Raw genomic sequence first — 115,343 nt, forward strand, 5'->3', positions numbered from 1 at the left:
CAGGCACCACGCCTTCTTCGACGGCTGCACGGGTAGCGTGCAGGGCGTCTTCGACGCGGGCTTTCTTCTCTTTCATCTCGACTTCGGTGCCGGCACCGACCTTGATCACGGCAACACCGCCAGCCAGCTTGGCCAGACGCTCTTGCAGCTTCTCACGGTCGTAGTCCGAAGTGGTGTCGGCAACCTGGGCGCGGATCTGGGTGACGCGAGCCTGGATGTCGGACTCTTGGCCAGCACCGTCGATGATGGTGGTGTTTTCCTTGGACAGGATCACGCGCTTGGCGTTACCCAGGTGCTCCAGGGTGGCGGTTTCCAGGGACAGGCCGATCTCTTCAGAGATCACGGTACCGCCGGTCAGGACGGCGATGTCCTGCAGCATGGCCTTGCGGCGATCGCCGAAGCCCGGGGCCTTGACCGCGGCAACCTTGACGATGCCGCGCATGTTGTTGACCACCAGGGTGGCCAGGGCCTCGCCTTCGACGTCCTCGGCAACGATCAGCAGCGGACGGCCGGCCTTGGCAACGGCTTCCAGTACTGGCAGCAGCTCACGGATGTTGGAGATCTTCTTGTCGACCAGCAGCAGCAGCGCGCCTTCAAGCTCCGCAACCATGGTGTCCGGCTTGTTGACGAAGTACGGCGACAGGTAGCCACGGTCGAACTGCATGCCTTCTACGACGGACAGTTCGTTTTCCAGGCCCGAGCCTTCTTCAACGGTGATCACACCTTCTTTACCGACTTTTTCCATGGCTTCGGCGATGATTTCACCGATGGAGTTGTCGGAGTTGGCGGAGATGGTGCCGACCTGGGCGATGGCCTTGGAGTCGGCGCATGGCTTGGACAGGTTTTTCAGTTCGGCAACAACGGCAGCAGTGGCCTTGTCGATACCGCGCTTGAGGTCCATCGGGTTCATGCCGGCAGCGACGGCTTTCAGGCCTTCGTTGACGATGGCCTGGGCCAGGACGGTAGCGGTGGTGGTGCCGTCACCGGCAGCGTCGTTGGCCTTGGAAGCGACTTCCTTGACCAGCTGGGCGCCCATGTTCTCGAAAGCGTCCTTGAGCTCGATCTCTTTGGCGACGGAAACGCCGTCCTTGGTGATGGTCGGCGCGCCGAAGCTCTTGGCCAGGACCACGTTACGGCCTTTCGGGCCCAGGGTCGCTTTTACCGCGTCAGCCAGAACGTTGACACCAACCAGCATTTTCTTACGGGCGGAATCGCCGAATTTTACGTCTTTAGCAGCCATGATCGTTTAATCCTTGGAATTCTTTGGAGTAACGGGAAGTCGGGGGAAATCAGGCTTCGATAACGGCCAGGATTTCGTTCTCGGCCATGACCAGCAGGTCTTCGCCATCGACTTTCACGGTGTTGCTGCCCGAGTAAGGGCCGAAAACCACTTTGTCACCCACTTTCACGGCCAGCGCGCGTACTTCGCCGTTGTCCAGGATACGACCGGTGCCGACGGCAACGACTTCGCCGCGGTTTGGTTTTTCAGCGGCCGAACCCGGCAGGACGATACCGCCAGCGGTTTTCGATTCTTCTTCGCTGCGACGGATGACGACGCGGTCATGCAGAGGACGAAGCTTCATTGTCGATCTCTCCCAAATTGTGGTTTTCATCGGCCGGTGTCGACACCGGCGGGTTGATTCGATCCGGCGTTGCCGGGCGTGGCCCGCACCGGGCGAACCACCTATGTCATGTCTGGTGTCGCCACCAGAAACCTTGCGGTGACACATACATGAGGCCGGGATATTCGATTACAAGGCTTGCTACAGAAAAATTTTCATAAGGTGTGAGAATCATCGTGGGAGCGGGCTTGCCCCGCGATCAGGGCGACCGGCCCCATCGCGGGGCAAGCCCGCTCCCACGCCTTGCGAGACCTTTTCGCGGGTTACTTGTCGCGGCGTTCGTACTCGCCCTCGATCACGTTCGGACGATGGCCACCATCGCGGGGCTGGGCCTGGAATGGGTCATCCTGGAACGCACGCTGGCGCAGGGCCTGTTCCTCGGCGCGGCGACGCAGCTTGCCGGCAACCAGGCGGCGGGTGAACGGCAGCAGGCAGAGCAGGCCCAGCACATCGCTGATGAAGCCTGGCAACAGCAGCAGGCCACCACCGACGGCGAGCATCAAGCCCTGGAACATGTCCTCAGCTGGCAGCTCGCCGCGCTGCAGGCTCGCCCGGGCACGCAGGGCGGTGGCCAGGCCGGCCACACGCATCACCAGCACACCCAGGGCGGAACCGGCGATGATCAACAGCAGCGCCGGAAAGAAACCGATGGCCGCGCTGACCTTGACGAAGACGAACAGCTCCAGCACGGGGAAAAGCAACAACAGCAGTAGAAAAGCACGCATCAAGGGTTCCTCGACGGAAGAGAGTCTTCCTGTAAGACCGTCAGATGGATGCCTCGACGCCTGTTTTCAACCCTCGACCTGCGTCGAATCCGGCCATTTGTCAGCGCGCGCCAGCAAAACCAAGGCCTCACGGACTTGTGTCGGCGTATTGCAACTAGACGGGAAAGGCAGCCAGTAAATGCCCTGGCCAATACGCAGGTGCATGCCCTCGCTGTCGATGCCGACCATGTGCGCCGAGCGCGGCAACCCCGCCAGTTTTACGTAGTGATCAATGGCATTGGCATGGTCATCGTTCATGTGCTCGATCATGCTTTTTTCGGCCTCGCCCGCAAACGGGTTGGCCAGGGTCACCTGGTCGAGCCAGTGGATCGCACCGAAACCGCCGATGTAGCGGTGGCGTACCGGCTCGAGCACCCAGAAATCGAAGTCGTGGGCCTTGTGGTAATTGGCCGATTCAGGGAAGTACCGGTAGTAGCGGGCCGCGGCAGCCTCGATGGCCGCGTCGTCGCTCAGCTTGCGCGCCTCGGCCATCACCGTCAGGCGCCCGACTGCCTGGACGTCCTCGGCATCGCGCTCGCCCACCAGCAGCGAACATTTGGGGTCTTTCTGCAGGTTGTGGGTGTGCTGGGCGATACGGCTGATGAGGATCAGCGGATGGCCCTCGGCGTCCAGGCAATAAGGCACCACCGAGCCGAAGGGATAGCCGGGCATGGACTTGGAGTGGGTCGAGAGAACGCCACGATATTCCTTGAGCAGCAGTTCCCGGGCGGGGCGGAGGACGTTGGTACTCACTGGAGAGTCTCCTGGCGACAGACTGGATGGGTGACAAGATAAGCATTATCACCCGCCGCTGCCACTCGGTCTGCTGCGCAGGCCGGCTCACGTATAGGCTTGCTTGGCTACACATACCCCTGTAGGAGCGGCCTTGTGTCGCGATAGGGCCGCAACGCGGCCCCGGAATGTCTGCCTTGTCGCTGAGATCCTGGGGCCGCTTTGCGGCCCTATCGCGACACAAGGCCGCTCCTACAAAGAGCACGCGCAGCGCGTTACCGGATCGACTTACCAGGTAACACCAAACCCGGCGGTATAGCGAGTCTTGTCCAGATCGCTGTCGCGGGTGCCCTTGATCAGGTCCTTCTCCGCCTTCAGGTTGAGCGAAGCCCACTCGGTCACCTTGTAACGCAGCCCCATCTCGGCATCCAGCGCGTACTCGGCCACACCGCCCAGCGGCTTGCCGACCTCGCCATTGGTGAAGAACTCCACCTTCTTGCCGATCAGGTAGCGGTTGTAGTCCCACTTCACCGCGGCGGAATAGAAGTTGTCCTTGCCGCCATCGCGGTATTCGAAATCGGTTCGGTTGATCAGCGAACCGAGCGAGAACGCGCCCAGCTCGTCATCCCAGAACTGGTAGCCTGGGCCGGTACCAACGGTACGCTGGCGCGCCAGGTCCTCGATATGGTCGCGCTTGTACTCCAGGCGCCCCTGCCAGAACCACTTCTCGGTGATGAAACGGTCAAGAGCGTACTCGGCGCTCCAGTTGTTGGTGGTGGTGACGTCGTCCTTGGTCTCGCGGTTGTACTCGCCCTCGGCGTTGTGCCGCCAACGACCGTGGCGGGCGGTGGTCTTGAAGCTGACGTCGTAGTCGTCGGTATTGTTCTCGGCGCGCTTGTAGTCCATGGCCACATCGACATTGCCCTTCCACAGGAAGTCCTCGACCACCGGCCGTGGCTTCATGATCTGCTCGATGCTGGCCAACTCGACGGTCTTCGGCGCATCGCCGTTGGCCAGGGTCACCTTGCCCGGTTCGGCGGCCTTGAGCGACTTGGCCTTCTCGCCGGAGTAGGCGTCCTGCTTGACCAGCAGTTCCTGGTCGCTCTCCAGCGTCTTCACCTGTTTCCAGTCCAGGGCGATCGAACCGCCGTAGGGCGTCTCCAGCAGCAGCTTGCCGCCGTCGAAGACCTTGATCTTGCCGCTCAGGCGGTCACCGTTCTTCATCCACACGGTGTCGGCGAGCACGGGAGTACAGAGGGACGCGGCGATGAGGCAAAGCAGGGTTCTAGAAGACATAAGCGCAATATGGGTTCGATTCGACGAAAAAGCCGGGCATTATCCAGATACCGACAACCTGAGCAAGGACAGACCCAGACCATGCCGATGAGTTCCACTCGCATTTGCCCGGACCGCCTGTCCGGTTTCATCCGCAGGCCAGGTACCCCGTGATGTCCATGCCGCCACCCTCCCCGCCGGAAGACGCAGAGGCCCGACGAATGGCACTGTACTCGGTGCTGGGCCAGGTGCCCGCCGGCAAGGTGGTCAGCTACGGGCAGCTGGCCGAACTGGCCGGCCTCGGCCGTGCCGCACGCTGGGTCGGGCGTACCCTCGGGCAGTTGCCGGCGGACACCCGCCTGCCCTGGCACCGGGTGCTGGGTGCCGGCGGTCGGCTGAGCCTGGCCCTGGGCACGCCGTCGGGCGACGAACAACGCGCCCGTCTACGCGCAGAAGGGGTGAATGTGGCCAATAATCGTGTGGATATGGCGCGCCATGGCTGGCGTCCAATGGAGCACAGCGGTTAGAGTGCGCGCTTTGTTTTCGCAAACCTTGAGGCAGATGTTGGCCCATGCCCCGTAAAACCTGGCGCGCTGCGCTCGCTGCCTATGCCAGCCCGTCAACTTTGGTGCTTTTGCTGCTCGGATTCGCCGCCGGCCTGCCGTACATGCTGGTGTTCTCGACGCTTTCAGTCTGGCTGCGCGAGGCGGGTGTGGCGCGCGAGACCATCGGCTATGCCAGCCTGATCGGCCTGGCGTACGCCTTCAAGTGGGTCTGGTCGCCGCTGCTCGACCAATGGCGCCTGCCGCTGCTCGGCGGCATGGGCCGTCGTCGTTCGTGGCTGCTGTTGTCCCAGGTGCTGGTGGTGCTCGGGCTGATCGGCATGGGCTTCTGCGACCCGCAGAAGCACCTGTCGTGGCTGATTGCCCTGGCGGTGCTGGTGGCCTTCGCCTCCGCCACCCAGGACATTGCCGTCGACGCCTACCGCCTGGAGATCGCCGACGATCAGCGCCAGGCCGCCCTGGCCGCCAGCTACATGGCCGGATACCGGGTTGCCGCCCTGCTCGCCACCGCCGGTGCGCTGTTCTTCGCCGAGTGGTTCGGCTCCACCGGATTCAGCTACCTGCACCAGGCCTGGACCGGCACCTACGTGCTGTTCGGCGTGCTGATGCTGCCCGCGCTGTTCACCACCCTGGTGATGCGCGAACCGCCGGTGCCCCTGCGCACCCAGCTGTCGGCGGCCCGCTACGGGCTTATGCACCAGCTGGCCTCGGTGTTCGTGCTGATCATCCTGCTGGTCTCGGTGCCCGCCAGCTTCACCCAGCTGTTCAACACCGACTGGGCCAGCGTGGTGTTCGGCGACTCGACCATGCTCGACCTGCTGCTCGAGGACCGCGCCTTCCTGCGCCTGATCCTCTACGTGCTGCTGACCTGGGCGTGCCTGTCGTCCCTGGGCCGACGCGGCCTGGCGCCGGTGCTCACACCGGTCAACGACTTCATCGCGCGCTACCGCTGGCAGGCCCTGCTGCTGCTCGGGCTGATCGCCACCTACCGCATGTCCGACACGGTGATGGGCGTGATGGCCAACGTGTTCTATATCGACATGGGCTTCACCAAGGACCAGATCGCCAGCGTCAGCAAGATCTTCGGCCTGATCATGACCCTGGTCGGCGCCGGTGCCGGTGGCCTGCTGATCGTGCGTTTCGGCATCCTGCCGATCCTGTTCATCGGCGGCGCGGCCTCGGCGGCGACCAACATCCTGTTCCTGATGCTGGCCGACATGGGCCCGAACCTGGAAATGCTGGTGGTGACCATTTCGCTGGACAACTTCAGCTCGGGGCTGGCCACGTCGGCCTTCGTCGCCTATCTGTCGAGCCTGACCAACCTGAAGTTCTCGGCCACCCAGTACGCCCTGCTGAGCTCGATCATGCTGTTGCTGCCGCGCCTGATCGGTGGCTATTCCGGGGTGATGGTGGAGAAGTTCGGCTACCACGACTTCTTCCTGATCACCGCGCTGCTCGGCGTGCCGACGCTGGTGCTGATCGCCCTGCACTGGCGGCAGGAGGTTGGTCGGGGAAAGCCGGTGCCGGTGGAGAGTCCGGCGGCTGAACAAAACTAGGCCTTCACCGGCCTTATCGCGGGGCAAGCCCGCTCCCACGCTGACAAGTTGACCAGCTGCGTGGGAGCGGGCTTGCCCCGCGATGTTTCTACTGCACCACGGCCCCTTCCCCACGCCGACCGCCAACGACAAACCACAACGGCCAAAGCGCCAGCGCCCCTGCAATGCCTGCCGCCACGGCAAAGTGCATCAGGCTCGCGCCCGCGCCGAGCATCGCCAACACCGCGCCGCCCAGCCCCAGCAAGGCGATGGTGATCATTCCCAGCATCGCCGAGACCAGGCCCTTACTCTGCTCGCTGGAGAACAGCGTCATGCGATACAACACCGCGTTGGCCACTCCAAGCCCCAGCGCGTACAGCGACATGCCGGCCACCACGCTGGTCACCGTCGGCCAGCACCAGGTCGCCGCGACCATCAGCGACAGCCCCGCCAGATAAGGCCACAGGGCCCCGCGCACCAATGCCGGCAGCGGATAGCGATCGGCAATGCGGTTGATGATCAGATTGCCCATGATCAGCCCACCGAATACCGGCAGCTGCCACAGCGCGTATTCCAGGGTACTCAGGCCTTCGTCATGGATCAGCAGCACCGGCGACAGGCCGATCCAGCCGATCAGCGGCAGCCCCACCAACCCCAGCGCTGCACTGCCGGCCACGAAGCGCCGATTGCCCAGCAACTGGCCGTAGCCTGCCAGCAACGGCAGCAAGTGGATGGGCGTAAACGGCAGGCGCGAACCGTCGCGCCGCTCCACGCCCAGGGTTTCCGGCATCAGCCGGTAGAGCAGCAGCCAACACAGCACCGCGCCCGCGGCAAACGCCACGAACAGCCAGCGCCAGTCCAGCCATTGCAGCATCAGGGTGCCCACCAGCGGGCCGAGCAGCGGCGACAGCAGGGCAATATTGGCCAGCAGCGCCATCATGCGCACCGCGTCTGCTTCGCTGAACGCCTCGTTGAGCGCCGGGTAGCTGACCGTGACCACGAAGCCCAGGCCAATGCCCTGCAACAGGCGCAACAGGTTGAACAGGCCGATGTCCTGCACCCAGAAGGTCGCCAGGCAAGCCAGGCCGAAGAAGATGCAGCCGCCCAGCAGCAACGGGCGTCGGCCGTAGCGATCCGCCAGCGGGCCGATCAGCCACTGCAGCAGTACCCCGCCCAGCAGGTACAAGTTCAGGGCGTGGGGAATGTATTCGGGACTGGCCTGAAGATCGCCGACGACTACCGGCATGGCGGGCATGACCGCGTCGCTGGCGAGATAGGTCAGCAATTCGAACAGCGCCAGGGTCAGGCCGAACAGCAAGGCGCGCAAGGGAGTGATATACAGCAAAGGTTTCATGGCAGACATCGGGTTTGTAGGCAGGATCAAGGTATATGCCAGAAATGACAGTACCCGGCTGTGAACATGTGTAAGGGTCTTGAAAAGCATCGCGGGGCAAGCCCGCTCCCACAAGACCGTTACTGGCGATGTGGGAGCGGGCTTGCCCCGCGATAGGAAGCGACGCGGCGTTACTGGACCGCCGCCTCCTGCACCACGCGGATCACCCGCTGCGGAAACGGAATGTCGATGCCTTCGGCCTTGAGACGGTCGCGGGCATGCTCGTTGAGCATGAACAGCACGTCCCAGTAGTCGGCAGTCTTGACCCAGATACGCAGCGACACGGTGATCGAGCTGTCACCCAGGGTCGAGATCACCGCCTGTGGCGCCGGATCCTGCAGCACGCGCGGGTCCTGGGCCAGCTCCAGCAGCACGTTGCGCGCCTTCTGCAGGTCGGCGTCGTAGTCCACGCCCACGTCGAACACCACCTTGCGGGTCGGCTGGCGGTTGGTGTTGGTGATGATGCCGTTGGACAGGCTGCCGTTGGGCATGATCACGGTCTTGTTGTCACCGGTGCGCAGCACGGTGTGGAAGATCTGGATGCTGTCCACGGTGCCACTGACACCTTGCGCCTCGATCCAGTCACCGATGCGGAACGGACGGAACATCAGGATCAGCACGCCGCCGGCGAAGTTCGCAAGGCTCCCCTGCAGGGCCAGGCCGATGGCCAGGCCCGCGGCACCGATGGCGGCGACGAACGAAGTGGTCTCGATGCCGATCATCGAGGCCACGCTGACCATCAGCAGCACCTTCAGCACGATGTTGGCCAGGGTGCTGATGAAGCCCTGCAGCGCCGCATCGGCACGCAGGCCGACCAGCTTGCCCAGGCGGGCGCTGAGCTTGTTGATGATCCACCAGCCGATGGCCAGAGTCAGCAGCGCCAGCAACAGGCGGCTGCCGTACTCCATGATCAAGGGGAGCCAGGTTTGCGATTGGCGGACCAGCTGATCGACTTCAGCGTTCAAATCCATGTTTATCTCCTGATACCGAACGGCAAGTACACAATAAGGCGGGCAACGCAAAGCAAGCGGCCCGGACCCCGATGGACATCACTGCGCCATCAAGGTTCCGGGCCGCCGCGGATCAGTCGCGGAAGTTGTTGAACTGCAGCGGCATGTCGAATTCCTTGGCGCGCAAGGCAGCAATGGCCTCTTGCAGATCATCACGCTTCTTGCCGGTAACACGTACCTGCTCGCCCTGAATGGCGGCCTGGACCTTGAGCTTGGCGTCCTTGATGTGAGCGACGATCTTCTTCGCCAGCTCCTTGTCGATGCCTTCGCGGAACTTGGCTTCCTGCTTCATTTCCTTACCGGAGGCATAGGCGTCCTTGGCTTCCAGGCATTTGACGTCGATCTTGCGCTTGACCAGCGCCAAGCGCAGGATCTCGATCATCGCCTCGAGCTGGAACTCGGCCTCGGCAGTCAGCAGTACGGTCTGCTCCTTCTCCTTGAACTCGAAGCTGCCCTTGCCTTTGAGGTCGTAACGGCGGTCGAGCTCCTTGATGGCGTTTTCGACGGCGTTCTGCACTTCGTGCTTGTCCAGTTCCGATACCACGTCGAACGAAGGCATGGTTGTTCTCCATAAAAAAAAGCGCGCTCGGCCTGAAGATGGAGCGCGTCGGGTTTGATGGTTAAAATGCGGACTCATTATAACGGGTTGCGAAACGCAGATGAGCAGCACCTGGCATATTCTCGGCGCCGGCAGCCTCGGCAGCCTCTGGGCCTGTCGCCTGGCCCGCGCCGGCAAGGCGGTCCGCCTGATCCTGCGCGACCAACAGCGTCTGGCCGCCTATGAGCACGGCGGTGGGCTGACCCTGGTCGAACAGAACGGCGCCCACCACTACGCGATCCCCGCGGAGACTGCCGACGCCCGCGGCCCGATCCATCGCCTGCTGGTCGCCTGCAAGGCCTACGACGCCGCGCCCGCCGTGGCCCGTCTGGCCCCGCGGCTGGCCAACGGCGCCGAGCTGGTGCTGTTGCAGAACGGCCTGGGCAGCCAGGACGAAGTCGCCGACCAGGTGCCCCACGCCCGCTGCATCTTCGCCTCCAGCACCGAGGGCGCGTTCCGCGAGGCCGACTGGCAGGTGCGCTTCGCCGGCCACGGCTTCAACTGGCTGGGCGACCCGGCCAATCCCAATCTCCCGTCCTGGTTCACAGACCTGCACGACGCCGGCATCCCGGCCCAATGGGCGCTCGACATCCCTACCCGCCTGTGGCGCAAGCTAGCGCTCAACTGCGCGATCAATCCGCTCACCGTACTGCACGACTGCCAGAACGGCGGCCTGCTTGGCCACCTGGCCGAAGTCGGCCAACTGTGCGACGAACTGGCCGATCTGCTGCGCCGCTGCGGCCAGCCCGAGGCCGCCAACGACCTGCATGAGGAAGTGCAGCGGGTGATCATCGCCACTGCGGCCAACTACTCTTCCATGTACCAGGACGTTCGCCATGGCCGACGCACCGAGGTCCACTACCTGCTCGGCCACGCCTGCCGCGCCGCCGCACGGCATGGCGCCAGCGTGCCGCATCTGGAAAAGTTGCGCCGGCGCCTGGCGGTAAACCTCGAGGCGCGCGGTTTGCGCAGCGACTGACGCCCTTTATCCACAGGACAGGACACCTCTTCACCCATGACCTTGCGTCAACGCCTGGAAAACCTCCCGGTCGGGCAGAAACTGCTGGCGGCCCTGCTGGTGCTGCTGGTGACCATCCTGCTGGTGGCCAACCTTGCCTTCATCAGCGCCGCCTACTGGATCACCCAGGAGAGCATGGCGCCCCAGGCCCTGCAGACCATCGGCCGGCTGGTCTCCAACCCGCAGCTGTCCGCGCGCGCCGGCGACTCGACACAGAACGCCACGGCGCTGCTCAAGGAGCTCGACAGCTACTCGCCGTTGCGCGCCGCCGCAATCTATGGCGGCGACGGGCAGATGCTGGCCCAGCTGCAGCACGGCGACCCGCTGACCCTGCCCAAGCGCTACCGCAACATCGATGGCTGGCGCCTGATGGAGTTTCGCAGCACCCAGCTGATCCGCCTGCCGCGCAGCGCCGCCCCGCCCGCGCACCTGCTGCTGGTGGCCAGCAGCGAGCTGCCCACCGCGTTCTACACCGGCACGCTCTCCGCCAGCCTGGCCATCCTGGTGTTCAGCATACTGCTGTGGCTGGTCATCGCCCGGCAGATCAAGCGCCTGATCACCGTGCCGATCAATCGCCTCGAAGAGCTGACCCGCCAGGTTACTCGCGAGGAGAGCTATGCCCTGCGCGCCAAACGCGGCAACGATGACGAGATCGGCAGTCTGGCCGAGGCGTTCAACACCATGCTGTCGCGCATCGAGGCCCGCGAGCAGCAGCTCAAGCGCACCCGCGACGAGTTCCAGGACGCCTACGACCAGGCCCAGGGCCTGGCCGAGGAAACCCGTCACACCAACCGCAAGCTGGAACTTGAAGTCCAGGTGCGCAGCAAGATCGAGAAAAAACTCACGGGCTTTCAGAACTACCTGAACAGCATCATCGACTCCATGCCCTCGGCACTGATTGCCCTCGACGAGCAGCTCTACGTCACCCAGTGGAACCACGAGGCCACGGTGCTCTCCGGCACACCGCTGGACGAAGCGCTGAACCAGCCGGTGTTCCTCGCCTTCGAGCCGCTCAAGCCCTTCCTGCCGCAGCTCAAGGAGAGCGTGGAGAAACACCGGGTGGCCAAGATCGAGCGGGTCACCTGGCCCAAGGGCGAGGACCTGCGCCACTATGCCCTGACCTTCTACCCGCTGATGGGTGGCGCTGGACGTGGCGTGGTGATCCGCATCGACGACATCACCCAGCGCCTGTCCCTGGAAGAAATGATGGTGCAGTCGGAAAAGATGCTCTCGGTCGGCGGCCTGGCCGCGGGCATGGCCCACGAGATCAACAACCCGCTGGGCGCCATCCTGCACAATGTGCAGAACATTCGCCGGCGCCTGTCGCCAGACCTGCCGCGCAACCAGGAACAGGCCGACGAGCTGGGCATCGACCTGCCGGCCGTCAACCGCTATCTGGAGAGCCGCGAAGTGCCGCAATTGCTCGACGGCATCCAGCAGGCCGGCGCCCGGGCGGCCAAGATCGTCACCCACATGCTCAGCTTCAGCCGCCGCAGCAATCGCCAACTGGCCCCTTGCGAGCTGCCGGCGCTGATCGACCAGGCCGTGGAGATCGCCGGCAACGACTTCGACCTGGCCATCGGCTTCGATTTCAAGGGCCAGGCCATCGTCCGCCAGTTCGACCCGCAACTGGGCCCGGTGCCCTGCACCGCCAACGAGCTGGAGCAAGTGCTGCTCAACCTGCTGAAGAACGCCGCCCAGGCCATTCACCAACGCCCGCAGCCCAGCGAACCGGGGCGCATCATCCTGCGCACGCGGCTCAACCCACCGTGGGCGGAGATTCAGGTCGAGGACAATGGCGTCGGCATGCCCGAGACGGTGCGCAAGCGCACCTTCGAGCCGTTCTTCACCACCAAGGAGATTGGCCAGGGCACCGGCCTGGGCCTGTCGGTGTCGTACTTCATCATCACCAACAACCACAAGGGGCAGATGGAGGTGCAGTCCACCCCCGGCCAGGGCACCTGCTTCACCCTGCGCCTGCCCCTGAGCCCGGCCCAGCCGAGCACTACCCAGACGGAGACATGACATGGGCTATCGCCTGTCGAAGATCTACACCCGCACCGGCGACAAAGGCGAAACCGGCCTGGGCGACGGGCGCCGAGTGCCCAAGGACCATCCGCGGATCGAGGCGATCGGTGAGGTGGACAGCCTCAACAGCCAGTTGAGCGTGCTGCTGGCCGGGCTGGCCGAGGCCGGGCTTGGCGAGTTGATCGAGGTACTGGCGCCTTGTCAGCACCGTTTGTTCGACCTTGGCGGGGAGCTGGCGATGCCCAGCTACCAGGCGTTGAACTCTGCCGAGGTGGAGCGCCTGGAGGCGGCCATCGACCGCTGGAACGAAGAGTTGGGGCCGCTGAAGAACTTCATCCTGCCCGGGGGCTCGATGCTGGTGGCCCAGGCCCATGTCTGCCGCAGCGCGGCGCGGGCGGCGGAACGGCGTTGCCAGCAGCTGAATGCGCTGGAACCGCTGGAGGGGGTGGGGCTGGCCTATATCAACCGGGTGTCGGATCTGCTGTTCGTCGCGGCCCGGATCATTGGGCGGCGCCAGGGAGTGAATGAAGTGCTGTGGCAAGCGGCCGAGAAGCCCGCCTGAACGCATCGCGGGGCAAGCCCGCTCCCACGCCAGATTGTGGACTGGCGTGGGAGCGGGCTTGCCCCGCGATGGCCTGATGTATCAGATCTCAGGCCAGAACGCCCGAATCCCCGCAACACCCTGCGCCCCAACCTCCCAGGCCCGCTCACGCTCGCTCGGCCCGACCCCGCCCAGCAGAAACACCGGATGGCTGATCCCGCCGATCATCCGCTGCGCCTCGTCCCACCCCAGCGGCACCGCCTCCGGATGAGTCTGGGTCGCCTGCACCGGCGACAGGGTGACAAAGTCCACCCCCATCTGCTCGGCCAGCGCCAACTCCTCAGCGCTGTGACAGGACGCCGCCAGCCAACGCTCCTTCGGGAATGGCCGCCCCTTGGCGGCATACTTGCGCAACTGCGCGGCGGTCAGGTGCCAGCCCGCTGACGGGAAGTCGCCCAGCCATTCCAGCGGCCCCTTGAGCATCAACTGGGCTTTGCCAGCACACAGGCCGACCGCATCCACCGCGACGTCGCGGTACTTGGGGTCGTACATGTCCGGCGCACGCAGCTGGATCAGCTTGATGCCGCTGGCCACGGCCTTCTGGACACCCTTGAGCAGCTCAGGCACCTCCAAACCGTCCGGGGTGATCAGGTACTGGTCGGGCAAGCGCGCCGCAGCGACGATCGGCTTGTTGGCCTCGGGGAACTCATACTGACCAAGATCACGCGGCGCCACCCAGGCCAGGGGCTGCCCCTCGGCGCCATGGGGCTCGCCGGTAAAGGCGTGCACTTCACGCACATCCAGCAGCACTTGCTTGTCCGGATAGTCGTGGCTGACCTTGATCAACGGCCGCGAAGTCGCGACCTCGATACCCAGTTCCTCACGCAACTCACGGGCCAGCGCCGCCTCGACGCCCTCACCCTCCTCCACCTTGCCGCCGGGGAACTCCCACAGGCCGCCCTGGTGCTGGGTATCGGCGCGGCGGGCAATCAGGATCCGCCCGTCGGCGCCACGAATGACCGCTGCGACTACATGAATCCGTTTCACCCTTCACGCTCCGCCAGGCCAGCTTGTTGCCAGGCCTGGAAGGCCGGCCATTGGTAGATGGTCTCGATGTAGGCAGCCGCTTCGGCCGGCACCGCAACACGGTAGGTACGCAGGCGTACGGCCACCGGCGCGAAGAAGGCGTCGGCCAGGGTCGGCCGGCCGAACAGGAACGGGCCGTTGTCCTTGGCGACCACGCGGCATTCGTTCCACAGGGTAACGATGCGGTCGATATCGACCTGCACGTCCAGCGGCACCTCATCCAGCGCCTGGTCACGAGACAGGTCGAATGGCATGGCGCCACGCAGGGCGAAGAAGCCGCTGTGCATCTGCGCGCAGGCCGAACGGGCCTGGGCACGGGCGGCGATGTCCTCGGGCCACAGGCGGGCCTCGGGGTGGCGTTCGTTGAGGTATTCGGCGATGGCCAGGGAGTCGGCGATCACACCGTGCTCGCTCTTGAGCAGCGGTACCTTGGCGGTGGCCGAGAAGGCCAGCAGGCGCTGGCGGGTGTCAGGCTGGTTGAGCTTGACCAGGGTTTCTTCGTAGGGGACGCCAGCCAGCTCGAGGGCCAGGGCGCCGCGTAGCGACCAGGAGGAATACAGCTTGTCGCCGATGATCAGGTGATAGCTCATGATTGGGCTCCAGCGGAATCGGGATATTGGGGCTGCCTTGCAGCCCTTTCGCGGCACAAGGCCGCTCCTACAGGAGATCGCGTTCCCTTGTAGGAGCGGCCTTGTGCCGCGAAAGGGCCGCAAAGCGGCCCCTATGCATCAGGTCCGGTATTCGGCGTTGATCTTCACGTACTCGTGGGACAGGTCGGTGGTCCAGATGGTTTCGCTGCACTGGCCACGACCCAGCTCAATGCGGATGGTGATCTCCTCCTGGGCCATTACCTTGGAGCCCTGCTCCTCGGTGTAGCTCGGGCTGCGCCCACCCTGGCTGGCGATGCACACGCTGTCCAGGTACACATCGATCAGGCTCACGTCCAACGCCGGCACGCCGGCACGACCGACAGCGGCAAGGATACGGCCCCAGTTGGGGTCGGAGGCGAACAGCGCGGTCTTGATCAGCGGCGAGTGGGCCACGGCGTAGCCGACGTCCAGGCACTCCTGGTGGTTGCCACCGCCGTTGACCTGCACGGTGACGAACTTGGTGGCGCCTTCGCCGTCACGGACGATGGCCTGGGCCACCTCCATGCACACCTCGAACACCGCTTTCTTCAGCGCGTCGAACAGTGCGCCGCTGGCCTCGGTCACCTCCGGCACATCGGCCTTGCCGGTGGCAATCAGCATGCAGCAGTCGTTGGTCGAGGTGTCGCCGTCGATGGTGATGCGGTTGAACGACTTGTTGGCGCCGTCGAGCATCAGGTCCTTGAGCACCGCGGGGGCGACCTTGGCGTCGGTGGCGATGTAGCCGAGCATGGTGGCCATGTTCGGGCGGATCATGCCCGCGCCCTTGCTGATGCCGGTGACGGTGATGGTCTTGCCGTCGTACTGGAACTGGCGGCTGGCGCCCTTGGGCAGGGTGTCGGTGGTCATGATGCCGGTGGCGGCTTCGGCCCAGTGGTTTTCCGACAGGTTGTCCAGGGCGGCCTGCAGCGCGCCTTCGATCTTCTCGACCGGCAGCGGCTCGCCGATCACGCCGGTGGAGAACGGCAGCACGGACTCCGCCGGCACGCCGGCAAGCTCCGCCAGCTTGGCGCAGGTGCGCTCGGCGGCGGCCAGACCCGGCGCGCCGGTCCCGGCGTTGGCGTTGCCGGTGTTGGTCAGCAGATAACGCACGGTGCCCTGCACACGCTGCTTGGAGAGGATCACCGGGGCCGCGCAAAAGGCGTTCAGGGTGAACACGCCGGCGACGCTGGAGCCTTCGGCGCAGCGCATCACCACCACATCCTTGCGCCCTGGGCGCTTGATGCCCGCCGAGGCGATACCGAGTTCGAAACCGGGAACCGGGTGCAGGGTGGGCAGGGGACCAAGACCAACAGCCATTAGAGCGCTCCTAGAAAATTGTGGGGAATTAGGGGGCGCTTTGCGCCCCTTTCGCGGCACAAGGCCGCTCCTACAGGGGTGTTGCGATTCCTGTAGGAGCGGCCTTGTGCCGCGAAGGGCTGCAAGGCAGCCCCGGGATCTCAAGCCAGTGGCGAATTCAGATCATTCAATCTGACCATGGCAATGCTTGAATTTCTTGCCCGAACCACACCAGCACGGCTCGTTGCGGCCCAGCTTCATGTCGTTGCGAACCGGTGCAGAGGCCACCGCGACTTCAGCGCCCTCCTCAGCCAGCTGCTCACCTTCCAGGCCCGGCGCGGCGGCATGCTGGAACTGCATGCGGCTGGCCAGTTCCTCGGCCTCGCGGCGCAGGCGCGCCTCTTCCTCGGCCGGGTCTTCGCGGCGTACCTGGACGTGCGACAGCACGCGGATGGTGTCGCGCTTGATCGACTCCAGCAGTTCCTGGAACAGGGTGAACGACTCGCGCTTGTACTCCTGCTTCGGGTTCTTCTGCGCATAGCCACGCAGGTGGATACCGTGGCGCAGGTGGTCCATGGTCGACAGATGGTCTTTCCACAGGTCGTCCAGCACGCGCAGCAGGATCTGCTTCTCGAAGGTGCGCAGGGCGTCGATGCCGGCCTGATCTTCCTTCTCGTTGTAGGCGTCGGTGATTTCCTTGATCAGCCGCTCGCGCAGGGTCTCCTCGTAGAGGTGATCGTCCTCGTCGAGCCACAGCTGGATCGGCAGCTTGATGGCGAAGTCGCTGGCCAGCGAAGCTTCCAGGCCGGCCACGTCCCACTGCTCGGGCAGCGATTGCGGCGGGATGTGCTGGCTGATGGTGGCATCGAGCACTTCCTGGCGGAACTCGGCGATGGTGTCGCCGATGTTCTCGGCGGCCAGCAGGCTGTTGCGCATGTGGTAGATCACCTTGCGCTGCTCGTTGGCCACGTCATCGTATTCGAGCAGTTGCTTGCGGATGTCGAAGTTGCGGCCTTCGACCTTGCGCTGCGCCTTCTCGATGGCGTTGGTCACCATGCGGTGCTCGATGGCCTCGCCGGACTGCATCCCCAGGGCCTTCATGAAGTTCTTCACCCGGTCGGAGGCGAAGATGCGCATCAGGCTGTCTTCCAGCGACAGGTAGAAGCGGCTGGAACCGGCATCGCCCTGACGGCCGGCACGGCCACGCAGCTGGTTGTCGATGCGGCGCGACTCGTGGCGCTCGGAGGCGATCACGTGCAGGCCACCGGCTTCCAGCACCTGCTGGTGACGCTTCTGCCAGTCGGCCTTGATCTGGGCGATCTGCTCGGTGGTCGGGTTGTCCAGGGCGGCCACTTCGGCCTCCCAGTTGCCGCCCAGCAGGATGTCGGTACCACGACCGGCCATGTTGGTGGCGATGGTCAGCGCGCCCGGAGCACCGGCTTGCGCGATGATCTCGGCTTCTTTCTCGTGGTACTTGGCGTTCAGGACCTTGTGGTCGATACCTTCCTTCTTGAGCAGGTTGGACATGTGCTCGGAGGTTTCGATGGTCGCGGTACCGACCAGGACCGGACGGCCATGAGCCATGCTTTCCTTGATGTCGGCGATGATCGCGGCGTACTTCTCGTCGGCGGTCAGGTACACCAGGTCGTTGAAGTCCTTGCGGGCCAACGGCTTGTTCGGTGGGATGACCATCACGTTGAGGTTGTAGATCTGGGCGAACTCGAACGCCTCGGTGTCGGCGGTACCGGTCATGCCGGACAGCTTGCTGTAGAGACGGAAGTAGTTCTGGAAGGTGGTCGAGGCCAGGGTCTGGCTCTCGGCCTGGATGTTCAGGTTTTCCTTGGCCTCGATGGCCTGGTGCAGGCCTTCGGACAGGCGGCGGCCCGGCATGGTGCGGCCGGTGTGTTCGTCGATCAGGAGGATCTGGCCTTCCTGGACGATGTACTCGACGTTGCGGTGGAACAGCTTGTGCGCGCGCAGGCCGGCGTAGACGTGGGTCAGCAGGCTCAGGTTGTGCGCCGAATACAGGCTCTCGCCCTCGGCCAGCAGGCCGGACTGGGTCAGCATGTCCTCGATGAACTGGTGGCCGGCCTCGTTCAGTTCGACCTGGCGGCTCTTCTCGTCGATGCTGTAGTGGCCCTCTTGGGTCACCTGGCCTTCGACTTCCTCGATGTGCTGGGTCAGACGCGGGATCAGGCGGTTGATCTCGATGTACAGCTTGGAGCTGTCCTCGGCCTGGCCGGAGATGATCAGCGGGGTGCGCGCCTCGTCGATGAGGATCGAGTCGACTTCGTCGATCACGGCGAAGTTCAGCTCACGCTGGAACTTCTCGTCCTGGCTGAACGCCATGTTGTCGCGCAGGTAGTCGAAACCGAATTCGTTGTTGGTGCCGTAGGTGATGTCGGCGGCATAGGCGGCACGCTTTTCTTCCGGCGGCTGGAAGGCCGAGACGATGCCGACGTTGAGGCCGAGGAACTCGTACAGCGGACGCATCCAGTTGGCGTCGCGGCGGGCCAGGTAGTCGTTGACGGTGACCACGTGCACGCCCTTGCCGGACAATGCGTTGAGGTACACGGCCAGGGTACCGACCAAGGTCTTGCCTTCACCGGTACGCATTTCTGCGATCATGCCTTCGTGCAAGGTCATGCCGCCGATCAGCTGGACATCGAAGTGACGCATGCCCATCACGCGCTTGCCGGCCTCGCGGGCCACGGCGAAGGCTTCGGGCAGCAGCTGGTCGAGAGTCTCGCCTTTGGCCAGACGCTCCTTGAACTCTGCGGTCTTGCCCCGCAGCTGCTCGTCGGAGAGGGCCACCATCTTCTCTTCGAAGGCATTGACGGTGCTCACCGTCTTGAGCATGCGTTTGATTTCACGCTCGTTCTTGCTTCCAAAAAGTTTTTTTAACAAAGGCGCAAACATATCGGCAGGATCTTCCACACGTAGGGATGGAGGGCGGCCCCGTGAGTCGCCCGTGCAGCCCTGAGGCCGCATGCGAACGAGCATTCTACCCGGAAACGATGGTGAGGAAAGTGGTGGATTTCCACGATGCTGGCACAGCGCTTTTAGGGGGCCTGACTAACATAGGGGCTTTTTGCGCAAGTTCAAGGTGCGCGAAGATGAAACGTATCGCGAATGACTTGCATCAAGATCCGGCGACCGCTCGCGGGGCAAGCCCGCTCCCACGCCCCGCCACACGCTGGCGTGGGAGCGGGCTTGCCCCGCGATGAATGCCCAACTGGTAGACTGTCGATCCTGTAACCCTCTGCAGACCTCCATGGCCTACAAACCCACCCCTGCCCGCCCCCCCGCCGACCTGTTGCGCAAGGCACGGCCACTGCGCCTGCTGCTCAACCAGGCCGAACGCCTCGAGCACCTGCAGCGCCTGCTGGAGAGCCAGCTGCAACCGGCCGCCCGCGAGCACTGCCACGTGGCCTCCTGGAAGGAAGGGACATTATTGCTGGTGGTAACCGACGGCCATTGGGCCACCCGTCTGCGCTACCAGCAGAAGCGCCTGCAACGCCAGCTGCAAGCCATGGAGGCGTTCGCCAACCTGAGCCGTATCCAGTTCAAGGTGCAACCACCGCTGGTAGCAGCAAAACACGAAGGTCACGGGCCTGAACTGTCGGAATCTGCCGCAGACAGCATCCTAGGTTCGGCCGAGGGCATCAGCGACCCGAAGCTGCGCGCAGCGCTGGAGCGCCTGGCGGCGCATGCGCAGAGCAAGAACTGAAGGCCCAGAACATCATCCTGTAGGAGCGGCCTTGCCGAGGCGTCGGACCGGCCGGAAAGGGCCGCCAGGCGGCCCCGACGATTCTGAAAAAACACTGAAATCCTGGGGCCGCTTTGCGGCCCTTTCCGGCCGGTCCGACGCCTCGGCAAGGCCGCTCTCATGGAACAAAACATAATTCTTTGATTTGACTGGGTAGCGTGGGAGCGGGCTTGCCCCGCGATGCGGTGTATGGCACCGGCTTCGCCGGTGTTCCGGGCGGTGCGGCGTTCCGACAAGCCCGCTCCCACGCTGGAACTCTGTTTCCTGCGCGACAGCGCAGCCCGTAAGGGCTGTGTAATCTCCTACAGGGATCGTGCAGTACTAACGAGTGACGGGCAATCAGCGGCCATAAAAAAGGCCACCCGAAGGTGGCCTTAATCACACTAGAGAGAGTGTTCGAACTTACACGGCCGCAACAGGGCGCATGTACGAGATCGGTGCCGTGCTGGCATCTTCGAAGGTGACCACTTCCCAAGCGTCGGTTTCGGCGATCAGCTTGCGCAGCAGCTGGTTGTTCAGCGCGTGCCCGGACTTGTAGCCCTTGAACTCGCCGATCAGGCTGTTGCCCAGCAGATAAAGGTCGCCGATGGCGTCGAGGATCTTGTGCTTGACGAATTCGTCATCGGAACGAAGGCCGTCTTCGTTAAGCACGCCGGTCTCGTCGACCACGATGGCGTTCTCCACGCTGCCGCCCAACGCAAGGTTGTGCTTGCGCAGGTACTCGATGTCACGCATGAAGCCGAACGTGCGGGCACGGCTGACTTCCTTGACGAACGAGGTGCTGGAGAAATCGACGACCGCGCTCTGGGTCTGGCCCTTGAGGACCGGGTGATCGAAGTCGATCTCGAAGCTCACCTTGAACCCGTCGAAAGGCAGGAAAGTGGCGCGCTTGTCGCCCTCTTCCACTGTCACTTCGCGCAGGATGCGGATGAACTTCTTGGCTGCGTCCTGTTCTTCCAGGCCGGCCGATTGGATCAGGAATACGAAGGGTCCGGCGCTGCCATCCATGATCGGCACTTCCGAGGCGGAGAGCTCGACGTAGGCGTTATCGATGCCCAGGCCCGCCATGGCGGAGAGCAGGTGCTCGACCGTATCGACTTTGACGTCACCGTTGACCAATGTCGTGGACATGGTGGTCTCACCGACGTTGGCCGCGCGCGCCGGGATTTCGACCACAGGGTCGAGGTCGGCGCGACGGAAGACGATGCCGGTGTCGACAGGCGCAGGCTTGAGGGTCAGGTAGACCTTCTCCCCGGAGTGCAGGCCGACACCTGTGGCACGGATGGTATTCTTCAGGGTGCGTTGTCTAATCATGGCATTGGCCGCTTCAGCGCAAATTGCGAACAGGTATCAACAAAGGCTGGGGATGATAACAGACCCGGCCTTTGCTGAACACCAATCACCCTAATACCCCTGATAAATTCCATTAATCGGCCTGACGACGCAGGAACGCCGGGATATCCAGGTAGTCCAGATCATCCTGAGGGTTGAGTTTAGCTGCCGCCGCGGCACCCGCGTGGGCCTGGTTGCGCATCACGGTCGGACGCTCCAGGTCACGGTAGTTGACCGCCGACTGCTCCTGGCGAACCGGGGCCGGGTTGGAGGACTCATACACCTGCTGGGCAGTCTGCAGGGTGTTGTCGACCACCTTGACCGGTTTCTCGATACGCGCGCCCAGGCCAGTGGCCACCACGGTCACGTGCAGCTCGTCGCGCATGTCCGGATCGATCACGGTGCCGACCTTGACCATCGCGTGGTCGGAGGCGAAGGCCTCGATGATGCTACCCACGTCGGAGTACTCGCCCAGCGACAGGTCGGGACCGGCGGTGATGTTCACCAGGATGCCGCGGGCGCCCTGCAGGTTGACGTCCTCGAGCAGCGGGTTGCGGATCGCCGCTTCGGTGGCTTCGCGAGCACGGTTCGGGCCGCTGGCGCAACCGGTACCCATCATCGCCATGCCCATCTCGCCCATCACGGTGCGCACGTCGGCAAAGTCGACGTTGATCATGCCCGGACGCTTGATGATGTCGGAGATACCGCGAACGGCACCGGCCAGCACGTCGTCGGCCTTGGCGAAGGCGGACAGCAGGCTTGCATCCTTGCCAAGGATGGTCAGCAGCTTCTCGTTGGGGATGGTGATCAGCGAGTCGACGCTCTCAGCCAGCATACGGATGCCTTCGTCGGCGATCTGCATGCGCTTGCGACCCTCGAACGGGAACGGACGGGTCACCACCGCAACGGTGAGGATGCCCATTTCCTTGGCCACTTCGGCGATGATCGGCGCCGCGCCGGTACCGGTACCGCCGCCCATGCCGGTGGTGATGAACACCATGTTGGTGCCCTGCAGCACCTCGGCGATGCGCTCACGGTCTTCCAGCGCGGCCTGACGACCGACTTCCGGATTGGCACCGGCACCCAGGCCCTTGGTCACACCCGTGCCCAGTTGCAGGATGGTGCGTGCGCCGATGTTTTTCAGCGCCTGAGCATCGGTGTTGGCGCAGATGAATTCCACGCCTTCGATGCTGCTCTTGACCATGTGGTTGACGGCGTTGCCGCCGCCACCGCCAACGCCGATCACCTTGATGACCGGACTTTGCGGGACGTTGTCTACGAGCTCGAACATTTTCCCTCTCCTTACAGTTCTCTAGTTGTCGCGCCTACCACTACTGCTTTGAAACTTAGAAGTTGCTCTGGACCCAACGCTTGAGTCGTTCAAGCACAGGGCCCTTCGGTTCATCGCCATAGCTGTTGTTGCTGCTGTTGCTGTTGCTGATACCGGTCAGGGACGGGTCCTCGGACTGCTTCTGCAGGCCGTAGGTGAGCAGGCCCACGCCGGTGGAATAGATCGGGTTGCGCACCACGTCGCTCAGGCCCCGAACGCTGTGCGGCACGCCCAGGCGTACTGGCATGTGGAAGATCTCCTCGGCCAGTTCCACGGCGCCTTCCATCTTCGCGGTGCCGCCGGTGAGGACGATGCCGGCCGGCACCAGGTCCTCGAAACCGCTGCGACGCAGTTCGGCCTGGATCAGGGTGAACAGCTCGTCGTAACGCGGCTCCACCACTTCGGCCAGGGCCTGGCGCGACAGCTCGCGCGGCGGGCGGTCGCCGACGCTCGGCACCTTGATGGTCTCGCCGGCACCGGCCAGCTTGGCCAGGGCGCAGGCGTAGCGGATCTTGATTTCCTCGGCGTACTGCGTGGGGGTGCGCAGGGCCATGGCGATATCGTTGGTGACCTGATCGCCGGCGATCGGGATCACCGCGGTGTGACGGATCGCGCCTTCGGTGAAGATGGCGATGTCGGTGGTGCCGCCGCCGATGTCCACCAGGCACACGCCCAGCTCTTTCTCGTCGTCGGTCAGCACCGAGTAGGCCGAGGCCAGCTGCTCGAGGATGATGTCGTCGATTTCCAGGCCGCAGCGGCGCACGCACTTCTCGATGTTCTGCGCCGCGTTGACCGCGCAGGTGACCACATGGACCTTGGCTTCCAGGCGCACGCCCGACATGCCCAGGGGCTCGCGCACGCCTTCCTGGTTGTCGATCACGTAGTCCTGCGGCAGGGTGTGCAGCACCCGCTGGTCGGCCGGAATGGCCACGGCCTGGGCGGCATCGAGCACGCGCTCGAGGTCGGCGGTGCTGACTTCGCGGTCGCGGATGGCGACGATGCCGTGGGAGTTCAGGCTGCGGATGTGGTTGCCGGCCACGCCGACGAACGCCGAGTGGATGCGGCAGCCGGCCATCAGCTGGGCCTCTTCGACGGCGCGCTGGATCGACTGCACGGTCGATTCGATGTTCACCACCACGCCCTTCTTCAGGCCGCGGGACGGATGGGTGCCGATCCCGACGATTTCCAGGGTGCCGTCCTCGCCGACCTCACCCACCAGCGCCACCACCTTGGAGGTGCCGATGTCCAGCCCGACGATCATTTTGCCGCTATGCGCGTTTGCCATGGTCCTGCCTCTCTCTAATTCTTCGCAACGGCGGGTTGGGCCGTCGTCGGTGCATTCGGTTCCCGCCAACCAACGGCAAGTCCGTTGGAATAACGCAGATCGATGCGGGCGATATTGGTGATCTGGTCTTTAAGCGATTTGTCGTAAATGGCAATGAAACGGCGCATCTTCTCCACCAGATGGTCGCGCCCCAGCAGCAGCTCGACGCCCTGCCCGGCGCTGCCCGCACCAGTGGTCAGGAACCAGCTGCCTCGCTCGCGCAGCTCCAGGCGAGCGATGGAAAAGCCCATGGGGCGCAGCATCTGGCTCAATACCTGATACTGCTGCATGACTTGTTGCTGAGCGCGCTGCGGCCCGAACAGCTGCGGCAGGTGCTCGTAGTTGGCCAGCTCGCGCGGGGTGAAGGCCTGGCCCTGGTTGTTGAGCAAGGCCTCGTCGCCCCAGCGCGCCACCGGCAACTGTTCTTCCAGGCGGATCACCACCTCGTCCGGCCACACCCGGCGCACTTCGGCATGGGCGATCCAGGGCATCTGCTCCAGTTCCACGCGCATCGCCGCCAGGTCGACGGTGAAGAAGCTCGCCGCCACATAGGGGGCGATGCGCTGCTGCACCGACTGCTGGCTGATGTAGCTGAGGTCGCCCTGCACGTCGATCTTGGTGATCGGCCGGTCGGCGTAGGGCATCAGGCGGATGGCGCCCTCGTAGGCGCCAAAGCCCGCGGCCACCAGCAGCACCGGCCACAACAGGCGCTTGAGACCGCCGAAGCTTGGCCGAGGCAGGCGCGCCGATACGGGCTCGTCGGCCACCAGTCGGCTGGCACCACGTGGCACCGGCTTGCTGCGGCCGGTAACGGGTGGTTGCTGACGTATCATCGCGCCTTGCATGGCTGGTTAACCTCGCTTCGCTACGCTGTCGGCCAGGATCGCCAGCACCAGTTGCTGGAAGTCCAGGCCGGCGGCGCGGGCCGCCATGGGCACCAGGCTATGGTCGGTCATGCCCGGTGCGGTGTTGACCTCGAGCAGCCAGAACCGGCCCTGCTCGTCCTGCATCACGTCCAGCCGGCCCCAACCCTCGATGCCAACGGCATCGCAGGCGCGCGCGGTCAGGTCGATCAGTTCCTGTTCCTTGACGCTGTCCAGGCCGCACGGGATGCGGTACTGGGTGTCATTGGCGATGTATTTGGCGTCGTAGTCGTAGAACACGTGCGGGGTGCCCAGCGCGATCGGCGGCAGCACCTGGCCACGCAATACGGCGACGGTGAACTCCGGGCCGTGGATCCATTGCTCGACCAGTACCTGCGAATCGTATTTGGCGGCGTCTTTCCAGGCGGCGACCAGTTCCTGCTCGCTGTTCACCTTGGCCATGCCGATGCTCGAACCTTCATGGGCAGGTTTGACGATCAACGGGAAGCCCAGTTCCGCACTGGCGGCAACACAATCCTGCTCGCTGCCCAGCACCGCGTGACGCGGGGTCGGGATGCCCAGGCTCTGCCACACCTGCTTGGTGCGCAGCTTGTCCATGGCCAGCGCCGAGGCGAGGATGCCGCTGCCGGTGTAAGGGATGCCCAGGCATTCGAGCAGGCCCTGCATGCTGCCGTCCTCACCGCCACGGCCGTGGAGGATGATGAAGGCGCGGTCGATCTTCTCGTTCTGCAAGCGATCCAGCAGGTCGTCACCGACGTCGATGGCGACCACGTCGACTCCGGCGCTGCTCAGCGCCTCGATCACGGCCCTGCCCGACTTGAGCGAGACCTCGCGCTCGGCGCTCTTGCCACCGTACAACACGGCGACGCGGCCGAAGGCCTTGACGTCGAGGGTGGAATGCAGCGTGTCGTAGGCGCTGGTCATTTCGACTTCTCCTGCTTGGCGCCGGCGAACAGCGGGCTTTTCATCAGTTGCGGGGCCAGGCCGCCGACATCACCGGCACCCTGGCAGATCAGGATGTCGCCGGCGCGCAGCAGCGGCTTGACCAGCGGCGCGAGCTCGGCGCCGCGCTCGATGTAGATCGGGTCGAGCTTGCCGCGCTGGCGGATGCTGTGGCACAGCTGGCGGCTGTCGGCACCGGGGATCGGCTCTTCGCCGGCCGGGTAGACCTCCATCAGCAGCAGCACGTTGGCATCGCCCAGCACCTGCACGAAATCGTCGTACAGGTCGCGGGTGCGGCTGTAGCGGTGCGGCTGGTAGACGATCACCAGGCGACGGCTCGGCCAGCCGCCACGCACGGCCTTGATCACCGCGGCGACTTCGGTCGGGTGGTGGCCGTAGTCGTCGACCAGCATCACGCTGCCGCCGTCGACCGGCAACTCGCCGTACACCTGGAAGCGTCGACCGACGCCCTGGAAGCCCGACAGGCCCTGGACGATGGCTTGGTCGCTGATGCCTTCGTCGGTGGCGATGGCGATGGTGGCCAGTGCATTGAGCACGTTGTGGTTGCCCGGCATGTTCACCGACACTTCCAGCGGCTCGCAGTCGCGGCGCAGCACGGTGAAGTGGGTCTGCATGCCTTGCTGGCGCACGTTGATGGCGCGGATATCGGCCTCTTCGCTGAAGCCGTAGGTGACGGTCGGACGCTTGACCTGCGGCAGGATCTCACGCACCACCGGGTCGTCCAGGCACATCACCGCCAGCCCGTAGAACGGTAGGTTGTGCAGGAACTCGACGAAGGTCTTCTTCAGCTTGTTGAAGTCACCTTCGTAGGTGGCCATGTGATCGGCGTCGATGTTGGTGACCACGGCGACCATCGGCTGCAGGTGCAGGAAACTGGCGTCGCTCTCGTCGGCCTCGGCGATCAGGTAGCGGCTGGTGCCCAGCTGCGCGTTGGTGCCGGCCGCGGTCAGGCGGCCACCGATGACGAAAGTCGGGTCCAGGCCACCGGCGGCGAACACCGAGGCCAGCAGGCTGGTGGTGGTGGTCTTGCCGTGGGTGCCGGCAACGGCCACGCCGTGGCGGTAGCGCATCAGCTCGGCGAGCATCTCGGCGCGCGGCACCACGGGAATGCGGCGCTCCAGGGCGGTGGCGACTTCCGGGTTGGCCGGGTTGATCGCGCTCGACACCACCAGCACGTCAGCGTTGGCGGCGTTCTCGGCGCGGTGGCCGACGAAGATCTGCGCGCCGAACGACTGCAGGCGCTCGGTCACCGGCGACTCCTTCAGGTCGGAACCGGACACTTCATAGCCCAGGTTCAGCAGCACTTCGGCAATGCCGCACATGCCCACGCCGCCGATACCGACGAAGTGGATGCGACGGATACGGCCCATTTTCGGGTGGGGCATGGCTTTCTGGCTCTCAACCATGGGCCACCTCCAGGCAGATATCGACCACGGTGCTGGTTGCGCCAGGTTTGGCCAGGCGGCGGGCGGTGCCGGCCATGGCGTTGAGTTTCTCGGGTTGCATCAGCACCTCGTTCAGGCGTTCAGCGAGCTGCGCTGCGCCAGTAGTCGCTTGTGGCATCAGGAAGGCGGCGCCTTCGCGAGCCAGGTATTGGGCGTTGTGGGTCTGGTGGTCGTCGATGGCATGGGGCAAGGGCACCAGCATCGAGGGCAGGCCCGCCGCCGCGAGTTCGCTGACGGTCAGGGCGCCGGCCCGGCACACCACCATATCGGCCCAGCCATAGGCATGGGCCATGTCCTTGATGAACGGTTCGACCTGGGCCTCGACACCCGCCTCGTGATAACGCTCGGCGGTGACAGGGGCGTGGTTTTTCCCGGCCTGGTGGAACACCTCGGGGCGCAGGTTCGCCGGCACTTCGGACAGGGCCTTAGGCAACAATTTGTTCAATGGTTCCGCACCCAGGCTGCCGCCCATGACCAGCAGGCGCGCACGGCGCTCGGCCAGGGGCGCGCGTGCCGCCTCCATGAACAGCTCAGCACGCACCGGATTGCCGGTGGTGCGCAGCTTGTCGCTGGCGGCGAAGGTGTCCGGGAAGGCTTCGCAGACACGTGCGGCCAACGGCAGCAGCAGGCGATTGGTGGTGCCGGCGCGGGCATTCTGCTCGTGGATCACCAGCGGCACCCCGCACAAGCGGGCGGCAACACCGCCGGGGCCGGTCACATAGCCACCGAAGCCGACCACGCAGACCGGCTTGAGCTCACGCACGATGCGCCGCGCCTGCAGCACGGCCTTGATCAAAGTGAACGGTGCCTTGAGCAGCGACAGCTTGCCCTTGCCACGCAGGCCGGTGACCTGGATCAGGTGCAGCGGCAGGCCGGCCTGGGGTACCAGTTCGTTCTCGATGCCACGCGGGGTGCCCAGCCAGTGCACGCTGTAGCCACGGGCCTGGAACTCGCGGGCGCAGGCCAGGGCCGGGAACACGTGGCCCCCGGTACCGCCGGCCATGATCAGGATGTTCTTGCCGTCAGCGGCCATGACTGGTCTCCTCGGCAAAATCGCTCTCCTTGAATTCGTGTTCCTCGCTGCCCAGATGCGTGCGACTCTCCCACTCGATGCGCAGCAACAGCCCGACGCAGGCGCAGCAGATCACCAGCGAGCTGCCGCCGTAGCTGAGGAACGGCAGGGTCAGGCCCTTGGTCGGCAGCAGGCCGACGTTCACGCCGATGTTGATCAGGAACTGGCCGATCCACAGGAACGACAGGCCAAAGGCCATGTAGGCGGCGAAGAACTGCTTGGCCTTCTCGGCCCACAGGCCGATGTACAGCGCACGCACGGTAATGAAGACGAACAGCGCGATGGTCAGCAGCGAGCCGATCACGCCCAGCTCTTCGGCCAGCACCGAGAACACGAAGTCGGTGTGCGCCTCGGGCAGGTAGAACTGCTTCTGCACACTGTTGCCCAGGCCCACACCCAGCCACTCGCCGCGGCCGAAGGCGATCAGCGCCTGGGTCAGCTGGTAGCCGGAGCCGAACTGGTCGGACCAGGGGTCGGTGAAGGTGATCAGGCGCGCCATGCGGTACGGCTGGGCCTGGACCAGCACCACCACCGAAATGACCGCCAGCACCACCATCAGCGAGAAGCGGAACAACCCTACCCCGCCAAGGAACAGCATGGCCGCCGCGGCGCCCATCATCACCACCGTGGCGCCGAAGTCCGGCTCCATCAGCAGCAGGCCGGCCATCGGCAGTAGCACGATGAACGGCTTGAAGAAGCCCATCCAGCTCTCGCGCACCTCGGTCTGCCGGCGCACCAGGTAGCCAGCGAGGTAGATGACCACGAAGACCTTGGCGATCTCCGACGGCTGCACGTTGAAGAAGCTGAAGCCGATCCAGCGCATCGAACCATTCACTTCACGGCCAATACCCGGTACCAGTACCAGCACCAGCAGGCCGAAGGCACCGATCAGCATGAGGAAGCCCATGCGCTGCCAGGTGGCGATCGGCACCAGCATGGTCATCAACCCGGCGCCCAGGCCGAGGGTGACGTACACCAGGTGGCGGAACATGTGGTACAGCGGGTTGCCCGACTGCACCGCGGCCACTTCCGAGGAGGCCGAAGTAATCATCACCAGGCCCAGGCCCAGCAGCGCCAGGCAACCGGCCAGCAGCGGGAAGTCGAGGTCGATGCCACGGCCGCTGATCAGCGGCGACGGGTACGGTTTGAGGATGCCGAAGATCATGCCAGCCCCTCCGCCGCCTGGGCGAACAGGCGCCCGCGTTCTTCGAAATTCTTGAACATGTCGAGGCTGGCGCAGGCAGGCGACAGCAGTACCGCGTCACCCGGCTGGGCCAGCTCGGCGCAACGCTGCACGGCTTCGTCGAGGCTCTTGACCCGGACTTGCGCCACGGCATCGCCCAAGGTTTCGGCCAGACGCTCGGCGTCACGGCCGAGCAGCACCACGGCACGGCAGTGTTGAGCCACCGGCTCGCGCAGGGCGGCGAAGTCGGCGCCCTTGCCGTCGCCACCGGCGATCAGTACCAGCTTGCCTTCGATATCGGCGCCCAGGCCTTCGATGGCGGCCAGGGCCGCACCGACGTTGGTGGCCTTGGAATCGTCGTACCAGTTCACTCCGTTGCGCTCACGTACCCACTGGCAGCGATGGGCCAGGCCCTTGAATTCACGCAGCGCCTCGAGCATCGGCTCGAATGGCAGGCCGGCGGCATGGCCGAGAGCCAGCGCGGCCAGGGCATTGCTCTGGTTGTGGGCGCCACGGATCTTCAGCTCACGCACCGGCATGAGGGCCTGGAATTCGAAGGCCAGGTACTTCTCGCCCTCGACCTCGCGCAGGCCAAAGGCCTTGAAGTCCGGCGCGTTGAGACCGAAGCTCCAGCTCGGCCGGCCTTCGACCGGCAATGGACGGCTCAGGGCATCCTGGCGGTTCACCACCACCTGGCGGGCGCCGCGGAAGATCCGGTGCTTGGCCAGGTGATAGGCCGGCAGGCCGCTGTAGCGGTCCATGTGGTCTTCGCTGATGTTCAGCACGGTGGCCACTTCGGCGTTGAGCTGGTCGGTGGTCTCCAGCTGGAAGCTCGACAGCTCCAGCACGTACAGCTCGACATCGTCGGCCAGCAGGTCGAGGGCCGGGGTGCCAAGGTTGCCGCCGACTGCCACACGTTTGCCTGCCTTGGCGGCCATCTCGCCGACCAGGGTGGTCACGGTGCTCTTGGCGTTGGAGCCGCTGATGGCGACGATCGGTGCCTTGGCGTGGCGGGCGAACAGCTCGATGTCGCCGGACAGCTTCACGCCGCGCGCGGCGGCCTGCTGCAGGGCAGGCGTGGCCAGGGCCAGGCCGGGGCTCACATACAGCTCGTTGGCCCGGCACAGGAAGTCCACGTCCAGCTCGCCACAGCGCACTTCCACCTGCGGGTATTCACGGCGCAGGGTGTCCAGTTCCGGCGGTTGCTCGCGGGTGTCGGCGACCGCAAAGGCAATGCCCCGGTTCGCCAGGAAGCGAACCAGGGACATGCCGCTCTTGCCGAGGCCGACAACGATGCGGAATTGGTCGGAAGCGATCAGTGACACGCTCGGTTACCTCAGTTTCAGGGTGGCAAGGCCAATCAGCACCAGAATCACGGTGATGATCCAGAAGCGGACGATCACCCGTGGCTCGGGCCAACCCTTGAGTTCAAAGTGGTGATGGATCGGCGCCATGCGGAACACGCGCTTGCCGGTGAGCTTGAACGAAGCCACCTGGATGACCACCGACAGGGTTTCCATCACGAACACGCCGCCCATGATGAACAGGACGATCTCCTGGCGGACGATCACCGCGATGGTCCCCAGGGCCGCGCCCAGCGCCAGTGCGCCGACGTCGCCCATGAACACCTGGGCCGGGTAGGTGTTGAACCACAGGAAGCCCAGGCCGGCGCCGATCAGCGCGCCGCAGAACACGATCAGTTCGCCCGCGCCAGGCACGTACGGGATCAGCAGGTATTCGGCGAACTTCACGTTGCCCGACAGGTAGCAGAAGATGCCCAGGGCACCGCCAACCATCACCGTCGGCATGATCGCCAGGCCATCGAGGCCGTCGGTCAGGTTGACCGCGTTGCTCGAGCCGACGATGACGAAATACGTCAGCACGATGAACCCGGCGCCCAGCGGAATCGCCAGGTCCTTGAGCATCGGAATGATCAGCGTGGTCTCGACGCTGGTCGGCGCGGTCTTGTACAGGAAGATCGCCGCGGCCAGGCCGAACACCGACTGCCAGAAATATTTCCAGCGGCTCGGCAGGCCGCGGGAGTTCTTCTCGATCACCTTGCGGTAGTCATCGACCCAGCCGATGGCGCCGAACGCCAGGGTGACAATCAAGACCACCCATACGTAGCGATTGGTCAGGTCGGCCCACAGCAGGGTGCTGATGGCAATGGCCGACAGGATCAGCGCGCCACCCATGGTCGGGGTGCCGGATTTGGACAGGTGCGATTGCGGGCCGTCGTTGCGCACGGCCTGACCGATCTGGCGGATCTGCAGGGTACGGATCATCCACGGGCCCAAGCACAGGGCCAGGGACAACGCGGTCAGCACACCCAGGATCCCGCGCAGGGTCAGGTACTGGAAGACCGCGAAGCCCTTGTGGAACTGTTGCAGATACTCAGCCAACAGCAGCAGCATTAATGTTTCTCCCCGCTGGCACCACACAGTGCGGCCACGACGTTTTCCATCGCAGCGCTGCGCGAGCCCTTGATCAAGATAGTGGTGTCGCTGGCATTCTCGGTGCCAACGGCAGCGATAAGCTCAGCTTGAGTAGCGAAATGGCGGGCATTGGCGCCGAACGCCTTGACCGCATGAGCCATGTTGGCACCCACCGCGTACAGCGCGTCGACCTTGCCGCGTGCGTAGTCACCCACCTGGCGGTGACCTTCCTCGGCCCATTGTCCCAGTTCGCCGATATCCCCGAGCACCAGGACGGTGCGTCCGGAAAAGCCGGCGAGTATATCAATGGCGGCGCACATCGAGGTGGGATTTGCGTTGTAGCTGTCGTCGATGACCCGCACGCCGTTCGGCGCGATCTGCGCCACGGTGCGGCCCTTGACCGGTTGCACGGCGTTCAGACCGGCGGCGATGCCGCTCAGGCTCAGACCGACGGCATGGGCGGCGGCGGCAGCGGCCAGGGCGTTGCTGACGTTGTGGGTGCCGAGCAGGTTCAACTGCACCGGGACGCTGCCAGTCGGGCCGTGCAGGGTGAACGACGGGCAGCCACGAGCGTCGCGCCCGATATCACTGGCGTGGAAGTCCGCCTGCGGATTGTCCAGGGCGAAACTGAAGATGCGGTGAGCGCCTGCCCGCTTGCGCCAGATCTCGAACGCCTTGTCGGCCAGGTTGAGGATGGCCGTGCCGCCCTCGCCCAGGCCTTCGAGGATTTCGCCCTTGGCCTCGACGATCTTCTCCGGGCCACCGAACTCACCGACATGGGCGGTACCGGCGTTATTGATGATGACCACTTGCGGCTGGGTCAGGCCAACGGTGTAGCGAATCTCGCCAATGCGCGAGGCGCCCAGCTCGATCACCGCGGCGCTGTGCTCCGGAGCGATCTCCAGCAGGGTCAAAGGTGCGCCGAGGTCGTTGTTCAGGTTGCCACGGGTGGCATGCACCGGCCCGCGGGTGCGCAGGATCGCGGCGAGCATTTCCTTGACCGTGGTCTTGCCGCTGGAGCCGGTGATGGCCACCACCGGCTTGTCGAAGGCGGCACGGTTCAGGGCGCCGAGCTGGCCAAGGGCGATACGGCAATCGGCGACCAGCAGCTGTGGCAGGTCGACATCGCTGACTTCACGCTCGACCAGCGCGGCGACGGCGCCTTTGGCTTTCACGTCGGCCAGATAGTCGTGGCCATCGAAGCGCGGCCCGGTCAGGGCGACGAACAGCTGGCCGGCACCGACGGTGCGGCTGTCGATGCTCACTCCGCTGAAGCTGGCGTCGGCCCCTGCCAGGCGCGCACCCAGGGCACCGGTCAGCTGGCTGAGAATCATCGGCTTAAGCATGTGGCGCCTCCCAGGCTGCAAGTGCCTTGTCGGCTTCGACCAGGTCGGAGAAGTCATGGCGTTCGCCGTTGATCTCCTGGTAATCCTCGTGTCCCTTGCCTGCCAAGACGATCACGTCGTCGGCACTGGCACTGGCGATCAGTTGGGCAATGGCCGCGCCACGGCCAGCGACGAACGCGACGACCGCGGGCTTGGCGAAACCAGGGCGAATATCGTCGAAGATCCGCAGGGGGTCTTCGCTACGCGGATTGTCGTCGGTGACCAGCACACGGTCGGCCAGGCGCTCGGCCACTTCAGCCATCAGCGGACGCTTGCCGGCGTCACGATCGCCACCACAGCCGAACAGGCACAGCAGCTTGCCGTGAGCGTGCGGACGCAAGGCTTCGAGTACTTTCTCCAGAGCATCCGGGGTGTGGGCGTAATCGACCACCACCAACGGCTTGTCACCGCCACCCAGGCGCTGCATGCGGCCGACCGGCCCGTGCAGTTGCGGGGTGACCTTGAGAATTTCATCCAGCGGGTAATCCAGCGCCATCAGCGTGGCTACCGCCGCCAGCATATTGCTCAGATTGAAACGCCCCAGCAGGCGGCTGCGCAGGACATGCTCGCCCTGTGGGGTGACGATCACGGCACGCACGCCATCATCGTTGAAGGCAGACTCTTTGCAGAACAGCGTCGCCGCCGAATCCTGCAGGCTGTAGCTGATCAGGCGCGATGTGGCTGGAGCATCTGCCAGGCGACGCCCAAAGTCATCATCCAGGTTGACCACCCGGGCGCGCAGGCTTGGCCAGGCGAACAGCTTGGCCTTGGCGGCCTCGTAGGCCTCCATGCTGCCGTGGTAGTCCAGGTGGTCGCGGGACAGGTTGGTCATCACCGCGATATCGAAGTCCAGCGCGGCCACCCGACCCTGTTCGAGGGCATGGGAGGAAACCTCCATGGCCACGGCCTTGGCGCCGCCCTTTTTCAGGTCGTTCAAGGTCGATTGCACGGCAATCGGGTCCGGCGTGGTCAGGCGGCCACTCTGCAGCTCGCCATAGAAGCCAGTGCCAAGCGTGCCGATCAGGCCACAACGCCGGCCAAGGGCATCAAGCGCCTGGCCCAGCAGCTGGGTCACGCTGGTCTTGCCGTTGGTGCCGGTTACGCCGACCAGGTCAAGCTGACGACTCGGCTCGCCATAGAAGCGCCCGGCAATCTGCGACAACTGGCCGATCAGGCCCTTGACCGGAATCAGCGGCACATCGGTGAGCGGCAACACGCTGGCGCCCTGCTCTTCATAGGCCACAGCGGCAGCGCCACGGGCCAGGGCATCGGCGATGTGCGCGCGACCATCGACCTTGGCCCCCGGCACGGCCAGGAACAGGTCGCCCGGACGCACGGCGCGGCTGTCCAAGGTCAGCTCGCGGATCAACGGATCGCGGCTGGCATGGGCAAACAGTTTGCTCAATGGCATCGTCATCAACCTCGCCCTCCCTTGGCGGGTACTGCGCTGGCTTGCTGCGTCGAGGGCGGCAGGTTGTCCGGCGGTACATTCATCAGGCGCAGGGTGCCCGACATTACTTTGCTGAATACGGGGGCCGAGACCAGGCCGCCGAAGTAGCCGCCCTTGCTCGGCTCGTCGATGACCACGACGATGGCGTAGCGCGGGTCGCTCATCGGGCCGAAGCCAGCGAACAGCGAGCGATAGGCGTTCTCGGTGTAGCCCTTGGAGCCGACGGTGGCCTTGCGCGCGGTACCCGACTTGCCCCCCACGTGGTAGAACGGCACCTGGGCGCGGAATACCCCGCGCGGCGCCTCGATCACCTGCTGCAGCATGGCCTGCACGGTTTCGGCGGTTTCCTTGGGGATCGCCTGCACGGCTTCCGGCGCCTTGTCGACCTTGAGGATCGACAGCGGCACCATCTTGCCGTCGTTGGCCAGCGCGGCGTAGGCATGCACCAGTTGCAGGGCGGTCACCGACACGCCGTAGCCGTACGACAGGGTGGCGGTCTCGGCCTTGCGCCACTCGCGGTGGTTGGGCAGGTTGCCGACGCGCTCGCCAGGGAAGCCCAGGCCGGTGTACTGGCCCAGGCCGACCTGGGACATCACCCGGTAGATGGCCTCGCCGCCGATATCGAAGGCGATCTTGCTCATGCCGACGTTGGAGGAGTTGATCAGGATGCCGGTCAGGTCGAGGATCGGCCCCTCGCTCCTGGACACGTCCTTGATGGTATAGCGGCCGATCTGCAGGCTGCCCGGATACACCTCGACCTTGTCGGTGGGCTTCCAGCGGCCACTTTGCAGCGCGGCGCTCATGGTGATCGGCTTGACCGTCGAGCCCGGCTCGAAGACGTCGATGATCGCCCGGTTGCGCATGGCCGCCGGGAACATGCTGCGGCGGTTGTTCGGGTTGTAGGTCGGCTGGTTGACCATGGCCAGGACCTCGCCGGTCTTGACGTCCATGATCACCAGGCTGCCGGCCTTGGCTTCCTGCTCGGCGATGGCGTTGCGCAGCTCGCGGGTGGCCAGGTATTGCAGGCGCAGGTCTATCGACAACGCCAAGGTCTTGCCGGCCTTGGCGTTCTTGGTTACCTGGATGTCCTTGATCAGCCGGCCGCGCCGGTCCTTGATCACCTGCCGCTTGCCGGGCACTCCGGCGAGCCATTCGTCATAGGCCAGCTCGACGCCTTCACGACCATGGTCGTCCAGGTCGGTGAAGCCGACCATGTGCGCGGTGACATCGCCGGCCGGATAGAAGCGGCGGAACTCTTCCAGGCCGTAGACACCCGGCACCTTCAGGTCGAGCACGTGCTGGCCCTGCTCCGGGGTCAGGCCGCGGACCAGGTAGATGAATTCCTTGCTGGCCTGCTGGGTGAGGCGCTCGGTCAGCTGCTGTGGGTTCTGCCCCAACGCGGCGGCCAGCTGCGGCCAGCGCTCCTTGGCCGCCTGCATTTCCTTGGGGTTGGCCCACAGGGTGGTGACCGGGGTACTGACGGCCAGCGGCTCGCCATTGCGGTCGGTGATCAGGCCACGGTGCGCGGGAATGGGGATATGGCGCAGGCTGCGGGCGTCGCCCTGGCCCTTGAGGAAGTCACGGTCGACCACCTGCAGGTCGATGATGCGCCAGCAGATGGCACCGACCATCAGCGCCAGCAAGCCGATCACCACCCTGAACCGCCAGGGGTAGAGTGCGCCCTCGAGCTTCATCATGGCGCCACCATCCGCACTTCGTCAGCGGCGGGCACGCGCATCTTGAGCTGCTCGGAGGCCAGGCTCTCGATACGGCTGGACGCGGTCCAGGTGCTTTGCTCGAGGATCAGCCGACCCCACTCGGCCTGGGCCTTGTCGCGCTCGCTCAACTCGCCATACAGGGTGTTGAGCAACTGGCGGTTCCAGTGGGCGCTGTAGGAGACGGCAATGGCCGAAATCAGGACGGCGACGAACAGCAGAAGCATCAGGAAGCTTCCGCCTGGCAAAGGTTTGGCAAACAGCCGGCTCACCGCAACTTCTCCGCCACCCGCATCACGGCGCTGCGCGATCGCGGGTTGGCCTTGAGCTCGGCTTCGGAGGCGAACTGCGCCTTGCCGATGAGCTTGATCTTCGGCTCGAAGGTCTTGTGCTGCACCGGCAGGTTGCGCGGCAGGTTGTCCGCCTCGCCCTTGACCAGCTTACGCATGAACAGTTTGACGATACGGTCTTCCAGCGAGTGGAAGCTGATCACCGCCAGGCGGCCGCCCACTTCAAGGGCATCGAGCGCGGCTTCAAGGCCCGCCTCGAGGTCACCCAGTTCGTTGTTGACGTGAATGCGCAGGCCCTGGAAGGCGCGGGTCGCCGGATTCTTGCCCTTTTCCCAGGCCGGGTTGGCGACCTTGAGCACTTCGGCCAGGTCGGCGGTACGGGTGAACGGCTGCTTCTCGCGACGCTCGACCACGGCACGCGCCATGCGCCCGGCGAAACGCTCCTCGCCATACTCCTTGAACACGCGGGCGATTTCCTCGACCGGCGCGGTGGCGATGAACTCGGCGGCGCTGATGCCCTGGTTCGGGTTCATGCGCATGTCCAACGGGCCGTCGTTGAGGAAACTGAAGCCACGCTCGGGGTCATCGAGCTGCGGCGATGACACGCCCAGGTCAAGCAGGATGCCGCTGACCTTGCCTGCCAGGCCGCGCTCGGCCACCTCGGCGCCCAGCTCGGCAAAGCTGCGCTGCACAATGACAAAGCGGCCGTCTTCGGCCGCCAGCGCTTGCCCGGTGGCAATCGCCTGTGGATCCTTGTCGAACCCCAGCAGCCGCCCTTGCGGCCCAATCTTGCTGAGGATCAGCCGACTGTGGCCGCCGCGCCCGAAGGTACCATCCAGATAGCAACCGTCGGCGCGCAGGGCCAAGGCCTCGACGGCTTCGTCGAGGAGGACGGTGATGTGGTTGAAGCCGCTATCTATGGTCACAGGATCAGGTCACGCAAATCATCGGGCATGGCGCCCGGTTGTTGAATAGCTGCAAGGTCGGCTGCCGAAACCGCGTTCCAGGCATCCTCATCCCACAGCTGGAATTTGTTCAGCTGCCCCACCAGCATCGCCTTCTTGTCCAGCTTGGCGTACTCACGCAGGCGCGGCGGCACCAGGAAACGCCCGCTGCCATCGAGCTCCAGGTCAACCGCGTTACCGATCAGCAAACGCTGCAGGCGACGGTTTTCCTCGCGCAACGACGGCAAGGCGCGCAACTTGGCTTCTATCTGTTCCCACTCATCGAGGGGATAAACACACAAGCAGGGGTCAACGGCGTCGATGGTCACGATCAGTTGACCATTGCAACGCGAATCGAGCTCGTCACGGTACCGGCTCGGCATGGCGAGACGGCCCTTGGCATCGAGGCTGACGGCGTTGGCTCCGCGGAACACGGCTGCGATTCCCCACAATGTTAGCTTTTTTGTGTCAGAAAACCCACTTCATCCCACTTTCTGCCACTTGCGCACACTATAGGAATCCGCCCGCCACACCGTCAAGGCACGTTCATAAGGAAATCCCTTACAGGACGGCGATTTAGCTCAACAAAGGAAGGTGGAAGGATTGCCGGAGAAGAAAACTGACGGGAAAAATCAAACACACTCAAGCGGATAGAGTGCGAAGTTAAAGTGATTTATTAAGAGTAAGAATTTTTCGGTATTACCAGGACGCTTCTGCTATCGATTCAAGCAGGGAGGGAAGAGGTGGAGAGTCGATCTGTAAGCCGGGTTTTGTCGAGGACAGTCATTCCTCTACGACGGCCATCACTGGACGCCTCTAGCAACCTACCCGGTTCCGACGCGGGCCACGCCGTATGGAACCCTATTTGGTCTTGCTCCGAGTGGGGTTTACCTAGCCACGAACTGTTGCCAGTCGCGCGGTGCGCTCTTACCGCACCTTTTCACCCTTACCGGCGCCGAAGCGCTTAGGCGGTTGTTTTCTGTGGCACTTTCCGTAGGCTCGCGCCTCCCAGGCGTTACCTGGCACTCTGCCCTATGGAGCCCGGACTTTCCTCCCCCGCCTCTTGCGGAACAAAAGACGGCAGCGACTGTCCGATCGACTCTCCGCCGACAAGGTTACCGGGAGGCGCGCTCAAGAACAAGCGATGTGACAAATAATGCCATTACGCCATTAGTGGGATTTCTGTTTCTCCAGCGCCAGCTGATAGAGCAGGTTCTTGCGCACCCCCGTGATCTCGGCCGCCAGCGCAGCAGCCTTTTTCAACGGCAGCTCGGCCAGCAGCAAGTCCAGAACGCGCTGCGTTTCACTGCTGATCGCCTGCTCGCCCTCCGGCGCACTCCAGCCGGCCACCAGCACCACGCACTCACCACGTTGCTGGTTGCTGTCGTCCTGCACGAACGCGCGCAGCTCGGCCAGGGGCAGCCCCTTCAGGGTCTCGAAGGTCTTGGTGATCTCGCGGGCCAATAGCGCCGGACGCTCGCCGCCGAACACCGCCTCCATGTCTTGCAGGCATTCGAGGATGCGATGCGGCGCCTCATAGAAGATCAGCGTGCGCGGCTCTTCCCTGACCTGCTCCAGGCGCGCCTTGCGCCCGGCGGCCTTGGCCGGCAGGAACCCCTCGAAGATGAAGCGGTCCGACGGCAGCCCCGCCGCCGACAGCGCGGCGATCAGCGCGCAGGCGCCGGGCACCGGCACCACCTGCACCCCGGCGGCACGCGCCTGGCGCACCAGGTGATAACCCGGGTCGGAAATCAGCGGGGTGCCGGCATCGGACACCAGCGCCACATCGTCGCCGGCCAGCAGGCGTGTGATGAAACGCCCGCCTTCGTCGCGCTCGTTGTGCTCATGGCAGGCCGCCAGCGGCGTGTCGATGCCGAAATGCTGCAGCAGGCGCACCGAGTGACGGGTGTCCTCGGCGGCGATCAGGCCCACGTCGGCCAGCACCTTCAGCGCCCGGGCGCTCATGTCGTCGAGGTTGCCGATGGGCGTGGCGACGACGTAAAGCTTGCCCAACGTGGATTTCGAAACCCCTGCAACATCAGTCACTGCGCACACCTGCTTTCCGGATCAAAGGTCGTCATTGTAGCCCGAGCGCCGGTAACAGGGCGCAAAGAACTTCACCCCCGGTACACCCGGCGGCCACCTATAGTGAAGGATCAGTGTCGACGAGATCGCGCCCCGCCCCCCGCTTGGGTACAATTGCCGGCCAACTTGATCGAGTAACAGGACCTTTACATGATCGCTTGTCTGCGGCTGCTCACAGCCCTCTGCCTCGCTGCCCTGCTGGCAGCCTGCGCCAGCTCGCCCTCATCCAGCCTGGGCGAACTGCCGCGCACCCCGGACGCCAGCATCGAGCAACTGCTCGAGAAGGCGGCCTCCAGCAAGTCCGCCGAGGACGCGGCCCTGCTGCGCCTGAGCGCCGCGGACCTGGCATACAAGCAGAAGGACTTCCCGCGCGCGGCCCGGATCCTCGAGCAGGTCCCGCTGGAACCGCTCAAGCCCGCCCAGCAGGTGTTCGCCTCGACCCTGGCTGCGGAACTGGCCATGAGCCGCAACCAGCCCAAGGCCGCCCTGACCGCCCTCGGCCACCCGAGCCTGCAGCGCGTCGGCGAACTGCCGGCCGAGCAGCAGGCTCGCACCTACAGCGTCCACGCCGCCGCCCTCGAAGCCGACGGCCAGGCCCTGGCCGCGGCCCAGCAGCGCGTACTGCTGGCGCCGCTGCTCAGCGAGCAGGCCGCCGCCGCCAACAACGACGCGACCTGGGCCCTGGTCGCCTCGCTGCCCGCAGAGCAACTGCAGCAGCCCGCCGCCAACGAGACCCTGGCCGGCTGGACCAGCCTGGCCCTCGCCGTGAAGCGCGCCGGCACCCTGGAACAGCAACAGGCCGCCATCGACAGCTGGCGCCAGCAGCACCCCGAGCACCCGGCGGCCAGGCAACTGCCGACCGCCTTGGTCAAGCTCAAGGAGCTGGCGAGCCAGCCACTGACCAAGATCGCCCTGCTGCTGCCCCAGGAAGGCCCGCTGGCCGGTGTCGCCCGCGCCCTGCGCGACGGCTTCATGGCCGCCCACTTCCAGGCCCAGCAAGGTGGCCAGCCGGCCCCGGCGGTGCAGGTGTTCGACAGCTCGCGCATCACCTCGCTCGATGACTTCTACCGCCAGGCCCAGGCCGCCGGCGTGCAACTGGTGGTCGGCCCGCTGGAAAAACCGCTGGTCAAGAAACTCGCCGCCTACCCGCAACTGCCCATCACCACCCTGGCCCTGAACTACGCCGACGCCGGCCAGAAAGCCCCGCCGCAACTGTTCCAGTTCGGCCTGGCCGCCGAGGACGAAGCCCGCGAAGTCGCCCGCCGCGCCCGCGCCGACGGCATGGTCCGCGCCGTGGCCCTGGTGCCGAGCGGTGAATGGGGCGACCGCGTGCTCGCCGCCTTCCGCCAGGACTGGGAAGGCAATGGCGGCACCCTGATCAGCGCCCAGCGCATCGCCCAGCCGGTCGCCCTCGCCCAGCAGATCGCCGACCTGTTCCAGCTGCGCCAGAGCGAAGGCCGCGCCAAGAGCCTGCAGAGCACCGTCGGCGGCAACATCGCCGCCCAGCCTTCGCGTCGCCAGGACATCGATTTCATCTTCCTCGCCTCGACGCCGCAGCAGGCCCAGCAGATCAAGCCGACGCTGAACTTCCAGTACGCCGGCGACGTGCCGGTCTACGCCACCTCCAACCTGTACAGCGCCAGCGGCGACGTCAACCAGTACAACGACATGAACGGCATCCGCTTCTGCGAAACGCCGTGGCTGCTGGACAGCAGCAACAGCCTGCGCCAGCAGGTCGTGCAGCAGTGGCCGCAGGCCGCCGGCAGCCTCGGCCGCCTGTACGCCATGGGCGTCGACGCCTACAGCCTGGCACCGCGCCTGGGCCAGCTCAAGGCACTGCCGGACAACCGCGTCGAAGGCCTGTCGGGCAGCCTGAGCATGAATGCCAACCAGCGCGTCGAACGCCAGCTGCCGTGGGCCGAGTTCGCCGGCGGCCAGGTCAAGCGCCTGCCGGACACGCCGCGCTGATGCCTGGCGCATCGCCCAGCCATGCCGGCCAGGCCGCCGAGGACCATGCCCTTGAGTACCTTCAAGGGCAAGGCCTGCGGCTGCTGGCGCGCAACTGGCGATGCAAGCGGGGCGAGCTCGATCTGGTCATGCTCGATGCCGATACAGTAGTATTCGTCGAAGTCCGCTACCGGTTGCATGCGGAGTTCGGCGGAGCGCTCGCCAGTATCGATGGGCGCAAGCAGCAGCGACTGGCGCTGGCCGCCAACCTCTTCCTGCAGCAAACGCCCCACTGGGCCACCCACCCCTGCCGTTTCGACGTAGTCGCCCTGCAGGGCCAGGGGCATGCGGGGCAACCGCTTCATTGGCTGAAAAACGCCTTCGAATGCTGAACCCAATTCGATTTTCTAGCTCTATGTTTCGCGGGCTGGTCACTGTTGCGCGTAGCAAAGGCCACCGCCCCTCTTAAGGTCACCCAGATGGACATGCAATCCCGAATCCGCCGACTGTTCCAGAACAGCATCGACACCAAGCAACAGGCAATGGACATCCTGGCACCCTACATCGAGCAGGCCAGCCTGGTCATGGTCAACACCCTGCTCAACGACGGCAAGATGCTCGCCTGCGGCAACGGCGGCTCGGCCGGTGATGCCCAGCATTTCTCTTCGGAGCTGCTCAACCGCTTCGAGCGCGAGCGCCCGAGCCTGCCGGCCATCGCCCTGACCACCGACAGCTCCACGCTCACCTCGATCGCCAACGACTACAGCTACAACGAAATCTTCTCCAAGCAGATCCGCGCCCTGGGCCAGCCCGGCGACGTTCTGCTGGCGATCTCCACCAGCGGCAACTCGGCCAACGTGATCCAGGCGATCCAGGCCGCCCATGACCGCGAAATGATCGTCGTTGCCCTGACCGGGCGCGACGGCGGCGGCATGGCCTCGCTGCTGCTGCCCGAGGACGTGGAAATCCGCGTACCCTCGACCGTGACCGCACGCATCCAGGAAGTCCACCTGCTGGCGATCCACTGTCTGTGCGACCTGATCGACAGCCAACTGTTCGGGAGTGAAGAATGATCTCCAAGCGTCTCGGCCTGATGGCCCTAACCCTGTGCCTGGGTGTCTCCGGCTGCAGTTCCGTGCTGACCTCGACCCGCAACTCGCCGATCGAGGACGACCGCGGCACCCGCACCATCGGCAGCAAGATCGACGATTCGCTGATCGAGACCAAGGTCTCGGTCAACATCGCCAAGGCCAACCCTGAGCTGGACAAGGGCTCGCACATCGTCGTCAGCAGCTACAACGGCGTGGTGCTGCTCGCCGGCCAGACCCCGCGCGCCGACCTCAAGTCCCTTGCCGAGCAGACCGCCGGCCAGGTGCAGCGGGTCAAGAAGGTGCATAACGAGCTGCAAGTGATTCAGCCCTCTTCGATCCTGGCGCGCAACAACGACGCCTGGCTGACCACCAAGATCAAGACCCAGATGCTGACCGACGAAAGCGTTCCCAGCTCGCGCATCAAGGTGATCACCGAGAACGGTATTGTCTACCTGCTCGGCCTGGTCCGGCAGCAGGAGGCCAACGCCGCCACCAACGTGGTGCAGGGCGTGTCGGGCGTGCAGAAGATCGTCAAGTTGTTCGAATACATCGACTGACAACCCTTCGGCGAGCGTCATGACGCTCGCCTTTTCCCTCTGATCCAGGAAGTACCCCATGAAAAAGCTGCTGCTGCCCGCCCTGCTGATCGGCGCCTTCGCCACCCTGGCCGGCTGCTCCACCCCTAGCGTGATCACCCTCAACGATGGTCGCGAACTGCAGACTACCGACACTCCGCACTTCGACCGCAACTCCGGCTTCTACGAGTTCAAGCAACTGGACGGCAAGCCGACCCGCATCAACAAGGACCAGGTGCAGAGCATCAAGGACCTGTAATTGCGAAATGGCGGTTCAGCCAGGCCAAGCAAAACGCCCGATGCACAGCATCGGGCGTTTTGTTTTTCAGGGCCTCAGAACGCCCAGTCCAGGGTCAGGCCGACCCCGTGGCTCTTGTCGCGGCTACCCAGCAGTCCGTTGTAATCGAGGTTGACCCGGGCCTGACGCCCCAGGCTGATCCCCGCCCGTGCGCCGACCACCGCCGCATCACGGTCCAGAGACAGCGCCTGGACCTTGTAGGTATCGCCCTGACCGGCAAAGGCCAGGTGCTGGTCGGCCCCGGTGGAGCTCAGGTTGTGCTGCCAGCCCAGGGTCGCGGAAAGTTCCACCGCCTGGCCGCTGGACAACTGCAGCTGCTTGCCGGCGCGCATGCCCAGGGTCGAGAGCCAGGCATCGCGGTTATCCCGCCCGCCCTTGAGTGCTGCGGCGCCACCATGCTCCTTGAAGCTGTCGCTGGCGATATGCACATAGGCCAGGTTGGCGAACGGTTCCAGCGCCATGCCCGGCACCGCGACCTTCCAGGCGGCCTCGCCGAACACCTGGGTGCTCTGCGCATCGCGCTTGCTCTTCTGGCGATCACTGACCTCGTTGTATTGCAGCTCGCGCTTGGTCTCGATGCGGTGCCAGCTGTGGCTGCCGCCCAGGCTCAGGCGCACCTGCTCCAGTTCCTTGCCGGCATAGGCACCCAGGTGGTAGCTGTCGACGCTGGCCGAGGAATGACGACCATCGCCCATGCTCAGCGAGCTGTCGCTGTAGCCGGTGAAGACGCCGACGCGGGTGTCCTCGCTCATCTGTCCGTCAACCCCCAGCAGCATGCCGCCAATCGAACTGCTGTAGCGCGCATGTCCGGAATCACCGTCGGCCTTGCCCCAGGCTCCCAGGGCTTTGACCCACAGGCCGTTGCCCTGGCCGTCCGTGGCCGGAGCGGCAGCGACACCCTGCTGGCGAGTACGCTCGCCCACGGCGTCGCGCAATTGGCGACTGTCGTTGAGCAGCAGGTTGCCCACCGCCGGGTGGATTTCACCGGACAGCTGATCGAACGCCTGCCGGGCGCTGCCGGCATCGGCCGACAACAGCAGGCTCTCGTAGACCGGGTTGCCCGCACCGAGCCGATCGGCAGCCGCGGCCACCGAACGCTGGTTGGCGGTCAAGCCGACACTGGCGAAGCTGGCGCTACGTTGCACCGCCAGCTGCACCCCGGTGCCGGTATAGGCCAGGCCACCACCGAGGAACAGCAGGTTGGACTGCACAGCGGCAAAACCGCCCTGCACGCCGCCTGCGGCCTGCAGGATGTCGAACTGACGCCCCACCAGGCTGGTTGCCTGCTGGGACTGCAGCGAAACCCCGGGGTTCTGCAGATCCAGGGCCAGGTTCGCACCGTTTACCGAAACCGTGCCATCGCTGACCAGGCGGTCGCTGCCAGTAGCATCAACCTCCACGGCATAGGTCGAGCCCGGCTGGAAGGTCACGTCGGAGGCCACGCGCAAGGTGCCGATGGAGTTGCCCGGCGCCACCACGCCACCACGGTTGACCACCAGCGCACCGATCCGGCCATTGCCACCCAGCACGCCGCCGTCATTGACGGTCACCGTCGATTGCAGCGAGCCATTGACCGCCAGCCGCCCCTGGTTGACCAGGGTCGGCCCGGCATAGGAGTTGTTGCCGCTGAGCACCAGGGTACCGATACCCTGCTTGGTCAGGCCGCCATGGCCGGAGATATCGTTGCTCCACAGGTCCAGCACGCAGCTAAGGTCGTTGCAGCGTCGCTGGGTCGGCCTGCCGGCATCCACCACGGCGCCGACACCCGGCAGATCGACCACGAACTGGCTCGGGCCGTAGCCACCGGCGATGCGGAACTCCTCGGGGATGTCCTGCTCGGTGACCAACATGCCCGGACCGCGGATACCCTTGTCCAGGTTGATCATGCCCCAACCGTACAAGGCATCGATGCCGGGCGCGCCCATGTCGGTGGCGGTGGTGCGCAGCACGCTGGCGATCTGAGCGCCGCTCATGTAGGGGAAGCGCTCCATCAGCACCGCCGCCGCGCCAGCGGCATGGGGCGCGGCCATGGACGTGCCGTTCTTGTTGGCGTAGCCCTGGGTCAGGTCTTCCAGGCTGGTGCCACCGATCACCGCGCTGTAGATCCGGGTACCGGGAGCCGAGACGCAGAAGCTTGCGGTATAGCCGCAGCGAGAAGAGAACGTACTGACCAGATAGGGGTTTGCGCTGCTGGTGTCGGGGTTCTGCTGCAGCGCCGCGACGGTCAGCCAGTTGGGCGCGATCTCCGGGACAAAATAGCCCAGCCCGGCAATTGCATCGGGGTTGTTCAGGTTGTAGTCGTTGCCGGCGGCGAAGATAGTCAGGACTCCGCTGCGGGCTGCAGCGATGGCCCCGTCGTAGGCGCCGCCGGGCAAGGTGCCCAGCAGCGGCTGGATCTGCGCGAACTGTGCCCGGGCATCGTCCACGGTGAAATGCGGGAAGTCCGGATTGCGCCCGCCCTTGGCGAAGCGGTCGGTGATGCCGATGCCCCAGCTGTTGTTGATGATCCGCGCGCCGCTGGCCACCAGGCTGTCCCAGCCGGCCTTGTACACCGCGCCATCGTTGCCCAGGACGATGCCGTCCTCGGGACCGGGGTCGCCGTTGTCGGCACTGATGATCTGCGCATCATAGGCCACGCCGTGCATCGACTCGCCGTCACGGTTGCCGGCGGCGATCCCGCCGACATGGGTGCCGTGGGAGCCGAGCTTGCCGTCCGAGCCCACCGACGGGCTGCCGTCATAGCGGAACGCATCGCCGGCCTTCACCGGAATGTAGGGGTCGGTGTACTGGCGGATGCCGCTGGTGACCAGGGTCACGATCTTGTCCTTGCCGGCGAACTCGGGGTGCGGGGCGTATACCGGCTGGTCGAAGATCCCCAGCTTCACCCCCTTGCCGCTGTAGCCGGCGGCATAGGCGCTGTCGGCGTGGATTGCCCCCAGCCCCCAATCGGCCTTGAACTCGCTGCTGCGCCAGCTGCTGGCGTCACCCAGCCGGCCACTCTCCACATAGGGCGCGGCCTGGGCCGTACCCATCAGCGCCACCCAACCCACCAATGCCCGCCCCAGTGGGGCCAGGGCCCAGCCCTGCGCGAGTGCGCTGTCATCCTTTCTGACTTGCTTCACTACAACCTTCCTTAGTTTTGTTTTGGTTTAGTACCGCGTTGGTCACACTCCGTGTTGCAACGCCTGGCGCAACCCGCGCCAGGGCGTTTCAGAACCGCCATTGCAGGTTGAGTCCCGCGCCATGCTGTTGTTCGCGACTGGCCAGGCGCCCCTGGTAGTCCAGGCTCAGGTCCAGGTCGCGGGTCAACCCCACCCGCGCCTGCAGCCCCACCAGCGCGGCATCGCGCAAGGCCGGCGCAGTCTCCACCCGGAACGGCAGATCGCTGCTGGCGAAAGCCAGGTGTTCGCGATCCTGGGTGCCGCTCAGGCGATGCTGCCAGCCCAGGCTTGCCGCCAACTGCAGGTCTTGTTGCGGGCCCAGTTGCCATTGCTGGCGCCCACGCAGGCCCAAGGTGCTGAGCCAGGCATCGCGCTGCTCGTCACCGGCATGCAGCGCCGCGGCATCGCCTTTCTCGTGGAAGCCGTCGCGATCCAGATGCTGGTAGGTCAGGTTGGCGAAAGGCTCCAGCTGCACCGCTGGCAACGCCAGGCGATAGGCCGCCTCGGCGAACACCTGCTGGCTGCGGGCATCGACCCGTGCACGCTGACGACCGGACACCTCGCCATAGGCCAGGTCGCGCCGGACCTCGGCACGGTGCCAGCTGTGGCTGGCGCCCAGGCTCAGGCGCAGCTGGTCCAGGTCGTGGCGGACATAGGCGCCCAGGTGATAGCTGTCGACCGTGGCCCGGGAATGGCTGCCGCCCATGCCCAGGGAGCTGTCGCTATAACCTGCGGCCAGGCCGGCCCGGGTCTGCTCGTCAAGGTCATGGTCCACGCCCAGCAGCACGCCGCCCAGGGAACTGGTATAGGACTCGCTGCCCTGCACGCCCTCGATGCGCCCCCAACTGCCCAGGCCCTTGAGCCAGAGCTGGGTCGAGCCCGACTCGCTGGCACTCGCTCCAGACGCGCCAGCGCTCAAGGCTCGGTCTTGCACGCGCTCACCCAGGGCATCGCGCAAGACCGAGCCCTGGCTGAGCAGCATCGAGTCCAGCGCCGGGTAGATCTCCCCGGCCAGCTGGCGCAGGCCGTCCCGGGCCTGGTCCGCCGAGGTCGAAAGCAGCAGGCTTTCATACACGGGATTGCCTGGACCCAACCGTTCCACGGCGCCGCCGCTGGCGCGCTGGTTGGGCGTGGCGCCGACGCTGGCGAACGTCGTGGCGCTGCGCGTCACATCCAGTTGCACGCCGTTGGCAGAATAATCGAGGAAGGTCCCCAGGAACAGGTAGTCGGGCTCGACCTGGGCAAAGCGCCCGTTGACGCCACCCGCCGCCTGCAGGATATCGAACTGGCGCCCCACCAGGCTGGATACCGGGCCGCCGGCCAACAGGTTCGCCCGCGCCTGGGGCTCCAGGCTGAGATTGGCGCCGCCGACACTGGCCTGGCCAGCAACGACGAGCCGGTCGCTGGCCGTGGGCGACAGTTCCACCCGGTAGGTCGAGCCCGGCTGCAAGTCCAGGTTGCCAGCGACATTCAAGGTGCCGATGGAGTTACCCGGGGCCACCACGCCCCCGGCGCTGGCGGTCAGGGCGCCGACCCGCCCATTGCCGCCCAGGGTACCGCCTGCGTTGACCGTCACCGCCGATTGCAGACTGCCGTTGACCGCCAGCAAGCCGCCATCGACGCGGGTCGGGCCGCGGTAGCTGCTGTCCCCCGTGAGTTCGAGCCAGCCAGCCCCGGACTTGACCAGGCTACCTTGGTAAACCCGCTGCGCGGCAGCCGCGTCGCGGGCCATGCCCAGGGCATAGTCGCTGCGATCCTGCTGGCTGGCGCCCGCTGCCAGGCCGTGCTCCCAGCCGCGATCCTTGAGGGTCTGCTGCCAGGCCTGGCGCTCTGCGGCATCCTCGGTTTGACGCTGTATCAAGGCCTGGTCGGAGATGCCGTTGCTCCAGGTATCGCCCTGCCCGCGCCCCAGGTTGACGTCGAATTCACCCAGCAACTGCCCGGGCCCGTGCAACGCCCGGCCCAGGTCCGGGACGCCCCAGCCGACCCGGTCGCTGGGCCCCTGGGTCGGCGAACCATCGAGCTGGCGCGAGGTGGTCAGCAGCACTTGCAGGGCCTGCTGGTTGTTCAGGTAGGGATAGCGCTCCATGACCAGGGCCAAGGCTCCAGTGGCATGGGGCGCGGCCATCGAGGTGCCGTTGTAGGTGGCGTAGCCGCCACCGGGCACGGTGCTGCTGATCGCCGCGCCCGGGGTCGCCAGACACCAGTACTTGGCAATGCCGCACTGGTTGTATTTCTGCTGGTTGTTCTTGTCCAGACCCGACACCGCCAGCCAGTGACCTTCCAGCTCCGGCTGGAAGTACGGCAGCGCCGAGCGCACGCTGGCGTTGGCATAGCCGCTGTTGCCGGCGCTGAATACGTTGATCACGCCGCGGCGCGCCACGTCGCCGGCGGCGTCGAGCCAGGTGTCCTGCTGGAAATGCTGGGCGTAGGCCGCGCGCAAGCCGTCCAGGGTCTGGTAGCTGACATCCTTGGGCTGGCTGCCCCAGCTGTTGTTGATGGCCCGCACACCGGCGTCCACCAGGGCATCGTAGACCGCCTTGAAATACTTGGGGTCAGGGCCGGGACCGAACAAAAACTTGTCGTCGTGGTTGGTGTTGCCCACGTAGACCTGGGCATTGAAGGCCACGCCATGCATGCCAGCGCCATCACGGGCCGCGCCCATGGTGCCGGTGACATGGGTGCCATGGCTGTCGTTGGCGCCATTGAGCACCCCGGACACGCTGAACGGAGTGCCGTCCAGGTACTGGCCGGTGGCGGTAACCGAGTGAAAACGTCCGGGGCTGGCTTCGGGATGGGCGGCATCGAACCCCGAGTCCAGGGCGCCGATGCTGACCCCGGCGCCGGTGATGCCGGCGGCATAGGCCTGGCTCGCCTGCATGCGCTCCAGGCCCCAGTCCTGCTGGTACTCGGCCGACCGCCAGCTGGCGGGGTCGCCCGGGCGACCGGTTTCCTGGTAGGCCGCCGCAGCAGACAGCGGCAGTCCGGTGGCGAACGCCAGGCACAGGGTGCCCGTCAGCGCCTTGAGCTGATCACATCTCACATCCATGTCGATGACTTCTCTTGTTTTTGTTGTTGGGTCGCCCGTCCTGGGTCGACCGGTGTGTCGCTGCATTGCCTGGCCGCAAGGCCCCATCGAGCCAGAGGCGGTTTCCCGCCCCTGGCCAGGTTACTTCGGCCTCAGGCCTGGAGGCAGCCTTCGGCTGCAAGTCGTGAGCTTCTGAAATTGATTACGATATGTCAATCGGCGTTAATAAATAGCCAACAGCTGTCACAAAACACAGGCATGCGCTCCATGAGGCTCGCGCAGCGGCCGGGATCTTCTTGCTGCGTAGTTACTTGACCACCTTCAGGCTTGGACGGCCACTCGGGCGCGGCGGCTCGGGCGGACCTTGGTCATCCGGCTCCACGGCGTCGTCTTCAAGGTCATCCTCATCCTCGAGCGGTGGCTCCAGCTCGAAGACCATACCCTGACCGTTCTCCCGGGCGTAGATCCCGAGGATGGCGCCGACCGGCACAAAGAGCGAGTGCGCCACGCCGCCGAAGCGGCCTTCGAAGCTCACCGCCTCGTTGTCCATGTGCAGGCTGCGCACGGCACTGGGAGAAATGTTCAGGACGATCTGGCCATCGCTGGCAAAACCCTGGGGCACCTGGACCGCCGGATACTCGGCATTGACCAGCATATGCGGCGTGCAATCGTTGTCGACGATCCACTCGTACAGCGCACGAACCAGATAGGGGCGACTGGAGTTCATCAACGGTTCCTCTTAAACCTTGCGCATTTCACGTTCGGCAGCGGACAGGCTCGCCTGGAAAGGCTCGCGGGCGAACTGTCGCTCCATGTAATCCAGCAGCGGCTTGGCCTGCCGCGGCAATTCGATACCCATCACCGGCAAGCGCCAGAGTATGGGCAGTAGACAGCAATCGACCAGGCTTTGCTCCTCGCTCATGAAGCAGGCCATCTCGCCGAACAACGGGGCCACGCCGGTCAGGCTCTCGCGCAGCTCCTTGCGCGCCTGGGTGCGTGCCGCCTCGCTGCTGCGCGTATCGAGCACGGTGTCGGCCAGGGCGCACCAGTCACGCTGGATGCGGTGCATCAGCAGGCGGCTGTTGCCCCGGGCCACCGGGTAGACCGGCATCAGCGGCGGGTGCGGGTAACGCTCCTCGAGGTACTCCATCACCACGGTCGACTCGTACAGCGCCAGGTCGCGATCGACCAGGGTCGGCAAGCTGCCGTAAGGGTTCACTTCAATCAGCTTGGGCGGCAGGCGATTGGCGTCGACATCGATGATCTGCACCGTGACGCCTTTCTCCGCGAGCACCAGGCGGACCCGATGAGAGTAATGATCAGCGGGGTCGGAATAGCAGGCTAACCTGTTGGTTGCGCCCATGTAGCGCCTCCTCGCACGGGATGCTTGTAAAACTTCAAATGAAAACGCGCCCGGGGCGCCCCAGCAATATCGCTGGAGCCCCCCGGGCGCGTTCAACTACCAGAAACTACTGCGTGATCAGTGCACGTCCTTCCAGTATTCGCGCTTGAGCAAGTAGGCGAACACGAAGAAGAAAGCCAGGTACAGCAACACGTAGGTACCGATGCGCTGGCTTTCCAGTTTGACCGGGTTGGCCGAATAGGCCAGGAAGGTCACCAGGTTCTTGACCTTCTCGTCGAACTGCTCGGCCGTCAGGGTACCGGATTTCTCCTCCACGGTCAGCTGGTCGCATGCTTCATGGGTCAGCGGACTGCCAGTCAGCGGGTCGAACTGCTTCTTGCCATCGACTTCGGTCTGCACCTGCTTGCAACCGATCACCTGGTTGCCCTGCAGGCCCACCAGCACGTTGGGCATGCCGACGTTGGGGAAGACCTTGTTGTTCACCCCGTATGGTCGCGACTTGTCCTCGTAGAAGCTGCGCAGGTAGGTGTACAGCCAGTCGTTGCCACGCACCCGGGCGACCAGGGTCAGGTCGGGCGGCGCGGCGCCGAACCAGGTCTTGGCATCGTTAGGCTGCATGCCGATCTTCATGTGGTCGCCGATCTTGGCGCCGGTGAACACCAGGTTCTCGAGCATCAGCTCATGGGGAATCCCCAGGTCGTCGGCCACGCGCTCATAGCGTTGGAACTTGGCGCTGTGGCAGCCCATGCAATAGTTGGCGAAGGTGCGCGCGCCATCCTGCATCGCGGCCTTGTCGGTCAGGTCGATATCGACCTTGTCCAGCTCCAGGCCATGTTCGGCGGCGAACGACAGGCTAGGCATCAGTGCCAGCAAGCATACTGCAATCAACTTTTTCATCAGCCAGTCACCCTTTCCGGAACCGGTTTGGTCTTCTCGAGCCTTGTGTAGAACGGCATCAGCAGGAAGTAGGCGAAGTACAGCACCGTGCACACCTGCGACAGCAAGGTACGTCCCGGGGTTGGCGCCAGTACGCCCAGCACGCCAAGGATGACGAAGGACACGCAGAACACCAGCAACCAGATCTTGCTCAGCCAGCCCTTGTAGCGCATGGAGCGCACGGGGCTGCGGTCCAGCCAGGGCAACACGAACAGCACGGCGATCGCCGCACCCATGGCGATGACCCCGAACAACTTGTCGGGCACCGCACGGAGGATCGCGTAGAACGGCGTGAAGTACCACACAGGCGCGATGTGCTCAGGGGTCTTGAAGGCGTTGGCCTGTTCGAAGTTCGGTTTTTCCAGGAAGTAGCCACCCATTTCCGGGAAGAAGAACACCACCGCGCAGAACACGAAGAGGAACACCACCACACCGGCGATATCCTTGACGGTGTAGTACGGGTGGAACGGGATGCCATCCAGCGGAATGCCGTTCTCGTCCTTGTTCTTCTTGATATCCACACCATCGGGGTTGTTCGAACCCACTTCGTGCAGTGCCAGGATGTGCAGCACCACCAGGCCGAGGATCACGATCGGCAGGGCCACCACATGCAGGGCGAAGAAGCGGTTCAAGGTGATGCCGGAGATCAGGTAGTCACCACGGATCCACTGGGTCAGGTCGTCACCGATGACCGGGATCGCGCCGAACAGCGAGATGATCACCTGGGCACCCCAGTAGGACATCTGGCCCCACGGCAGCAGGTAGCCCATGAAGGCCTCGGCCATCAGCGCCAGGTAGATCAGCATGCCGAACAGCCAGACCAGCTCGCGCGGCTTCTGGTAGGAGCCGTAGAGCAGCCCGCGGAACATGTGCAGGTAGACCACGATGAAGAACGCCGAGGCACCGGTGGAGTGCAGGTAGCGCAGGATCCAGCCGTACTCGACGTCGCGCATGATGTACTCGACCGAGGCGAAGGCCTCTTCCGCCGAGGGGGTGAAACTCATGGTCAGCCACACGCCGGTGACGATCTGGTTGACCAGCACCAGCAGTGCCAGGGAGCCGAAGAAGTACAGGAAGTTGAAGTTCTTGGGCGCGTAATACTTGCTCAGGTGGTCTTCCCACATCTTCGTCGCGGGGAAGCGCGCATCGATCCACTCCATGAACTTGCTCATCATGCGTTCTCCTGATCGACGCCGATGACGATGATTTCGTCCGACTCGTACGAGTGCGGTGGCACTGGCAGGTTAAGAGGCGCCGGCTGGGACTTGTAGACGCGCCCGGCGAGGTCGTAGTGCGAGCCGTGGCACGGGCAGAAATAGCCACCGACCCATTTCGGGCCCAGGTCGGCGGGAGCGACTTCAGGACGGAACGTCGGCGAGCAGCCCAGGTGCGTGCACAGGCCGACCAGGATGAGGATCTCGGGCTTGATCGAGCGAACTTGCGGATCGACGTAGGTCGGCTGCACCGACGCCTTGGATTCGGGGTCGGACAGCTCGCCGGTGATCTTTTTCAGATTTCCGAGGATCTCTTCCGTTCGCCGCACGATGAATACAGGTTGACCGCGCCACTCGGCCACCATCTGCTGGCCGGGCTCGACCTTGGCGATATTGACCTTCACCGGTGCCCCTGCGGCTTTCGCCTTGGCACTGGGAAACCATGACCCCACGAACGGTACCGCTGCCCCCACTGCCCCCGCTGCCCCGACCACGGATGTCGCGGCTACGAGGAAGCGGCGCCGGCCTGCGTTGACGCCGTCATTGCTCATTCAGTCCTCTCCCATCAGCTTGCTTGGCCTGTTCTAACAGGCATCTACTTAGGTACGTCTGTGGCACTAAAAATTGGCCGCAATGGTAAGGAACAAATCCACACGCTGACAAGGTGATTACCCGCTGGTCGGGCCACTACCCTCGCTTTGCTTGATCTGCGTCTATGCGACAAACGGCCACGGACTAGCAAACAGGTTAGTTGAAGACATAAAAAAAGCCCGGTTCCAAAAAGGAACCGGGCTTTTTTCGACTGCCGAAGCGGTATTAACGCTTGGAGTACTGAGGACGCTTACGCGCTTTACGCAGACCCACTTTCTTACGCTCGACTTCACGAGCGTCGCGGGTGACGAAGCCAGCACGACGCAGGGCGCCACGCAGGGTTTCGTCGTATTCCATCAGGGCGCGGGTGATGCCGTGGCGGATTGCACCGGCTTGACCGCTGACACCACCACCGGAAACGGTGACGTAGATGTCGAACTTCTCAACGGTCTCGGTCAGTTCCAGCGGCTGGCGAACAACCATGCGAGCGGTTTCGCGGCCGAAGAACACGTCCAGAGAACGGTTGTTGATGGAAATGTTGCCAGTGCCCGGACGCAGGAATACACGTGCGGTTGCGGTCTTGCGACGGCCAGTGCCGTAGTTTTGAGTCGCCGACATAATGAACTATCCCGTTAGATCTTCAGTTCTTGAGGCTGCTGAGCAGTGTGTGGGTGAGCTGCACCCGCGTACACTTTCAGCTTGCGGTACATGTCGCGACCCAGCGGGTTCTTCGGCAGCATGCCTTTGACCGCGGTTTCGATAACACGCTCAGGGGCCTTGGCGATCAACTTCTCGAAGTTGATTTCCTTGATACCGCCCGGGAAGCCGGAGTGGGAGTAGTACATCTTGTCGGAAGACTTGGCACCAGTCACACGGATTTGCTCGGCGTTGATGACGACGATGTAGTCGCCGGTGTCAACGTGAGGGGTGTATTCTGGCTTGTGCTTGCCACGCAGGCGGCTAGCGATTTCGGTAGCCAGACGACCCAGGGTCTGACCAGCGGCGTCGACTACGAACCACTCGCGCTTTACTGTTTCCGGTTTAGCAGTAAAAGTTTTCATTCTCTAAAGCCTCAGAGGCCGCCCAGCGAAAAATAGACGGCGAATCTTACTGGATAGTGCACAGCTTGCCAAGGGCAAGCGCGCAGCCGAACGCTGACGCTTTTGGGGGCTCGGGTCGGGCACGCCAATGTTCGACAAGGGTTCCCTTTGTGGTGGTGCATCACTTCCGCCACACGGAGAGGGGCCGAATTATCCAGATTGCAGGAAAAATTTCAACCTGCTTTTATGGACCTCTTTGCCACGGAGCGCCTTCCCGATGGATTACCGCAAGCTCGCTCGTACCGACCTCAACGTCAGCGCCCTGTGCCTGGGCACCATGACCTGGGGCGAGCAGAACACCCAGGATGACGCCTTCGCCCAGATCAAGCTGGCCAAGGCCCACGGCATCAACTTCATCGACACCGCCGAGATGTACCCGGTGCCGCCGCGCCCGGAAACCTATGCCGCCACCGAACGCATCATCGGCAACTGGTTCGCCGCCAACGGCGACCGCGACGACTGGATCCTCGCCAGCAAGGTCGCCGGCCCCGGCAACGGCATCAGCCATATCCGCGACGGCCAGCTCAAGCACAACCGCCAGCACATCGTCGCCGCCCTGGACGAGAGCCTGAAGCGCCTGCAGACCGACCGCATCGACCTGTACCAGTTGCACTGGCCCGAGCGCAGCACCAACTTCTTCGGCAAGCTCGGCTACCAGCACCTGCCCCAGGACATCTTCACCCCGCTGGAAGAAACCCTGGAAGTGCTCGACGACCAGGTGCGCGCCGGTAAGATCCGCCACATCGGCCTGTCCAACGAAACCCCATGGGGCACCCTGAAGTTCCTGCACCTGGCCGAGACCCGCGGCTGGCCGCGGGCGGTGTCGATCCAGAACCCCTACAACCTGCTCAACCGCAGCTTCGAGGTGGGCCTGGCGGAGGTGGCGATCCGCGAGCAGTGCGGTCTGCTGGCCTATTCGCCGCTGGCCTTCGGCATGCTCTCGGGCAAGTACCAGGACGGTGCCCGCCCGGCAAACGCCCGCCTGACCCTGTACAGCCGCTTCGCCCGCTACTCCAACCCGCAGACCGTGGCCGCCTCCGATCGCTACGTGCAGCTGGCTCGCGAGCATGGGCTGGACCCGGCGCAGATGGCGCTGGCGTTCGTGACGCGCCAGCCGTTCGTAACCAGCAACATCATCGGCGCCACCAGCCTCGAGCAGTTACGCAGCAATATCGACAGCCAGGCGCTGAGCCTGGGCGATGAACTGCTGGCGGCGATCGAGGCGGTGCATCAGGAGCAGCCGAACCCGGCGCCTTGAGCGTAGCCCCCATCGCGAGGCAGGCGTGGGAGCGGGCTTGCCCCGCGAGGGAGATCGTACTTTGGCGGGGTAGACACAATCGCCAAAAAATAAGACGATCCAGCCGGTGATTGACCACTCTACCCTATAAGAACAATGACAATGATGTTTACCCAACCCTCCGCGTCCTTGCGGCGCGTCAGCATCCTGGCCGTGGATAAAGTGTTCGCTTCGACACTGATGCAGGCCAAGGATTTCTTCCACCTGGCCAGCCTGCGCTACAGCAAGCAGCTGGGCCTGGGCCTGCAGCCGATGTTCGAGATCGGCCTGGTGAGCCCGGACGGCTTGCCCGTGGACAGCTTCAGCAACGTGCAGCTGCCGGTCGACAGCGGCCTGAACGACGCCGACGTGATCATCCTGCCGGCGTTCTGGGACGACTTCGACAACCTGCTGCAACGCTATCCCCAGGTCCTGCCCTGGTTGCGCGAGCAGCATGCCCGTGGCGCGGTGCTGTGCGCCGAGGCCAGCGGCGTGTTCTGGCTGGCCGAATCCGGGCTGCTCGATGGCAAGGAGGCGACCACCTACTGGCGCTTCTTCGCCAACTTCGCCGAGCGCTTCCCGAAGATCCGCCTGAACCAGGACAAGCACCTGACCGACGCCGACAACCTGTACTGCGCCGGCGGCACCACCTCGGCCTGCGACCTGTACATCTACCTGATCGAGCGGTTCTGCGGCGCCAACGTGGCCCGCGCCGTGGCCCGCGACATCCTCTACGAGGTGCAGCGCAGCTACACCCCGGGGCGCATGGGCTTCGGCGGCCAGAAGCTGCACCAGGACCTGATCATCCTGCAGATCCAGCACTGGCTCGAGGAACACTTCGCCGACAAGTTCCGCTTCGAGGACGTGGCCCGCAACCACGGCATGAGCATCCGCAACTTCATGCGCCGCTTCCAGAGCGCCACCGGCGACAAGCCGCTGCACTATCTGCAGCGGCTACGCATCGAGACCGCCAAGGGCCTGCTGTCGAGCACGCGCAAGAGCATCAAGACCATCAGCTACGAGGTGGGGTACGACGACGCGAGCTTCTTCGCCCGGTTGTTCCGCCAGCACACGGAGCTGTCGCCGAACCAGTATCGGCAGCAGTTCATGCAGGAAGCCTGAGCGTTCTATCGTGGGAGCGGGCTTGCCCCGCGATGGCGCCAGATCAGACAAAAGGGCTGCTTGATCTGGCACCATCGCGGGGCAAGCCCGCTCCCACGACAGGAATGGCTTACGGCTTGTGCGCCCGCGACAGGAACTCGTGGGACTGCATCTCCAGCAACCGGCTCAGGGTCCGCTGGAACTCGAAGCTCAGGCGCCCGCCGGTGTACAGGTCCTTGAGCTCCACCTCGGCCGAGATGATCAGCTTCACGTTACGGTCGTAGAACTCGTCGACCATGTTGATGAAGCGCCGGGCGATGTCGTCGGTGGTCACGCCCATCTGCTCGACGTTGCTCAACAGCACGGCGTGGAAGATCTTGCCCAGCTCGATGTAGTCGTTCTGGCTGCGCGGCCCATCGCACAGGGCACGGAAGTCGAACCAGGCGACGTCGTCGCAGGTGCGCAGGGCATGAATCTCGCGGTTCTCGATCATCAGCACGTCGTTCTCGACGGCCTGGGTGCACTCTGGGGTCAACGCTTTGAAGCTGGCGCGCAGGCTTTCATGCGCCGCGTCGTCGAGCGGGAAGTGGAACAGCTCGGCCTGTTCCAGGTGGCGCAGGCGATAGTCGACGCCGCTGTCGACGTTCACCACGTCGGTGTACTGCTTGATCATGGCGATGGCCGGCAGGAAGCGCGCACGTTGCAGGCCGTCCTTGTACAGGCCGTCCGGCACGATGTTGGAGGTCGCCACCAGCGACACGCCGTTCTTGAACAGCTCTTCCATCAGGGTGCCGAGGATCATCGCATCGGTGATGTCGGAGACGAAGAACTCGTCGAAGCAGATCACCTTGGCCTCTTCGCTGAAGCGCTTGGCGATGATGGTCAGCGGGTTCTTCTCGCCCTTGAGGGTCTTCATCTCCTCGTGAACGCGCTTCATGAAGCGGTGGAAGTGCGTGCGCATCTTCTGCTTGAACGGCAGCGCTTCATAGAAGGTGTCGACCAGGTAGGTCTTGCCTCGCCCTACCCCGCCCCAGAAATACAGGCCCTTGACCGGCGTCTGCTCCTTCTTGCCGAACAGCTTGCCGAACATGCCCGGCTTGTTGTTCTGCGCACGCACCAGGTCGTCGTACAGGCGCTGCAGGTGACGCACCGCAGTTTCCTGCGCCGCGTCATGGAAGAAGTCGGGACGTTTCAGATCTGCTTGATATCGTTCTAGGGGCGTCATGATTTCGTTAGCGAGGCAACAAAAAACGGGCCGTCACTGTAGCGACCGGCCCGCCTGATGGCAATGATACATGCGACCACTTGCCTCATTACCTGCACCTGTAGGAGCGGCCTTGCGCCGCGAAAGGGCTGCGCAGCGGCCCCGGGATCTCCGTTTCATGCAGAACTGCCGGGGCCGCTTCGCGCCCCTTTCGCGGCACAAGACCGCTCCTACAGGGGAAGCGCTCAGTCCTGCTGTGGCGCCAGGGCCTCGCGCAGGCTTGCGATGGCTGCATCACGGGCCTCGGCGGCCTCGAACTGCGGCCCGTCGGCAACCTGCTCGCCCTCCAGCCACAGGCTGAAGCTCAGGCCCTCGACCCGTACATCGGCCTCGCCACCTTGCTGCAGTTGCTTGCTCACCGCACCTGCGCTCTTGCCATCGGCGAAGCTGCGCGACAGCAGCAGTTGCTCGCCATCGGCGGCCAGCAGGCGGAAACGGAAGCTGCCGTCTTCATCGCGGAAGCTGACAAAGCGGGCGGTCTTGGCGGCCTTCTTCTTCACTTCGGTGCTGGTCTGGACCACCGTGCGGAACGAACGCAGGCCAACCGCCTCGCGCAACTGCTCGAGGAACGGCGTGGCGATCTTGCGGGCCTTGGCGGCGCCGGCGAGGAGAATGTCCTCCAGATCCGACGGGCGCGAGATCAGCTGGTGATAGTGCTCGCGCTTTTCCGCCAGCTGGCCGTCGAGCAGCTGGAACAGACGCTGCTTGGCCTCGCCCCAGCCCAGGCCCTGCACCAGCTCTTCGCGGAACTCGGCGCACTGCGCTGGCGTGGAGAAGGCCTGGAACAGGGTGAACAGGTGCGAATTGTCCGGGTCCTTGGCCTCGCCCGGCGCCTTGGAGTCGGTGACGATGCGCGAGATCGCGTCCTTCATGTCCTTGGCGCTGGTGAACAGCGGGATGGTGTTGTCGTAGCTCTTGGACATCTTGCGACCGTCCAGGCCCGGCAGGGTGGCGACGCTCTCCTCGATCACCGCCTCCGGCAGGGCGAAGAAGTCCTTGCCCTGGCCGAACAGGTGGTTGAAGCGCTGACCGATGTCGCGGGCCATTTCCACGTGCTGGATCTGGTCGCGGCCGACCGGCACCTTGTTGGCGTTGAACATCAGGATGTCGGCGGCCATCAGCACCGGGTAGCTGAACAGGCCCATGGTCACGCCGGCATCCGGGTCTTCGCCGGCCTCGACGTTCTTGTCCACCGAGGCCTTGTAGGCGTGGGCGCGGTTGAGCAGACCCTTGGCGGCGACGCAGGTCAGCAGCCAGGTCAGCTCGGGGATCTCGGGGATGTCCGACTGACGGTAGAAGGTCACCTTGTCCGGATCCAGGCCACCGGCCAGCCAGGTGGCGGCGATTTCCAGGCGCGAGCGCTGGATGCGCTGCGGGTCGTCGCACTTGATCAGGGCGTGGTAGTCGGCCAGGAAGTAGAACGAGTCGACGCCGGGCTGCTGGCTGGCGAGGATGGCCGGACGGATGGCGCCGGCGTAGTTGCCCAGGTGCGGGGTGCCGGTGGTGGTGATACCGGTGAGGATGCGCGTGGTCATGGGTGTTCGCTTATTCAGGCTTGGCTCAGTTCGAAAGGCGCGGCAGCAGCAGATCCTTCAGATCGGTCAGCTTGCCATGGAAGAAGTGTCCGCATTCTGCCACTTTCAGCAGCTCATGGGGACGCGACAGGTCATTCGACCAGTCGTAGACCAGCTGCGGATCGACCACCTCGTCGGTGTCCGGCTGCACCACCGTGAGGGTGACACGCTCAGGCAACGGGAACTGTTCGCTCAGGCGCATCACCGCCGGGGCGATCATGAACAGCTGCTGCAGGGCCGCGCCCCCGGCTTCCAGGCGCCCGGCCAGGCTGGCGGCGACGAAACCACCGAAGGAGAAGCCCATCAGCACCAGCGGCAGTTCGGGATGCTGCGCGCGCAGCCAGGCCGCGGCGGCCTCGGCATCGGCCACTTCACCGGCGCCCATGTCGTGGCTGCCGGCGCTCTGGCCAACGCCACGGTAGTTGAAGCGCAGGGTGACGTAACCGGCGTCGCGGGCGGTGCGTTGCAGGGTCGAGACCACCTTGTTGAGCATGGTGCCGCCCTGGACCGGGTTGGGGTGGCAGATCAGCACCGCGCCGCGGGCGTCGGCCACGTCCAGGTACAAGGCTTCCAGCTGGCCACACGGGCCATCGATGAACAAGGGTGTTTCGCGGATAAGCAAGGCACTACTCCGTGACCTCGAGGAGGGTCGACTCGTCTAGCTGAGGAATTCTGTTCTGATTTGCGATCGCTCGCGGTATACAGCGCAGGTCTGAGCCGTTAACGTAAAGCAAAGCCGTTTATAGAGGAAGGACTCGTGGAACACTCGCTCCTTGTTTGGTTGCTGCCGACCCTGGCCCTGGTTGTCGGCGTCGGCGTCGGTTTCGCGCTGGCCCGCCTGCTGCCCAACGCGGCACCGAGCAACACCCAACGCCAGCTGGATGACATCCAGCAGCGCTTCGACAATTACCAGAATGAAGTGGTGACCCACTTCAACAGCACCGCTTCGCTGGTCAAGAAGCTGACCCAGAGCTACCAGGACGTCCAGGATCACCTGGCCGACGGCGCCAACCGCCTGGCCCTGGATGAACTGACCCGCCAGCGCCTGCTGGCCGCGCTGCACTCGGAAGCCGCGCAAGGCCCGCGTGATCGCCTGACGCCGCCGAAGGACACCGCCGAGGTGCCGCGCGACTACGCACCGAAGACCCCGAACTCGCCGGGCATGCTCGACGAGAGCTACGGGCTCAAGCGCTGAGTCGATGACATGAAGAAGGCCTCGAAAGAGGCCTTTTTTGTGGGTGATTGGTCCATTCACCGGCAAGGCCGGCTCTGATGGAACTACTTATAACTCATTGATTTAGCAGGACCATGTGGGAGCGGGTTTACCCGCGAAGAATCCAACGCGGTGGATGGCACCGGCTCCGCCGGTGTTCGCGGGTAAACCCGCTCCCACAGGTAATCTTGCCAACCTGTCACCGATACCAGGCCGCCCCCTCCTCGCCAATCCCATAGCGCGCCCTCGCCTGCCCCAGCACATCCGCCGGCAACACGCCCTGGCACACCAGCCCGTACAACGCCGCCATCACCACCGCATGCCGATCCACCTCGAAGAACCGACGCAACTGCTGACGCGTGTCACTGCGCCCGAAACCATCGGTGCCCAGGGTGATGTAAGGCGCCTGCACATACTCGGCGATAAGCTGCGGCCAGGCACGCACATAGTCGCTGGCCGCGATCACCGGAGCATCACCGGGCAGGCTATGACGCACGTGACAATCCGCCTGCTCCCCGGCCATCGCCAGGCGTTGCGCATCCCTGGCCCCACGCGCCAGCTCGCTGAAGCTGGTGACGCTGAACACCTCGCTGTCGACCTGCCAGTCGCTGGCCAACAACTCGCCGGCGGCGATCACCTCGCGCAGGATGGTGCCCGAACCCAACAGCCGTACCTGGCCACGGGGCGCTGCCGACGCATGCCGGGCAAACCGGTACATGCCTCGCAACACATCCTCGTGCACGTCCTCGGGCAATGACGGCTGCGGGTAGTTTTCATTCATCACCGCCACGTAGTGGAACTCGTCTTGTTGCTCTACCAGCATGCGCCGTGCGGCATGATCAAGGATCACCGCCAGCTCGCCGGCAAAGCACGGGTCCCAGGCCCGGCAGTTGGGCACCATGGAAGCCATGACCAGGCTCGAGCCGTCCTGGTGCTGCAGCCCCTCGCCACCCAGCGTGGTGCGCCCCGCGGTGGCACCGAGCAACAGACCGCGGGCGCGCTGGTCGGCGGCGGCCCAGATCAGGTCGCCGACCCGCTGGAAGCCGAACATCGAGTAATAGATGTACACCGGCAGCATCGCCTCGCCATGCACCGCGTAAGCAGTCGCCGCCGCGATCCACGAGGAGATCGCCCCGGCCTCGGTGATGCCCTCCTCCAGCAACTGGCCGTCGCGCGCTTCCTTGTAGACCAGCAGTGAGCCGGCGTCCTCCGGCTCGTAGCGTTGCCCCTGGGGCGAGTAGATGCCGATCTGGCGGAACAGGCTGGCCATGCCGAAGGTCCGCGCCTCATCGGCGACAATCGGCACTACCCTAGGCCCCAGCCCCGGCACCTTGAGCCAGTTGCCGAGCAGGCGCACGGCGGCCATGGTGGTGGACATCTCCTTGCCCTCGGCGCGCAGGGCGAAGCCTGCGAAGCTGTCCAGGTCCGGCACGGGCAGGCCGGCGCAGTCGCTGCGCCGCACCGGCAGCGGCCCGCCCAGGGCCTCGCGGCGCTGGCGCAGGTAGATCATCTCCGGGCTGTCGGCGGCCGGACGATAGAACCGCAGCTGCTCCACTGCCTCATCCGACAGCGGCAGGTGGAAACGGTCGCGGAAGGCCAGCAGTGCCTGCACATCGAGCTTCTTGGCCTGGTGCGCGGTCATCCGCGACTCGCCGGCGCTGCTCATGCCGTAGCCTTTCTTGGTCTTGGCCAGGATCACCGTCGGCCGGCCCTTGCAGGCCTTGGCCGCGGCATAGGCGGCATGCAGCTTGCGAAAATCGTGGCCACCGCGCTTGAGGGCGTTGATCTCGTCGGCGCTCATATGCGCCACCAGGCGCTGCAGCGCCGGGTTCTGCTTGAAGAAGTGCTCGAGGTTGTAGCTGCCGTCCTTGGCGCCGAGGGTCTGGAACTGCCCGTCGGGTGTCGCCGCCAGCTGGCGCAGCAGCGCATGCTCATGATCCCGGGCGAACAGCGCGTCCCACTCCGAGCCCCACAGCACCTTGATCACGTTCCAGCCGGCGCCGCTGAACAGCGCTTCGAGTTCCTGGATGATCTGGCCGTTGCCGCGCACCGGGCCGTCCAGGCGCTGCAGGTTGCAGTTGACGATGAAGGTCAGGTTGTCCAGGCCTTCGCGGGCCGCCAGGGTCAGGCCGGCGATCGATTCCGGCTCGTCCATCTCGCCATCGCCGAACACGCCCCACACATGCCGCGCCGAGGTGTCGAGCAGGCCGCGGTGCTGCAGGTAGCGCATGAACCGCGCCTGGTAGATGGCATTGAGTGGGCCGATGCCCATGGAGCCGGTGGGGAACTGCCAGAAGTCAGGCATCAGCCAGGGATGCGGATAGGAGCACAGGCCATTGCCCGCGACTTCCTGCCGGTAGTTGGCCAGTTGCGCCTCGCTCAGACGCCCTTCAAGGAAGGCGCGGGCATAGATGCCCGGCGCCGAGTGCGGCTGGAAAAACACCAGGTCGCCACTGCGCTGCGCGCCGCCGCTCTCGCCACGGAAGAAATGCTGGAAACCGACCTCGAAGATTTCCGCCGCCGAGGCATAGCTGGCGATATGCCCGCCAAGCTCGCCGTAGGCATGGTTGGCCCGCACCACCATGGCCAGGGCGTTCCAGCGCAGGATGCCGGTGATTCGCTCGTCCAGCTCCAGATCGCCCGGATAGTTGCCCTGCTGCTCCACCGGCAAGGTGTTGCGATAGGCCGAGAAGGCCTGGGCCTCACGCTCCAGGCCAAGTTCCAGGGCATGGGCCTGCAGGCGCTGCAGCAGATAGCGCGCCCGTGCCGGGCCACAGTGTGCCAGGGTCGAGGACAGGGCCTCGCACCACTCGGCGGTTTCCCCGGGGTCACTGTCCAGGGCGGCTTCGAGGGCCGTCAACGGCTCGTTCGGGTTCATCATCGCTACCATCGCGCAGGCCTCGTCCGTGGCGGTTCAGGCGCAGGCCTTCAGGGCCTGGGCAATGTCGGCGAGCAGGTCGTCGATGTCTTCCAGCCCCACCGACAGACGCACCAGGCCTTCCGAGATGCCGTGCTCGGCACGCTCCTGCTGGGTATAGCTGGAGTGGGTCATGCTCGCCGGGTGCTGGGCCAGCGACTCGGCATCGCCCAGGCTCACCGCACGGCTGAACAGCTGCAGGGCGTTCATGAAGCGACGGCCGGCCTCGATCCCGCCCTTGAGTTCGAAGGCGATCATGCCGCCCGGCAGGCGCATCTGCCGCTGGGCCAGCGTGTACTGCGGGAAGGATGGCAGGCCCGGGTAGTGCAGCAGCTCGACCTGTGATTGTCCGGCGAGGAACTCGGCCACCTGCTGGGCATTGGCGCAGTGACGGTCCATGCGCAGGGCCAGGGTCTTGATGCCGCGCATCAGCAGCGCCGCGTCATGGGGCGACAGCACCGCGCCGGTCATGTCCTTGAGCCCTTCCAGGCGGATGCGATCGACCAGCGCCTTGCGCCCGACCACCAGCCCGGCGGTGATGTCGCCATGCCCGGACAGGTACTTGGTGGCCGAATGCACCACCAGGTCCACGCCAAGCTCCAGCGGGCGTTGCAGGTAGGGCGTGCAGTAGGTGTTGTCGACCACGATGCTCAGGTCGTGGCCACGGGCGGCATCGACCACCGCGGTGATATCCACCAGCTGCATGTTGGGGTTGGCCGGCGATTCGAAATAGATCATCCGCGTCTTCGGGGTGATCGCAGCCTGCAGTGCCGGGATGTCGTTGAGGTCGACATGGCGGATCTTCACGCCGAACTCGCCGATGCCGTGGTGCAGGTAGGCGAAGGTGCAGCCGTACAGGGTGCTGCCGACGATCAGCTCGTCACCCGGGCGTAGCAGGGTCCATAGCGTGGCGGTGATGGCGCCCATGCCGGAGGCCAGCGCCAGCCCGGCCTCGCCTCCTTCCAGGGACGCCATGCGCTGCTCGAGCAGGGCCAGGGTCGGATTGGAAATACGGCTATAGAAATGCCCCGGTTCCTCACCCGCGAAGCAGGCGGCGCCGTACTCGACGGTGGGGAAGGCATAGGTGGCGGTCTGGTACACCGGCGGCACCAGGGCGCCGCCGTGGGACAGCGGGTCGTAGCCATGGTGGATGGCCCGCGTGGAGAATCCGGTGTTCTTGTTGGAGTCGCGCATGGCAACAGCCTCTTGTGGTTTGTTATAAGCTTATGCCACCAAGCTGCCGCGCTTTTTCCAAATTTGCCCACGCAATCGGGCATGTTTTGAAAGAAAAACAACAAAAACAGAACCAGGAGGGCAAGACATGCCTTCAGCTCTCGACCGTACCGACCGCGCCCTGCTCGCCGCCCTGCAGGACAACGCCCGCCTGACCGTTTCCGAACTCGCCGACCAGGTCGCCCTGACCACCTCGCCCTGCTGGCGGCGGGTCAAACTGCTGGAGGACAACGGCTACATCACCGGCTACCAGGCGATTCTTTCGCCCAAGTCGCTGGGCTTCGGGGTGACCGCGTTCGTCAGCATCATGATGGACTCGCACACCAAGGAGATGGCCCTGGCGTTCGAGCAGCGGCTGATGGAGATTCCCGAGATCGTCGCCTGCCACAACATCTCCGGGCGCTATGACTTTTTGCTGGAGATCCTGGCGCGGGACCTGGAGTCGTTTGGCGAGTTCACCCGGGAGGTGCTGCAACGCTTGCCGGGGGTGAAGGAGATCTATTCGAGTTTTTCGTACAAGGCGGTGAAGGAGCGGCGGGTGATTCCGGTCTCTGAGAAGCACATCTAAAGAGTCGGGGGCGCGCTGCGCCCCGTTCGCGGCACAAGGCCGCTCCTACAGGGGAACGTGATCGCCTGTAGGAGCGGCCTTGTGCCGCGAAAGGGCTGCGCAGCAGCCCCGGCTCTCGCGAACCAAACAAAAAACCCCGCCGAAGCGGGGTTTCTCAGATCACGCGGATACTCAGATCGCCCCACGCTGACGCAGCACATCCAGCACCAGCTTCACACCTTCATCGACACTGACCGACTGGGTATCGATCACCAGGTCCGCATCCAGCGGCACATCGAACGGGAAGCTCTCACCCGGGATGTTGTCGCCACCGGCCGCGTACAGCCCTTGTGGATCACGCTCACGGCACACCAGCGGCGAGGCCTGCACATAGACGGTGACCAGACGTTCCTTGCCGATCAGCGCCTTGGCTTGCTCGCGGCCTTCGGCATCCGGGGCAACGAACGCGGCCAGGGTCAGCAGGCCGGCCTCGTTGAACTGGCGCGCCACATGGGCGGCGCGGCGCCAGTTCTCGGTGCGACCGGCACGGTCCTGTGGCAGGCCCTTGTTCAGGTCGTGGCGCAGGTTCTGGCCATCGAGCACATAGACCGCACGGCCCATGTCGAACAGCTTGCGCTCCACCGCGTAGGCCAGGGTGCTCTTGCCGGCGCCGGACAGGCCGCTGAACAGCACGGTGGCCGGCTGCTGGCCGAAGCGCAGGGCGCGCTCTTCGGTCGACACATGGGCCAGCTTGCCGTGCTGACCGGTGCTGCCGTGCGGCAGTACCGGCGGGGCGATGATCATGCCGGCGCCGACGGTGCCGTTGGTCAGGCGGTCGATGACGATGAACGCGCCGGTGGTGCGGTTACTCTCGTAGCCGTCCAGGGCAATGGCGCTGTCCAGCGCGACCTTGACCCGGCCGATCTCGTTGAGCTGCAGCGCGCTGGCGGCGCCCTGCTCCAAGGTGTTCACATCGACCTTGTGGGTGATGCTCGCAATCGAGCCCGGCACGTAGCTGGTGGCGCGCTTGATGTCGTACTTCTTGCCCGGGAGCATTGGCTCCTCGGCCATCCACACCAGCATGGCATCGAACTGGTCGGTGACCGACGGTACGTTGTCGGCATGTACCAGCAGGTCGCCACGGGAGATGTCGATCTCGTCTTCCATCGTCAGGGTCACGGCCTGGCCGGGGCCGGCGTTCTCCAGTTCACCTTCGTAGGTGACGATGGACTTGACCCGGCTGCTCTTGCCCGACGGCAGCACGACGATCTCGTCGCCCTTGTGCACCACGCCACCGGCGATGGTGCCGGCGAAGCCACGGAAGTTCAGGTTCGGACGGTTGACGTACTGCACCGGGAAACGCAGGTCGGTGACGTTGCGGTCGGCAGCGATTTCGACGGTCTCGAGGATCTCCATCAGCGCCGGGCCCGTGTACCACGGCGAACGCTCGCTGCGGTTGACCACGTTGTCGCCCTTGAGCGCCGACATCGGCACGAAGTGCAGGCTGCTCGGCTTGAGGTTGATGCCCTCGGCGAACTTCAGGTAGTCGGCCTTGATCGACTCGAAGACCTGCTCGTCGAAGCCCTTGAGGTCCATCTTGTTGACCGCGACGACGATGTGCTTGATGCCCAGCAACGAGGCGATATAGCTGTGCCGGCGGGTCTGGGTCTGTACGCCGTAGCGGGCATCGACCAGGATGATCGCCAGATCGCAGGTGGACGCGCCGGTGGCCATGTTGCGGGTGTACTGCTCGTGGCCCGGGGTGTCGGCGATGATGAACTTGCGCTTGGCGGTGGAGAAGTAGCGGTAGGCGACATCGATGGTGATGCCCTGCTCGCGCTCGGCCTGCAGGCCGTCCACCAGCAGCGCCAGGTCGACTTCCTCGCCAGTGGTACCGGATTTTTTCGAGTCGCGGGTGATGGCCTCGAGGTGGTCCTCGTAGATCATCTTCGAGTCGTGCAGCAGGCGCCCGATCAGGGTGCTCTTGCCGTCGTCCACGTTGCCACAGGTCAGGAAGCGCAGCAGCTCTTTACGCTCGTGCTGGGCCAGGTAGGCGAGGATGTCCTCGCTGATCAAATCGGATTGGTGCGACATGAGGAAACCCTGAAATTAGAAGTAGCCTTGGCGTTTTTTGTCTTCCATGGAACCGGCGCCATCGTGGTCGATGACACGGCCCTGGCGCTCGGACGTACGGGTCAGGAGCATCTCCTGGATGATGTCCGTCAGGGTCTCGGCTTCAGACTCGACCGCGCCCGTCAGCGGGTAGCAGCCCAGGGTACGGAAACGCACTTTCTTCTTGACGATGCGCGCCTTCTCCTCGTCGCTCAGGTGCTCGAGGATGCGCTCGTCGTCGATCATGATCAGGGTGCCGTTCTTCTCGATCACTTCGCGCTCGGCGGCGAAGTACAGCGGTACGATCGGGATGCCTTCGAGGTAGATGTACTGCCAGATGTCCAGCTCGGTCCAGTTCGACAGCGGGAACACGCGGATCGACTCGCCCTTGTTGACCTTGCCGTTGTAGATGTTCCACAGCTCCGGGCGCTGGTTCTTCGGGTCCCAGCGGTGCTTGCTGTCACGGAACGAGTAGACGCGCTCCTTGGCCCGCGACTTCTCTTCGTCACGGCGCGCACCGCCGAAGGCGGCGTCGAAGCCATGCTTGTCCAGCGCCTGCTTCAGGCCCTGGGTCTTCATGATGTCGGTGTGCTTGGAGCTGCCATGGGTGAACGGGTTGATGCCCTGCGCCACACCCTCGGGGTTGACGTGGGTGATCAGCTCCAGGCCCATCTCTTCGACCATCTTGTCGCGGAAGCGGTACATCTCCTGGAACTTCCACTGGGTGTCGACGTGCATCACCGGGAACGGCAGCTTGCCCGGGAAGAACGCCTTGCGCGCCAGGTGCAGCATGACCGCGGAATCCTTGCCGATCGAGTACAGCATCACCGGGTTGTCGAACTCGGCGGCCACCTCGCGGATGATGTGGATGCTCTCCGCCTCCAGCTGTTTCAAGTGCGTCAGATTGTCGACCATGGCTACTCACGAAAAACGATCTTATGGACGGCCTGCGGGCCGTGTTCGAGCGAGCCACTTTATCACAGCACCTGATTCTATTTAGGAGGCTGCCTAGATCGAAACAATCTAACGATATGACTGGGGGTTTGGGCCCTGTAGGAGCGGCCTTGTGCCGCGAAAGGGCTGCAAGGCAGCCCCGGCGATTTATGCATCAACGCTGAAATTCTGGGGCTGCTGCGCAGCCCTTTCGCGGCACAAGGCCGCTCCTACAGGAACGACATCTGCATCATCAGATCGGATTCGGGCAATCGATGAACAGGTGCTCGACCGCGAACCGCCGCGCCAGGTAATCCCCCAGCGCCTGCACGCCATAGCGTTCGGTGGCGTGGTGCCCGGCGGCAATGAAGCTCACGCCATTCTCGCGGGCACTGTGGAAGGTCTGCTCCGACGCCTCGCCACTGATGAACAGGTCGACCCCGGCGGCGATGGCGGTGTCGATGTAGCCCTGCCCACCGCCGGTGCACCAGCCGACCCGGCGGATCATCTGCTCACCCTCGACGACCAGCGGCTCTCGCCCCAGCGCCTCGCGCACCCGGCGGGCGAAGTCCCGCGCCGACACCGGTTCCGCCAGCGAACCGACCAGGCCGACCACCTTGGGGTTGTTCGGGTCCAGCGGGCCTTCGACCGTGATATCCAACTGGCGCGCCAGCTGCACGTTGTTGCCCACTTCCGGGTGCACGTCCAGCGGCAGGTGGAAGGCCAGCAGGCTGATGTCGTGCTTGAGCAGGGTCTTCAGGCGCCGCTGCTTGATCCCGGTGATGCACGGGTTCTCGCCCTTCCAGAAGTAGCCATGGTGCACCAGCACCAGGTCGGCCTCGGCCTCGACCGCCGCGTCCAGCAGCGCCTGGCTGGCGGTCACGCCGCTGACGATACGGCTGACCTGGGGGCGGCCTTCGACCTGCAGGCCGTTGGGGCAGTAGTCCTGGATCTTCGCGCTGCCCAGGTAGCGCTCGGCTTCCTCGACCAGGGTATTGAGGGCGACGGCCATGAAAAATCTCCTCGAATTCGGCGTTGCACCAGGGCGCAAGGCCCTATAATGGCCGCCATTATGGGCCGTCGCCGGTTTCGGGGGAACCGCTGTCAGGTTCTCCCCTTCGCGGGGCAAGCCCGCTCCCACGCCGTGCGCGAACGGCGTGGGAGCGGGCTTGCCCCGCGATACACCAACCGTCGCCGTCCGGTTTTTTCACGTGTATGATCGCGCGCGCTCGCCCCGGGCCGAACTGACAAGGCCCCCGCCCTACTCCCAGGATTCATTCATGTTCAAGGCTCTGCGTTACTTCGGCTGGCCCCTGCTCACCGGTGTGCTGATCGCCATCCTGATCATCCAGCGTTTCCCGCAATGGGTCGGCCTGCCCAGCCAGGACGTCAACCTGCAGCAGGCCCCGCAAACCACGAAGATCATGCAGGGCCCGGTGTCCTACGCCGATGCCGTGACCCTGGCCGCGCCCGCGGTGGTCAACCTGTACACCACCAAGGTGGTGAACAAGAGCGCCCACCCGCTGTTCGAAGACCCGCAGTTCCGCCGTTTCTTCGGCGACAACCTGCCCAAGCAGCGGCGCTGGGAGTCGAGCCTGGGCTCGGCGGTGATCATGAGCCCGGAAGGCTACCTGCTGACCAACAACCACGTCACCAGCGGCGCCGACCAGATCGTCGTGGCCCTCAAGGACGGCCGCGAGACCCTCGCCCGGGTGATCGGCAGCGACCCGGAAACCGACCTGGCGGTGCTGAAGATCGACCTCAAGAGCCTGCCGGCGATCACCATCGGCCGCTCCGACAACATCCACATCGGTGACGTGACCCTGGCCATCGGTAACCCGTTCGGCGTCGGCCAGACCGTGACCATGGGCATCATCAGCGCCACCGGGCGCAACCAGCTGGGCCTGAACAACTACGAAGACTTCATCCAGACTGACGCTGCGATCAACCCGGGCAACTCCGGCGGCGCGCTGGTGGATGCCAACGGCAACCTGGTGGGCATCAACACGGCGATCTTCTCCAAGTCCGGCGGCTCCCAGGGCATCGGCTTCGCCATCCCGGTCAAGCTGGCACTGGAGGTGATGAAGTCGATCGTCGAGCACGGCCAGGTGATCCGTGGCTGGCTGGGCATCGAAGTACAACCGCTGAGCCAGGAGCTGGCCGAATCGTTTGGCATGCAGGGGCGCCCGGGGATCGTCGTGGCGGGTATCTTCCGCGATGGACCGGCGGCGCACGCGGGGTTGCAGTTGGGCGACGTGATCCTGAGTATCAACGGCGAACCGGCCGGTGATGGACGCAAGTCGATGAACCAGGTGGCGCGGATCAAGCCCAACGAGAAGATCACCATCGAGGTGGTGCGCAATGGGCAGCAGCTGAAGCTGGTGGCCGAGGTGGGGCTGCGGCCGCCGCCAGCGCCGGTGGCCAAGAAGGAAGAGAAGTAAACCAATACAGGGTGAACCGTATGCGCGGTCCCTGTAGGAGCGGCCTTGTGTCGCGATGGGGCGCGTAAGCGGCCCCAGGTTTTCAGCTTCGCAGCACATATCCCCGGGGCCGCGTAGCGGCCCATCGCGACACAAGGCCGCTCCTACAGGGACCGCGTCAGCCGCCCCGGTGGGGCGGCCCCGACTGCATCAATGCAGGATCTGGCTCAGGAACAGCTTGGTCCGATCACTGCGCGGCCGGTCGAAGAAGTCATCCGGCGCGGCCTGCTCGACGATCTCCCCCTTGTCCATGAAGATCACCCGGTTCGCCACGGTGCGGGCAAAGCCCATCTCGTGGGTCACGCAGAGCATGGTCATACCGTCTTCGGCCAGGCTGACCATGGTGTCCAGCACCTCCTTGACCATCTCCGGGTCCAGCGCCGAAGTCGGCTCGTCGAACAGCATGATCTTCGGCTTCATGCACAGCGCCCGGGCAATCGCCACCCGCTGCTGCTGACCACCGGACAACTGCCCCGGGTACTTGTGCGCCTGCTCCGGAATGCGCACGCGCTCGAGGAAGTGCATGGCGATTTCCTCGGCCTTGCGCCGCGGCAGCTTGCGCACCCACATCGGCGCCAGGGTGCAGTTTTCAAGGATGCTCAGGTGCGGGAACAGGTTGAAGTGCTGGAACACCATGCCCACCTCGCGGCGGATCGCCTCGATCTGCTTGAGGTCATTGGTCAGCTCCACGCCATCGACGACGATACGCCCCTGCTGGTGCTCCTCCAGCCGGTTGAGGCAGCGGATGGTGGTCGACTTGCCCGAACCGGACGGCCCGCACAGGACGATGCGCTCGCCCTGGCGCACATTCAGGTTGATGTCCTTGAGTACATGGAACTGGCCGTACCACTTGTTCACGCCCTGCATCTGGATGATGCCTTCGGGGCCGGCAGGCTGCTTGATCGCTTCACTCATTTCGAAACTCCTAACGCTTGTGGCCAGTGTCCAGCTTGCGCTCCAGGTGCATGGAGTAGCGGGACATACCGAAACAGAAAATCCAGAACACCAGGGCGGCGAACACGTAGCCCTCGGTGGCCATGCCCAGCCAGGCCGGGTCAGCCGCCGCCTGCTTGACGCTGTTGAGCAGGTCGAACAGGCCGATGATGATCACAAGGCTGGTGTCCTTGAACAGGGCGATGAAGGTGTTGACGATGCCGGGGATCACCAGCTTGAGCGCCTGGGGCAGGATCACCAGGCCCATCGCCCGCCAGTAGCCCAGGCCCATGGCCGCGGCGGCTTCGTACTGGCCCTTGGGGATGGCCTGCAGGCCGCCACGCACCACCTCGGCGATGTACGCCGACTGGAACAGGATCACGCCGATCATCGCCCGCAGCAGCTTGTCGAAGCTCATGCCCTCGGGCAGGAACAGCGGCAGCATCACCGACGACATGAACAGCACGGTGATCAGCGGCACGCCGCGCCAGAACTCGATGAAAGTCACGCAGACCACCTTCACCGCCGGCATGTTCGAGCGACGTCCCAGCGCCAGCAGGATGCCCAGCGGCAAGGCGCCGACGATACCGACCGTGGCGATCACCAGAGTCAGCATCAGGCCGCCCCACTGGCTGGTGGGCACCGTGTCCAGGCCCAGCGCACCGCCGTGCAGCAGGATGTAGGCGAGGATCGGGTACAGCACCAGGAAGCCCAGGCCGTACACCGCCTTGCGCGGGAAGCGCTTGATGAACAGCGGTGCGGCACCGAGCACGGCGAGCCACACGGTCAGGTCGACGCGCCAGCGCAGTTCCGCCGGGTAGTAGCCGTACATGAACTGGCCGAAGCGCTGCTGAATGAACACCCAGCAGGCGCCCTCCTTGGTGCAGTCGGCGCGGGTGGTGCCGACCCAGTTGGCGTCGATGAACGCCCACTGCACCAGCGGTGGCACGATCAGCCAGACCAGGTACAGGGCGAACAATGTCAGCAGGGTGTTGAGCCAGCTGGAGAACAGGTTGGCCCGCATCCAGGCGAGCACGCCAACGGTCTTCACCGGTGGCGGCATGTCGGGTTTGAAAACATGGGCTGTCACGGATGTACCCTCACCGTTCGATCAGCGCAATGCGCTTGTTGTACCAGTTCATCAGCAGCGAAATGCTGATGCTGATGGCGAGATAGACGCTCATGGTGATGGCGATCACCTCGATGGCCTGGCCGGTCTGGTTGAGCACGGTACCGGCGAACAGCGAGACCATCTCCGGGTAGCCGATACCGGCAGCCAGCGACGAGTTCTTCGCCAGGTTCAGGTACTGGCTGGTCAGCGGCGGGATGATCACCCGCAACGCCTGGGGAATGATCACCTTGCGCAGCGTCGGGCCTTCGCGCAGGCCCAGCGAACGGGCCGCCTCGGTCTGGCCATGGCTGACCGAACGGATGCCGGAGCGCACGATCTCGGCGATGAACGCCGCGGTGTAGATGGTCAGCGCCAGGGTCAGCGCCAGCAGCTCGGGGATCAGCACCCAGCCACCGACGAAGTTGAAGCCCTTGAGCTGCGGCACTTCCCAGTGCACCGGGCTGCCGAACAGCAGCGCGCAGACGCCGGGGATGCCGATGAACAGCAGCAGGCCGACCCAGAACTTGTGGAACGGCTCGCCGGTTTCGTCGAAACGCTTGTTGGCGAAACGCACCATCACCGCGATGGCGACGATCGCCAGCGCCAGCGCGATGACGAACGGCCAGAAGCCCTCGGCCATCGAGGCGCCGGGCATGTTCAGGCCGCGGTTGCTGATGAAGAAGGTATCGTCGATGTTGATGCTGCCCCGTGGCCCCGGCAGGGTCAGGAACACGGCGAAGTACCAGAACAGGATCTGCAGCAGCGGCGGAATGTTGCGGAAGGTCTCCACGTACACCGTTGCCAGCTTGTTGATCATCCAGTTCGGCGACAGCCGAGCCACGCCGATGATGAAGCCCAGCAGCGTCGCCAGGATGATGCCGATGAAGGTCACCAGCAGGGTGTTGAGCAGGCCGATGACGAACACCCGGGCGTAGCTGTCCGATTCCACGTAGGGGATCAGGTGCTGGGCGATGCCGAAGCCGGCGCTGCGCTCGAGGAAATCGAAGCCCGAGGTGATGCCCCGGTGCTGCAAGTTGGTCTGCGTATTGTGGAACAGGTACCAGCCCAGGCCCACCACGAAGACCACCGTGAGGATCTGGAACAGCCACGCGCGCACACGTGGATCACTAAGGGAAAACCCTTTCCGTGCGCCGATTTGATTTTGCATGAAGTGCCCCGAAAAGAAGGGATTCGAACGACCCGCGGCGGCAGGATGCCGCCGCGGGGTGCAACCATCAGCGCACCGGTGGCGCGTACTGGATGCCGCCGTTGTTCCACAGGGCGTTCATGCCACGGTCGATCTTCAGGTCGGTGCTCTGGCCCAGGTTCTTCTCGAACACTTCGCCATAGTTGCCGACTTGCTTGACGATCTGCACTACCCAGTCCTTGGGCAGCTTGAGGTCCTTGCCATACTCGCCATCGGCGCCCAGCAGGCGGGCGACGTCAGGGTTCTTGGTGGACTTGGCCTCGGCCTCGACGTTCTTCGAGGTGACGCCGGCCTCTTCGGCATTGAGCATGGCGAACAGGGTCCACTTGACGATGCTGAACCATTCCTCGTCGCCCTTGCGCACTACCGGGCCCAGTGGTTCCTTGGAGATGGTCTCCGGCAGCACCACGTACTCGGTCGGCGCGGCCAGCTTGGAACGCTGGGCGAACAGCTGCGACTTGTCCGAGGTCAGCACGTCGCAACGGCCGGACTCCAGCGACTTGGCGCTTTCGTCGGAAGTGTCGAAGGTGATCGGGGTGTACTTCAGGCCATTGGCGCGGAAGTAGTCGGAAACGTTCAGCTCGGTGGTGGTACCAGCCTGGATGCAGATGGTCGCGCCGTCGAGTTCCTTGGCGCTGGAGACGCCGAGTTTCTTGTTGGCGAGGAAGCCGACGCCGTCGTAGTAGGTGACGCCGGCGAACACCAGGCCCATCCCGGCATCGCGCGAGCTGGTCCAGGTGGTGTTGCGCGACAGCACATCGACTTCGCCGGACTGCAGCGCGGTGAAGCGCTCCTTGGCGTTGAGCTGGCTGAACTTGACCTTGGTCGCGTCGCCGAAGACTGCGGCGGCCACGGCGCGGCACACATCGGCGTCGATGCCGACGATCTTGCCTTGCGCGTCCGGCACGGAGAAGCCTGGAAGACCATCGCTCACGCCACACTGGACGAAGCCCTTCTTCTTCACCGCGTCGAGGGTGGCGCCGGCCTGGGCGAAGCTGGTGGCGCCCAGCGCGGCGGCGGCGGTCAGGACTGCCAGGGTGGTTTTCAACATCTTCATCAACAACCTCCAAATCGCTCTTGTTGTATGAGCCGGAATTGCACCGCACCCTTATGAGGCGCATCCGACCCCTTGTTGGCTTGTTTTTGGGTCAATTGGCGCAATGGGCTGTTCTGTGACAGCCTTCTATCCACACGAGGGGTGTTACCGTCAGCGGCCCACCCCTACGCATAACCGATACAAAGCAAAGGGCGTACCACAGTCGAAGGCTTAAGCGATTAAGCGGGCGTCAAGTACGAAAAGTTGTAGAGTTGCGACATTCTTTTCTGGCATTAACCGTCATCGCCTTCTTTTTACGCACCCAATCCGTACGTACGCACTCTTTCGGAGCAGTCATGACCCAGCCGTTGATCCTCGAACCCCAGAAACCCGCCGACGCCTGTGTGATCTGGTTGCACGGCCTGGGGGCCGACCGTTACGACTTCCTACCGGTGGCCGAATTCCTCCAGGAACGCCTGCTGAGCACCCGCTTCATCATGCCCCAGGCCCCCACCCGCCCGGTGACCATCAACGGTGGCTACGAGATGCCCAGCTGGTACGACATCAAGGCCATGACCCCGGCGCGGGCCATCGACGAAGCACAGTTGGAAGAGTCCGCCGAGCAGGTCATCGCCTTGATCAAGGACGAGCAGGCCAAGGGCATCAGCCTGTCGCGCATCTTCCTGGCCGGTTTCTCCCAGGGCGGCGCGGTGGTGCTGCACACCGCCTATATAAAGTGGCAGGAAGCCCTGGGCGGGGTGATCGCCCTGTCCACCTACGCACCGACCTTCACCGACGGCCAGCAGCTGAGCGCCTGCCAGCAGCGCACCCCGGCGCTGTGCCTGCACGGCGTGCACGACCCGGTGGTGATCCCGTCGATGGGTCGCACCGCGTTCGAGTACCTCAACACCTGGGGCGTCGCCGCCCGCTGGTACGAGTACCCGATGGAGCACGAAGTGGTGGTCGAGGAACTCAACGACATCCATGAATGGCTGAGCCGCCAGCTGCAGTAACCCTGTAGCCCGCCATGCATTGCACTACGCCGCGCCCGATTCTTGCATTACACTGCCCGGCGTACATTCCTTAACCAGTTGACGAGACGACCGTGCTCAAGGCACTCAAGAAAATATTCGCCAAGGGAGACGCCGCGCCGCAGGCCGCCGAGCCCGTCGCCGTGACCCCGCCCGCGCCAGCCGCGCAACCGGCTGTCGAGAAGGCGCCAGCGCGCCAGCACGCCAAGCCCAGGCCTGCGGCAAAACCACAGGCCGAACCCCAACCCGCCGACCAGCCGCGCGCCGAGCAGCCCGCCCGGGACAAGCCGCGCCGTGAACGCAAGCCCAAGCCCCAGGCCAGCCTGTGGAAGCCCGAGGATTTCGTGGTCGAACCGCAGGAAGGCAAGACCCGCTTCCACGACTTCAAGCTCTCCAACGCGCTGATGCACGCCATCCACGACCTCGGCTTCCCCTACTGCACGCCGATCCAGGCCCAGGTCCTGGGCCACACCCTGCGTGGCCAGGACGCCATCGGCCGGGCCCAGACCGGCACCGGCAAGACCGCCGCGTTCCTGATCTCGATCATCTCGCAGCTGCAGCAGGTGCCGCCGCCCAAGGAGCGCTACATGGGCGAGCCGCGGGCACTGATCATCGCCCCGACCCGCGAGCTGGTGGTGCAGATCGCCAAGGATGCCCAGGCCCTGACCAAGTACAGCGGCCTGAACGTGATGAGCTTCGTCGGCGGCATGGACTTCGACAAGCAGCTGAAATCTCTGGAGGCCCGCCACTGCGACATCCTGGTGGCCACCCCCGGCCGTCTGCTGGACTTCAACCAGCGCGGCGAGGTACACCTGGACATGGTCGAGGTCCTGGTGCTGGACGAGGCCGACCGCATGCTCGACATGGGCTTCATCCCCCAGGTCCGCCAGATCATCCGCCAGACCCCGCCAAAGAGCGAGCGCCAGACCCTGCTGTTCTCCGCCACCTTCACCGACGACGTGATGAACCTGGCCAAGCAGTGGACCACCGACCCGGCGATCGTCGAGATCGAGCCGGAGAACGTGGCCAGCGAGACCGTCGAGCAGCACGTCTATGCCGTGGCCGGCAGCGACAAGTACAAGCTGCTGTACAACCTGGTCACGCAGAACAAGTGGGAACGGGTGATGGTGTTCGCCAACCGCAAGGACGAAGTGCGGCGCATCGAGGAGAAACTGGTGCGCGACGGCATCAATGCCGCCCAGCTGTCGGGCGACGTGCCGCAGCACAAGCGCATCCGCACCCTGGAGAACTTCCGCGAGGGGCGCATCAGCGTGCTGGTGGCCACCGACGTGGCCGGGCGCGGCATCCATATCGACGGCATCAGCCACGTGATCAACTTCACCCTGCCGGAAGATCCGGACGACTACGTGCACCGTATCGGCCGTACCGGTCGCGCGGGCAGCAGTGGTGTGTCGATCAGCTTTGCCGGCGAGGACGATTCGTACCAGCTGCCGGCGATCGAGGAGCTGCTGGGGCGCAAGATCAAGTGCGAGATGCCGCCGGACGAGCTGCTGAAGCCGGTGCCGCGCAAGCATCATTGATCTTCAAGGCCGCTTACCTCCCTGTAGGAGCGGCCTTTCCCTAGGACTCCCAACGCCCCGCCGCATCCTGATCGCTCTGCTTCCCTTCCACCCAGCGCGGCCCATCCTGAGTGCTTTCCTTCTTCCAGAACGGCGCCCGGGTCTTCAGGTAATCCATGATGAAGTTGCAGGCATCGAACGCCGCCTGGCGGTGCGCGCTGGCCACGCCGACGAAGACGATCGGCTCGCCCGGCTCCAGGGCGCCGATGCGGTGCAGCACCTCGACCTTGAGCAACGGCCAGCGCTGCTCGGCCTCGACCACGATCTTGGCCAGGGCCTTCTCGGTCATCCCCGGGTAGTGCTCAAGGAACATCCCGGCCACGTCCAGGCCATCGTTGAAGTCGCGCACGTAGCCGACGAAACCGACCACCGCGCCCACGCCGACATTGGCGGCGTGCATGGCGTTGACCTCGGCCCCCGGGTCGAAGGCCGCCTGCTGAACACGTACGGCCACGATCAACCTCCAGTCACGGGTGGGAAGAACGCGATCTCGTCACCCTCTTCCAATGGCTCATCGAGCCGGCACAGCTCTTCGTTGCGGGCGCACATCAGGTTCTGCTCGGCCAGCACCGCGTAGTGCCCGCCCTTGCCCACCAGGGCCTGGCGCACGTCGGCCAGCACCTTGAAGTCGCCTTCCAGACGCTCGGTATCGACGCCCAGCAACTCACGGTAGCGGGCGAAATACATGACCTTGACCTTCATCACCCCTCCACCTTGTAGTGGCCGCTCTTGCCGCCGGTCTTCTCCAGCAGGCGCACCTGCTCGATGACCATGCCCTTGTCCACCGCCTTGCACATGTCGTAGATCGTCAGCGCGGCGACGCTGGCGGCGGTCAGGGCTTCCATCTCGACGCCGGTCTGCCCGGCCAGCTTGCAGCGGGCGACGATATGCACCACGTCCTCGCCTTCGGCGGCCAGTTCGACCTTGACGCCGGTGAGCATCAGCGGATGGCACAGCGGGATCAGGTCGCTGGTCTTCTTCGCCGCCTGGATGCCGGCGATGCGCGCCACGGCGAACACGTCGCCCTTGGGGTGTTGGCCATCGACGATCATGCGCAGGGTGTCCGGCAACATGCGCACCCGTGCCTCGGCAATCGCCTCGCGCGCGGTCACGGCCTTTTCAGTGACGTCGACCATGTTGGCGCGCCCCTGGGAATCAAGATGAGTCAGCACTGCTCTGCTCCTGGGTAGGGAGTACAGAGTGTAAACCTGCAGGTCAGCTTTGAGCAGAGGGCAGATCAGCGCATCGCGGGGCAAGCCCGCTCCCACGACGAATCGTGGGAGCGGGCTTGGATTACAGGTGCGACTCGGCGTACTCGGCCAGCACCGAGCGCGGCACGCCCTGCAGGGTGATGTGAACGCCGTGGGGGAAGTCCTTGAAGCGTTCGGTCAGGTAGGTCAGCCCAGAGCTGGTGGCCGACAGGTACGGCGTGTCGATCTGCGCCAGGTTGCCCAGGCAGACCACCTTGGACCCGTTCCCCGCGCGGGTGATGATGGTCTTGATCTGGTGCGGCGTGAGGTTCTGGCACTCGTCGATGAGGATCAGGCTCTGCTGGAAGCTGCGACCCCGGATGTAGTTCAGCGACTTGAACTGCAACGGCACCCGCTCGAGGATGTACTCGACGCTGCCGTGGGTGCTCTCGTCGTCCATGTGCAGCGCTTCGAGGTTGTCGGTGATGGCGCCCAGCCAGGGCTCCATCTTCTCCGCCTCGGTGCCCGGCAGGAAGCCGATCTCCTGGTCCAGCCCCTGCACGCTGCGGGTGGCGATGATGCGCCGGTAGCGCTTGCTGACCATGGTCTGCTCGATGGCCGCGGCCAACGCCAGGATGGTCTTGCCGGAGCCGGCGGCGCCGGTCAGGTTGACCAGGTGGATATCCGGGTCGAGCAGGGCGAACAGCGCCAGGCTCTGGTGGATGTCCCGCGGCTTGAGGCCCCAGGCCTCCTGGTGCAGCAGCGGTTCCTGGTGCAGGTCGAGCAGCAGCAGCTCGTCGTTGCGGATGCCCTTGATCCAACCGACGAAGCCCTGTTCATCGATGATGAACTCGTTGATGTGCACCGCCGGCAGGTTGTCGATCAGTTGCACCCGGTGCCAGGTACGGCCGCGTTCCTGGCGGGTGTCGACCTTGCTCACGCGGTCCCAGAACGATCCTGTGACCGAGTGATAGCCCTTGGACAGCAAGGACACGTCGTCGACCAGCTGGTCGGTGCTGTAGTCCTCGGCGGCGATCCCGCAGGCACGCGCCTTCAGGCGCATGTTGATGTCCTTGGTCACCAGCACCACGTCGAGGTCCTTGCGCTTGGCGCGCAGGTCCAGCAGCTGGTTGATGATGATGTTGTCGGCGAGGTTTTCGGGGAGCAGGCGGTTCGGCTCGTTGCGCGTGCTCATGAGGATGGACAGGAAGCCCTTGGGCCCGCTCTTGCCGCGCTGGATCGGCACGCCCTGCTCGACATCGCTGGGCGAGGCATCACCGAGGGTCTGGTCGATCAGGCGGATGGCCTGGCGACACTCGGCGGCGATGGTGTGTTTACCGGTCTTGAGCTTGTCGAGTTCCTCCAGCACCGTCATCGGTATGGCGACGTGGTGCTCCTCGAAGTTGAGCAGGGCGTTGGGGTCGTGAATCAGGACGTTGGTATCGAGCACATACAGGATTGGCTGGTTGGAGGAAGGGGTGCGTCCTTGGTCATCCATACTCGTTCACCTTATGTGAAAGCCACACGGCGCGAACGGCTGCGCCGCAGAGTGACTGCCGTTCTTCCCGTATCCGCGTTGTTACGGGCGGGAAGCTCACCTGGCAAAAGGGGCGTGGATGACGCCACCTGTGCTGCAGGGTTCGGCTGTCTGGTTCCTTGATACCGCAAAAACCATGACCGAAAAAAGTCTTTTTACGCTCCGGTGAAGTTTATTTTTCGGATTGACGAACAGGGCTTGGCGCGAGGCCGGAGCGGGACTACAGTCAGAGATCAGGTGCCGCATCAAGCCCGTTCAGGCGCGCACGAAACGCTGGCGCAGCACATCGCTCAGGGCGTCCACCAGCAGCACCAGCAACAGCATGGCGATGATCACCGTGCTGGCCTGGGCCTCCTGGAACAGGCTCAGGGTCGCATAGAGCATCTGCCCCAGCCCACCCGCCCCCACGAAGCCCAGCACGCTGGCCATGCGGATATTGTTCTCCCAGCGATACAAGCTGTACGCCAGCAGTTGCGGCCACAGGTTGGGCAGCGTGCCGAAACAGAACGCCGCCACCTGGCTGCCGCCCTGCAGGCGGATCGCTGCCGCAGGCTCCGCCGGGGCATTCTCCAGCGCCTCGGCGAACAGCCGCCCCAGCACCCCGGCGGTGTGCAGCGCCAGCGCCAGGGTGCCGGCATTCGGCCCCAGGCCTGCCGCCAGCACGGTCAGCGCCGCCCAGACCAGCTCCGGAATCGCCCGCAACGCATTGAGTAGCAGGCGCGCCGCGCCCTGCAACGGCCAGCCGAAGCGGCCGGCGGCCGGCAGCGCCAGCAACAGGCCGAGCAGCATCGCCAGGAGCGTCCCCATTCCGGACATCGCCAGCGTTTCCAGGGCGCCCTGCCCTACCGCCCACAGGTGCGCCGGGGACAGGTCAGGGTGCAGGAAGCGCGCCGCGTATTCGCCCATCTGCGCCGGCCCGCCGCTGCCGACAACCGCTGCCAGGTCCAGCTCCAGGTAGCCGAACGACGCCACAACCGCCGCCAGGATCGCGACAATCACCAGCCCATTGATCGCCCGCCTCATGCGAGCCTCCCGCGCAGGAAGCGGCTGAGCAGGTCGGCCAGCATCACCAGCAGCAGGAAGGTCAGCAGCATGCTCGCCACCTCGGCGCCGGCGAACATGCGCATCGACAGGTCGATCTGCTGGCCCAGGCCACCGGCGCCGACGAAGCCCATCACCACGGAGGCGCGCACCGCGCATTCCCAGCGGTACACGGTGTAGGACACCACCTCGCTCGCGGCCTCGGGCAGGGTGCCGTAGAAAAACGCCGACAGCCGGCTGCTGCCGGCCTGGAGCAAGGCATGGGCCGGGCGCTGGTCCACCGACTCGAAGATCTCCGCGTAGACCTTGCCAAGCATGCCGCTGTAGGTAATGGCGATGGCCAGCACCCCGGCGGTCGGGCCCAGGCCCACGGCGCGGACGAACAGCAGGGCCCAGACGATCTCCGGCACGCTGCGCAGGAAGATCAGCACGCCGCGCACCGGCAGGCGCGCAGCGCGTGACCATGGTCCCAGACGTCCACCATTGGAAGCCGCCCGCAGCGACAACGCCCGGCTGGCCAGCAGGCTGGCCGGGACTGCCAGCAGCAACGCCAGGGTCATGCCCGCCGTGGCCACGGCCAGGGTCTGCACGGTGGCGGTGAACAGCAGGTCGAGAAACCCGGCGTCGTGGGCCGGGGGCCAGAACGCGCTGACGAAGCTGGCCATCTGCCGGCGGTTCTCGGCCTGCAACAGCACGCCGGGGTCGAGTTCGCTCAAGCGCAGGCCCGGCCACAGCAGCGCCAGGCACAGCAGGGTCAACAACAAGCGGGGGATGGCAGCGGGATCGCGCTGGTCGGTGCTCAGCATCGCGGGATCTGCACCTGCAGGCTCGCCGTCGCGGCGACAGGCGAGGCCAGTTGCTCGTTGGCGTACAAGGCATCGAGCATCGCTTCGCTGACCGCTGCTGCCGGACAATCGAACGCCACCTGCCCGGCACGAATACCGATGATGCGCGGAAAATGCGCCAGGGCGAGCTCCACCGCGTGCAGGCTGGCGACCAGGGTCACGCCATGGGCCTGGGCATGGCGGTTGAGCAGCGCCAGGCTATGGTCGGCCAGCACCGGGTCCATGGCCGAAACTGGTTCGTCGGTCAGCAGCACTTCAGGTCGCTGGTACAAGGCGCGGGCGATGCCGACCCGCTGCAACTGGCCACCGGACAACTGCCCGCATTGGGCGAACAGCTTGTCGGCCATGCCCAGCTCGGCCAGCGCCGCACGGGCACCGGGTACATCGCCGGGGTGGATCAGGTTGAGCAGCCCGCGCAGCGTGCCCCACTGCCCCAGGCGCCCCGCCAGCACGGCGGTGACCACCCGCTGGCGCGGCGGCAGGGGCGGCGCCTGGTGCACCAGGCCGACCCGTGCGCGCAGGCGCTGGCGAGCCCTGGCAGACAATGCCCAGGGTTGCTCGCCCAACAGTTCCAGGCGCCCTTCACTGGGCGGCACGGCAGTGGCCATCAGGTGCAGCAGGCTGGACTTGCCGGCCCCGGACGGGCCGATGATCGCCACCCGCTCGCCCTGGCCGAACTGCAGGTCCACCGCGCTCAAGGCCTGGACCTGGCCATGGCGCACACTGGCGCCCTGAACACGGATACTCACTTGAGCAGGCCGGCCTCACGCGCGGCTTGCTCGGTGCCCGCGTAGTTCTCGGGCTTGGTCTCGATGAAGCGGCTGGCGGCCTGCAGGTCGAGGATCGCCTTGTCCGCAGGCTTGGCCGGGTCCAGGGCAAGGAAGGCCTGCTTGATCTTTTCTTTAAGCGCCGGGTCCATGTTGCCGCGCACGGTCCAGTTGTAGTCGAAGTACTCCGGCGTGGTGGCGAACACCTTCACCTTGCTGGTGTCGACCTTGCCGGCCGCGACCAGCTTGTCCCAGACGCTGGCGTTGAGCACACCGGCATCGGCCTTACCGGCCTGGACCCAGGCGGCGGTGGCATCGTGGGCGCCGGAATAGGCGACGCGGCTGAAGTACTCCTCGGGCTTGATGTTGTCGTTCTTGAGCATGAAGTAACGCGGCATCAGGCTGCCCGAGGTGGACGAAATCGAACCGAAGGCGAAGGTCTTGCCCTTCAGATCCTTGAGGCTCTTCACGTCCGGGTTGGCGGTGATGAACTTGCTGGTGAACTTGGCATCCTGCTCACGCTGCACCAGCGGCGTGGCCTTGGGGTCCTTCAGGTGCACCTGGACGAAGGTGAAGCCCCCCAGCCAGGCCAGGTCCAGGCGATCGCTGGCCAGCGACTCGACCACCGCCGGGTAGTCGGCCACCGGCACGAACTGCACCTTCATGCCCAGCTGCTGCTCGAGGTATTCGCCCAGCGGCTTGAACTTGCGCAGCAGTTCGGTTGGTGCCTCGTCGGGGATGGCGCTGACGCGCAGCACATCGGCGGCCTGGGCGACCACCGCGCAGCAGGACAGCGCGAGGCCGGCAAACAGGGCCAGGGGGCGTTTGAGCATGGGGATTCTCCGGTTCGATAGCGGGGCATGAGTCGATGGCGCATCGCAGGTCTGCGTGGGAGCGGGCTTGCCCCGCGATGCTGATAAACGAGGGAAGTATAAGAGCCGCAGGCACAAAGGCCAGCTTTGCTACAATCGCGCATCACGAAAAGTCGAGGTGCACATGAGCGAGCCGATTCGTCTGACACAGTACAGCCACGGCGCTGGCTGTGGCTGCAAGATTTCTCCCAAGGTCCTGGATGTGATCCTCGCCGAGAGCGGCACCCAGGCCCTCGACCCAAAACTCTGGGTCGGCAACGCCTCGCGCGACGACGCCGCCGTCTACGCCCTGGATGACGAGCGTGGCGTGGTCTCGACCACCGACTTCTTCATGCCCATCGTCGACGACCCGTACGACTTCGGCCGCATTGCCGCCACCAACGCCATCAGCGACATCTACGCCATGGGCGGTGACCCGCTGATGGCCATCGCCATCCTCGGCTGGCCGGTCAACGTGCTGCCGCCAGAAGTCGCCCGCGAGGTGATCCGCGGCGGCCGCGCCGTGTGCGCCGAAGCGGGCATCCCGCTGGCCGGCGGCCACTCCATCGACGCCCCCGAGCCGATCTTCGGCCTGGCCGTGACCGGCGTGGTGAGCAAGCGCCACCTCAAGCGCAACGACACCGCCAGCGTCGGCTGCCGCCTGTACCTGACCAAGCCGCTGGGCATCGGCATCCTCACCACCGCCGAGAAGAAGGCCAAGCTGCGCGAACAGGACCAAGGCCTGGCCCGCGACTGGATGTGCACCCTCAACACCCCGGGCAGCCGCTTCGGCAAGCTCGACGGCGTGCAGGCCATGACCGACGTCACCGGTTTCGGCCTGCTCGGCCACCTGGTCGAAGTCGCCGAAGGCAGCGGCCTCACCGCCCGCCTGCAGTTCGCTGCCGTGCCGCGCCTGCCAAGCGTCGAGCATTACCTGGCCGAAGGCTGCATCCCCGGCGGCACCCTGCGCAACTTCGACAGCTACGGGCACAAGATCGGCGCGTTGAGCGACGAGCAGAAGCACCTGCTGTGCGACCCGCAGACCAGCGGCGGCCTGCTGGTGGCGGTCACCCCGCAGGGCGAGACGGAATTCCTCGCCGTGGCGCGGGAACTCGGGCTCGAGCTGGCGCCGATCGGCGAGCTGGTCGAGCGACAGAGCCACGCAGTCGAGGTGATCTGATGCGCCCCGACTGCACCGAGCTGAAACAGCTGTTCCTCGACGACGTGCCGATGATGGACATGCGCGCACCAATCGAATTCACCAAGGGCGCCTTCCCCGGCGCCGTAAACCTGCCGCTGATGAACGACCAGGAGCGGCAGAAGGTCGGCACCTGCTACAAGCAGCAGGGCCAGGCCGCCGCCATCGCCCTGGGCCACCAGTTGGTCAACGGCGCGCTCAAGCAGCAGCGCCTGGAAGACTGGGCCGCGTTCACCCAGGCCCATCCCGACGGCTACCTCTACTGCTTCCGTGGCGGCCTGCGCTCGCAGATCGTCCAGGGCTGGCTCAAGGACGCCGGCATCCAGTACCCGAAGGTGGTGGGCGGCTACAAGGCCATGCGCACCCTGCTGATGGATACCACGCTGCAGGCGGTGCAGCAGTGCGAGTTCGTTCTGCTGGGCGGGCTGACCGGCACCGGCAAGACCGATGTGCTGCACCAGCTGGACAACGTGCTCGATCTGGAAGGCCACGCCAACCACCGCGGCTCCAGCTTCGGCAAGCGCGCCACGGCGCAGCCGGCGCAGATCGATTTCGAGAACGCGCTGGCCATCGACATCCTCAAGAAACGCGAGCGTGGCACCGGCCAGTTCGTGCTCGAGGACGAAGGCCGCGTGGTCGGCAGCTGCGCGGTGCCGCTGGAGCTGTACCAGGGCATGCAGCGCTATCCGCTGGTGTGGCTTGAAGACAGCTTCGAGCATCGCGTGGAACGCATCCTGCGCGACTACGTGATCAACCTGTGCGCCGAATACATCGCCGTGCACGGTGCAGAGGCTGGCGGCCCACTGTTCGCCGAGCGCATGCGCCAGAGCATGGCCAACATCCACAAGCGCCTGGGCGGCGAACGCTTCCAGCGGCTGTCGACGTTGCTCGACCAGGCGCTAGAGGAGCAGTTGCGCAGTGGTGACGTGAGCCTGCACCGAGGGTGGATCGAAGGGCTGCTCAAGGAATACTACGACCCGATGTACGCCTACCAGCGTGAGGCCAAGGCACAGCGGATCGAGTTCGCCGGAGACGGGGTGGAGGTGCGCGAGTACCTGAAGGCCCGGGCACGACGCGCGCACCGCAGCGCCTGAAGCTCGGGCAAGACCGCTCCAATGGAACTGCAAATGACTGATTGATTTAGCAGGGACCTGTGGGAGCGGCTTTAGCCGCGAACACCGGCGAAGCCGGTGCCAGGCACCGCGTTGGATTCTTCGCGGGTAAACCCGCTCCCACAGTCGCGCAGGGAGCTGACTTCGCGGGTAGTCCGCGCACCCTGTGGGAGCGGGCTTGCCCGCGAACACCGGCAAAGCCGGTGCCATACCCCGCTTGACTAGCCCACCAAAGGACCACTGCACCTCGCGTCAATGCTTGTACAACTTGAACTCACGATCTATCCAGATCACATGGAAGATCCGCCCGCTGCGATACCCCACCATCGCCACCAGATCGAAAGCCCTGAACGCCAGCAACCGAACATCCTCGGTGAGAAATGAAGGCAACACAGCCCTGATACTGCCGCGTGAAATCGTCTCCGTGCCATAACCGTGTCGATCGAGCTGGCGGATCTCTCGCCACGTGCGTTGGCTGATCTGGCGCAGTCGCTCGAGCATCCGCGCCCGCTCCGCCTGCTGGCAATCCTGGATGCACCAACCTGATTGCAGGTACTCCAGTGAGAACACTGGTGGGCGCAAGTCCGAATCGTCAGCCTCGCCTGCCGCTTGGCGTGTCCTGACCTGATTTCCCTGGGCGTCTCGCTCCTTGAGTCGCTTGCGTACCATTGCTCAGTTCACCAGGTGGTTCCTGAAGTAGCGCTGCATTTCGTCCCGGGGAATTTCCCGGCTGAAAGCGCCCTCCTGATAATTGTCCCGCCAGGGGTCTTCTTCATGGGTCAGTTGGCGGAGCTTCCACGCCGAATACTGCCCATAAACCTCGAAGACCTCCTTGATCAGACGGGCCTGCTCCCGGGAAAAGCAGGTCGGCTCGAACACGGCAGGCACCGGAATCGGGTTCGAGCCGTGCTGGCTGAACCGGCGGTAGAGGTCGGGCACCACCGGGCCATGCATCCAGGCCTCGATTCGCTCTTCGAACAACGGCCCGCCCAGCAAGACCAAGCTGAAGCCCTGCGCGTAATAAACCAGCTTCTGCAGCTTCAGGTTCGAGATTTCACCCGCCTCGCCTTCCAGCGTGAGGAAGTAGTTGGCGACATCGGTGCTGTCAGGCATGTGCTCCTCCCTTGGTGAACAAGCTGTCCATGAGCTGTACAAAAATACAGCCATCAAGGTCGCGGCGATACCCTTCAGCCGACCAGATCAACCACCAATCTGTAAGCTGATGCTGCGCTACTGCCCCGGACTGAGCACACGCTCCAGCTCCGCCGCCCGGTCCTTGCTCATGTCCATCTCGCACATCGCGCCTTCGATGCGGTAGATGCTGCCGTTGCTCAACTTGCCGTGGAACGCGCAGTTGCCGTCGCGGTACTTCATCCAGGTACGCTGGACTTCGCGCAGGTCCTTCTGCTGCTGGCTGTCGAGCTTGGCCATCAACTGCTTGTAGACCCGGTTCAGCCGGTCATCCTGTAGCTGGGTCTCGGCCTGGATACAGGCGCCCATGGCCAAGGTGCTGGAGGCCTTGTCCATGCACTGGGTGTAGGTGGGCGAATAGTCTTCGGCCTGGGCAGAGGTCGCGATCAGCAGGGCGGCAACGCCGGGCAGGTAACGCTTGAACATGGGCATTCCTTCTCGCTTAGGGTCTTGGCACAGCCTAGTGTCCTGTCTTGGAAATACGTTCTCTTTTGGCGAGTGGCTTGGGTGTTCGGGCAAGGCGCCGCGACGAGTCATAGCAGGGCTATGGCGAGGAGTGGCAACGCAGGCCGGGCGCCCAAGACGCCGCCAAAAGTGAACAGCTTATTTCCGAGACAGGACACTAGCACCCTGCCACGCTTTCGTTCACGCACAGCGCCTGGATCCGCGCCCGCAGCCAGCGGTGCCCGGCATCGCCGTCACGCCGCGAATGCCAGGCCTGGGCGAAGGCGAACGGCGAGATCGCCAGGGGCGGCGCGAACTGGCGCAGCGCCGGGTCCAGCCGGGCACCGGCGAGGCTGCGCCGGGCCACGGTGAGCACCAGATCGGTCCCGGCAATGAGGCTTTGGGCCACACCCCAATGCGGCAGGGTCAAGGCGATGCGCCGACGTGCGCCCAAGCTGGCCAGGGCCTGGTCGATCTCGTTGTCGATGCCGGGGCGTACCGCCACCAGCACATGGGGCCGCGCCAGCCACGGGTCGAGCGCCAGGCCGCCACGGGGCGGCAGGCTGGCGCGGTCGGCCAGGCAGACGAAGGACTCCTCGAACAGCACCTGCTGGGCCATTTCCGTCGGCAGCTCCGGGAACACGCCCAGCGCCAGGTCCGCCTCGCCGTCGATCAACTGGCCGAGCATCGCCTCACGGCTGCCCTGGGACACCACCAGGTCAATGCCCGGCGCTTCGCGCCGCAGCAGGCGCATCAGCGCTGGCAGCACCACACGGGCGCCGTAGTCGGACATGGCCAGGCGAAAGGTGCGCCGTGCCCGCGCCGGCTCGAAGCCCGGCGTGCCGAGCAGTCCGTCAAGTTGCTGCAAGGCCTCCTGCAACGGCGCCTGCAGGGCTTCGGCGCGGGCCGTCAGTTGCAGGCGGCCATCGCGTCGCACCAGCAGCGGGTCGGCGAACAGCTCGCGCAACTGCGCCAGGGCATGACTGACCGCCGGCTGGCTGCGATGCAGGCGCAGGGCCGCGCGGGAGACGTGTTGCTCGCTGAGCAGGGCATGCAGGGTCAGCAGCAGGTTGAGGTCGATGCGACGCAGATCATCCATGGTACGAATACAACCTGTGCGAAGTTCGAATTTCCATCATTGAAATGCATGATCGAGACTAAGGCCAGTGTTCTGATCAGGAGTAGACACCATGCCAGCCAGCCTCTTCGCCGCCCTCCCCTTGCTCATCGCCCTGCTCGCCGGCGCCGCCGTGCCGTTCCAGGCCGGCAGCAACGCCGCGCTCGGGCGCCTGCTCGGCCATCCGCTATGGGCTGCCGGGGTATCGTTGCTGGTCAGCCTGCTGATGCTGGTGCCGGCCCTGCTGTTCATGCGCGCGCCGCTGCCGCAGGTGCAGCAACTGGCCCATGCGCCCTGGTGGGCATGGTTCGGTGGCGTCGCCGGGGTGCTCTACATCACCGCCGCGCTGGTGCTGACGCCGCGCCTGGGGGCGGCGGGGTTTATCGTCTGCGTGGTGGCCGGGCAGGTGCTGTCGTCGCTGCTGATCGACCAGTTTGGCTTGATGGGGTTGCCGGAGCGGCCGGTGAACCTGTTGCGGCTGGCGGGGGTGGGGATGATCGTGCTCGGGATGATCGTGGTGCAGTGGGGCACGGCGCGTTGAGCGCCTGACATAGCAGCCCTATCGCGGGGCAAGCCCGCTCCCACGCACTCATTGCGCTGCCCTGTAGGGGCAATTGCCATCACAAGGCGTGCGGCTGCTCCGGCGGCACGATCACCTTGTGCGGCTCGAAACGCAGCGACGGCATCTGCGTACCGGCATATAGCGCCACGCTCAGGGCAGCGATCAGCGCCACATCGAGCCAGCCCCAGCCCGGCACATCCACCGCCGAGCGCGCCTTCCAGCACCACCACAGCTGCCCCAGGCAGAACATCAGGATCGCCAGCAGCCACAGATAGAAGCCCGCGCCGAAGCCGGTCACATTCTGGAAGGCGTAGCTCTGGTTGTCCGGCAAGCGGGTTATGGCGAAGCTGCTGGCCGCCAGGTACAACGCCACCAGGCCGCATACCAGCGCCAGGCGGCGGAACCGACGATGGGCGAGGATAGCCAGCGCCAGCAGCGGGTTGGCGAACCACTGGTACAGACCGAAGGCGATGCCCCAGGGGCCGTAGAGCAGCATCTGCAACGCCGGCACATGCCGACCCGCCCCCGTCAGGGCGCCATCGAAGGCCAGGCTCAGCAGGTACAGGGCCAGGCTGGTGGTCAGGTAGAAAGCGGGCAAGTCAGGTACCTGGAGAAAACGGGACAAGCTGCGACCTTAACCCAGCCCTGGCGTCTTTCCAAACCCGACGGGCGCGCCGCATCAGCGTGTCGCAGCCTGATCCATCGACTGGGTGGAACTGCTGATCTGAACGCGCAGGCTCGGCATCAGCGTCCCGGCGTAGATCGTCGCCGCCAGCACTGCGATCAGCCCCAGGTCGTACCAACGCCAACCCGGCATACCCGCCGTCGAACGCACCTTGCGGCACCACCAGCCCTGCCCCAGGCAAAACAGCAGTATCGCCATTGTCCACAGGTAATACCCGGCGCCAAATCCGGTCAGGGGCTGGATGTCATAGCTGCGGTTGTCCGGCACCTGCTCGATGCCAAGGCAACTGAGCGCAAGGCCCAGCGCGACCACTCCGGCGCCAAGCGCCAGCCAGCGAAAACGCCGGTGAGCAAGCAGCGCCAGCCCCAGCAGCGGATTGGCGAACCACTGGTAAAGCCCCATGGCAATGCCCCAAGGCCCCATGAGCACTATCTGCAAGGCGGGCATATGCCCGTCGACGCCCATCAGGATGCCATCGAAACACAGGCTCAACAGAAACAGCAGCAAGGTGAACGTCACGTAGAAAGCAGGCAAAGCGCGGGCTCCATCCCATCAGCGAAAGGCGCGTCCATGACGCACGGGCATCAGGCCACGGGCGGTTCGAGCAGCAGGCCGTACAACCCAGAATCGGACAGCTCACCCGCCACGCACCAACGGGCGCGCAAGGTGCCTTCAAGGACGAAGCCCTGGCGTTCCAGTGTACGCGCCGAGCCCTGGTTGCGCGGGTCGATCTCCGCCTCCAGGCGACGCAGGTGCAGGGTGTGGGCAAGGTAGTCGATGAAGCAGGTCAGCGCCTCGTCCATGTAGCCCCGGCCCTGGGCGGATTTGGCCAGGCAGTAGCCGATCTCGCCACGGCGCGAGCCCTCCTCGAGGTTGAACAGCTGGACCATGCCGATCAGTTCGCCGTTGTCGCGGCGGTACATGCCCAGTTTGAGCAACTGGCCGGCGGCAAAGGCTTCGCGGTCGGCGGCCAGGGCGCTTTCGGCCTCGGCCAGGGTCTGCCAGGGGGCGTGGTACCAGTAACGCATCACTTCCGGGTCGGCCATGATGGTCAGCCACTGCTGCGCGTCGCCGTGGCGCATGGGGCGCAGCTGCAGGCGTGGGCTTTCAAGGCACAGGTCGCTGGGGAAACTGCGGGGGTCGGGCACGCCGGGACTCCTGTCCGGTGGTGGGGAGATGACAGTCTAACGACAGTGGCCCGGTCTGGCATCCCTGGGGCCGCTTTGCGGCCCGTTCGCGGCACAAGGCCGCTCCTACAAGGGATCGCGTTTTCTTGTAGGAGCGGCCTTGTGCCGCGAACGGGCTGCGCAGCAGCCCCCCATTCACCGCGCTCGATTCAGCCCCAATTCCATGTCATCGATCAGCCCCTTGGCCAGCCCACTGAGAATGCGTGCGGCACTGCCGGCCATGAGGTCCCCTTCCATCTCCGCCTCGGTAGTGAAATGCGCCACGCAGCCGAGCAGCACCGACAGGTCGCTGAAGGCGTGATCAAACGGGATACCGGGCTGGATGCAGAAGATCTCGAGGCAGGTGGTCTTGCCCTGGGTCGGGCCGGGCTTGAAGTCGTCGCTCATACCGGCGCCCCCTTGGCCCGGGCGTGGCGGACCAGCGAGATGACCAGTTGGCCGAGGATCTCAACGCTGTCCATCATCACGTCGAGACGCTCGTCGCGCTGGCAGACGGTGTAGGCGTGGACGGTGTCGCTGAGGATGTGCATCAGCTTGTTGGCGTGGGCCATCGCTTCCTCGGGGTCGAGGTCGCTGATGATGGTGACGAAGGGGATTGGGTAGGGTGGGTCAGGTACTAGTTTTTTCATAGTTGTTACTCTGGAAAGGGTTTCTAGAGCAACCACCAGTATCCTTCTCACAGACAAGGGTGGCAGCCGTACGCGAGGTGAGAAGACCGTGTCCAGACACCACGGCCAGACCGAAGTCTGCGCGCGCACGGCTGCCATAACAGGCAACCTGAATCTGGACATGGACGGGCTTCTCACACCCGGATCGCCAAATTTGACGACCCAGTGACGGTACCCCTGATGTATTTCCCGGCCAATTCAGAGCCTTCCGGCAGGCGCGTAGGATAGGTCCGAAGCGCTGGCTGGCTGAAGGATTTGGTTTCAAGTTCGGAAATGTCTTACGACTGAATGGCGCCGGGGGCGCTTTGCGCCCCTTTCGCGGCACAAGGCCGCTCCTACAGAGAGGAACGTGGTCTTCTGTAGGAGCGGCCTCGTGCCGCGAAAGGGCTGCAAAGCAGCCCCGGCGATCTACCTCAGAACCCCATGCTGAAGCTCACCACCACACCATGGTCGCGGTTCTCGCTCGACAGCTGCCCGGAGTACCCGACCCCCAGCTTGCCGCTCGCGCCCACCGACAGGTCCACCCCGGCCTCGACCACCGCCGCGTCCTTGGCAATCGGCACGCCCTCGGTGCTGAACCCTACGCCACCGTCGATGAAGCGCAAATCGGCATCGGGCTTGTCGTCACCGAACGCATGCCGCCAGCCCACCGACAGCCGCGGCGTAACGCTGCTGCCATTGTCGAGCAGGATGCGCTTGCCGGCCCGCACGCCCAAGGTGGAGAAGGTCACGTCCTGGTCGACCTTGCCCTCCAGCCGCCCTGCCCCGCCCTTCTCGTGGGCGGTGTCGCTGTCGTAGTTGACGTAGGCCAACCCGGCGAACGGCTCCAGGGCAATGCCGCCAGCATCGATGGCGTAGCCCACCTCGCCGAATACCTGGGCGCTGCGCGCCTTGTACTTGGCCTTGAGGCGGTCGTCGTAGCTGCCCACGGTGACATCGCGCTTGGTATCGATGTCGTGCCAGCTGTAGGCCACGCCCAGGCGGGCGGCGAAGGCGTCCAGCTGGTAGCCGAGGTAGGTGGTCAGGTGGTAGCTGTCCACCGTGGCGTCGGAGCGGCGACGGTGCGCGTCGATGCTCGAGCGGGTGTAGCCGGCGGCGGCGCCGACTTTCCACTGATCATCCAGGGCACGGTCGACGCCGAGCATGAAGCCCGACAGGTCACGGTCGACGCTGGCATGGCTGCTGCTGCCGTCGTAGGTACCCCAGCCGCCGATGGCGCGGATCCAGCCCACGGCCTGGCCCTGGCAGCCTTCGCTGGTCAGCTGCTGGTTGGCGGTCGGCGCCAGGGTGCGACGCGGGTCGTCCTGGTTGCTGCAGTCAGCCTGGCGCAGGCGGTCGTTGACCGCGTCGCGGACGTAGCGCGAGTCCTCGATCAGCACGGTCGCGGTGCTGGCGTGGATCTCGCCGGACAGGCTGTCGAACGCCGCCTGGGCGCCCTGGCGGTCCAGCGGCAGCAGGTTGTTGACCAGCTCGGCCGGCGCCCCGGCACTGCTCAGCGCCGTGGCCACGCCACGCTGGTTGCCGGTGGCGGCGACATCGGCGAAGGAGTTGCCGTTGCGGCTGACCGACAGGGTCACCTGGTTGGCGCCATAGTCCAGTGAACTGTTGAGGAACGCCGAGTTGGCCAGGTTGGTGGTGGCGAAGGTACCGGTGATGCCGCCCGCAGCGCTGACCACGGTGTACTGGCCGTTGCCGCTGGCGAGGTTGGCCACCATCAGGCTGCCGCCGAGGTTGGCCGTGCCGCCCACGTTCAGGTAGTTCACCGGCGAGCTGGCGAGGTCGATCACCAGGGTGCCGGTGGCGCCATTGGTGAAGTTGCCCGACACGTTCAGGTTGCCGGCCGGCCCCGGCAGCACGGTGCCGTTGTTGATCAGCCCGGCGACAGTGCCGTTGCCGGTCAGCGCGGCGCCGTTGGCCACCGTGACCTGGGCGGCGAGGTTGCTGCCCGGGTTGCCGGCATCGCCCACCTGGAGCACGCCCTGGTTGACGTTGAAGGCACCGCTGAACGGCTGGTTGCCGGTCAGCAACAAGGTGCCGCCGCCCTGCTTGGTGGTGGTGCCGGTACCGCTGAGGGTGCCGTTGAAGGTGCCATTGCTGCCCTGGGCGAACACCAGGTTGGCGTTGTTGAGGATGTTGCCCTGCAGGCTGGTGGTGTTGCCGACCAGGGTACCGCCGCTGACGGTGGTGCCGCCGCTGTAGGTGTTGGCGCCGGCGAGGATCAGGGTGCCGGCATCGAGTTTCTCGATACCGCCAGTGCCGACCAGCGGTGCGCTGACGGTGGCCGTGGCACCGGCGTTGACCCGCACCGCTGCCAGGCTGCCGTCGGCATCGTTGACCGGGGTCAGGCTGCCGCCAGAGCCCGGGACGACCTGGTAGCCATCACTGAGGAACTGCAGGCCCTCGAACGACTGGTTGCCAACCACGGTAACGGTGCCGGACGTGCCGCCAAAGACCGCGTAGCCGCCGCTCCAGCCTTCGCTGCTGGTGCCGCCGGCATTGGTCCAGCCAGTGTTCGAGCCCCAGGTGCCGCTGCCGCCGCCGACGCTGCCGTCGGGGTTGGTCTTGCCGCCGTTCCAGAACTGCAGCTCCTCGCCGTAGTTCTGCACCACCAGGTTGATCTGGTTGGCGATGGCGGTCTGCAGGCTGAGGTCGCCCAGGACCACGCTACCCGGGATGGCGCCGAACACCAGGCCATTGTCGGTGAGCGTGCCGCCGTAGCTGAACAGTTGGTAGACACCGGTGCCGAAACCGCCGGCATCGGTGATGTTCAGCGTGCCGTCGAGCACCAGGTTGCCGTTGACCCTGACCACGGTGGTGGAGGCGGCCGGAGCGCCAAGGCTGAAGTCCAGGGCGCTGCCCGACGCCAGGTCGAGGCTGCCTACTGTGAGCGGCGTGGCGCTCTGGCCGGCGGCCAGGGTAGCGCCGTTGGCGATCTGCACGCCGCCGCCGTAGGTGCCGCTGCCGCCCAGGCGGGCGCCGGTGGCGACCTGCACGCTGGTGCTGTCGAGACGGCCGTTGACCAGCAGGGTGCCGGCATTGACGCTGGTGGCGCCGGTGAAGGTGTTGACCCCGGTCAGCAGCAGCTCGCCGGTACCGTTCTTGGCCAGGGTGCCGTTGCCGCTGAGGTTGCCGGTGTAGCTGCCGTTGGCGTTCTGTTCGAAGGTCAGGGCCCCGTTGTTGAGGATCGCGCCCTGCAGGCTGGTGCTGTTGCCCACCACGCCGCCGGCGTTGATCTGGGTGCCGCCGCTGTAGGTGTTGGCCCCGTTCAGGGTCAGCAGGCCGGCGCCGTTCTTGATCAGCCCACCCGTGCCGCTGACTACGCCATTGAGAGTCAGGGCGTTGCTGCCGGCGATGGCCAGGGCACCGTTGAGCACGGTGGTGTTGGCCAGGGTGACGGCGGTGTTGCTGTCCAGCGTGGTGCCGCCTGCGGCCGTCAGCGTGCCGCTGCCCAGCGCGCTGTTGTTGCCAAGCACCAGGGTGCCGCCATTGAGGGCAGTGCCGCCGCTGTAGCCGTTGGCGGCGTTGAGCACCAGGGTGCCGCCGTCCTGCTTGGCGACGCTGCCGGTGCCGTTGAGGGCGACGTTGAGGGTCGCGGTGACACCGTTGTCGACCCGCAGGTTGGTGGTGCCGTTGCCCAGCAGTTCACCGGCGGTACCGGCGTTGAGCACATAGCCATCGGTGACGAACTGCAGGCCGGTGATGCTGTGGCTGCCGTTGACGGTGACAGTGCCGGGGGCGCCCTGGAACACCGCGAAGGTGTCGTTCCAGGTGCTGTTCAACACGCCGTTGACGTCGGTCCAGTTGGTGTTGGTGGCGTCCCAGGTGCCGCTGCCGCCGTCGATCTGGCCGTTGGCGACGCTCTGGCTGCCATCCCAGAACAGTACGTTGCTGGCACCGCCGACCACCAGGTTGACCTGGTTGGCCACGGCAGTCTGCACGGTCAGGTCGGTGATCGGCACCGGCGTGGTGCCGAAGCTCATGCCGTTGTTGGTGAGGCTGCCGCCGTAGGCGAACAACCGGTAGACCCCGGCGCCGAAGCCGCCGATGTCGGTGACATTGAGGGTACCGCCCAGGGTCAGGTTGTTGGCCACGTTGACCAGCGGCGTACCACCAGACGACGGCGTGCCCAGCGAGGCGTTGAAATTGGCGCCGCTGTCGAGCACCAGGTTGCCGGCGTTCAACGTGCTGCCGCTGGTGGCCGCGAGGTTGCCGCCGTTGGCCACCGTCACCGCGCCGCCGAGGCTGCCGGCGCCGCTGAGGCTGGCGCCGCTGGCGACGTTGACCGCGCCACTGGCCAGGGAGCCATTCACCTGCAGCCCCCCGGCCTGGACGTTGGTGGTGCCGGTGTGGCTGTTGGTGCTGCTCAACGCCAGGGTGCCGTTGCCGAGTTTGTTCAGGGTGCCGGTGCCGCTGATATTGCCGTCGAACACCCCACCCTCCACTGCCAGGCTGTTGCCGGCGGCGATCTGGATCGCGCCGGTGCCGCCGATGTCGCCGAGGCTGGTGTTGCCGTCAAGGTTGAGGCTGGCGCCGCTGCTGACGTTCAGCTGGCTCTGGGTACCGAGGGCAGTGGTGCCGATGGTGCTCAGGCTGCCGGAGAGGATGTTGAGGATGCCGCTGAAGGTGTTGTTGCCTGACAGGGTCAGGTCGGCCAGGCCGCTCTTGTTCAGCTCGCCCCCGCCGCTGAGCACGCCAGCCAGTTGCAGGTCGTTGCTGCCCAGCACGTTGAGCACGCCACTGACATTTACCGGGTTGGCCAGGGTGACGGCACTGGCGCTGTCGAGGTTGGCGTTGCCGCTGACCTCCAGGCCGCCGCTGCCCAGCGCCGCGTTGTTGCCGACCACCAGTGTGCCGGCCTGCAGGTCGGTGCCGCCGCTGTAGGTGTTGGCGCCCATCAGCGCGAAGCGCGCGAGGCCAGCCTTGAGCAGGCGGCCGGTGCCGCCGACGGTGCCGCCCAGGGTCAGGTCGTTGCTGCCCAGCACGGTGAGATCGCCTGTGGTGGTGACGTTGTTGGCGAGGGTGACCGCCTGGCTGCTGTCCAGGCTGGTGCCGGGCGCCGTGGTCAGGCTGCCGGTGCCGAGCGCGGTATTGGAGCCCAGCACCAGGGTGCCGCCATTGAGCGCGGTATTACCGGCATAGGTGTTGTTGCCGGCCAGCGCCAGCCGCGCGCTGCCGGCCTTGACCAGGCCACCGGCGCCGCCGATGTTGCCGTTGAGGGCCAGGTCATTGCTACCGGCAATGTTCAATGGGCCCGCCAGGGTGACGGCATTGCCCAGGACGACCGAGGCGTTGCTGTCGAGGGTGGTGCCCGCCGCGGTGTCGAGCGCGCCGCTGCCCAGGGCCGCGTTGTTGCCGACAATCAAGGTACCGCCGCTGAGCAGGGTGCCACCGCTGTAGCTGTTGTTGCCGTTGAGCACCAGGGTGCCGCTGTCGAGCTTGTTGAGCTTGCCGACGCCGGTCAGGCCGACATCGAGGGTCGCCGTGGCACCCGGATCGACCCGCACGCTGGTGTCGCCACCGCTGCCGTTGATCAGGTCGAGCGCGCCGCCGATGCCCGCCAGCAGGCGATAGCCATCGGTGACGAACTGCAGGCCGTTGACGGTCTGGCTGCCGTCAACGGTGACGTCGCCCGCTGTACCCTGGAACACCGCGAAGGTGCTGCCCCAGGTGGTATTGAGCACGCCGTTGAGGTCGGTCCAGTTGGTGTTGCCGGCGTTCCACACGCCGGTGCCGCCATCGACCTGACCGTTAGGCACGCTCTGGCTGCCGTCCCAGAACTGGATGTTCAGGCCGGCGGCGCTTACCAGCAGGTTGACCTGGTTGGCCAGGGCGGTCTGCAGGGTCACGTCACCCAGGCCTACGCCCACTGGCAGGCTGCCGAAGTCCAGGCCGTTGTCGGTGAGCGCGCCGGTGTAGTCGAAGATGCGGTACACACCGTTGCCGAAGCCGCCGATGCTGCCGACATTGAGCGTGCCGTCGAGGGTCAGGTTGCCGCCGACGTTGAACAGCGCGGTGCCGCCGGTGGACGGGGCGCCCAGGCCGACATCGACGATCGAGCCGCTGTTGAGCACCAGGCTGCCGAGGCCCAGGGTGGCGCCGCTCTGCCCGGCCAGGTGGCCGCCGTTGCTGATCACCACCGTGGCGTTGGCGGTGCCGCTACCCGCCAGGGTGGCGCCACTGGCCACGGTCAGCAGGTTGCTGCCCAGGGTACCGTCGACTTTCAAGGTGCCGGCGTTGACCTGGGTGTTGTCGGCCAGGTTGCTGGTGCCGGTCAGGGTCAGGGTGCCGCTGCCGATCTTGGTCAGGCCGCCCAGGCCGTTGAGACCACCGGCGAAGGTGCTGCTGAGGTTGTTGCCGCCCAGGCTCAGGACACTGCCGATGCCGACATCGACCTGGCCGCTGCCGGTCAGGCTGCCGAGGCTGGCGTTGCCGTTGAGGTTGAGCTGGCCGCTGGCACCGACATTGAGGATGTCGACGTTGGCCAGCACACCGCCGCCGAGGGTGGTCAGGGACCCGGCCTGGATGTCGACGTTGCCGGTGAAGGTCTTGACGCCGACCAGGGTCAGGTCGTCGACGCCGGTCTTGACCAGGTTGCCGCTGCCGCCGAGGTCGCCGCTCAGGATCAGCGCGTTGGCGGCTTCAACGGTCAGGTTGGCACCATTGCTCAGGGCAATGGTGTTGCCCAGGGCCATGGGCGCGCTGTTGGCCAGGGTGGCGTCGGCGGTGACCGAAAGGGTACCGGTGCCCAGCGCACCGCTGCTGCCCAGGGTCAGGCGCCCGGCGTTGAGCTGAGTGCCGCCCTGGAAGCCGTTGTTGCCATTGAGGGTCAGGTTGCCGCTGCCGTTCTTGGTCAGGCCGGCGGTGCCGTTGATCACGCCGTTGAGGGTCAGGTCGTTGCCGCCATCGACGCTCAGGCCGGCATTGAGGGTGACATTGTTGGCCAGGGTGGTGCCGGCGCCGCCGCTCAAGGTCGAAGCCCCGGCGACGGTCAGGGCGCCCTGCCCCAGCGCGTTGTCGTTGCCGACCACCAGTCGGCCGGCATTCAGGGTGGTGCCGCCCAGGTAGTTGTTGGCGCCGTTGAGGGTCAGGGTGCTGGCGCCGGACTTGTTCAGGCCGCCGACGCCATCCACCACGCCGTTGAGGGTAAGGTCGGCGCTGCCCGGCAGGTTGAGGGTACCGCCCAGGTGTACATTGTTGGCCAGGGTGGCGCCTGCGCCACCGGCATCGAGGCTGGTGTTGGCACCGGTGCTCAGCGCGCCGCTGCCCAGCGCGGTGTTGCTGCCGACCACCAGGGTGCCGGCGTTGAGGGTGGTGCCGCCGCTGTAGGTGTTGTTGCCATTGAGGGTCAGGGTGGCGGCGCCGTTCTTGACCATGCCGTTGCTGCCGGAGACCACACCGTTGAGGGTCAGTGCCTGGCTGCCGCCGAGGGTCAGGTTGCCACCGGCGAGGTTGACGGCGTTCACCAGCGCCAGCGCCTGGCTGGCATCGAGGCTGGCGGCGCCGTTGACGCTCAGGGCACCGCTGCCCAGGGCGCCGGCATTGCCCAGCAGCAGGCTGCCGGCCTGCAGCGAGGTGCCGCCGGCGTAGGTGTTGCTGCCATTGAGCACCAGTTGCCCGGCACCCAGTTTGTTCAGCGCCCCGGCACCGCTGATGGCACCGTCGAGGGTCAGGGCCTGGGTGTTGTTGACGCCGAGAGTGGTCCCGACGCCAAGGCCGATGGCATTGGCCACCTGCAGCACGCCGGTGGTGGCCAGGGTGCTGCTGCCGGTCACCGCCAGGTTGCCCGTGCCCAGGGCGGTGTTGTTGCCCAGGGTCAGGGTGCCGCCACCCAGGGTGGTGGTGCCCTGGTAGGTGTTGGCGGCGCCGAGGCTCAGGTTGCCGCTGCCGGTCTTGGTCAGGCCGCCGGTACCGCTGATCACACCATTGAGGGCCAGGTTGTTGTTGCCGGTCAGGCTCAGGGTGTTGTTGAGTGTCACCTGGTTGGCCAGGGTCAGGGCACCGGTGGTGGCCAGGTTGCTGGCGCCGCCGACGGTCAGGGTGCCGGTGCCCAGTGCCTGGTTGTTGCCCAGGGTCAGCGTGCCGGCATTGAGGGTCACGCCTCCGGTCAGGGTGTTGGCGCCACTGAGGGTGAGGTTGCTGGCACCGTTCTTGGTCAGGCTGCCGGCCCCCGTGACCAGGCCGCCCAGGCCCAGGTCGTTGCTGCCGGTGATGGTGAGGTTGCCTCCCAGGTTGACCGTGTTGCCGATGTTGATCGCCGCGGAGCTGTCCAGCGTGGTGCCGGCCGCCGCGTTGAGCTGACCGAGGCCAAGGGCGCTGGCGCTGCCGAGCACCAGGGTGCCGGCATTGAGGTTGGTGTTGCCCAGGTTGCCATTGGTGCCGTTCAGGGTCAGGGTGCCGCTGCCGGTCTTGGTCAGGCCGCCGACGCCGTTGACGTTGCCGCCCAGGGTCAGGTTCTGCGCCCCGGCGATCGTCAGGTTGCCGGCCAGGTTGAGCTGGTTGGCCAGGGTGACGTTGGCATTGCTGCTCAGGGTGGTGCCGCCGACTGCGTTCAGGGCGCCGGTGCCCAGCGCGGTGTTGCTGCCTACCACGAGAGTGCCGCCGTTCAGGCTGGTGCTGCCCTGCTGGCTGTTGCTGCCGTTGAGGGTGAGCGTGCCGGAACCTGTCTTGACCAGGCCCCCGGTGCCACTGAGCGCTCCGTTGAGGGTGAGGTCGTTTGTTCCCGGTAGGGTGAGGTTGGCGTTCAGGGCGACGGTATTGCCCAGTGCCAGGTTACCGGTGGTGTCCAGGCTGGCGGCGCCGGTGACGGTCAGGCCGCCAGTACCCAGCGCCTGGGCGTTGCCGAGGGTCAGGGTGCCGGCGCCCAGGCTGGTGCCGCCGCTGTAGGTGTTGGCGCTGCCCAGGGTCAGGTTGGCGCCGCCAGCCTTGACCAGGCTGCCAAGGCCGGAGACCACGTTGGACAGCCCCAGGTCGGCGGAACCGGCGACGGTCAGGGCACCGCTTAGATTGAAGGCGTTGCCAAGGGTCACGGCGGTGTTGCTGTCCAGGGTGGTGCCGTTGGCGGTGCTGACAGCGCCGCTGCCAAAAGCGGTGTTGTTACCGACCACGACCGTGCCGCCGTTGAACAGGGTGCCGCCGGTGTAGCTGTTGGCACCATTGAGCACCAGGGTGCCGCTGTCGAGCTTGGCCAACTGGCCGCTGCCCGAGAGGCCGACGTTGAGGGTCGCGGTGACGCCGGGGTCGACTCGCACGGCGAAGGCGCCGTTGCTGCCGTTGACCAGGTCCAGCCCACCGGCGCCGATCAGGCGATAGCCGTTGGTGACGAACTGCAGCCCGGTGGCGGCCTGGGTGCCGACCACGGTGACATCCCCCGCGGTGCCTTGGAACACCGCGAAGTCACTGGCCCAGCTGCCGTTGAGCACGCCGTTGACATCGGTCCAGTTGGTGTTGCTGCCATTCCAGGTGCCGGTGCCGCCGTCGATCACGCCATTGGGCACGCTCTGGGCGCCGTCCCAGAACTGCACGGTGCCGGTGGCGCCGCCGACCAGCAGGTTGACCTGGCTACCGATGGAGGTCTGCACCTGCAGGTCGCCGGGCAACATGGCACCCGGGACGTTGCCGACCAGCAGGCCGTTGTCGACCAGCGCGCCGGTGTAATCGAACAGCCGGTAGATACCGGTGCCGAAGCCGCCGACGTCGGTGACGTTGAGGGTGCCGTCCAGGGTCAGGTTGCCGTTGACGTTGACCAGCGCGGTGCCGCCAGTAGCGGGCGAGCCCAGGCCGAAGTCGAGGACCGAGCCACTGTGCAGGGTCAATGCGCCGGTGCCGAGGGTCGCACCGCTGTTGGCCAGCAGGTGCGCGCCGTTGGCGATGTCGACCGCCCCCAGCAAGCTGCCGGTGCCGCCGAGACTGGCGCCGCTGTTGACCTGCACGCTGGCGCTGGCCAGCGAGCCGGTGACATTGAGCAAGCCGGCATTGACCGTGGTATTGCCAGCGAGCACGTTGACCCCGGACAGCTCGAAGCTGCCACTGCCGTTCTTGATCAGCCCGCCGCTGCCGGCCAAGACGCCGCTGAACACGCTGTTGAGGTTGTTGCCGCCCAGGGTCAGGGCACCACCGCCCGCGATATTCACCGTACCGGCGCCGCTCAGGCCACCGATGGTGGCGCTGGCGCCGAGGTTGAGGCTGGTGCCGGCGCCGACGCTGACCGCCGAGGTATTGCCCAGAGCGGTGGTACCGACGGTGGTGATGCTGCCGCCGAGCAGGTCGATGGCACCGCTGAAGGTGTTGTTGCCCGTCAACGTCAGGTCGGACACGCCGTTCTTGATCAACCCGCCGGTACCGGCGAGCACGCCGCCCAGGGTCAGGTTGTTGCTGCCGCCAAGGGTCAGGTTGGCGCCGAGGTTGACGTCGTTGCCCAGGGTCATCGCCACGCTGTTGGCCAGGGTCGCGGCGCCCCCGACGTTCAGCGCGCCGGTTCCCAGCGCCGCGGCATTGGCCAGGGTCAGGGTGCCGGCATTGAGGTTGAGGCCGCCGCTGAAGGTGTTGGCGCCCGACAGGGTCAGGTTGGTGCTGCCGTTCTTGGTCAGCACGCCAGTGCCGCTGATCACGCCGCCAAGGGTGGTGGCGTTGCTGCCCGGCAAGGTCAGGGTGGCGCCCGCCCCCAGGTTGATCGCGTTGCCCAGGTTGAGCGCGGCGCTGCCGTCGAGGCTGGCGTTGCCGCCCACGCTCAGCGCGCCGCTGCCGATGGCGTTGTTATTGCCCAGGGTCAGCAGCCCGGCATTGAGGGTGGTGCCGCCGCTGTAGGTGTTGTTGCCGTTGAGGGTCAGTCCAGCGCTGCCATTCTTGACCAGCGCACCGCTGCCGCTGATCAGGCCGCCGAGGGTGGTGGCGTTGCTGCCCAGCACGGTCAGGGTGTTGCCGCCCAGGCTGATGCCGTTGGTCACCGCCACCGCGGTGCTGGCGTCGAGGTTGGCGTTGCCGCCCAGGGTCAGGGCACCGATGCCCAGCGCGGTGTTGCTGCCGAGGGTGAGCGTGCCGGCATTGAGCTGGGTGCCGTTGGTGTAGAGGTTGTTGCCGCTCAGGGTCAGGTTGACGTTGCCGTTCTTGACCAGCGAACCGATGCCGCTGACCACGCCGCTCAGGCCCAGGTCGGCGCTGCCATCGATGGTCAGGGGGCCGGCGATGGTGACGTCGTTGGCCAGGCTGACTGCCGTGCTGGCATCCAGGTGGGTGCCGGCCAGCGTGTTGAGGGTGCCGGTGCCCAGCGCGGTGTTGCTGCCGAGCACCAGGGTACCGGCGTTCAGACGGGTGATGCCGCTGTTGCTGTTGTTGCCGCTCAGGGTCAGGCTGGTGGCGCCGTTCTTGGTGATGCCGCCGGCGCCGGCGATGGTGCCGCTCAGGGTCAGGTCGTTGCTGCCGGGCAGGATGAAGTTGCCGGCCAGGTTCAGCGCGTTGCCGATGTTCAGCCCGGCGACGCTGGTGTCCAGGGTGGTGTTGTTGGCGGCATTCAGCGCGCCAGTGCCCAGGGCGATGTTGCTGCCCAGTACCAGGGTGCCGGCGTTGAGCGCGGTGGCGCCGCTGTGGGTATTGTTGCCGCTCAGGGTCAGGGTGGCGCTGCCGCTCTTGACCAGGCCGCCGGTGCCACTGAGGTTGCCGGCCAGGGTGAGATTGCTGGTGGTGGGCAGCGACAGGTCGGCGGCGAGGTTGATGGCGTTGTTCAGGGTCATGGCCGTGGAGTTGGCCAAGGTGGCAGCACCGCCGACGTTCAAAGCTCCGGTCCCCAGCGCCGCGGCGCTGGCCAGGGTCAAGGTGCCGGCATTGAGGTTGAGACCACCGCTGAAGGTGTTGGCACCTGACAGGGTCAGGTTGGTGCTGCCGTTCTTGGTCAGCGCGCCAGTGCCGCTGATCACGCCGCCGAGGGTGGTTGCATTGCTGCCCGCCAGGGTCAGGGTATTGCCGGCGAGGTTGATGGCATTGCCCAGGTTGAGGGTGCCGCTGCCGTCGAGGCTGGCGTTGCCACCCAGGGTCAAGGCGCCGCTGCCCAGGGCATTGTTGTTGCCCAGGGTCAGCAACCCGCCGTTGAGGGTGGTACCGCCGCTGTAGGTGTTGTTGCCGTTGAGGGTCAGGCCGGCGCTGCCGTTCTTGACCAGCGCGCCGGTGCCGCTGATCTGTCCGGTCAGGGTGGTGGCGTTGCTGCCCAGCACGGTCAGGGTGTTAGCGCCGAGGCTGATGGTGTTGGTGGCGGCTACCGCGGTGCTGGTGTCGAGGTTGGCGTTGCCACCCAGGGCCAGGCCGCCGATGCCCAGTGCGGTGTTGCTGCCCAGGATCAGCGTGCCGGCGTTGAGCTGGGTGCCGTTGGTGAAGACGTTGTTGCCGCTCAGGGTCAGGCTGGCGTTGCCGTTCTTGACCAGCGAGCCGATGCCGCTGAGCACGCCGCTCAGGCCCAGGTTGGCAGTGCCGTCGATGGTCAGGGGGCCGGCGATGATGGCGTCGTTGGCCAGGCTCACGGCCGTGCTGGCGTCCAGGTGGGTGCCGGCGGCGGTGTTGAGGGTGCCGGTGCCCAGCGCGGTGTTGCTGCCGACCACCAGGGTACCGGCGTTGACAAAGGTGGAACCGCTGTTGGTGTTGGCACCGGTCAGGGTCAAGGTGGTGTTGCCGCCCTTGGTGATGCCGCCGGCGCCGGCGATGACGCCGCTCAGGGTCAGGTCATTGCTGCCGGGCAGGTTCAGGTTGCCGGCCAGGTTAAGGGCGTTACCGATGTTCAGCCCGGCGACACTGGTGTCGAGGGTGGTGTTGGCGGCGGCATTGAGCGCGCCGGTGCCCAGCGCGGTGTTGCTGCCCAGCACCAGGGTGCCGGCGTTCAGCGCCGTGGCGCCGTTCTGGGTATTGTTGCCGCTCAGGGTCAGGCTGGCGCTGCCGTTCTTGATCAGCCCGCCGGTGCCGCTGAGGTTGCCGGCCAGATTGAGATTGTTGGCGCCGGCCAGGGTCAGGTTGGCGCCGAGGTTGACGCCATTGTTCAGGGTCATCGCCACGGCGTTGGCCAGGGTCGAGGCCCCGCCAACGGTCAGGCCGCCCGTACCCAGGGCCGCCGCGCTGGCCAGAGTCAGGGTGCCGGCATTAAGGGTCAGCCCGCCACTGAACGTGTTGGCGCCACCCAGGGTCAGGTTGCTGCCGCCGTTCTTGACCAGTGCCCCGGTGCCACCGATCACGCCACCCAGGGTGGTGGCGCTGGTGCCCGGCAGAGTGAGGGTGTTACCGGCCAGGTTGATGGCGTTGCCCAGGTTGACCGCCACGCCCGCATCGAGGCTGGCATTGCCGCCCAGGGTCAGCGCGCCGGTGCCCAGGGCATTGTTGTTGCCCACGGTCAGCACGCCGCCATTGAGGGTGGTGCCGCCGCTGAAGGTATTGCTGGCGTTGAGGGTCAGGCCGGCGCTGCCGTTCTTGACCAGCGCGCCGGTGCCGCTGATGACACCGCCCAGGGTGGTGGCACTGGTGCCCAGCAGGTTGAGGGTGCTGGCGCCGAGGTTGACCGCGTTGCCCAGGTTGACCGCGGTGCCGGCGTCGAGGCTGACGTTGCCGCCCAGGGTCAGCGCACCGCTGCCCAGCGCATTGCTGTGCCCGACGGTGAGCTTGCCGGTGTTGAGCGTCAGGCCGCCGCTGAAGGTGTTGTTGCCATTGAGGGTCAGGTCGCCGGCGCCATTCTTGACCAGTGCGCCAGTCCCGCTGATGACACCGCCCAGGGTGGTGGCGCTGGTGCCCAGCAGGTCAAGGGTGTTGGCCCCCAGGTTGATCGCATTGCTCAGGCTGACCGCGCTACTGGCGTCCAGGCTGGCATTGCCGCCCAGGGTCAGGCTGCTGGTGCCCAGCGCGGCGCTGTTGCCGACGGTGAGCTTGCCACCGCCCAGGGTGGTGGTGCCGCTGTAGGTGTTGACGCCGTTGAGAGTGAGGTCGGCGGTGCCAGTCTTGGTCAGGCCGCCGGTACCGCTGATCACACCGTTGAGGATGGCGGCATTGCTGCCCGGCAGCGTGAGGGTGTTGCCGCCCAGGTTGATGGCGTTGCCCAGGGTGAGTGCGGCGGTGTGGTTCAGGGTGCCGTTGCCGGTAAGGGTCAGCGCGCCGGTACCGAGGGCACTGTCGTTGCCGATGGTCAGCGTACCGCTGGCCAGTGTGGTACCGCCACTGAAGGTGTTGACGCCGTTGAGCGTCACGGTGCCGCTGCCGCTTTTGACCAGCGAGCCGGTACCGCTGAGCACACCGCCCAGGGTCAGGGCGTTGCTGCCGGGCAGGGTCAGCGCCGCGTTAAGCGCCACGGCGGTGTTCAACACCAGCGGCACGCTGCCCTGCAGGCTGCTGGCGCCGCTGACGGTAAGGCCGCCGCTGCCCAGCGCCGCGGCGCTGGCCAGGTTGAGACCGCCGGCAGCCAGGGTGGTGCCGCCGCTGTAGGTGTTGGTGGCGCCGAGGGTGAGCAGCCCGGTGCCGGTCTTGGTCAGGCCGCCAACACCCGAGACCACGCCATTGAGGGCCATGTCGGTGGCGCCGCCGACGTTCAGGCCGGCGTTGAGGGTGAAGTTGTTGGCCAGGCTCAGGCCACCGACGGTGCCCGCCAGCCCACCACCATTGACGGTGATGGCACCACTACCGAACGCACTGGAGTTGTCGAAGTTGAGCTGGCCACCATTGAGGGTGGTCTGGGTGGTGCCGTTGAGCACCTGGCCGATCAGGCTCCAGGTGCCGGCGTCGACAATCAGGCGGCTGAAGTTGATGTAGTTGGTGGCGTTGATCGTACCGCTGCCACTGGTCCCACTGCCGCCGCCAATTGCGTTTTGCAGTGCCAGGGTGTTGGTGCCACCGGCACCACCGTCGATCTTGCCGGCCGCCGCGAAGGCAAGGTTCGGGTTGCTGGTGACCAGCAAGGCCACGCCGACGCCAAGCCCTGCCCCCACGCTGGAGCCGGTGATGGCGTTGAAGCGGTTGGTGCTGTTGGCACCCATCGACAGGCTGCCGGTCAGGGTCCCGGCGTTGGTGAAGGTGTTGCCTGCCGCGGAAGCCTCGAATGCGGCACGGCCGAGGATAGTGCCGGTGTTGGTGAAGTTCACCGTGCTGCCGCCGGTCACGGCGATGACCGGTGTGTCCTCGCTCACCAGCGTGAGGCTGGCCAAGGCCGAGGAGCCGATGCTGCCGGCGTTGCTGATGGTGGTGGTGCCGGCGGCGCCGTTGCGCGCGTCCAGCGCCATGCCGGTGAGGTTCAGCAGGTTGGCGCCGAGCAGGGCGCCGGTGCCCTTGATCACGCCCGTGGCGTTGTTGTTGATGGTGAGGGTGCTGCCGGTGCCGGTGTTGCCGATCAGCACGGCGGAGGACTGGATGCTCAACAGCCCGAGCAACGTCGGGTCGATGGTGCCGGAGTTGTTCAGGGTGTTGTTGTTGCCGGCCAGCGATAGCGAGGTGCCGCCCACGCCCAGCAAGGTGCCCAGGGTCGCGCCCGGGTTGACGTTCACGGTGAGGCCGCTGCCGCCGTTGGTATAGCTCGGCGCCAGCGGGTTGGCAGCGCCGTTGCAGGTGATCGTGGCCCCGGCCGCGCTACAGGCAGCCAGGGCCTGTTCGCTGGACAGACCAAATGCCATCGCACCTACAGCCAGGCTGACAGCCAGCGACAGTTGCGAGAAACGGGCGGGTGAACGGGGGGCGGCACGTCTGTCCACGGAGAGCTCCTTCGTGGATCAGGCGATTCAGTCCTTGAATGCGTGCACAGCGGGGCAGGAAAGAGCAGTGGAACACGCGACGGCCGAAACGCCTGATCTATGGCTACGAATTTCCTTTGAGGGAATGTGTAGCCGCTCAGGCGCGGGCGGTACGGCGTCGGGGACGGTCAAATGGTGTTAATACTTTGTCTAGGCGGCACGTGTTTCGCGGGTTTCAGCCGCTTGGCCATTGGATCCAACCGACGAACGGTCATGGCGAATGGCCAGAATGTGAAACGGTTTGTGGGAGCGTGCTTGCCCCGCGATGACGCCGGCACCGCAATCGCGGGACAAGCCCGCTCCCACGCAGTTCGCAGTCTGCAAGGCCAAGTAATCCCTTCAGGCGACCTCCGCCCCCTCATCCGGCCAATGCGGCTCATTGGCGCCCGGTGGTGTCAGCGGTGGCAGGCCATAGGCTGCCCGGGCGTCGTCACAGCTGGGGTTGTGCACGCCGTTTTCCCACGAAGCATCGAACTCGCGGCAGGGGCTGGAGCGGTTCTCGTAGATGGAGCACGCCACTTGCGTGCCGATCTCGCCACCCAGGCTGACGCAGCGGCAAGGCTTGGCGTCGGTGCCGATCATGGCGACCCGGGTCGGGTTGATCTGCACCACCAGATCGTCGGGCACCACGCCGCCGGCGGACTGGCATTCACCCCAGAAGAAAGACACACGAAAGTAGCCGCAGCAGGCGCCGCAGGTCAGGCAAGGGTTCTGATCGGACATGATGGCCAGGGAAGGAGGTTGTTGTTATCGGGGCGAGCGCCCGCGGCGCTATTTGTAATCCAGGCGCGGACGGCTGAGAAGAGGGGGAAGCAAAAAAAGATCGCCGCTGATCGGCGTTCCGAGGTAAGCGATATGCGCAGGTCTGTGTAGGAGCGGCCTCGTGCCGCGAAAGGGCTGCAAAGCAGCCCCGAGTTCTTGGCAATGCTGCATACATCCTGGGGCCGCTTCGCGGTCCTTTCGCGGCACAAGGCCGCTCCTACACCCGCGATAGCGCCCTGGCGGCTTACTTGCTGGTCAGCCCATCGGCCCGGAACATCTGGCGAATGCCGCGAATGGCCTGGCGAATCCGGTCCTGGTTCTCGATCAGGGCAAAGCGCACATGATCGTCGCCGTAGTCACCGAAACCGATCCCCGGCGACACGCAGACCTTGGCCTCGGCCAGCAGCTTCTTGGCAAACTCCAGCGAGCCCAGGTGCGCGTAGGCCTCGGGGATCTTGGCCCAGACATACATCGAGGCCTTGGGGTTCTCGACCATCCAGCCCAGCTCGTGCAGGCCCTTGACCAGCAGGTTGCGGCGCTGGCGATATTGCTCGGCGATGTCTCGCACACACTGCTGGTCGCCTTCCAGGGCAGCGATGGCGGCCACCTGCAGCGGGGTGAAGGTGCCGTAGTCGTGGTAGCTCTTGATCCGCGCCAGGGCGCTGACCAGCTCGGGGTTACCGACCATGAAGCCGATCCGCCAGCCGGCCATGTTGTAGCTCTTGGACAAGGTGAAGAACTCCACCGCGATGTCCTTGGCGCCCGGCACCTGCATGATCGACGGTGCCTTCCAGCCGTCGTAGACGATGTCGGCATAGGCCAGGTCGTGCACCACCAGCACGTCGTACTGCTTGGCCAGGGCCACAACGCGCTCGAAGAAGTCCAGCTCGACGCACTGGGCGGTGGGGTTGGACGGGAAGCCGAGGATCATCATCTTCGGCTTGGGGATCGACTCGCGGATCGCCCGCTCCAGCTCGTTGAAGAAGTCCACCCCTGGCACCAGCGGCACGGAGCGCACCTGGGCACCGGCGATCACCGCACCGTAGATATGGATCGGGTAGCTGGGGTTGGGCACCAGCACCGTGTCTCCCTGGTCGAGGGTGGCCAGCATCAGGTGCGCCAGACCCTCCTTCGAACCGATGGTGACGATGGCCTCGCTTTCCGGATCGATGTCGACCTCGTAGCGATCCTTGTACCAGTTGGAGATCGCCCGGCGCAGGCGTGGGATGCCGCGGGAGGTGGAATAGCCGTGGGTGTCCTCGCGCTGGGCGACCTGCACCAGCTTCTCGACGATATGCGGCGGGGTGGCGCCATCGGGGTTGCCCATGCTCAGGTCGATGATGTCCTCGCCACGGCGGCGGGCGGCCATCTTGAGCTCGGCGGTGATGTTGAAGACGTACGGGGGGAGACGATCGATGCGCGCGAAGCGGCGCGGCGAACCTGGGTTGGCCATGTGTTCCTCTAGAGACGTAAGCGCCCGGAACCGTCCGAGCGACGTTGGCCGCTGCGGCGGCCTGATTCAGAAGATAGTGCCGAAACAATATTTCTGTAAAGGATAATTTCCTGTTTTATTTAACATTTTCAGATGTATTTTTTGAAAATCAAAGATTTATGTTTTCAGGACCGGCCTCTTCGCGGGTAAACCCGCTCCCACAGGTACAGTGCAAGCTTCAAAGGCTGTGGGAATCCTGTGGGAGCGGGCTTGCCCGCGAAGAGCCCGGTACAGGAAAACAGGCATAAAAAAACCCCGGCACATGGCCGGGGTTCCTGGTGTAACAGGCTGCTGTATCAGCGCGCGTAGGTCATCAGCACATCGGCCGCGGTCTGGCTGTCCACGCCCATCATCACGCTCAGGGCGGTGACGGTGAGGATGGAGAAGCCGAACACCTTGCGGGCCCACTTGCTGTCGTCCTCGGCCTTGTAGCCGCCCCAGGCCATGTACAGCCAGTACAGGCCCATGGCGGCCGCCACGGCGAGGTAACCCAGGCCGGCATAGCCGCCGAGGGTCAGCATCAGGGTGGCGAGCACGAAGGCCAGTACGTACAGCACGATCTGCTTCTTCGCCGCGAGGATACCGCGTGCCACCGGCAGGACCGGAATGTTGGCGGCGCTGTAGTCCTTGAAGCGGAAGATGGCGATGGCGAAGCTGTGCGGCATCTGCCACAGGCTGAACATCACCAGCAGGGTCACCGCAGCCAGGTCGAAGCTGTTGCTCACGGCGCAGTAGCCGATCACCGGAGGCATGGCACCGGACAGGCTGCCAACCAGGGTGCCGTGCACCGATTTGCGCTTGAGCCACAGGCTGTAGAAACCGACGTAGACGACGAAGCCGACCAGGGCGCAGAACGCCGCCAGCGGGTTGGCTTGCACATACAGCAGGCTGAAACCCGCCACCCCGAGCAGGGTGGCGTAGATCAGCGCCAGGGGCAGCGACATGCCGCCCTGGACCATGACGCGGTTCTTGGTACGTTCCATCTTGTGGTCGATGTCACGGTCGATGCAGTTGTTGAACACGCATCCGGACGCGACCACCAGGGAAGTACCGATCACCACCGCCAGGAACAGGGCGAAATCCACATGCCCCTTAGCGGCAAGGAAGAAACCGCCTGCCACGGAAAGCACGTTACCGAAAATGATCCCCGGTTTGGTGATTTGGATAAAGTGCTTCACGGACATGCAGTCTTACCTCACTTGGCCAACATTTCGAAGTGGATGCTGAACATGATCCACAGCGACAGGCCGACCAACAGTGCAATTACCAGGACGGTGAACAGGAACGTCGACACATTGGAACGCTGCTCTTTCGAGCGGTCCATGTGCAGGAAGTACACAAGGTGCACGACAACCTGGATGACGGCCATGGCCACCACGATCAGGACGGTCAGGTTCTTCGGCAGGCTCGGGTACATCACCAGGCCGAACGGGATCGCGGTCAGGATGATCGACAGTACGAAACCGATCATGTACGACTTCACGCTGCCGTGATTACCTTCGTGGTGAGTGTCGTGTGCGTTAGCCATTACAGAACCCCCAGCAGGTAGACGACGGTGAATACGCAGATCCAGACCACGTCCAGGAAGTGCCAGAACAGGCTCAGGCAGCTCATGCGGGTCTTGGCGGTCGGCGTGATGCCGTGCTTGTTGATCTGGTACATCATGATTGCCATCCAGATCAGACCGGCAGTCACGTGCAGGCCGTGGGTACCGACCAGCGCGAAGAACGCCGACAGGAAGCCACTGCGCTGCGGGCCGTAGCCCTCGGCGATCAGGTGATGGAACTCATAGATTTCCATCGCGATGAAGCCGGCACCGAACAGGAAGGTCACGGCCAACCAGCCCAGCACGCCTGCCTTGTTGCCGGCGAACATCTTCAGCATGGCGAAGCCGAAGGTGATCGAGGACAGCAGCAGGAACGCGGTTTCAACCAGCACGAAGTCGAGCTGGAAGATGTCGTGACCCGACGGGCCGCCGGCGAAACCGCCGGACAGCACCGCGTAGGTGGCGAAGAGCGACGCAAACAGGATGCAGTCGGTCATCAGGTAGAGCCAGAAACCGAGTACGGTCATCTGGCCCGAGTCGTGGTGGTGGTCGTCGTGCGCATGGTCATGACCATGCGCGCCACCGTGGATTACTTGACTGGACATTGATTACACCCGTTCAAACGATTCGACACGTGCGCCGGCAGGCAGTGCACCTGCTTTGGCCAGCGCTTTCATGCGCTCGCCTTCGATGCGCGCCACTTCTTCGGCCGGAACCATGTAGCCCTGGTCGTCACGCGCGGCGTGGCGAACGAAGACAGCGATGGTTGCCACCAGGCTCGCGCCGACCAGCCACCAGATGTGCCAGATGAAGGCGAAGCCGAACACGGTCAGCAGCAGACCCATGAACAGACCGGTGGAGGTGTTGCTCGGCATGTGGATCGCTTCGTACTTGGCAGGTGCCTTGTACGCAGCGCCGGCTTGCTTGGCTTCGTGCCAGGCGTCCAGGCCAACATGCTCAGGCATGTGAGCGAAGTTGTAGAACGGAGGTGGCGACGAAGTCGACCATTCCAGGGTACGGCCGCCCCATGGGTCGCCGGTGACGTCCATGTTGTCCTTGCGATCGCGAACCGAGACGTAGATCTGGATCAGCTGGCAGGCGATACCGAACAGGATCAGCACGGCGCCGACCACGGCCACGTACAGGTAGGGTTCCCACAGCGGGTTGTCGGAGTGGTTCAGACGACGGGTCATGCCCATGAAGCCCAGGGCGTACAGCGGCATGAACGCGACGTAGAAGCCGGAGATCCAGAACCAGAAGGCAGCCTTGCCCCACTTCTCGTTCAGGGTGAAACCGAAGGCTTTCGGGAACCAGAAGGCGAAGCCGGCGATGTAGCCGAATACCGCGCCACCGATGATCACGTTGTGGAAGTGGGCGATCACGAACAGGCTGTTGTGCAGAACGAAGTCGGCACCTGGAACAGCCAGCAGAACGCCGGTCATGCCACCGATAGAGAAGGTGACCATGAAGCCCAGGGTCCACATGATCGGCGCGGTGAAGCGCAGACGGCCCTGGTAGATGGTGAACAGCCAGTTGAACAGCTTCACACCGGTCGGAATGGAGATCAGCATCGTCGCCAGGCCGAAGAAGGTGTTGACGCTGGCGCCGGCACCCATGGTGAAGAAGTGGTGCAGCCAGACCGCAAAGCCCAGGATGGCGATCGCGCCCGAGGCGTAGATCATCGAGTGGTGACCGAACAGGCGCTTGCCTGCGAAGGTCGAGGTGACTTCCGAGAACACGCCGAAGGCCGGCAGGATCAGGATGTAGACCTCAGGGTGACCCCATGCCCAGAACAGGTTGACGTACATCATCGGGTTCCCACCAAGCTCGTTGGTGAAGATATGGAAGTCCAGATAACGGTCAACGGTCAGCAGGGCGAGCGCGGCGGTCAGGATCGGGAAGGAAGCGACGATCAGCACGTTGGCCCAGGTGCAGGTCCAGGTGAAGATCGGCATGTCCATCAGCTTCATGCCAGGGGCGCGCATCTTCATCACGGTGACGAGGAAGTTCACGCCGGTAAGCGTCGTACCCAATCCGGATAGCTGTAGCGCCCAGATGTAGTAGTCGACACCCACCCCAGGGCTGTACTGGATACCCGCGAGCGGCGGATAGGCAACCCAGCCGGTCTTGGCGAATTCACCAACGCCCAGCGAGATGTTGACCAGCAGCACGCCTGCCAGCAGCAGGTAGAAGCTCAGGGAGTTCAGGAACGGGAAGGCAACGTCACGTGCACCGATCTGCAGCGGAACCGCGAGGTTCATCAGGCCGGTGAAGAACGGCATCGCCATGAAGATGATCATGATCACACCGTGGGCGGTGAAGATCTGGTCATAGTGTTCAGGCGGCAGGTAGCCTTCGGAGCCACCGGTGGCGGCGGCAAGCTGGGTACGCATCATGATGGCGTCGGCGAAGCCGCGCAGCAGCATGACCATAGCGACGATGATGTACATCACGCCGATTTTCTTGTGGTCGACCGTGGTCAACCACTCGGTCCACAAGTAGGTCCACTTGCGGAAATAGGTGATGGCACCAACGACAGCGATACCACCGAGCGCGATCATGGCAAGCGTCACCATGACTATCGGCTCGTGATACGGTATCGCCTCCAGAGTTAATTTACCGAACATCTCTTACTCCTCTGCACCGGCAGCTGGTTGCATACTCGATTCCACACCCTTGGTAGTGGCCAGGTCTTTGCTGCCTGCTTCTTCGTGGTTCGGACGACCGCGGTTCATGCCTTCGTACTTGTCGACGATGCGCTGGAACTGGTCAGCCGGAGCCTCGCTGTACAGCGCGACTGGGTTGTTTTCGCTAGCTTTGGCCAAGGCGTCATATTCGGCCTGGTCCAGTTTCTTCGGCGATG

General features: G+C 65.2%; 96 protein-coding genes and 1 other RNA gene (2 of these 97 cut by a window edge). 21 read left to right on the plus strand and 76 right to left on the minus strand.

All coding sequences use genetic code 11. The features are described from left to right. The 5 genes from groL to ACZ899_RS14210 all read right to left on the minus strand — a co-directional run. Positions 1 to 1,240: the 5' portion of a chaperonin GroEL gene (gene groL, locus ACZ899_RS14190; RefSeq protein WP_234563104.1), read on the minus strand. It extends 401 nt beyond the left edge of the window; 1,240 of the gene's 1,641 nt are visible here — the first part of the coding sequence; it begins with the start codon at positions 1,238 to 1,240; its stop codon lies beyond the left edge, outside the window. Between the two features lie 49 nt (positions 1,241 to 1,289). Continuing rightward, positions 1,290 to 1,583 (minus strand): co-chaperone GroES, encoded by a 294-nt coding sequence (locus ACZ899_RS14195; RefSeq protein WP_028689692.1) that lies wholly within the window; start codon positions 1,581 to 1,583, stop codon positions 1,290 to 1,292. Between the two features lie 302 nt (positions 1,584 to 1,885). Continuing rightward, a complete protein-coding gene (locus ACZ899_RS14200; RefSeq protein ID WP_232854659.1) occupies positions 1,886 to 2,347 on the minus strand; it encodes an FxsA family protein in 462 nt (153 codons plus the stop codon). Between the two features lie 66 nt (positions 2,348 to 2,413). Then, positions 2,414 to 3,139 carry a HugZ family pyridoxamine 5'-phosphate oxidase gene (locus tag ACZ899_RS14205; protein ID WP_234563058.1) on the minus strand — a complete coding sequence of 242 codons (726 nt, stop codon included), beginning with the start codon at positions 3,137 to 3,139 and terminating at the stop codon, positions 2,414 to 2,416. Positions 3,140 to 3,406: 267 nt separating this feature from the next. Continuing rightward, positions 3,407 to 4,414 carry a DUF481 domain-containing protein gene (locus ACZ899_RS14210; RefSeq protein WP_234563059.1) on the minus strand — a complete coding sequence of 336 codons (1,008 nt, stop codon included), beginning with the start codon at positions 4,412 to 4,414 and terminating at the stop codon, positions 3,407 to 3,409. A gap of 152 nt (positions 4,415 to 4,566) precedes the next feature. Here ACZ899_RS14210 and ACZ899_RS14215 point away from each other — a divergent pair, with 152 nt between their 5' ends. Together ACZ899_RS14215 and ACZ899_RS14220 are read left to right on the plus strand one after the other, a co-directional pair. Next, positions 4,567 to 4,920, plus strand: a complete 354-nt coding sequence (locus tag ACZ899_RS14215; RefSeq protein ID WP_110739830.1) for an MGMT family protein — start codon at positions 4,567 to 4,569, stop codon at positions 4,918 to 4,920. Positions 4,921 to 4,964: 44 nt separating this feature from the next. Beyond that, a complete protein-coding gene (locus ACZ899_RS14220) occupies positions 4,965 to 6,512 on the plus strand; it encodes an AmpG family muropeptide MFS transporter (RefSeq protein WP_234563060.1) in 1,548 nt (515 codons plus the stop codon). 88 nt (positions 6,513 to 6,600) lie between these two features. On the opposite strand, the gene ACZ899_RS14225 is transcribed toward ACZ899_RS14220, so the two are convergent. The 3 genes from ACZ899_RS14225 to ACZ899_RS14235 all read right to left on the minus strand — a co-directional run bounded on the left by ACZ899_RS14225 (position 6,601) and on the right by ACZ899_RS14235 (position 9,453). Further along, positions 6,601 to 7,845, minus strand: coding sequence for an MFS transporter (locus ACZ899_RS14225; RefSeq protein WP_050703862.1), 1,245 nt, complete (start codon positions 7,843 to 7,845; stop codon positions 6,601 to 6,603). Between the two features lie 170 nt (positions 7,846 to 8,015). Beyond that, positions 8,016 to 8,855, minus strand: coding sequence for a mechanosensitive ion channel family protein (locus tag ACZ899_RS14230; RefSeq protein ID WP_203647895.1), 840 nt, complete (start codon positions 8,853 to 8,855; stop codon positions 8,016 to 8,018). Between the two features lie 112 nt (positions 8,856 to 8,967). Beyond that, positions 8,968 to 9,453 carry a YajQ family cyclic di-GMP-binding protein gene (locus ACZ899_RS14235; protein WP_203647896.1) on the minus strand — a complete coding sequence of 162 codons (486 nt, stop codon included), beginning with the start codon at positions 9,451 to 9,453 and terminating at the stop codon, positions 8,968 to 8,970. A gap of 100 nt (positions 9,454 to 9,553) precedes the next feature. Here ACZ899_RS14235 and ACZ899_RS14240 point away from each other — a divergent pair, with 100 nt between their 5' ends. The 3 genes from ACZ899_RS14240 to ACZ899_RS14250 are packed head-to-tail and all read left to right on the plus strand — an operon-like array spanning position 9,554 to position 13,100. Further along, positions 9,554 to 10,471, plus strand: coding sequence for a putative 2-dehydropantoate 2-reductase (locus ACZ899_RS14240; protein WP_234563061.1), 918 nt, complete (start codon positions 9,554 to 9,556; stop codon positions 10,469 to 10,471). 36 nt (positions 10,472 to 10,507) lie between these two features. Then, positions 10,508 to 12,535 (plus strand): sensor histidine kinase, encoded by a 2,028-nt coding sequence (locus ACZ899_RS14245; protein ID WP_234563062.1) that lies wholly within the window; start codon positions 10,508 to 10,510, stop codon positions 12,533 to 12,535. A 1-nt stretch (position 12,536) separates the two neighbouring features. Then, positions 12,537 to 13,100: a cob(I)yrinic acid a,c-diamide adenosyltransferase gene (locus ACZ899_RS14250; protein WP_485627609.1), complete on the plus strand. Its 564-nt coding sequence runs from the start codon at positions 12,537 to 12,539 to the stop codon at positions 13,098 to 13,100. A gap of 81 nt (positions 13,101 to 13,181) precedes the next feature. On the opposite strand, the gene ACZ899_RS14255 is transcribed toward ACZ899_RS14250, so the two are convergent. The 4 genes from ACZ899_RS14255 to secA form a co-directional block, all read right to left on the minus strand. After that, positions 13,182 to 14,126, minus strand: coding sequence for a Nudix family hydrolase (locus ACZ899_RS14255; RefSeq protein ID WP_234563110.1), 945 nt, complete (start codon positions 14,124 to 14,126; stop codon positions 13,182 to 13,184). Continuing rightward, positions 14,123 to 14,755 carry a glutathione S-transferase family protein gene (locus tag ACZ899_RS14260; protein WP_234563109.1) on the minus strand — a complete coding sequence of 211 codons (633 nt, stop codon included), beginning with the start codon at positions 14,753 to 14,755 and terminating at the stop codon, positions 14,123 to 14,125. Before ACZ899_RS14260 ends, ACZ899_RS14255 begins: the two co-directional genes overlap by 4 nt. Before the next feature lie 138 nt (positions 14,756 to 14,893). Then, a complete protein-coding gene (gene argJ, locus ACZ899_RS14265) occupies positions 14,894 to 16,111 on the minus strand; it encodes a bifunctional glutamate N-acetyltransferase/amino-acid acetyltransferase ArgJ (RefSeq protein WP_234563108.1) in 1,218 nt (405 codons plus the stop codon). Between the two features lie 162 nt (positions 16,112 to 16,273). After that, entirely contained in the window at positions 16,274 to 19,009 is a 2,736-nt protein-coding gene (secA, locus tag ACZ899_RS14270; protein WP_234563107.1) for a preprotein translocase subunit SecA, read from the minus strand. A 355-nt stretch (positions 19,010 to 19,364) separates the two neighbouring features. Between secA and ACZ899_RS14275 the strand changes: the two genes are divergently transcribed. Then, entirely contained in the window at positions 19,365 to 19,820 is a 456-nt protein-coding gene (locus ACZ899_RS14275; protein ID WP_050703854.1) for a DUF721 domain-containing protein, read from the plus strand. Positions 19,821 to 20,261: 441 nt separating this feature from the next. Here ACZ899_RS14275 and lpxC read toward each other — a convergent pair whose 3' ends face one another. The 18 genes from lpxC to rsmI all read right to left on the minus strand — a co-directional run bounded on the left by lpxC (position 20,262) and on the right by rsmI (position 39,657). Next, positions 20,262 to 21,173 (minus strand): UDP-3-O-acyl-N-acetylglucosamine deacetylase, encoded by a 912-nt coding sequence (gene lpxC / locus ACZ899_RS14280; protein WP_028689733.1) that lies wholly within the window; start codon positions 21,171 to 21,173, stop codon positions 20,262 to 20,264. Positions 21,174 to 21,285: 112 nt separating this feature from the next. Continuing rightward, entirely contained in the window at positions 21,286 to 22,482 is a 1,197-nt protein-coding gene (ftsZ, locus tag ACZ899_RS14285) for a cell division protein FtsZ (protein WP_054894013.1), read from the minus strand. 55 nt (positions 22,483 to 22,537) lie between these two features. Beyond that, entirely contained in the window at positions 22,538 to 23,806 is a 1,269-nt protein-coding gene (gene ftsA / locus ACZ899_RS14290; RefSeq protein ID WP_028689735.1) for a cell division protein FtsA, read from the minus strand. A gap of 14 nt (positions 23,807 to 23,820) precedes the next feature. Continuing rightward, positions 23,821 to 24,690, minus strand: a complete 870-nt coding sequence (locus ACZ899_RS14295) for a cell division protein FtsQ/DivIB (protein WP_232854668.1) — start codon at positions 24,688 to 24,690, stop codon at positions 23,821 to 23,823. Positions 24,691 to 24,696: 6 nt separating this feature from the next. Continuing rightward, the gene (locus ACZ899_RS14300; protein ID WP_203647905.1) at positions 24,697 to 25,653 is read right to left on the minus strand and encodes a D-alanine--D-alanine ligase; all 957 of its coding nucleotides are present in this window, start codon (positions 25,651 to 25,653) and stop codon (positions 24,697 to 24,699) included. Further along, a complete protein-coding gene (gene murC / locus ACZ899_RS14305) occupies positions 25,650 to 27,098 on the minus strand; it encodes a UDP-N-acetylmuramate--L-alanine ligase (RefSeq protein ID WP_203647906.1) in 1,449 nt (482 codons plus the stop codon). The genes ACZ899_RS14300 and murC overlap by 4 nt, the downstream gene beginning before the upstream one ends. Beyond that, complete coding sequence (gene murG, locus ACZ899_RS14310; protein ID WP_203647907.1) at positions 27,091 to 28,170, minus strand: undecaprenyldiphospho-muramoylpentapeptide beta-N-acetylglucosaminyltransferase; 1,080 nt, start codon at positions 28,168 to 28,170, stop codon at positions 27,091 to 27,093. Before murG ends, murC begins: the two co-directional genes overlap by 8 nt. Then, positions 28,160 to 29,374, minus strand: coding sequence for a putative lipid II flippase FtsW (ftsW, locus tag ACZ899_RS14315; RefSeq protein ID WP_189657241.1), 1,215 nt, complete (start codon positions 29,372 to 29,374; stop codon positions 28,160 to 28,162). The genes murG and ftsW overlap by 11 nt, the downstream gene beginning before the upstream one ends. After that, positions 29,371 to 30,717: a UDP-N-acetylmuramoyl-L-alanine--D-glutamate ligase gene (murD, locus tag ACZ899_RS14320; protein WP_203647908.1), complete on the minus strand. Its 1,347-nt coding sequence runs from the start codon at positions 30,715 to 30,717 to the stop codon at positions 29,371 to 29,373. Before murD ends, ftsW begins: the two co-directional genes overlap by 4 nt. Before the next feature lie 6 nt (positions 30,718 to 30,723). Beyond that, the gene (mraY, locus tag ACZ899_RS14325; protein WP_234562086.1) at positions 30,724 to 31,806 is read right to left on the minus strand and encodes a phospho-N-acetylmuramoyl-pentapeptide-transferase; all 1,083 of its coding nucleotides are present in this window, start codon (positions 31,804 to 31,806) and stop codon (positions 30,724 to 30,726) included. Then, positions 31,806 to 33,173 carry a UDP-N-acetylmuramoyl-tripeptide--D-alanyl-D-alanine ligase gene (locus ACZ899_RS14330; RefSeq protein WP_234562084.1) on the minus strand — a complete coding sequence of 456 codons (1,368 nt, stop codon included), beginning with the start codon at positions 33,171 to 33,173 and terminating at the stop codon, positions 31,806 to 31,808. The genes mraY and ACZ899_RS14330 overlap by 1 nt, the downstream gene beginning before the upstream one ends. Beyond that, complete coding sequence (locus ACZ899_RS14335; protein WP_234562082.1) at positions 33,166 to 34,629, minus strand: UDP-N-acetylmuramoyl-L-alanyl-D-glutamate--2,6-diaminopimelate ligase; 1,464 nt, start codon at positions 34,627 to 34,629, stop codon at positions 33,166 to 33,168. The genes ACZ899_RS14330 and ACZ899_RS14335 overlap by 8 nt, the downstream gene beginning before the upstream one ends. Beyond that, positions 34,629 to 36,356, minus strand: a complete 1,728-nt coding sequence (locus ACZ899_RS14340) for a peptidoglycan D,D-transpeptidase FtsI family protein (protein WP_234562093.1) — start codon at positions 36,354 to 36,356, stop codon at positions 34,629 to 34,631. The genes ACZ899_RS14335 and ACZ899_RS14340 overlap by 1 nt, the downstream gene beginning before the upstream one ends. Next, the gene (gene ftsL / locus ACZ899_RS14345) at positions 36,356 to 36,649 is read right to left on the minus strand and encodes a cell division protein FtsL (RefSeq protein ID WP_028689746.1); all 294 of its coding nucleotides are present in this window, start codon (positions 36,647 to 36,649) and stop codon (positions 36,356 to 36,358) included. Before ftsL ends, ACZ899_RS14340 begins: the two co-directional genes overlap by 1 nt. Continuing rightward, entirely contained in the window at positions 36,646 to 37,593 is a 948-nt protein-coding gene (gene rsmH, locus ACZ899_RS14350) for a 16S rRNA (cytosine(1402)-N(4))-methyltransferase RsmH (protein ID WP_442800003.1), read from the minus strand. Before rsmH ends, ftsL begins: the two co-directional genes overlap by 4 nt. After that, positions 37,590 to 38,045: a division/cell wall cluster transcriptional repressor MraZ gene (gene mraZ, locus ACZ899_RS14355; protein ID WP_011535546.1), complete on the minus strand. Its 456-nt coding sequence runs from the start codon at positions 38,043 to 38,045 to the stop codon at positions 37,590 to 37,592. The genes rsmH and mraZ overlap by 4 nt, the downstream gene beginning before the upstream one ends. A gap of 309 nt (positions 38,046 to 38,354) precedes the next feature. Further along, positions 38,355 to 38,714, minus strand: an RNA gene (gene rnpB, locus ACZ899_RS14360) — RNase P RNA component class A. 67 nt (positions 38,715 to 38,781) lie between these two features. Further along, positions 38,782 to 39,657: a 16S rRNA (cytidine(1402)-2'-O)-methyltransferase gene (gene rsmI / locus ACZ899_RS14365; RefSeq protein ID WP_326491855.1), complete on the minus strand. Its 876-nt coding sequence runs from the start codon at positions 39,655 to 39,657 to the stop codon at positions 38,782 to 38,784. Between the two features lie 189 nt (positions 39,658 to 39,846). Between rsmI and ACZ899_RS14370 the strand changes: the two genes are divergently transcribed. The 5 genes from ACZ899_RS14370 to ACZ899_RS14390 all read left to right on the plus strand — a co-directional run bounded on the left by ACZ899_RS14370 (position 39,847) and on the right by ACZ899_RS14390 (position 43,568). Further along, positions 39,847 to 41,664 carry a penicillin-binding protein activator gene (locus tag ACZ899_RS14370; protein ID WP_234562080.1) on the plus strand — a complete coding sequence of 606 codons (1,818 nt, stop codon included), beginning with the start codon at positions 39,847 to 39,849 and terminating at the stop codon, positions 41,662 to 41,664. After that, positions 41,664 to 42,035 carry a YraN family protein gene (locus tag ACZ899_RS14375; RefSeq protein ID WP_234562078.1) on the plus strand — a complete coding sequence of 124 codons (372 nt, stop codon included), beginning with the start codon at positions 41,664 to 41,666 and terminating at the stop codon, positions 42,033 to 42,035. The genes ACZ899_RS14370 and ACZ899_RS14375 overlap by 1 nt, the downstream gene beginning before the upstream one ends. Positions 42,036 to 42,122: 87 nt before the next feature. Beyond that, complete coding sequence (locus ACZ899_RS14380; protein ID WP_198744430.1) at positions 42,123 to 42,716, plus strand: phosphoheptose isomerase; 594 nt, start codon at positions 42,123 to 42,125, stop codon at positions 42,714 to 42,716. Beyond that, the gene (locus ACZ899_RS14385; RefSeq protein ID WP_050703839.1) at positions 42,713 to 43,291 is read left to right on the plus strand and encodes a BON domain-containing protein; all 579 of its coding nucleotides are present in this window, start codon (positions 42,713 to 42,715) and stop codon (positions 43,289 to 43,291) included. Before ACZ899_RS14380 ends, ACZ899_RS14385 begins: the two co-directional genes overlap by 4 nt. A gap of 58 nt (positions 43,292 to 43,349) precedes the next feature. Beyond that, a complete protein-coding gene (locus tag ACZ899_RS14390; RefSeq protein ID WP_028689754.1) occupies positions 43,350 to 43,568 on the plus strand; it encodes a YgdI/YgdR family lipoprotein in 219 nt (72 codons plus the stop codon). A 74-nt stretch (positions 43,569 to 43,642) separates the two neighbouring features. Here ACZ899_RS14390 and ACZ899_RS14395 read toward each other — a convergent pair whose 3' ends face one another. From ACZ899_RS14395 to rplM, 9 genes are all read right to left on the minus strand, one after another. Continuing rightward, complete coding sequence (locus ACZ899_RS14395) at positions 43,643 to 46,639, minus strand: autotransporter domain-containing protein (RefSeq protein ID WP_234562088.1); 2,997 nt, start codon at positions 46,637 to 46,639, stop codon at positions 43,643 to 43,645. Between the two features lie 178 nt (positions 46,640 to 46,817). Continuing rightward, positions 46,818 to 49,817, minus strand: a complete 3,000-nt coding sequence (gene eprS / locus ACZ899_RS14400; protein ID WP_234562076.1) for an autotransporter serine peptidase EprS — start codon at positions 49,815 to 49,817, stop codon at positions 46,818 to 46,820. 286 nt (positions 49,818 to 50,103) lie between these two features. Further along, complete coding sequence (locus ACZ899_RS14405) at positions 50,104 to 50,523, minus strand: ClpXP protease specificity-enhancing factor (RefSeq protein ID WP_203647915.1); 420 nt, start codon at positions 50,521 to 50,523, stop codon at positions 50,104 to 50,106. A 12-nt stretch (positions 50,524 to 50,535) separates the two neighbouring features. Next, the gene (locus ACZ899_RS14410) at positions 50,536 to 51,159 is read right to left on the minus strand and encodes a glutathione S-transferase N-terminal domain-containing protein (protein ID WP_234562074.1); all 624 of its coding nucleotides are present in this window, start codon (positions 51,157 to 51,159) and stop codon (positions 50,536 to 50,538) included. Positions 51,160 to 51,276: 117 nt separating this feature from the next. Continuing rightward, complete coding sequence (locus ACZ899_RS14415; RefSeq protein ID WP_050703833.1) at positions 51,277 to 52,056, minus strand: cytochrome c1; 780 nt, start codon at positions 52,054 to 52,056, stop codon at positions 51,277 to 51,279. Beyond that, on the minus strand, positions 52,056 to 53,267 hold the full coding sequence (locus ACZ899_RS14420; protein ID WP_203647917.1) for a cytochrome b: 1,212 nt from the start codon (positions 53,265 to 53,267) through the stop codon (positions 52,056 to 52,058). Before ACZ899_RS14420 ends, ACZ899_RS14415 begins: the two co-directional genes overlap by 1 nt. Then, complete coding sequence (gene petA / locus ACZ899_RS14425; protein WP_023628711.1) at positions 53,267 to 53,860, minus strand: ubiquinol-cytochrome c reductase iron-sulfur subunit; 594 nt, start codon at positions 53,858 to 53,860, stop codon at positions 53,267 to 53,269. Before petA ends, ACZ899_RS14420 begins: the two co-directional genes overlap by 1 nt. Positions 53,861 to 54,125: 265 nt before the next feature. Beyond that, positions 54,126 to 54,518 carry a 30S ribosomal protein S9 gene (rpsI, locus tag ACZ899_RS14430; RefSeq protein WP_043198013.1) on the minus strand — a complete coding sequence of 131 codons (393 nt, stop codon included), beginning with the start codon at positions 54,516 to 54,518 and terminating at the stop codon, positions 54,126 to 54,128. A gap of 14 nt (positions 54,519 to 54,532) precedes the next feature. After that, positions 54,533 to 54,961 (minus strand): 50S ribosomal protein L13, encoded by a 429-nt coding sequence (rplM, locus tag ACZ899_RS14435; RefSeq protein WP_008097538.1) that lies wholly within the window; start codon positions 54,959 to 54,961, stop codon positions 54,533 to 54,535. Positions 54,962 to 55,217: 256 nt separating this feature from the next. Here rplM and ACZ899_RS14440 point away from each other — a divergent pair, with 256 nt between their 5' ends. Continuing rightward, the gene (locus tag ACZ899_RS14440) at positions 55,218 to 56,258 is read left to right on the plus strand and encodes an NADP(H)-dependent aldo-keto reductase (RefSeq protein ID WP_234562072.1); all 1,041 of its coding nucleotides are present in this window, start codon (positions 55,218 to 55,220) and stop codon (positions 56,256 to 56,258) included. A gap of 243 nt (positions 56,259 to 56,501) precedes the next feature. Further along, positions 56,502 to 57,398, plus strand: coding sequence for a GlxA family transcriptional regulator (locus ACZ899_RS14445; protein WP_203652703.1), 897 nt, complete (start codon positions 56,502 to 56,504; stop codon positions 57,396 to 57,398). A 109-nt stretch (positions 57,399 to 57,507) separates the two neighbouring features. Here the strand turns inward: ACZ899_RS14445 and zapE are convergent, their stop codons facing one another. The 3 genes from zapE to ACZ899_RS14460 all read right to left on the minus strand — a co-directional run bounded on the left by zapE (position 57,508) and on the right by ACZ899_RS14460 (position 60,837). Next, on the minus strand, positions 57,508 to 58,602 hold the full coding sequence (zapE, locus tag ACZ899_RS14450; RefSeq protein WP_203647919.1) for a cell division protein ZapE: 1,095 nt from the start codon (positions 58,600 to 58,602) through the stop codon (positions 57,508 to 57,510). A 224-nt stretch (positions 58,603 to 58,826) separates the two neighbouring features. Beyond that, positions 58,827 to 60,176 carry a tryptophan--tRNA ligase gene (locus tag ACZ899_RS14455; RefSeq protein ID WP_234562070.1) on the minus strand — a complete coding sequence of 450 codons (1,350 nt, stop codon included), beginning with the start codon at positions 60,174 to 60,176 and terminating at the stop codon, positions 58,827 to 58,829. A 25-nt stretch (positions 60,177 to 60,201) separates the two neighbouring features. Beyond that, entirely contained in the window at positions 60,202 to 60,837 is a 636-nt protein-coding gene (locus ACZ899_RS14460) for an alpha/beta hydrolase (protein WP_232854677.1), read from the minus strand. A 135-nt stretch (positions 60,838 to 60,972) separates the two neighbouring features. On the opposite strand from ACZ899_RS14460, the gene ACZ899_RS14465 reads away from it, so the two are divergent. Further along, a complete protein-coding gene (locus ACZ899_RS14465) occupies positions 60,973 to 61,410 on the plus strand; it encodes a Z-ring associated ZapG family protein (RefSeq protein WP_203647922.1) in 438 nt (145 codons plus the stop codon). A gap of 217 nt (positions 61,411 to 61,627) precedes the next feature. Here the strand turns inward: ACZ899_RS14465 and mdeB are convergent, their stop codons facing one another. Both mdeB and ACZ899_RS14475 read right to left on the minus strand, forming a co-directional pair. After that, positions 61,628 to 64,309 (minus strand): alpha-ketoglutarate dehydrogenase, encoded by a 2,682-nt coding sequence (gene mdeB / locus ACZ899_RS14470; protein WP_485628016.1) that lies wholly within the window; start codon positions 64,307 to 64,309, stop codon positions 61,628 to 61,630. A 33-nt stretch (positions 64,310 to 64,342) separates the two neighbouring features. Beyond that, positions 64,343 to 65,539, minus strand: a complete 1,197-nt coding sequence (locus tag ACZ899_RS14475) for a methionine gamma-lyase (protein ID WP_234562067.1) — start codon at positions 65,537 to 65,539, stop codon at positions 64,343 to 64,345. Positions 65,540 to 65,666: 127 nt separating this feature from the next. Between ACZ899_RS14475 and ACZ899_RS14480 the strand changes: the two genes are divergently transcribed. Beyond that, positions 65,667 to 66,146, plus strand: a complete 480-nt coding sequence (locus tag ACZ899_RS14480; RefSeq protein ID WP_028689769.1) for an Lrp/AsnC family transcriptional regulator — start codon at positions 65,667 to 65,669, stop codon at positions 66,144 to 66,146. A 171-nt stretch (positions 66,147 to 66,317) separates the two neighbouring features. On the opposite strand, the gene cysN is transcribed toward ACZ899_RS14480, so the two are convergent. The 3 genes from cysN to ACZ899_RS14495 all read right to left on the minus strand — a co-directional run bounded on the left by cysN (position 66,318) and on the right by ACZ899_RS14495 (position 70,182). Then, positions 66,318 to 68,219 (minus strand): sulfate adenylyltransferase subunit CysN, encoded by a 1,902-nt coding sequence (gene cysN / locus ACZ899_RS14485; RefSeq protein ID WP_050703826.1) that lies wholly within the window; start codon positions 68,217 to 68,219, stop codon positions 66,318 to 66,320. 15 nt (positions 68,220 to 68,234) lie between these two features. Then, entirely contained in the window at positions 68,235 to 69,152 is a 918-nt protein-coding gene (gene cysD, locus ACZ899_RS14490; RefSeq protein WP_011535568.1) for a sulfate adenylyltransferase subunit CysD, read from the minus strand. 271 nt (positions 69,153 to 69,423) lie between these two features. Then, the gene (locus tag ACZ899_RS14495; protein WP_028689771.1) at positions 69,424 to 70,182 is read right to left on the minus strand and encodes a Nif3-like dinuclear metal center hexameric protein; all 759 of its coding nucleotides are present in this window, start codon (positions 70,180 to 70,182) and stop codon (positions 69,424 to 69,426) included. A gap of 268 nt (positions 70,183 to 70,450) precedes the next feature. Here ACZ899_RS14495 and algW point away from each other — a divergent pair, with 268 nt between their 5' ends. Next, entirely contained in the window at positions 70,451 to 71,611 is a 1,161-nt protein-coding gene (gene algW / locus ACZ899_RS14500) for a Do family serine endopeptidase AlgW (protein ID WP_234560480.1), read from the plus strand. A gap of 189 nt (positions 71,612 to 71,800) precedes the next feature. Here the strand turns inward: algW and ACZ899_RS14505 are convergent, their stop codons facing one another. The 4 genes from ACZ899_RS14505 to ACZ899_RS14520 all read right to left on the minus strand — a co-directional run bounded on the left by ACZ899_RS14505 (position 71,801) and on the right by ACZ899_RS14520 (position 75,958). After that, complete coding sequence (locus tag ACZ899_RS14505; RefSeq protein WP_232854680.1) at positions 71,801 to 72,565, minus strand: amino acid ABC transporter ATP-binding protein; 765 nt, start codon at positions 72,563 to 72,565, stop codon at positions 71,801 to 71,803. Positions 72,566 to 72,575: 10 nt separating this feature from the next. Then, the gene (locus ACZ899_RS14510) at positions 72,576 to 73,673 is read right to left on the minus strand and encodes an amino acid ABC transporter permease (RefSeq protein WP_050703823.1); all 1,098 of its coding nucleotides are present in this window, start codon (positions 73,671 to 73,673) and stop codon (positions 72,576 to 72,578) included. A 10-nt stretch (positions 73,674 to 73,683) separates the two neighbouring features. Beyond that, a complete protein-coding gene (locus ACZ899_RS14515; RefSeq protein ID WP_186713234.1) occupies positions 73,684 to 74,862 on the minus strand; it encodes an amino acid ABC transporter permease in 1,179 nt (392 codons plus the stop codon). A 67-nt stretch (positions 74,863 to 74,929) separates the two neighbouring features. After that, complete coding sequence (locus tag ACZ899_RS14520; protein ID WP_023629381.1) at positions 74,930 to 75,958, minus strand: amino acid ABC transporter substrate-binding protein; 1,029 nt, start codon at positions 75,956 to 75,958, stop codon at positions 74,930 to 74,932. A gap of 335 nt (positions 75,959 to 76,293) precedes the next feature. Between ACZ899_RS14520 and ACZ899_RS14525 the strand changes: the two genes are divergently transcribed. Continuing rightward, positions 76,294 to 76,950 carry an alpha/beta hydrolase gene (locus ACZ899_RS14525; protein ID WP_186713233.1) on the plus strand — a complete coding sequence of 219 codons (657 nt, stop codon included), beginning with the start codon at positions 76,294 to 76,296 and terminating at the stop codon, positions 76,948 to 76,950. A gap of 92 nt (positions 76,951 to 77,042) precedes the next feature. Further along, the gene (gene rhlB, locus ACZ899_RS14530) at positions 77,043 to 78,509 is read left to right on the plus strand and encodes an ATP-dependent RNA helicase RhlB (RefSeq protein ID WP_234560479.1); all 1,467 of its coding nucleotides are present in this window, start codon (positions 77,043 to 77,045) and stop codon (positions 78,507 to 78,509) included. Positions 78,510 to 78,549: 40 nt separating this feature from the next. On the opposite strand, the gene moaE is transcribed toward rhlB, so the two are convergent. The 8 genes from moaE to ACZ899_RS14570 form a co-directional block, all read right to left on the minus strand. Beyond that, a complete protein-coding gene (gene moaE / locus ACZ899_RS14535; protein WP_234560478.1) occupies positions 78,550 to 79,002 on the minus strand; it encodes a molybdopterin synthase catalytic subunit MoaE in 453 nt (150 codons plus the stop codon). Between the two features lie 2 nt (positions 79,003 to 79,004). Then, positions 79,005 to 79,250 carry a molybdopterin converting factor subunit 1 gene (moaD, locus tag ACZ899_RS14540; protein ID WP_234560477.1) on the minus strand — a complete coding sequence of 82 codons (246 nt, stop codon included), beginning with the start codon at positions 79,248 to 79,250 and terminating at the stop codon, positions 79,005 to 79,007. Further along, complete coding sequence (gene moaC, locus ACZ899_RS14545; protein WP_046857035.1) at positions 79,250 to 79,720, minus strand: cyclic pyranopterin monophosphate synthase MoaC; 471 nt, start codon at positions 79,718 to 79,720, stop codon at positions 79,250 to 79,252. Before moaC ends, moaD begins: the two co-directional genes overlap by 1 nt. A gap of 121 nt (positions 79,721 to 79,841) precedes the next feature. Next, positions 79,842 to 81,236 carry a PhoH family protein gene (locus tag ACZ899_RS14550; protein ID WP_110736770.1) on the minus strand — a complete coding sequence of 465 codons (1,395 nt, stop codon included), beginning with the start codon at positions 81,234 to 81,236 and terminating at the stop codon, positions 79,842 to 79,844. A gap of 294 nt (positions 81,237 to 81,530) precedes the next feature. Beyond that, a complete protein-coding gene (phnE, locus tag ACZ899_RS14555) occupies positions 81,531 to 82,298 on the minus strand; it encodes a phosphonate ABC transporter, permease protein PhnE (protein WP_234560476.1) in 768 nt (255 codons plus the stop codon). After that, the gene (locus ACZ899_RS14560) at positions 82,295 to 83,122 is read right to left on the minus strand and encodes a PhnE/PtxC family ABC transporter permease (protein WP_234560475.1); all 828 of its coding nucleotides are present in this window, start codon (positions 83,120 to 83,122) and stop codon (positions 82,295 to 82,297) included. Before ACZ899_RS14560 ends, phnE begins: the two co-directional genes overlap by 4 nt. Continuing rightward, positions 83,116 to 83,910, minus strand: coding sequence for a phosphonate ABC transporter ATP-binding protein (locus ACZ899_RS14565; RefSeq protein ID WP_234560474.1), 795 nt, complete (start codon positions 83,908 to 83,910; stop codon positions 83,116 to 83,118). The genes ACZ899_RS14560 and ACZ899_RS14565 overlap by 7 nt, the downstream gene beginning before the upstream one ends. Continuing rightward, on the minus strand, positions 83,907 to 84,761 hold the full coding sequence (locus ACZ899_RS14570; RefSeq protein ID WP_050703810.1) for a putative selenate ABC transporter substrate-binding protein: 855 nt from the start codon (positions 84,759 to 84,761) through the stop codon (positions 83,907 to 83,909). The genes ACZ899_RS14565 and ACZ899_RS14570 overlap by 4 nt, the downstream gene beginning before the upstream one ends. A gap of 163 nt (positions 84,762 to 84,924) precedes the next feature. On the opposite strand from ACZ899_RS14570, the gene selD reads away from it, so the two are divergent. Next, positions 84,925 to 85,959, plus strand: a complete 1,035-nt coding sequence (gene selD, locus ACZ899_RS14575) for a selenide, water dikinase SelD (RefSeq protein WP_203647933.1) — start codon at positions 84,925 to 84,927, stop codon at positions 85,957 to 85,959. After that, a complete protein-coding gene (gene mnmH / locus ACZ899_RS14580) occupies positions 85,959 to 87,071 on the plus strand; it encodes a tRNA 2-selenouridine(34) synthase MnmH (protein ID WP_203647934.1) in 1,113 nt (370 codons plus the stop codon). The genes selD and mnmH overlap by 1 nt, the downstream gene beginning before the upstream one ends. Positions 87,072 to 87,341: 270 nt before the next feature. Here mnmH and ACZ899_RS14585 read toward each other — a convergent pair whose 3' ends face one another. From ACZ899_RS14585 to ACZ899_RS14600, 4 genes are all read right to left on the minus strand, one after another. After that, positions 87,342 to 87,758 (minus strand): hypothetical protein, encoded by a 417-nt coding sequence (locus ACZ899_RS14585; RefSeq protein ID WP_203647935.1) that lies wholly within the window; start codon positions 87,756 to 87,758, stop codon positions 87,342 to 87,344. A gap of 3 nt (positions 87,759 to 87,761) precedes the next feature. Beyond that, positions 87,762 to 88,202 carry a Panacea domain-containing protein gene (locus ACZ899_RS14590; RefSeq protein WP_203647936.1) on the minus strand — a complete coding sequence of 147 codons (441 nt, stop codon included), beginning with the start codon at positions 88,200 to 88,202 and terminating at the stop codon, positions 87,762 to 87,764. A gap of 117 nt (positions 88,203 to 88,319) precedes the next feature. Next, complete coding sequence (locus tag ACZ899_RS14595; RefSeq protein ID WP_234560473.1) at positions 88,320 to 88,706, minus strand: lysozyme inhibitor LprI family protein; 387 nt, start codon at positions 88,704 to 88,706, stop codon at positions 88,320 to 88,322. 196 nt (positions 88,707 to 88,902) lie between these two features. Then, the gene (locus ACZ899_RS14600) at positions 88,903 to 89,823 is read right to left on the minus strand and encodes a LysR family transcriptional regulator (RefSeq protein ID WP_234560472.1); all 921 of its coding nucleotides are present in this window, start codon (positions 89,821 to 89,823) and stop codon (positions 88,903 to 88,905) included. A gap of 91 nt (positions 89,824 to 89,914) precedes the next feature. Here ACZ899_RS14600 and ACZ899_RS14605 point away from each other — a divergent pair, with 91 nt between their 5' ends. Then, positions 89,915 to 90,382, plus strand: coding sequence for a DMT family transporter (locus tag ACZ899_RS14605; protein WP_234560471.1), 468 nt, complete (start codon positions 89,915 to 89,917; stop codon positions 90,380 to 90,382). A gap of 79 nt (positions 90,383 to 90,461) precedes the next feature. Here ACZ899_RS14605 and ACZ899_RS14610 read toward each other — a convergent pair whose 3' ends face one another. The 13 genes from ACZ899_RS14610 to cyoA form a co-directional block, all read right to left on the minus strand. Further along, the gene (locus ACZ899_RS14610; protein ID WP_234560483.1) at positions 90,462 to 91,001 is read right to left on the minus strand and encodes a hypothetical protein; all 540 of its coding nucleotides are present in this window, start codon (positions 90,999 to 91,001) and stop codon (positions 90,462 to 90,464) included. An 81-nt stretch (positions 91,002 to 91,082) separates the two neighbouring features. Then, positions 91,083 to 91,622 carry a hypothetical protein gene (locus ACZ899_RS14615; protein WP_234560470.1) on the minus strand — a complete coding sequence of 180 codons (540 nt, stop codon included), beginning with the start codon at positions 91,620 to 91,622 and terminating at the stop codon, positions 91,083 to 91,085. 50 nt (positions 91,623 to 91,672) lie between these two features. Continuing rightward, the gene (locus tag ACZ899_RS14620) at positions 91,673 to 92,236 is read right to left on the minus strand and encodes a GNAT family N-acetyltransferase (RefSeq protein ID WP_050703803.1); all 564 of its coding nucleotides are present in this window, start codon (positions 92,234 to 92,236) and stop codon (positions 91,673 to 91,675) included. Positions 92,237 to 92,410: 174 nt separating this feature from the next. Further along, positions 92,411 to 92,662, minus strand: coding sequence for a DUF3077 domain-containing protein (locus ACZ899_RS14625; protein ID WP_046857049.1), 252 nt, complete (start codon positions 92,660 to 92,662; stop codon positions 92,411 to 92,413). Further along, a complete protein-coding gene (locus ACZ899_RS14630) occupies positions 92,659 to 92,904 on the minus strand; it encodes a hypothetical protein (protein ID WP_036985930.1) in 246 nt (81 codons plus the stop codon). Before ACZ899_RS14630 ends, ACZ899_RS14625 begins: the two co-directional genes overlap by 4 nt. A gap of 452 nt (positions 92,905 to 93,356) precedes the next feature. Next, on the minus strand, positions 93,357 to 108,563 hold the full coding sequence (locus ACZ899_RS14635) for an autotransporter-associated beta strand repeat-containing protein (RefSeq protein WP_234560482.1): 15,207 nt from the start codon (positions 108,561 to 108,563) through the stop codon (positions 93,357 to 93,359). A 456-nt stretch (positions 108,564 to 109,019) separates the two neighbouring features. Continuing rightward, positions 109,020 to 109,403, minus strand: coding sequence for a YkgJ family cysteine cluster protein (locus tag ACZ899_RS14640; protein WP_050703800.1), 384 nt, complete (start codon positions 109,401 to 109,403; stop codon positions 109,020 to 109,022). A 283-nt stretch (positions 109,404 to 109,686) separates the two neighbouring features. Further along, entirely contained in the window at positions 109,687 to 110,895 is a 1,209-nt protein-coding gene (gene alaC, locus ACZ899_RS14645; RefSeq protein ID WP_203647943.1) for an alanine transaminase, read from the minus strand. A gap of 335 nt (positions 110,896 to 111,230) precedes the next feature. Then, positions 111,231 to 112,118: a heme o synthase gene (cyoE, locus tag ACZ899_RS14650; protein WP_028689798.1), complete on the minus strand. Its 888-nt coding sequence runs from the start codon at positions 112,116 to 112,118 to the stop codon at positions 111,231 to 111,233. Positions 112,119 to 112,129: 11 nt separating this feature from the next. Further along, entirely contained in the window at positions 112,130 to 112,462 is a 333-nt protein-coding gene (cyoD, locus tag ACZ899_RS14655; RefSeq protein WP_186713218.1) for a cytochrome o ubiquinol oxidase subunit IV, read from the minus strand. Then, the gene (locus tag ACZ899_RS14660; RefSeq protein ID WP_023629875.1) at positions 112,462 to 113,085 is read right to left on the minus strand and encodes a cytochrome o ubiquinol oxidase subunit III; all 624 of its coding nucleotides are present in this window, start codon (positions 113,083 to 113,085) and stop codon (positions 112,462 to 112,464) included. Before ACZ899_RS14660 ends, cyoD begins: the two co-directional genes overlap by 1 nt. Positions 113,086 to 113,088: 3 nt before the next feature. Beyond that, on the minus strand, positions 113,089 to 115,107 hold the full coding sequence (cyoB, locus tag ACZ899_RS14665) for a cytochrome o ubiquinol oxidase subunit I (RefSeq protein ID WP_050703798.1): 2,019 nt from the start codon (positions 115,105 to 115,107) through the stop codon (positions 113,089 to 113,091). Between the two features lie 3 nt (positions 115,108 to 115,110). Beyond that, positions 115,111 to 115,343 carry the final stretch of a ubiquinol oxidase subunit II gene (cyoA, locus tag ACZ899_RS14670; RefSeq protein WP_028689802.1) on the minus strand. Its footprint extends 712 nt past the window's final position, so the window shows 233 of its 945 coding nt (coding positions 713-945); the start codon falls outside the window, past its right edge; its stop codon occupies positions 115,111 to 115,113.

This window comes from Pseudomonas sp. TE31087 (genome assembly GCF_057284075.1).

Coding starts and splice junctions, on each gene's coding strand:
- ACZ899_RS14195 (WP_028689692.1), bottom strand. CDS start 1,583: ATGAAGCTTCGTCCTCTGCATGACCGCGTCGTCATCCGTCGCAGCGAA.
- ACZ899_RS14200 (WP_232854659.1), bottom strand. CDS start 2,347: ATGCGTGCTTTTCTACTGCTGTTGTTGCTTTTCCCCGTGCTGGAGCTG.
- ACZ899_RS14210 (WP_234563059.1), bottom strand. CDS start 4,414: ATGTCTTCTAGAACCCTGCTTTGCCTCATCGCCGCGTCCCTCTGTACT.
- ACZ899_RS14215 (WP_110739830.1), top strand. CDS start 4,567: ATGTCCATGCCGCCACCCTCCCCGCCGGAAGACGCAGAGGCCCGACGA.
- ACZ899_RS14220 (WP_234563060.1), top strand. CDS start 4,965: ATGCCCCGTAAAACCTGGCGCGCTGCGCTCGCTGCCTATGCCAGCCCG.
- ACZ899_RS14225 (WP_050703862.1), bottom strand. CDS start 7,845: ATGAAACCTTTGCTGTATATCACTCCCTTGCGCGCCTTGCTGTTCGGC.
- ACZ899_RS14230 (WP_203647895.1), bottom strand. CDS start 8,855: ATGGATTTGAACGCTGAAGTCGATCAGCTGGTCCGCCAATCGCAAACC.
- ACZ899_RS14235 (WP_203647896.1), bottom strand. CDS start 9,453: ATGCCTTCGTTCGACGTGGTATCGGAACTGGACAAGCACGAAGTGCAG.
- ACZ899_RS14240 (WP_234563061.1), top strand. CDS start 9,554: ATGAGCAGCACCTGGCATATTCTCGGCGCCGGCAGCCTCGGCAGCCTC.
- ACZ899_RS14245 (WP_234563062.1), top strand. CDS start 10,508: ATGACCTTGCGTCAACGCCTGGAAAACCTCCCGGTCGGGCAGAAACTG.
- ACZ899_RS14250 (WP_485627609.1), top strand. CDS start 12,537: ATGGGCTATCGCCTGTCGAAGATCTACACCCGCACCGGCGACAAAGGC.
- ACZ899_RS14260 (WP_234563109.1), bottom strand. CDS start 14,755: ATGAGCTATCACCTGATCATCGGCGACAAGCTGTATTCCTCCTGGTCG.
- argJ (WP_234563108.1), bottom strand. CDS start 16,111: ATGGCTGTTGGTCTTGGTCCCCTGCCCACCCTGCACCCGGTTCCCGGT.
- secA (WP_234563107.1), bottom strand. CDS start 19,009: ATGTTTGCGCCTTTGTTAAAAAAACTTTTTGGAAGCAAGAACGAGCGT.
- ACZ899_RS14275 (WP_050703854.1), top strand. CDS start 19,365: ATGGCCTACAAACCCACCCCTGCCCGCCCCCCCGCCGACCTGTTGCGC.
- lpxC (WP_028689733.1), bottom strand. CDS start 21,173: ATGATTAGACAACGCACCCTGAAGAATACCATCCGTGCCACAGGTGTC.
- ftsZ (WP_054894013.1), bottom strand. CDS start 22,482: ATGTTCGAGCTCGTAGACAACGTCCCGCAAAGTCCGGTCATCAAGGTG.
- ftsA (WP_028689735.1), bottom strand. CDS start 23,806: ATGGCAAACGCGCATAGCGGCAAAATGATCGTCGGGCTGGACATCGGC.
- ACZ899_RS14295 (WP_232854668.1), bottom strand. CDS start 24,690: ATGCAAGGCGCGATGATACGTCAGCAACCACCCGTTACCGGCCGCAGC.
- ACZ899_RS14300 (WP_203647905.1), bottom strand. CDS start 25,653: ATGACCAGCGCCTACGACACGCTGCATTCCACCCTCGACGTCAAGGCC.
- murC (WP_203647906.1), bottom strand. CDS start 27,098: ATGGTTGAGAGCCAGAAAGCCATGCCCCACCCGAAAATGGGCCGTATC.
- murG (WP_203647907.1), bottom strand. CDS start 28,170: ATGGCCGCTGACGGCAAGAACATCCTGATCATGGCCGGCGGTACCGGG.
- ftsW (WP_189657241.1), bottom strand. CDS start 29,374: ATGATCTTCGGCATCCTCAAACCGTACCCGTCGCCGCTGATCAGCGGC.
- mraY (WP_234562086.1), bottom strand. CDS start 31,806: ATGCTGCTGCTGTTGGCTGAGTATCTGCAACAGTTCCACAAGGGCTTC.
- ACZ899_RS14330 (WP_234562084.1), bottom strand. CDS start 33,173: ATGCTTAAGCCGATGATTCTCAGCCAGCTGACCGGTGCCCTGGGTGCG.
- ACZ899_RS14335 (WP_234562082.1), bottom strand. CDS start 34,629: ATGACGATGCCATTGAGCAAACTGTTTGCCCATGCCAGCCGCGATCCG.
- ACZ899_RS14340 (WP_234562093.1), bottom strand. CDS start 36,356: ATGAAGCTCGAGGGCGCACTCTACCCCTGGCGGTTCAGGGTGGTGATC.
- ACZ899_RS14370 (WP_234562080.1), top strand. CDS start 39,847: ATGATCGCTTGTCTGCGGCTGCTCACAGCCCTCTGCCTCGCTGCCCTG.
- ACZ899_RS14375 (WP_234562078.1), top strand. CDS start 41,664: ATGCCTGGCGCATCGCCCAGCCATGCCGGCCAGGCCGCCGAGGACCAT.
- ACZ899_RS14380 (WP_198744430.1), top strand. CDS start 42,123: ATGGACATGCAATCCCGAATCCGCCGACTGTTCCAGAACAGCATCGAC.
- ACZ899_RS14385 (WP_050703839.1), top strand. CDS start 42,713: ATGATCTCCAAGCGTCTCGGCCTGATGGCCCTAACCCTGTGCCTGGGT.
- ACZ899_RS14390 (WP_028689754.1), top strand. CDS start 43,350: ATGAAAAAGCTGCTGCTGCCCGCCCTGCTGATCGGCGCCTTCGCCACC.
- ACZ899_RS14395 (WP_234562088.1), bottom strand. CDS start 46,639: ATGGGTACGGCCCAGGCCGCGCCCTATGTGGAGAGTGGCCGGCTGGGT.
- eprS (WP_234562076.1), bottom strand. CDS start 49,817: ATGGATGTGAGATGTGATCAGCTCAAGGCGCTGACGGGCACCCTGTGC.
- ACZ899_RS14405 (WP_203647915.1), bottom strand. CDS start 50,523: ATGAACTCCAGTCGCCCCTATCTGGTTCGTGCGCTGTACGAGTGGATC.
- ACZ899_RS14410 (WP_234562074.1), bottom strand. CDS start 51,159: ATGGGCGCAACCAACAGGTTAGCCTGCTATTCCGACCCCGCTGATCAT.
- ACZ899_RS14415 (WP_050703833.1), bottom strand. CDS start 52,056: ATGAAAAAGTTGATTGCAGTATGCTTGCTGGCACTGATGCCTAGCCTG.
- ACZ899_RS14420 (WP_203647917.1), bottom strand. CDS start 53,267: ATGAGCAAGTTCATGGAGTGGATCGATGCGCGCTTCCCCGCGACGAAG.
- petA (WP_023628711.1), bottom strand. CDS start 53,860: ATGAGCAATGACGGCGTCAACGCAGGCCGGCGCCGCTTCCTCGTAGCC.
- rpsI (WP_043198013.1), bottom strand. CDS start 54,518: ATGTCGGCGACTCAAAACTACGGCACTGGCCGTCGCAAGACCGCAACC.
- rplM (WP_008097538.1), bottom strand. CDS start 54,961: ATGAAAACTTTTACTGCTAAACCGGAAACAGTAAAGCGCGAGTGGTTC.
- ACZ899_RS14440 (WP_234562072.1), top strand. CDS start 55,218: ATGGATTACCGCAAGCTCGCTCGTACCGACCTCAACGTCAGCGCCCTG.
- zapE (WP_203647919.1), bottom strand. CDS start 58,602: ATGACGCCCCTAGAACGATATCAAGCAGATCTGAAACGTCCCGACTTC.
- ACZ899_RS14455 (WP_234562070.1), bottom strand. CDS start 60,176: ATGACCACGCGCATCCTCACCGGTATCACCACCACCGGCACCCCGCAC.
- mdeB (WP_485628016.1), bottom strand. CDS start 64,309: ATGATGAACCCGAACGAGCCGTTGACGGCCCTCGAAGCCGCCCTGGAC.
- ACZ899_RS14475 (WP_234562067.1), bottom strand. CDS start 65,539: ATGCGCGACTCCAACAAGAACACCGGATTCTCCACGCGGGCCATCCAC.
- ACZ899_RS14480 (WP_028689769.1), top strand. CDS start 65,667: ATGCCTTCAGCTCTCGACCGTACCGACCGCGCCCTGCTCGCCGCCCTG.
- cysN (WP_050703826.1), bottom strand. CDS start 68,219: ATGTCGCACCAATCCGATTTGATCAGCGAGGACATCCTCGCCTACCTG.
- cysD (WP_011535568.1), bottom strand. CDS start 69,152: ATGGTCGACAATCTGACGCACTTGAAACAGCTGGAGGCGGAGAGCATC.
- ACZ899_RS14495 (WP_028689771.1), bottom strand. CDS start 70,182: ATGGCCGTCGCCCTCAATACCCTGGTCGAGGAAGCCGAGCGCTACCTG.
- algW (WP_234560480.1), top strand. CDS start 70,451: ATGTTCAAGGCTCTGCGTTACTTCGGCTGGCCCCTGCTCACCGGTGTG.
- ACZ899_RS14505 (WP_232854680.1), bottom strand. CDS start 72,565: ATGAGTGAAGCGATCAAGCAGCCTGCCGGCCCCGAAGGCATCATCCAG.
- ACZ899_RS14515 (WP_186713234.1), bottom strand. CDS start 74,862: ATGCAAAATCAAATCGGCGCACGGAAAGGGTTTTCCCTTAGTGATCCA.
- ACZ899_RS14520 (WP_023629381.1), bottom strand. CDS start 75,958: ATGAAGATGTTGAAAACCACCCTGGCAGTCCTGACCGCCGCCGCCGCG.
- ACZ899_RS14525 (WP_186713233.1), top strand. CDS start 76,294: ATGACCCAGCCGTTGATCCTCGAACCCCAGAAACCCGCCGACGCCTGT.
- moaD (WP_234560477.1), bottom strand. CDS start 79,250: ATGAAGGTCAAGGTCATGTATTTCGCCCGCTACCGTGAGTTGCTGGGC.
- ACZ899_RS14550 (WP_110736770.1), bottom strand. CDS start 81,236: ATGGATGACCAAGGACGCACCCCTTCCTCCAACCAGCCAATCCTGTAT.
- phnE (WP_234560476.1), bottom strand. CDS start 82,298: ATGAGGCGGGCGATCAATGGGCTGGTGATTGTCGCGATCCTGGCGGCG.
- ACZ899_RS14560 (WP_234560475.1), bottom strand. CDS start 83,122: ATGCTGAGCACCGACCAGCGCGATCCCGCTGCCATCCCCCGCTTGTTG.
- ACZ899_RS14570 (WP_050703810.1), bottom strand. CDS start 84,761: ATGCTCAAACGCCCCCTGGCCCTGTTTGCCGGCCTCGCGCTGTCCTGC.
- selD (WP_203647933.1), top strand. CDS start 84,925: ATGAGCGAGCCGATTCGTCTGACACAGTACAGCCACGGCGCTGGCTGT.
- mnmH (WP_203647934.1), top strand. CDS start 85,959: ATGCGCCCCGACTGCACCGAGCTGAAACAGCTGTTCCTCGACGACGTG.
- ACZ899_RS14585 (WP_203647935.1), bottom strand. CDS start 87,758: ATGGTACGCAAGCGACTCAAGGAGCGAGACGCCCAGGGAAATCAGGTC.
- ACZ899_RS14590 (WP_203647936.1), bottom strand. CDS start 88,202: ATGCCTGACAGCACCGATGTCGCCAACTACTTCCTCACGCTGGAAGGC.
- ACZ899_RS14595 (WP_234560473.1), bottom strand. CDS start 88,706: ATGTTCAAGCGTTACCTGCCCGGCGTTGCCGCCCTGCTGATCGCGACC.
- ACZ899_RS14600 (WP_234560472.1), bottom strand. CDS start 89,823: ATGGATGATCTGCGTCGCATCGACCTCAACCTGCTGCTGACCCTGCAT.
- ACZ899_RS14605 (WP_234560471.1), top strand. CDS start 89,915: ATGCCAGCCAGCCTCTTCGCCGCCCTCCCCTTGCTCATCGCCCTGCTC.
- ACZ899_RS14625 (WP_046857049.1), bottom strand. CDS start 92,662: ATGAGCGACGACTTCAAGCCCGGCCCGACCCAGGGCAAGACCACCTGC.
- ACZ899_RS14630 (WP_036985930.1), bottom strand. CDS start 92,904: ATGAAAAAACTAGTACCTGACCCACCCTACCCAATCCCCTTCGTCACC.
- ACZ899_RS14635 (WP_234560482.1), bottom strand. CDS start 108,563: ATGGCATTTGGTCTGTCCAGCGAACAGGCCCTGGCTGCCTGTAGCGCG.
- ACZ899_RS14640 (WP_050703800.1), bottom strand. CDS start 109,403: ATGTCCGATCAGAACCCTTGCCTGACCTGCGGCGCCTGCTGCGGCTAC.
- alaC (WP_203647943.1), bottom strand. CDS start 110,895: ATGGCCAACCCAGGTTCGCCGCGCCGCTTCGCGCGCATCGATCGTCTC.
- cyoE (WP_028689798.1), bottom strand. CDS start 112,118: ATGTCCGTGAAGCACTTTATCCAAATCACCAAACCGGGGATCATTTTC.
- cyoD (WP_186713218.1), bottom strand. CDS start 112,462: ATGGCTAACGCACACGACACTCACCACGAAGGTAATCACGGCAGCGTG.
- ACZ899_RS14660 (WP_023629875.1), bottom strand. CDS start 113,085: ATGTCCAGTCAAGTAATCCACGGTGGCGCGCATGGTCATGACCATGCG.
- cyoB (WP_050703798.1), bottom strand. CDS start 115,107: ATGTTCGGTAAATTAACTCTGGAGGCGATACCGTATCACGAGCCGATA.